The sequence below is a fragment of the Sphingobacterium corticis genome (assembly GCF_042684745.1).
Taxonomy (GTDB): Bacteria; Bacteroidota; Bacteroidia; order Sphingobacteriales; family Sphingobacteriaceae; genus Sphingobacterium; species Sphingobacterium corticis.
Genome location: NZ_JBHUMA010000004.1, coordinates 346,029 through 460,504, shown reverse-complemented (window position 1 = coordinate 460,504; position 114,476 = coordinate 346,029). Strand labels below are relative to the sequence as shown.

Genomic DNA, 114,476 nt, shown 5'->3' with positions numbered 1-114,476 from the left:
ATTAACCGCTGCCGGAATTGTACTTCCTGTGATGCATGCCACAAATACCAGTCCGGAGCTCATGGTGTTAGCTACTGGAGCCGGAAGCTTGATGTTTTCGCACGTCAATGATCCGGGATTTTGGATGTTTAAATCCTACTTCGGATTAAACATGAAAGATACTTTTCGATCCTGGTCGGTCATGGAAACGCTCGTTTCCGTTATTGGGTTATTCGGTGTTTTAGTGCTAAACTGGTTCGTGGGATAAGAGTTATTTCTTATCCACACTGTATTTTCCAGCACCCATCAACGCGAATGCTATGAATACAAATAGCAATTCAATGGTATGTGATGATTTCGCCCAGCCATGGCCTTCACCCAAGTGAAAAGCGGTCGCGATCAACATGGTAGCCGCCAGTAAAGCACTCACCGGACGCGTCCAAAGTCCGATGATAAAAAGCAACGCACCGATCACTTCGACGCCAGTTGCCAATACGCCCCAAAACATGGGAAGAAAATTAATTCCAATGTGCTTCACGGATTGACCTATCTGTTCGATCTTTTCCCAACCACCATTAATTTTTGGTATACCATGGAAAATCAGCATCGTCGCGCCAAGCGCCACGCGAATAATTAATAAACCTATGTCTTTCGTTTTTGTAGTTCTCATGTGTTGCTATATGTTAATGTTACCTGATTTTCCGATACTTCCAATTTTGCCGGAACGCCGAAGATAATGGCATGATTATCGGCAATATGTCCGGCCGGAAAATCAAAGGCAACGGGATAAGAAAATGTCTTTACTTTTTCGGTGATGATCTCATATATGGATTGACCAAATGCTGGATCGCTTTCTTTCATGGAGGTAAATCCGCCGACGATTAGGCCACGAAGGTTATTCAATTTGCCCGCGCGTAGTAATGTCCACATCATTCTATCGATATTGTATAGCGCTTCGCCAACATCTTCGATGAATAGAATTTTGCCATCATATATTGGATCCGAATCCGAGCCTAAAATACTTTGCAGGATTGCTAGATTTCCACCAACAATCTCCGATTTGGCAGTTCCCAATCGATTGTATGATGAAGTCGATGTGTACTGAATGATTAATTCTTCGCCAAACAATGCTTTTCGTAAAGATTCAATCGAAGCCGACGTGCCTTCCTCAAACGTTTTTGGCATTTGTCCATGAACGGTCGCAATCTGCGTTTGTCGCTGAACATGACTATGCAGAACGGTTATGTCGCTGAAGCCAATTAACCATTTAGGATTTATCGAAAAGATTTCCCAGTCGATGCCATCAATAATGCGAACAGTTCCGTATCCGCCCCGCGCTGCAAACACCGCTTTTACTTCCACATCATTCAGCGCATCTTGCAGATCGGCCCGCCTTCTTTCGTCCGTTCCGGCAAATGTATTCCACGTCGACGACACCGATTCGCTTACGTGAACGCGCAATCCCCAACTTTCTAAGATGCGGACGCCTTCCGAAATTCCATCGCGAATCGCGCTAGCTGTACAAACGATCGCTACTAAATCACCTTTTTTTAAATACGGGGGTCTTTTCATTCCAAACGGATTGTCCATTAAATATACTGCGTCAAGCGTTTACTTAATCAGCGAATTTGAATTATATTTGCCATCACACAGCTGTATCGCAAATACGGCTTAATATTAACACTTATTTTCGATATACATTGGATATTCTAAGTAAAAATCGCTATACCATTACCTCCGCGTTGCCTTATGCAAACGGACCTTTACATATTGGCCATTTGGCTGGCGCATATATTCCTGCCGATATTTTTGTGCGTTTTCTTCGTTTGCAGGGAAAAGACGTTGTGTATGTTTGTGGATCAGACGAACATGGCGCCGCTATCACCATCAAGGCGAAAAAAGAAGGCGTAACACCGAAAGAAATTATCGATAAGTACAATACACAAATCAAAGATAGTTTCGAAGAATTCGGTATTTCATTCGATATCTATCACCGTACATCGGAGCCGATTCATCATCAACTTTCCCAAGAGTTTTTCTTGAATTTGTATAATAAAGGTGAGTTTATCGAAAAATTCTCCGCGCAGTATTACGACGAAGAATTTCATCAGTTTTTAGCAGATCGCTATATCACCGGAACTTGTCCACATTGTCAGAATGATGGCGCTTATGGGGATCAATGTGAAAAATGCGGAACGTCTTTAAGCCCGACGGATTTAATCAATCCGAAATCCACGTTAAGTGGAAAACCTCCGGTTTTAAAAGAAACCAAACATTGGTATCTGCCATTGGATAAATATCAAGCTTGGTTGGAGCAATGGTTGATTGAGGGTAAAAAGAATGAGCTTAAATCCAATGTTTTTGGGCAATGTCAATCTTGGCTAAAATCTGGTTTACAACCTCGTTCCATGACGCGTGATTTGGATTGGGGAGTAGACGTGCCCTTGGAGGAAGCAGAAGGTAAGAAGCTATATGTTTGGTTAGATGCGCCGATTGGTTATATTTCTGCAACGAAACAATGGGCGATCGACAACGGTAAAAACTGGGAAGATTATTGGAAAACGCAATCGAATAAGGAAGAAGAATCTACGTTGATTCACTTCATCGGAAAAGATAACATCGTATTCCACTGTATCATTTTCCCAGCGATTTTGCATGCGCATGGGGATTATATTTTGCCGGAAAATGTGCCTGCAAACGAGTTCTTGAATTTAGAAGGCGAAAAGCTATCTACATCGAGAAACCATGCCGTTTGGTTGCACGAATATTTGCAAGAATTCCCGGAAAAGCAAGATGAATTACGTTATGTATTGACGTCCATCTTGCCGGAAACATCCGACAGTGAATTTACGTGGAAGGATTTTCAAGCGCGCGTGAACAATGAGTTGGTTGCGATTCTTGGAAACTTCGTGAACCGCGTTTTGGTGCTTTCGCACAAGTATTTTGAAGGCAAAGTTCTGTTAGGTAGCGAGCTGACGGAGTCGGATAATGCTACATTGAACGAGTTGGCAAAATATCCGCAACTAATTCAGCAATCTATCGCGCAATATCGTTTCCGAGAAGCGATGGCGCAATTTATGAACGCTGCCCGCTTAGGAAATAAATACTTGGCAGACGAAGAGCCATGGAAAGTGGTAAAAACGGATGAAGAACGCGTAAAAACGGTGCTTTATGTAGCTTCGCAAATTGTGACCAATCTAGCCATTATGGCACAGCCATTTCTTCCAAAAACTGCGCATAAATTATTCGATATGTTGAATGTTTCTGCACTTTCGTGGGAAAATGCAGGGCAAGCAGCATTATTGGCGAACGGTCATCAGTTGAACGCCGCAGCACTTCTATTTGAAAAAATAACGAATGAGCAAGTTGCGCAACAATTGCAGAAATTGGAGGAAGCGAAAGCAAACAATGCACAAAAGGCATTCGTTGCTGCTCCTGCGAAAGCTAACATCAGTTTCGATGATTTCGTGAAATTGGATATCCGTGTTGGAACAATTCAAGCAGCCGAAAAAGTAGCTAAAACGAAAAAATTGTTAAAGCTAACAATCGATACAGGAATTGATCAGCGTACCGTTGTTTCCGGAATTGCAGAATTCTTTAAACCCGAGGAGATTGTCGGTCGACAGGTTTCTATTTTGGTCAATTTAGAGCCGAGAGAAATCAAAGGAATTATGTCGCAAGGAATGATTTTAATGGCGGAAGATTCCGATGGACGGTTGGATTTCGTGCAACCAAGCTCCAGCATTCAACCCGGAAGTACCGTAAGATAAGCTATAAGATAGGTTTTATTTAGTAATGGATGTCGAATGATATTTTCGACATCCATTTTTTATGTTCTCAACAAAACGATCACATTTTATAAAAATAAAGACTACTAAATCTATAGTCATTATAAATATTGTTCTATATTTGTGCAGTTGGTTTAATTTCCAACATCGAGAAGAACATTCCAAAAGCATTACATTTTTTCAAATCTATGTATAGAATATTGACTACCATAAGCATTTACTGCTCGATTATATTTGCAACACACGCGCAACAATCTATCCGTGGTAAAGTGGTAGATCAACAAAATCAAACTATTCCTCACGCCACCCTGCATATTCGGGAAACCAATCAACGTTTCGCTGCCGACGAAAATGGCGAATTTGAAATTTCGGCTTCGGCGAAACTTCCCTTTTCCATTCGAGCTACTTCCGTTGGTTACAAAGCCAATGAAAAGCGGGTGGTTCAGGAAAGCGATTTGCAAAACATCGTGATCAAACTGGGAGCGGAGAATCAAGTGCAGGAAGTAGTAGTTACATCGAGAAGGCGACAAGAACAATTGCAGGATGTGCCGATTCCGGTTTCTGTGGTTACTGGAAAGTTTGTCGAAGAAGCGGGCGCTTTCAATGTCAATCGCATTAAAGAAATTGTTCCTTCAGTGCAATTGTATTCATCCAACCCGAGAAACACGGGAATTAGTATCCGCGGATTGGGGACGACTTTTGGTTTGACGAACGATGGTATTGATCCTGGTGTTGGATTTTATGTGGATGGTGTGTATTATGCGCGTAACGCGGTAACCACATTGGATTTTATCGATGTGGAACAGATTGAGGTGTTGCGTGGTCCGCAAGGAACTTTATTCGGAAAGAATACCGTTGCTGGGGCTTTCAATATTACTACGCGTAAGCCAACTTTTCACAGCACGGCCGATGCCGAAGTTTCTTATGGAAATTATGGATTTGTGCAGGCAAAAGGATCGATCAGTGGGCCTATTACGGATAAGCTAGCTGCGCGTTTGTCGTTCAGCGGAACGCAACGTGATGGCGTACTTTATAATGTAGCGACGCAAAAACATACGAACGAATTAAACAATTTGGGATTGCGTGGACAATTGCTGTACAAACCGTCAGAGAAAGTGGATGTGCTTATTGCGGGTGATGTAACGCGGCAGCGTCCCGACGGCTATGCGCAAGTTTTTGCAGGTGTTGCACCGACTTTGCGTGCTGGATACCGCCAGTTTGAGCAAATTATTGCGGATTTGAATTACGATGTCCCTTCCAGAAATCCATTTGATCGCATTATCGACCACGATACGCCTTGGCGTTCTGGACAGGATTTAGGCGGATTATCAGCCAATGTGGATGTACAGCTTGGCGGTGGAACGTTAACTTCCACGACAGCTTGGCGTTTTTGGAACTGGGATCCTTCCAACGATAGAGATTTCACTGGATTACAGGCATTAGCACTATCTCAAGCGCCATCGCGCCACGACCAATGGTCGCAAGAAGTGCGCTGGGCAGGCGATTTCTCTTCCAATCTAAGCGCTGTATTTGGCGTTTACGTTTTCGGTCAATCGCTGAATGCGGATCCTGCGCATACCGAGCAAGCAGGAACACATCAATGGCGATTTTCGCAAAGTTCCGAAAGCGCGCTTTGGCAAACTCCGGGCTTGTTCGACGGTTTGGGCATTCGTTCTTATCCGAGCATGCGATCGTTCAGCGGAGCGCTCTTTACACAATTCGATTGGGCTATTTTGCCGAACTTACGTTTGCTTCCGGGATTGCGCTTGAACTATGACGACAAATCTGTCAATTTCCGTCGGGAAGTTTACGGAGGATTGCAAACCGACAATCCAGAGTTGATCGCTTTGCAACGCGGATTGTACAGCAATCAAGCTTTCGAAGCAGATATCGACGATACTAATTTATCGGGTCAGTTGACCTTAGCATACAAAGCAAGTGAACGCATCAACACATTTGCGACGTTCTCAACGGGATTTAAACCGGTGGGGTTGAACCTCGGTGGTTTGCCAAATCAAAATGGGCAACCTATGCTGGAACTTGCCGTTATCAAACCGGAGCGTGTGGCGCATTATGAGGTGGGAATCAAAACACAACCTAGCGATAATTCCTTGTTGAATCTGACTGTTTATAACACGGATGTACGTGATTATCAAACGCAGGTGCAAGCAGCGGATTTGTCGGTAAACCGCGGTTATTTAGCGAATGCCGAGCAGGTGCGTGTTCGCGGTATAGAATTGGACGGTAATGTGCGCGTGCAAAATTGGTTGTCGCTTTATGGTTCATTAGCGTATACCGATGGCAAATATATTTCCTTTACAAACGCTCCGCCACCGTTGGAAGGAACGGGCGGAGCAAATTTCGTCGATGTTTCCGGCGGTCGTTTGCCGGGTATTTCCGAATGGGCAGCATCTTTCGGCGGTGAAGTGAAAACGAAACCTTCTCAATTTTTAGGGCAGCGCGGAGAATACTTTTTGGCCTTAGACGGTTTTTATCGGTCCGAGTTTTCTTCCAACCCATCACCTTCGGCTTATCTGAATGTTCCAGCCTACACGTTGGTAAATCCAAGAATTGGTTTCCGGTCGCAGGACGGTGTTTCTGTTACGGTTTGGGCGAGAAATGTCTTTGATACGAACTATTTTGAACAACTATTGCCGGGAGCCGGAAATGCCGGGCATTATGCTGGCGTTTTGGGCGATCCGCGGACTTTCGGAATAACCCTTCGATACGCTTGGCGATAACGCAACAAAAACTACTAACTACCAAGCATTAATCGACGTCCGTTTGCACCATAGCGTGCAACGGACTTTTTTATTGTCTATTCCCTTATGGAAAATCGTATCTTCCAGCATCTTATTATTATATGCTCTAAAACGCTGAAATGGACGAACGCGCATTGCTTATACGGTACAAAACGACAGGGAATCTAGAATCGCTAGGTGCGCTGTACACGCCGTACATGTCGTTGCTATATGGTGTTTGCTACAAATATTTGCAAGATCGGGATCGGAGTGAGGATGCGGTGATGCAAATTTTCGAAGAACTGATTGACAAGTTGCGCCATCACGAGGTCGATAATTTCAAAAGTTGGCTGTACGTTTATGCGCGAAATTATTGCCTGATGGAGTTGCGGCGCGATAAAAAGCAAAACACGGTGTCAATGGAGGATAACCTTTCCGATGCAGAAGCAAAATTGGCGGATAGCGATCCGCTGAGTTGGGAGGAACAAGATTTCGAAAAACTCGAAGTTTGTTTGGCCGGATTGGCGGATGAGCAACAGCAATGTGTTCGGTTGTTTTATTTAGAGCGTAAGTGTTATAAAGATATTGTCGAGGAAACCGGATACCCACTGAGTAAAGTAAAAAGCTATATTCAGAATGGGAAGCGAAACCTCAAACTTTGTATGGAGAAACGTGATGGAAAATAATTATCAACTATCCAGAATTCATAATTATGTGCTCGGACTGATGAGTCGTGAGGATATGCATGCGTTGGAACAAGAAGCGCTGGAAGATCCGTTCTTGCAGGATGCCATTGATGGTTATCGCTTACAAAAGGGCGTGGATACAGCACCATTAAGTTTGTTGCAGAAACAATTGAATGCGCGCGTTGCGCAACGGAGTTTAGATAAGAATAAGCGATTTTATAGCTGGCAACGATTGGCCGTCGGATTAGTTGCAGCAGTGATGTTTGTCGTGGTTTGTTCCTTACTCGTGTTTCGCTATTTACAACATCGGCTGACAAATGCGCCTAATCAATCCGAAACAATGATGCTGAGTTTGCGCGTGCAATTGGTGCCAGATGAAAATGGAAATGCGGAACCTGCTGATGGATGGGATAATCTTTCTAAACGTTTCGATGCTGAATTGAAACCGTTCTCAGGAACATATTCTTTCGATATTCGTTTTGATGTAGCGAATGGGAAAGCCAAAAACATCCGCATTTCAGGAAGTGATTCCAAAGCTGTGGTGGATATTCTACGATTGAGCGTGATGAAAGAATCTGGATGGAAAGGTACTAAAGGTGCCTTTCGACTACACATCGGTGAAGCGAATTAGAAAATCATATTTCATTGATCCCCATTTCCATTTTATCGGAATAATACGCTCTTGAGGCATATTGAGAAATCAAATGCTTATCAGTAAGCAGAGATTATTGTCTTGTGAAATCGAAATTAATGAGCGGTACCTTTTTGTTAGCTGCCAAATTTGCCATAGCGCTGGTAGTCGGAGAAATAAAGCACAATCTTTTTGCCGTCTTTTATGTACGGATAGAACAATTCGTACTGTCCTTTTTCCGCGCTGAACTTCACATCTTTTAAGCCTTCCGAAAATACTTTGTTCAAGTAATCTCTTTCCTCCTTAGAAGTTTTTACGATGAAATTCCTTTTCTTGGGCGGAATGGTATCATGCTCAGATTGATAATAGCTGCCAAATCCTAGAAAAGCTTTAGATTGATCAATGCTATCTACCGTAATCACCGAAACATGCGGAAAGTGTTTATCCGTTTTCGCTAAAATGTCGATAATTTCGCTGGTTTCGTTGATCCAATCTCTTTCGAAACGATAGTTCAAAAGTTTGTTGGACTTATCTTGATTATCTTCGATAATGGATTTTGCGGAAGAAATGAGCATTTTTTCCTTTTTAACGGACGTTAGGTAATTGCCTGCAAATAGAAAGGCCAAAATGATGGGGAAGCTGAGTGCAAATATCAATCCCAGTTTTGCACCTTTTCTCTTCGAAATCTGGAGATCATCTTGATTGTGCTTTTCCGCAATTCTGGTCAGGTTGCACATCACATTAAGAATCAACGATCCGAACATCAATGCTAGAATGCCAAGCACGCTTACATAGAATGTTTCGGTAATGTTTTCACGAAATACTTTTAGCCCAAAAACCGTGGTAGCAATAAATATAAATACCCAATAAACTAAAAGTATGATGGAAATAATGCCGATGATGTTGCTTAATCGCACTAAGGATTTGTTGTTCATAACGTTTATATTAGTCGAGTTTGGTTTCGAAAAGCGATAGATTCGTTTCTCCTACTAAATCAATTCTTTTGATAAGGTAATATAGTGATTATTAGCTTCTTTTTTAAGATTTCTTCCTTAGTAAGATAAATAAAAAGCCGGCGGAAAAAGCAGAAATAACTAAAGCCGGAATGGACGTTACGGATATTGCGGTCAATAATCTTCCATCGAATATGGAATCGGATAGCGCGCCCGCGATCATCGGTCCGGTGGCGATAAATAGCGACACGATAAAGCTCCAAATGGCGAAAATGCGTGCGCGTAATGGTGCTGGAGCCAAATCTTGCAACATGGTAGGAACGAGCGCATTGGCGGTGCTCGTCACGAATCCAAATACCGCTAGCAAAATAAATGCGCGATCTATACTTTCTGTGGATGTGGTTAGTAGGAAAAGAGTAGGCAAAGCGATCATCGCGGCTATTGCCATAATCATCGGTCGTACTGCGTTTCCTACAAACTTTCCAATAACGCGATCGAGCAATCCTGCAAACGGCAAACAGCTCAGGCTGGTGATTAATAAAATTGTTCCCAGAGCCGGACCAATATCTTTTGGGTCGGCATTAAAGCGACGCTCAAGCGCTAAAGTCGTTAGCTGATTTAATGCCTGCACAGCTACCATCAGGAAACCTGCCATGCAAATAAACAATACAATGGTTTTCCAACGCGAGCTAATAAACAGTAGGAAGGATGTTTCTGCGGTATCTTCTTCTGTTTCGATGACTCTGCGGGGAGGATTTTGGGTGAGAAATCCTAAAAGAAATACAGGTACGCAGACCAGAGAAAGAAATAAAAAACCTTTTCGCCAAGATTCAATGTCTACAAAATCGAACAACGTAGAACCTGCGCCTACTATATCGGCCGCAAAATAGAATCCGGCGCTGGCTCCGGATGCCATAATTGCCGCAAAGCTTAGGTTCGCCAAAACGCGATGCCGTTCTGGCGAAAGATCCGGAATCATGGAATATACCAAAGGAATCATCGCGAATTCAGCGATGCTGGACGCCGACCGTCCGATAAAAAACAATTCGAAACTCGGCGCGAGAGCACTCAAAACCATCATTCCGGCCGAAACAACAATTAAGCATAATAATAATGCTTTCCTCGAAAAGATGTCGGAAAGACGAGCCAAAGGAACAGCTAATGCTGCGCCGACCAGCACGCCCGCAAGTCCTTGCAAGGCACCCAATTTTGCATCATTTATACTAAATGTTTTCTGAATGGCAGACAACGAAATGGATTGCAATCCCATATCTGCCATCAATACGCCAGCCGCCAACCCTAAAAAAGCTACTGTAAATAACGCTTGCAATGTCCATTCCTGTGGAGCTTTTTGTTCCAAATGATTTAACTGCATGCTTATTGAGGAAGTGAAATTTTATACATGTAAAACGTCCGTAATATTTGACGGCGCATTATACAGAATATTTTTTAATTAGTCTTGATAAGGAGGTTGACAGTTTAATGTTTTTTGACGAAACTTCTAATTATATTATCCCTAGTTTTTTTTTCTGAGCCTTCGTCGTGTCAAAGCAGGGTTTACATATGTCAGCTATATTTTTTTCAACTAGGAGATCAGAATTTATATGTGAGCTATAGATTTTTGGCTTTTCCGATGATCGAGGAAAAAAAAGTTTATTTTTAAAAAATGGATAAGCTCGTCGATCTAGGGAGCAAATTATTTTACATCCAGAAAGTTTTAATAACGCGACTAAATGCTGATCATCAAAATCACCATGTTTTAATTTCTTTGAAATAGTAGTTTCTTCGGCATCGACAATGTCGCAATCAACGTAGATGGCTTTACCCGCTTTTCTCAGCTCTGAGTATATTTTGAGATACTTATTCAATTCTCCCAAGTACCTTGTTCCTCCATAAACCACTTTACCTTTTCCATTGAAAATCCACTCAAATACAGGGGCAAAATCAGAATGATTCGCAGCATCAATGTCGAAAACTGCACTTAGGCAGTTTGCATCTACAATTAAACACATAATTACACTTTAAGTAGGTCAAACTGTTCCTTTATGAAAAACTCTCTAAATTCTTTGGGTTGATCTTCAGATAATGTTCCATCATCTTTTATTTCTATACATGTCAATTTGTTGCCTTCTAGACTCCTATTGAAAAAGACGATTTGGCTTTCAGGATTTTCATTTTTCTCTTTAAAATTTTTGTTCATTTTTAGCCGATACCTATCTATAGTATAATCTGAATGGGTTTCTACAATGAAGTTCTTTTCTTCTCTCAAGAATGATTTGAGCATAAAATCCCCAAAGGCCGCTTGGCCTTTGGGGTGAAGATGTATTTCTGGTTGCTGAATGGCAAACCAAGACTTTTTCGGTCGTGCTATCACCTCCACGATTAGCGGCAAAATTTGAGAGACGCCATATCCCACATTTGTTATTTTCAACGAATTTCCATTTATAACAATGTGTATTTCAAATGGAGATGTGTCGCTTTTACCTAAATTTGTAATCTTAATCTCTTCGAACAACCCGCTATCTTGTCCGAATTTTTTAAGTATTCCTTCGACTTCATTTGGTTTTTTTGAACTTCTTTTAGATGTTAAAAGCTTTTTTAACATGTATGGAGCGTGGGTGCCGTCCGGGTTGAAATTAATTTTATAGTTATCATAAGTACGTTTAGGCTCTGTCCTAATAGGTGCTAACCAAGCTATATCTCTTAAAAATGATGGAATTTTGAAGCCTTTTATTTCATTTTTTTTATCATCTCTTCTGATTTCTCTTGAAATGATTGTGTCAATTTGTAATAAAAATGCTTGCCTGAAGAACGATCCCTCTATGTTGACTTTAGTATAGACCTTGTTTTGTAGTCCATTAGATTTTACCCATCTGCGAAAGTATTTTAATTTATTACTTTCCGTAATATTATCCAAATCAATGAACGAATGCCTATATTTAAAACCGTAGTCATCGATAACTGCCTGAAAATTTATCGTCTTATCAATTAGGCATATTTCTCGAAGCTCGGGTTGTCCCTCTTTTTCGAAAAATTTCATTTTAATAGCACTGATATTTGCTTCCTTATCTTTGCTATCTCCCAAAAGTCCTATTTCAAAATATTTTTTCTTTTGCGCATTTGAACTCAATATCTCGCTAAAGTATCCAAGTTCAGCTTCTTCGGAATTGAAATCTTGCATTAGCCAAAATCTTGGATCGGAGACTATTTTAATTAATTTCAATACGGAAGTCTTCCCTGTACTATTTTCTCCAACGAAAAAATTTGTATTTTTTAGAGGTAAAAAAGTATCTGTAAAACCGCGGAAATTGTCAAAGTATATTACGGGCATAATGTCATATTGGCTATTGTTAATCATTTTGATCAACTTTTCACTACCAAAATACGAACTATATTTATAAAATTAACAATAAGTTGATTATGGGTTTCCGTAAATCTATTAGAAAGAATTCTTATGAAAACACAGATAGGTAAAAAACGCCTTCCGGCGTTTTCCATTTTAATCTTTTAGCGACTTAAAAACCCAGCTGCGTAATCAATATTACTCTTCCCAACGTACTTTTTCTGCAATTGGAGAACGAGCCGGTTCCCGGTCGTGGTTGGTATCTGCGTAGCCCAGATAGAATAGTCCGATACATTTTTGATTGTCTTCCAATTTTAAGAAGTTCGCCATGTGGTTGATTAATCCTGGAGATGCCCAATATCCACCGATTCCGATGGAATGCGCGGCTAACCATAAGTTTTGTACCGCACATGCTGTCGCTGCCAATTCTTCCCATTCCGGCAATTCGCCTGTGTAGTTTACAACGATAGCAATAGCTACTTGCGATGTAGTCGCTTTTTTAGCCATATTTTGCTCCGTTTGCTCGCTGTATTTTTCCGCTGACGTAACCTCTTTATAGATGCGGCCTAACTCCGTACCCAAACGCTCCAAACCAGCACCTTTAAATACAACAAAACGCCAAGGTTGGGTGCGTTTGTGTGTAGGAGCAGCGTTCGCTGCTTCTAGCAATAATTCGATATCTCCTCTACTTACTTCTTTATCTAAAAAGCTAGGCTGCATCAACGATCTCCTGTGTTGAATCGTTTGCAACACCGCATTAGTTTTACTCATAATATGTTGTTTTTATGTATGTTATTGTTTTTATTAAGCACGCTCTTCCCAAAGTGCAACAATGTGTAAAATAGTTTTTACCGCCTGTTCCATATCTTGGCGCGAAACCCATTCTTGTTTACCATGAAACGCATGTCCGCCTGCAAAAACATTCGGACACGGTAATCCCATAAATGACAACCGTGAGCCATCCGTACCACCGCGAATACTGCGGCGCTCTGGTTCCATGCCTGCGCGACGAATTGCTTCAATACCGATCTCCATAATTTCAGGATGCTGATCTAGCACTTCCTTCATGTTGCGGTATTGCTCTTGAATCTCGAAGCGGTAAGTCGCTTTTGGGTAATTTGCAATAACCGATTTTACCGTGTTTTCTACTTCCTGCTGATGACTTTCTAATAATGCCGTATTGTGATCGCGGATAATGAATTCAATGGTCGCTTCCTCTACCGTTCCGGAAATGCGGTTCGGATGTACAAAGCCTTCTTTTGCACGCGTTGTTTCCGGTGATAAGCGATCTTTTGGTAATGCTGAAATAATATTTGTTGCAATCTTCACGGCGCTTTGCATTTTGCCTTTGGCAAAACCGGGATGCACAGAAACACCTTCAATATGTACGGTTAATGCATTTGCGCTAAATGTTTCATCTTCGATCGTTCCGGCGCGCTCACCATCCATCGTATAGCCGAATTGTGCGCCTAGTTTTTGTATGTCGACGTGATTTACGCCGCGGCCGATTTCTTCATCCGGTGTGAAAAGAATTTTGATGGTACCGTGTTTGATTTCCGGATTTTGCATCAGCAAACGCGCAGCATCCATAATTTCCGCGACACCGGCTTTGTCATCTGCGCCCAGCAAAGTTTTTCCGCTAGCGGTAACGATGTCGTTTCCAATCTGATTAGCCAAATCGGGATGATCCGCATAGCGAATGATCACACTTTCATCATCCGGCAATACCAAATCCTGACCTTGATAATTTGCATGAATCAGTGGCTTCACGTTTGTTCCGGAACTGTCCGGCGATGTGTCCACGTGAGAACAAAAGCAAATCACCGGAACGTCTTTTTCTGTATTACTCGGAATTGTTGCGTACACATAACCATGCTCATCTAAATGCGCATCTTCGATGCCTAAATCCAATAATTCCTGTACCAAGATTCGGCTCAAGTCCTTTTGTTTTTCCGTAGATGGAAAGCTCGATGAATAGGGGTCAGATTGCGTATCGACCTGTACATAACGTGTAAAACGTTCGGTCACTTCGAACTTTGTGATATCGTTTATTTGCATGCGTATTTGTTTACTTCAAGTTTGTCCTCAAAATTACAGTTTATTCGAACTTTTGTTGATAGAGGAGGAATCTTATTTCAAACTTTTCTTGATAAAAGTTTGGCAAACCACAAAGTGTTCAGCGTAGCTAAATCAGGTCTGCATCCCTTGCTGCTATCCGTTCAAAAGAAATCCTAAACAAAAGTAAACTCGCTACGCTCAAACAGACTTTTGTTTTTAGCGGATTTGCTTTCGTCCAGATGAGGCGCGTCAATGTAGTTGGGAGATTGGTTTTCTTCGAAGCTGCCTTCGGCGGTTGTCGTACCTCCGCGCAATGACGAAAATTTGACGTCATTGCGAACCCGAGGAACGAGCGGTGAAGCAATCTAATTACTTCATGACTCAACAACTTTATAAATCAGTACCAAGCTTCTATTCTCGAACAATGCCGCCTGAGCGGATTGGCAATAGCACAGGGATGCACGAACGTTGTGCCAATACGGTAAGCGGCGAGTTTAGCTTCGCTGAGCACTTCGTGGTTTTGTTTACTTTTTTACGGGAAAAAGGTAAAAGCCTGCCTGGCTTGAGGGCAAGCTTAAAAAAGTCGTTCCGGTCAGTAGCTATTGAGCTTTAATTTAGAAGTTTAATTACTTCTGTTGTTTTAGTGAACAACAGAAACTAAATGGCTATTTACTTCACCAACTCCAATGCCAATTCTGGTTCATCTGTTGTGATGAAGTCGATTTTTTGGTCAACCAAGAACTGAATATCTTCTTTTTTGTTCGCCGTCCAAGCATTCGTTTTCAATCCTAACGCTTTGAAAGCAGCGATCCAAGTTGGATTTTTTTGAAATAAGCTATAATGATAATCCACGCCAGATAATTTTGCGGATTTGATTTCCTCCGGAGATTTGTCGCCGTTCAAGTAATGCACCGGAATCGTCGCATTCAGCTCGCGTACTTTCAGACAAGCATCATAATCGAATGAGATAATCTCTACGGATGACTCTGCATTCAATTTCTTGATCAAATTCAATATCATCGGTACAGCGGCCAGCGTGCGCTCTTTGCCTGCACCACTTTGTTTAAGTTCTAAAATGAGTTTTAAACCGTCTAATTGCAGTCCGATGTTGAGGAATTCTTCTAAAGTAGGAATATACTCTCCATTCGGGTGAAGTTTTGTGGCAAGCTCTTCGAGCGTAGACGTTGCGATGTCTGTTCCGTAGAAGTCCGCATCGTGGTTTACAACCAATACATCATCTTTGGTAAGGTGTACATCAAATTCCGACCCCCACACCTTCAATTCCGCAGCTTGCAGTAAAGACGCTAAAGAATTTTGAGGTAATTTATCTTTTTTCCATGCACCACGGTGCGCGATTACTTTTGTCTGCGCTGTAGCAGATAGACCCAAAACCGTCATAGCGAACAGAATGAATAGTTGTTTTCTCATGGTGCTAATATAGCTATCCCATATTAAAAGGATATTAAATCTACACGTAGATTAGGCTTTTCCATCCCATTCTGCATAGAATTGTTGCAGAAATCCTTCCATGTATTGGTGCCGTTGCTTCGCAATTCGCTTCGCTGTTTGCGTGTGCATTTTGTCTTTAAGCAACAATAGTTTTTCGTAAAAATGGTTAATCGTAGGAGCAGTTGTATGCTTATACGCTTCCTTGCTCATGTTTTCCTCTGCAAGGATCGTTGGGTTATAGATTTCTCGATTTTTATAACCGCCATAATTGAATGCGCGCGCAATACCGATCGCTCCGATGGCGTCCAAGCGATCTGCATCGCGGACAATCTGTAATTCAGGCGAATCGAACGTGATTTCTCCCAAAGAAGCTTTAAACGACATGTTAAGAATGATTTGCTGCACGTGCTCAATGATTTCTGGAGAAACATTTTCTTTACTCAAAAACTCACCTGCAACACGGGGTCCGATGGTTTCATCACCGTCGTGAAACTTGCTGTCGGCAATATCATGCAATAGCGCCGCCAATTCGCAAACTAAACGATCAGCAGATTCGTTCTCCAAAATCAATTTCGTATTGTTCCAAACGCGTTGGATATGCCACCAATCGTGGCCGGATTCTGCATCAGACAAGGTTCCCCGAACAAATGCAACCGTTCTATCAAGAAGCTCCATAGCGATGGATTAAGATTTCGAACCTTCGTACAATTCGTACTGCAACAAACGACAATCCAATTTACCATTGAAGAATTCAAATCTTCTGGAAGCTTTTAGACCGATCTTTTTTGCCAATTCCGGATTTCCGGTGAAGATATAACCGCGGTAACCTTTGCAAGTTTGCTTCATAAAATCGCCGACGCGCTTATAAGTCGCTTCTAACTTAAAGTGCGTTCCCAAACGCTCCCCGTATTCCGGGTTGAACATTACAACGCCGTGTTCTTCGGGAACCGTTGTTTTCTCGAAATCACCTACTTCGAACTGAATCAAATGTTCGACCCCGGCAGTGCGTGCATTTTGACGTGAAATTTCGACCGCATCTTCAGAAATATCTGAAGCAATCACAATCGGCGTGATAGATTTGTCTACCTGCTCTTTTAATACGCGACGTTCCTGAAAGAAAACTTCTTCGTTATAGCCGATAAAATGCATAAATGCATAGTTCATGCGCATCAATCCTGGGCGACGGTTTTGTGCTTTCAAAATCGCTTCGATCGCCAATGTTCCCGATCCGCACATCGGATTGATGAACGGCGATTTGCCATCCCATTTGCTGGCTGCGATCGTGGAAAAAGCTAGGGCTTCCAACATGGGCGCTTTGCCCGGCAATTTGCGGTAGCCATGTTTAGCTAAAGTTTCACCGGAAGTGTCAATAAAAATCTCAGCGCGTTCTTCCATCCAATGAAGGTGAATCACGGCTTTATCAAGCTGCGGTCCAGAGTTTGGACGCATGCCTTTCTTATCTTTAATTCGATCTACGATCGCATCTTTTACCTTAACGTTGGCGAATAATGGCGTAGTAACGGTTTCATTGTGCACATGTGATGTGACAGAAAAATAACCGTCGAATGGAAGAATATCCTCCCAAGCAATCTTCACTAATTCATCGTAAAGTTCTTTCGCATCGCGTGCTTTGAAAGCACGAAGTTGGTACAGCACTTGGCTGGCCACACGTAGATTTAAGTTTAGTTTAATACATTCATTTACAGAAGCTTTAAGCTCCAGTCCTGTGTTGAATGCACGAACAACTTTAAATCCCAATTCTTCTACTTCTTCCTGCAAATAAGGCGATAAACGCTTGTTACAAGTAATGATAATCTTGGCCGGGGTGTTGAAAACTTCCATCATATTTCTACAAAGTTAGGGATTCTAAGACGTAAAAAATGTGTAATTTTAGGCTTTAATACTATTGAATATGGAAATAAGAGGAAAAGTTCACGAAGTAGGTGCGATTCAGCAAGTAACAGAGTCTTTCAAGAAGCGTGACGTGATCGTTGCTTATGCGGAGAATCCACAATTCGTGGAATATATTCGTTTCGAAGCAACACAAGATCGTGTCAATATCTTTGATAATTTGACAGTGGGAGAGGATATCGAAATCTCGTTTAATTTACGTGGACGTCCTTGGACAAATAAAGAAGGTGTAACTACCTATTTTAATTCATTGGTAGCTTGGCGCGTTACGAAATTGGCTGGTACTGCAGCAGCTGCGGCGCCGCAACATAATGTAGCGGATATGCCGCCGGTAGATATTTCATCATCAGGTGCTGATGATGACGATTTGCCGTTCTAATCTTTAGCAGAACAGCGAAAAGGCGAATATCCGACGATATTCGCCTTTTTTTTGCGCCATTTCACCGAACATATCTGTCCAGTTACCGATAAAACCTATTAGTCGAAATCGATCAATAGTATCTTGCGTCAGATAAATTTTATACTTGCCTTGCAACCAAGTATATTTATATAAAATAAGGAAGGTTAATACATGGGATGGTTCACTAAAAAAAGTAAGGGATGGGAGATGAGGCAACTAACGTTGACTTTTCTGTCTATTCTTATGTTCATTCCTTTCGTTCATATTCATCCATTTGTGATGATGAGCCAAGCTTCCAAGAGCAAGGTACGGGTTTGGTACGCAACAGCATTGGTTTTGCTTGCGGTCGAAATCGCGTTGTTCGGATCGCTGATTTACTTTTTTGGTTCCTTCAGCCGAGGTATGTTACTTACAATTGCTGGTTCGTCGCTTTCTTACATCGTCGGGAATGGTTTGTTGCTCAATCAAGCTAAACATTATTTACAGCGTTTGGAATTAGGCGAGGTACGTGAACTGAAATGGATTTCCACCGTCGGCAGTCAGCGAAAACTGGAATTAGCAGCACCTACTTTGGATACGCCACAACTATTTATCGAGCGGTTGATGTATTGGCGCAAGCAAATTGACAATCGGATATTACATCAGGAAATCGATAAAATCATTCGTTTGTTTCACTTGTTGGAAAAGAAAGATATTCGCGAAGCAGAAAAGTTTTTGGTTCGACATTCCACGGTCGTAAACGTGCTAATGCAATACGATGAGTTGGAGAATGCAAATTTGCAGAATGCGGTAACGCGCGAATCAAAGGATAAAATGGTACATATTATTAGACAAGCGTCGCAAGCCATTGAGCAAGAAGTAACAGATTTGTTCCGCGTGGGAATGCTGGATATTTCCGCCGAAACGGATGTGTACCTACAATCGTTAAAAAGCAGAAATCTATTAAAAGATTAAACAAAATAACTATGGCAGATTTAGATTTGACAAAATATAACGGGGATCAGGAGCCTCAAAATGATAAGCCCACAAACATGGACATGTCGGTGAATTTTTCGGACGAAGAGAAAGCACAGATTGCTCAATATAAGGATAAGATTAAGCTGACCTCCACGATGGATATTATCCAGTTTGGTGTGGGGAGCCAATCGAAAGTGGGCAGTTTTTCAAACGAAATCTTGCGCCAAGTTCGTACGAAGGACTTGGGTGGAGCGGAAGATATTCTGATTAATTTACGTACCGATATTCGTTCATTTGATGAGAATACGCGCAAAAAGCCGTTGATTCCATTTTTTGATAGCTTAAAGAAGCGTATTTCCAGAATTCGCACCGAATATGCGTCGGTTGAAAAGAATATCCATCAGATCGAATTGAAGTTGGAAGGGCATTATAAGAATATGGCGAAGGATGTTGTGATTTTCGATAAGTTGTTTGTCCAGAATCAGCAATATTTCAAGGATTTGTCGATGCACATCCAAGCCGGCGTTGAAAAATTGCAGGAAGCGCACGAGGTAACTTTGCCTAAATTACGTCAGGAAGCAGAAAGCAGCAACGACCAGCACAAGATCCAAGAATATAAGGATATGGAGCAGCACGTTGTTCGATTTGAGCGCAAAGTACACGATTTGAAGTTGACGCGAATGGTTGTTTTGCAGAATGCACCGCAGATTCGAATGATCCAAAGCAATAGCAGTGCTCTAATGGAGAAAATTCAGTCCAGTTTGGTGAATACGTTGCCGTTATGGAAGAATCAAATGGTGTTAACGTTAGGTATTGCACATTCGCAACGCGCCTTGGAAGCACAGAAGGCAGTGACCGATGCAACAAATGAATTATTGCGTCGTAACAGTGAAATTTTGAAAGAATCTACCATCCAGATTGCGAAAGAAACCGAACGCGGTATTGTGGATATTGACACGATCAAGAAAGCTAATCAGGATATTATTGCCACCATCGATGAGGTGTTGCGTATACAACGCGAAGGTCGTGAAAAACGCAAGATCGCCGAAGGCGAATTGGCACAAGCAGAAAGCGATTTGAAAGAGCATATCTTGAAATCGTCGGACGAGAATCGCTTGATTAATTAACGATCTGGTATAAATAAGGAAGAGGTTGTGTCCGAAAAGGCAACCTCTTCATATATTATATAACGTCATTGCGAACCCGAAGAATGAGGGTGCAGCAATCTTATTTTAAGAGCCAACAAATTCGTTTGTCCTCAAGGGAGATCGTTTACGGATTTGTTGACCACAATGAAGCGCTTTTTAACATCGCTCTGCGCGGTAACTTTAGGTTAGCTACAATAAGTTCTGCGAAATCTTCCGCTTGCAAAACCTTATCCGGATCGCCGTCTGTCAAGCCTAAATCGCGGGACATATCGCTAGCGATCGTGCTAGGCATTAGCGTGCAAACGCGGATGTTGTTTTTGCGTACTTCGCGCATCAAAGAATCTGAAAATCCGATTACGCCAAATTTCGAAGCGCTGTAAGATGATCCGGTTGCAGCACCATTCAAACCTGCGGTTGAAGATACATTAATAATGTCGCCTTCGTTCTTTTCTACCAAATGTGGCAATACCTCTTTAGTGACATAGTAAGTGCCTAATAAGTTCACTTCCACAATGTTCTTCCAAGTTTGTACATCCATATCCAGTACCGATCCAAATTCTGCAATTCCGGCGTTGTTGATCAAGATATCCAACGTGCCAAAATCCGCGAAAATCTGTGCCACGCCAGCTTTTACGTCTTCGTAATTTGCAACATCAAATACTTGATAAGTTGCGTCGACGCCCAACGTTTTTAGTTCTTCTACTGTTTTCTTTAAATTATCTTCGTTACGACCAGTAACTGCTACCGAAACGCCTTCTTTCGCCAAAGCAATAGCTGTCGCTTTGCCCAAGCCACGGGCTCCGCCGGTGATAAGCGCTTTCTTTCCTTTTAAATTTTCCATGCTTTTCTTAGTTGTGTGTTGTGTTTTTACTATGCGTAAAACAAGTTAACAAGCTGCTTTGCTTCTGCCACATCGTGCACGCGAAGTAATTGTACACCACGTTCTAGCAATAACGTGTTCAGTGCAATTGTTCCTGTCAGCGCTTCGTTTGTGGACGTTCCCAGTTTTTTATAAATCATCGATTTGCGCGAAATTCCACCTAAAATCGGCAATCTATGGTAATGCAGTTCATCCACGCGCAGCAATAAGTCGTAATTTTGATCGATGGTTTTAGCGAAGCCGAAACCCGGATCTAAAATGATATCGCGAACACCCAATTGCCTTAATTCTGCAATGCTATTACCTAATTCAACCGCAACATCTTCTACCACATCATTGTATTGTGTGAATTGCTGCATAGTTTCTGGAGTTCCACGCATGTGCATCAAAATGTAAGGAACTTGCAGCTCCGCAACGGTTCGAAACATCTGTGAATCCAATTGTCCACCGGAAACGTCATTAATGATGTGAGCGCCTGCGCCGATGGCTTCGCGCGCTACTGAAGCGCGAAAAGTATCAATGGACAATACCGCTTTCGGAAAGGCTTTTAGAATTGCTTCGGTTGCCGAAACAACGTGATTGGATTCCGTTGCTTCATCCAATAATTTCGCTCCCGGACGGGTGGATTGTCCGCCAATATCAATGATATCCGCGCCTTCCGTCAGCATTTTTTCGACCTGCCGTAGAGCGTCGTCGATATTGGCATGTTTTCCGCCATCGTAAAAGGAGTCGAACGTGACATTCAATATTCCCATGATTTTGGGTTGATCAAAAGTCATCAATTGATTCCCAACGCGAATGCTCGGTGATGGATGTGTTTGGAAGTAATTCACGTTTTATTTTACGACGATCACACCATCCGCAATAAAGGAGATGTCACGCTTCGGTTTTTTGATCGCAGCAATTTCTTGTTCGCTTTTTCCTAAATCCTTCGCATCATGCTGTAGCTTCGCTACTGATCTTTCTTTCACTTTCGCTTTGCCTTCCAAGACGACCGTTTTTCCAACAATATCCTGCGGCATGAAGTAACCGTAATCCGTAAAACGAACCATAATTGGATCTGCGTCGCCCTCGCGCTTCAATGTAATAAAACATCCTTTTTTCTTGCAAACCTGAACTACTTCACCTTCCAGTTTTCCAGTAAACTCGTCGGAAGATTTAGCTAGCTTTTTATCCAATTGTTGGCCAGAAAGTGCATTTTTTGCGTCAATTTTTTTGCCATATTGCACGCCGGGTTGAGCAGATGGAATGTCGGCTTGCTGTGCGAAAGCAATAGAAAATCCCGCTATTAGCGAGAACAATAAGGTGAACCACTTTTTCATCATCTTTAGTATGTTTATTTGCGAATAAATTCAAATTGACCACCGGAACCCAACTTCATAATCATGGAAGGTTTTTGTGATTTCATATCATGTTGTCCAAACTCTACCACGTAATCCACGCCTTCAATTATCGCCACATCAATTTCTGAGAAATTAGCGGGCGAAGATTGTCCGCTAAGATTGGCAGAGGTGGAAATAATTGGTTTCCGAAAACGTTGTAATAATTGCTGGCAAAATGGATGATCGGCTACGCGAATAGCCACAGAACCATCGGCAGCTACCGTGCTTGCAGGAAGGTTTTTGGATTGCGAATAAATAATTGTCAACGGCCGATCCGTCACTTCAATCAATTCATAAGCTACATCAGGAATGTCGTTGACGTAACTTGCCAGCTGATTTTCATTATGTAACAGCAAAATCATGCTTTTGGCTTGATCACGCCCTTTCAATGCGAATACTTTTTCGACAGCTTCCGGATTGGTTGCGTCGCAACCGATTCCCCAAATCGTATCGGTCGGATACAAAATGATGCCGCCAGCTTTAAGTACTTCTAAAGCTTTGGCGACATCATTTCGGTCAACATATGTTGTTTTTCCGTGCATATAAAATGCTTAAACCGCTACGTTATGCTCACGCAACGCATCGTTCAACGATGTTTTCTTATCGGTGGATTCTTTACGTTGTCCGATAATCAGTGCGCAAGGAACTTGATATTCTCCTGCTGGGAATTTCTTGGTGTACGATCCAGGAATCACGACCGAACGTGCTGGAACGACGCCTTTGTATTCTATAGGCTCCGATCCGGAAACATCGATAATTTTTGTAGATGCAGTCAATACCACATTCGCTCCCAAAACCGCTTCCGTTTCCACGCGAACACCTTCTACTACGATCGCACGCGAACCTACGAATACGTTATCTTCAATCACAACCGGTGCTGCTTGAACTGGCTCCAAAACACCACCGATACCAACACCACCGGAAAGGTGAACATGCTTTCCGATCTGCGCACAAGAACCTACTGTTGCCCACGTGTCCACCATAGTACCTTCGTCCACATACGCACCGATATTCACGTAAGATGGCATCATAATCACGCCTTTTGCCAAATAAGCACCGTAACGCGCGGAAGCTCCAGGCACTACGCGAACGCCCAATTCTTTGTAGTTTGTTTTTAGCGCCATCTTATCGTGGTAGATAAACGGCGTATTTTCGATTACGCTCATTTCGCGAATCGGGAAATATAAAATAACGGCTTTCTTAATCCAGTCGTTCACATGCCAGCGCGATCCAATTGGTTCGGCTACGCGCAATTCACCTAAATCCAAACGTTGGATGACAGAATGAATCGCTTCAAAATATTCTTTATACTCTAGAAGCTGACGGTTCTCCCAAGCCTCTTCTACTAATTTTTTGTAATTCTCTAACATGGATGCGTATAATTCTTAAACAAAATAGAATGTTGTAGTACAAAGATGCCAAATTTTGCGGAAATGTAATTGCGGGATGTTAGAAAATAAGCGCATGCTATTCCTCGTGTTTCACAGATGTTCGCTCAAACACAAACCCATCCTGCGGAAAGCTGATGGTTCCTTCCACTAAATAAGGGATTCCCATATAGATATGATGCGTTCCGTAACCCCTAATTAGATAACCGCTACTATCCTTCAAAGCGAAACCTTTTCGTTTGTGATAGCGATCTCCAAATGGCAAATAGGGATAATCGCCGATAAAAATATCATCCTTTATTTCGCCGCGAACTTCTCCAAATTCTACGACTAATCCCGGTTTGCGGATCAACAATTTTCCGAAAAAACGATCTCCATGCTTACTCAACGTTAGGTAAGCTGTATCTGGACTTTTTATAGCTACGTAGTTCACACCATCGGAGGCTGCTTCTTCCTGTTGAAACTGATTGCATGAAAATAGCCCAGCAAAGACGACGAAAAAAACTACCGAAGCTATGAGAAAGCGGAATCTTAAAGCGTGGAGAACCATGTTTTATGCTGAAAGTAAAGTTTATGGGTAAAGTTGATTACCTTACAATATAAGGAATTTGTTCTACGCGAGCGACCAAAACGCTCATTGTGAGCATGTATTTGTATTGAAATGCTCATGTGGACATTTATTTTAAAGTCCTATGTCGTTGTGATATCGGTGAAAATCTTATTTTAGCACAAAATGTATCCGGTTAGAACTTGACTATCATGATATTTAAATTTCCATTCGTAATATTGGCTCTTCTACCATTTTTTGCCTTCACACAAAATCTGTATAAAATTGAAGGTCATTTCTCCAAGATTAAAGATGGCTCTAGGATTTATTTGATATACAATTTGGATGAAGCGACGGTAACTGACTCGGCTTTTGTGCACGATGGACGTTTTACTTTTGAAGGCAATATTGAGTATCCAGTTCTGGCGGCGATGTATCTACATAAAAACCCATATGTTGAAAAAATCGATAAAGGTGAAGTAATAGATCATGTTCGTTTCTATTTGCATGCCTCATCTGTAGAAATGACATCACCTGATTCCTTGAAAAATACCGTGATTGATGGCTCGTTGATAAATGATGAATATGCGACGCAACAAGAGATGCAAAAGTCGATTAATAGGAAGTTTTCAGCGTTAAACACCGAGTTTTATGCGCTTACTGAACTTGAGCAAACTGATTCGGCTATATTATCAAAATTTGTTGCACGCGAACAGCGTTTAATGGATGAGAGTTATTCAGCGCATCTCGATTTTGCAGAAAAACATCCTTGTTCCTATTTGAGCCTGATTAGTTTAGCTTTTGTCGCTGGCCAAGAACAATTTGCCGATCGATCCTTGCAAGTATTTAATGCCACTTCCGAAGAATTGAAATCTACGCCATTAGGTGGGGAGATAAGTCTTCAATTGGAATCTGTAGGTAAAACGGCTATTGGTTCGATAGCTCCTGATATCTCCCTACCACTACTGTCCGGAGAAAAGGTTAGTATTTCTGATTTTAAAGGTCAATATTTGTTAATTGATTTTTGGGCAAGTTGGTGCGGACCGTGCCGAGAGGAGAATCCAAATTTGGTCAAGGCATACCGAACTTACAAAAAACATAATTTTGAAATATTAGGTATTTCGTTAGATAAGCCCGATCAAAAAGATGCGTTGGCAGACGCTATTTCTCAGGATGGGTTAGAATGGTTTCAATCTGCAGATTATAAAGGTTGGAACAGCCATGCTGCAAAAATATTTGGCATTAATTCTATTCCATCAAATTTTCTTTTAGATCCAAATGGAAAGATCGTTGCTAAAAACCTTCGAGGTGTGGAATTGATTAATTTACTTGATGATTTATTAATAACTCATTAAAAAATAGAAGAGACCAAAGTGAGTTGGATTGCAATTTAGCTCAAAAATCCACAATCTTGTAAATCAGTTCAGAGATAAGTAAGTTTGCGTATGGCAGAAGCATCTGAAAAATTACGTATCGATAAATACTTGTGGGCAATCCGAATTTTTAAAACGCGGAGTTTGGCAACGGAAGCTTGTAAAGCAGGGCGTGTAAAGTTGAATGGGCAAAACGTAAAACCATCCTACATTGTAAAGGTGGGCGAAACATTTTCCATTCAGAAGGGTGTAGAACGCAAGGTGATTTTGGTAACTGGGTTATTAGAACGGCGTGCTGATGCTAAAACTGCCGTACAGCATTACGAAGATCATACGCCCGAAGAAGAAACCTATGCGTTCAAGTCGGTATTCCATGCCCCTGTCCTCAAGCGCGATCGTGGCACCGGGCGCCCTACCAAAAAAGATCGCCGTGATATCGATGATTTGCAAGATGACTGGATGGACGGAAAAGCAAATGATTAACATAATCTATTAAATCTGTATAGTTTATGTTTTTAAATATATCATAATTAATTAGTTAGCTTCTGTAAAAACTGATAATTTCGTGAACAATGATGGAATTATTAGGGTATGCTTTGGCCATTTTGATTGGTGTTTCGCTTGGACTTATCGGCAGTGGCGGTTCTATTCTAACCATTCCCATTTTAGTTTATTGTTTGGATATTGAGCCGTTGACAGCAACAGCTTATTCACTTTTTATTGTAGGGATTAGTTCACTCATCGGCGGATTTCGAAAAGCCCTTGAGGGAATGGTGGACTACAAGGTGGTTTTCTACTTCGGCATACCCTCGATCTTTATGGTGCTCTTCACGCGCACTTTCATCATGCCTAGTATTCCTGCTATTTTGTTTTCGGACTCAGCATTTGCGTTTTCTAAGCAAACTATGGTCATGGTACTGTTTGCCATCGTCATGTTGTTAGCCTCCGCTTCGATGATTCGAGATCGTCCTGATTCTAATGATCAGTTTGATGAGCCCAAAAAGTTCAACTATCTTTCGGTGTTTTTCAAAGGAATTACGTTGGGGATCGTTACGGGTATGGTCGGTGCTGGAGGTGGATTTCTTATTATTCCGACGTTGGTTATCTCCGCTCGGATGGCCATGAAGCGTGCGATTGGAACCTCTTTGTTTATTGTGGCATTCAATTCGCTTGTTGGGTTTCTGGGATATTGGGAAATTGATGACAAACCGATAAATTGGACCTTACTGCTTATTTTTTCTGCATTTTCTATTATCGGAATTTTCTTTGGAGCGATGATCGCTAAGAAAATGGATGGCGAAAAATTAAAGGTTGGTTTTGGATGGTTTGTACTTGCCATGGGGTTATACATATTCATTCGAGAGGTTTTACTTTAGAAAAATAGTTAGATGTTTTTTCAACAGATATATGATAAAAGTTTAGCGCAAGCCAGTTATTTAATTGGTTGCCAAGCAACTGGCGAGGCGATTGTTGTCGATGCGAAGCGAGATGTGGATACCTACTTAGAAATCGCGAAACAACAAAATTTGCGAATTACCAAGTTGACGGAAACGCATATTCATGCAGATTTTCTAAGTGGAACGCGGGAATTGGCTGCTTTGACGCAAGCGAAAATGTATTTGTCGGACGAAGGCGGTGCAGATTGGCAATATGAGTTTGCACACGAAGGTTTAAAGCACGGAGATGAAATTGTGGTTGGAAATCTGACTTTCAAGGTGCTACATACGCCTGGTCATACGCCAGAAAGTATCAGTTTGTTGCTAACCGATCATCCCGCGACGAATCATCCGGTGATGTTGTTTACCGGAGATTTTGTATTTGTCGGTGATGTGGGTCGGCCGGATTTGTTGGAGGTAGCAGCGGGAATATCTGGCTCGAAAGAAGCAGGCGCAAAGCAAATGTTCGAGTCGTTGCAACAATTTGCGGCTTTGCCGGAATATGTACAGGTTTGGCCTGGACACGGAGCTGGTTCCTCGTGTGGAAAGGCCTTGGGAGCAGTTCCAAACAGCACGGTAGGTTACGAGAAAATTCGTAATTGGGCTTTGCAATCTTCGCAACAAGATCAATTCGTTAGGCAATTATTGGAAGGACAGCCAGCTGCGCCGACGTATTTCGCGGAAATGAAGGTGCGTAATAAAACAGATCGTCCGCTTTTGTTGGAAGTGCCGACTGTCGAAAAACTGCGTTTAGATGATGTGTTGGAAGCGCAACAGGAAGGTGTACAAGTTGTAGATACACGCGCAAAATTTGCTTTTGCTGAAGGACACCTTCCAAAAACGTTGAATATTCAGTTAAATAATAGTTTCGCCACGTGGTGTGGATGGATGTTGAATTATCAACATGATATCGTTTTGATTGTTGACGAAGATAAATCGGAAGATGCGGTTCGTAAATTGATGCGTATAGGAATGGACCGCGTTCGCGGATATCTTTCTTCTACTGACGCTGATTTTCTCGTGGCAGCAAGTACCAAAACAAAAGCCGTTACTCAATCGGAACTAAAGGAACTTATACGTGATACGGAAAATCTGCAGTTAGTGGACGTACGCAATGCTTCGGAGTATGAGAATGGCCATATTGATGGCGCAATTAATCATTTTGTTGGAACATTACCTAAGCATTTTCAATCGCTTTCTAAAGAGTTGCCCGTGGCCATTTATTGTCAAAGCGGCGACCGCGCAGCTATAGCCTCTTCCTATTTGCAACAACAAGGTTTTGAAAAGATCTTCGTTTATTTCGGCGGTATGGCAGAGTGGAATAAAAAATAGTTGCTATTCCGGAATGGTATAGTGATTTAAATAACGAACAATACTATTCGCGCGTCGGTTGATATAAGGGGAAGGTCGGCGCGCATCCCATTTTCTAGGATTGGGTAAGATTGCAATAATTAAAGCGGCTTCTTTTCTAGTTAAGCTTTTACCAGATTTGCTGAAGTAGTAGCGCGAGGCCGCTTCGGCGCCATAAACGCCTTGTCCCATTTCAATCACGTTTAGGTAAACCTCCAAAATTCTTTTTTTCGACCAAAATATTTCGATCAGTACGGTAAAATAGGTTTCCAGGCCTTTTCGAAACCAAGAACGAGCTGGCCAAAGGAATACATTTTTTGCAACCTGCTGACTTATTGTGCTACCGCCACGCAAAGCACCACCGGTTTTATTTCTTTGCAATGCTTTTTCGATCGCCTTCGTGTCAAAGCCGTGGTGCGTCATAAAGAAAGCATCCTCACCCGCCAAAGCGGCTTTCTTCAGATTGGTTGAAATTTCCTCGTAAGCAAGCCAATCCTTTTCAATCTTGAATCCTTTTCCTTTCTCCTTCCATTCAAAACCACGCTTCACCATTAGATAAGTAATAGGTGGATTTATAAAACGCAGAACGATTACCCAAAATATACTCAACGCAAACAAGGCTAATAATACGCGGCCGATCCAGCGTACTATTTTATTACTAGCTTTTTTTTTCGTTTTGTTTGAAAATTTCTTCTTCTTGCTTCTTTGGATAGCCATAATTCTTTTTCCCTGAGAAAATGCAAAACTACGATCATCAAATCAATAATTCATAATCAAAGATAAATAGTAGCTATCAACCTATCCCGTCGATGTCGAATTTTATCAAACAGTTGTGTGTATTTGCTTGTTACAACAATAATTAAGCAAAGCTGAAACCGAGCAATTAATAGCAAAAATGGAAAATTCTAACGAGCATAAGGATAATAATAGGTCGTGGCACGCGAAGGATGTAGAGGATGTCATTTCTTCGTTGAAGACCGACAGTTCAGACGGATTAAGTAGTAGCACCGCGAATAAATTATTGGAAAAGCATGGACCAAACGAGCTTCCGCAAAAGAAAAAGCAAAGCGATATCGTACGTTTTTTTAAGCATTTCCATGACGTGCTTATTTATGTTTTACTCGTAGCCGCAGTAATTACTACCATCTTAGGTCACTACACCGATACTATTGTTATCATCTTGGTGGCTATTATCAATGCGACAATTGGTTTTGTGCAGGAAGGGAAGGCCGAAAAGGCTTTGGAAAGTATAAAAGGAATTCTTTCGCTGAAAGCAACTGTTTTACGAGAAGGCAAACGCAAGGAAATTGATGCTACAGATGTTGTATTAGGTGATATTGTTCTCCTTTCAGCTGGTGATAAGGTGCCAGCAGACTTACGATTGTTCGAATCGGATAATTTAAAGATTGAAGAATCGGCACTTACTGGAGAATCGGAATCGTCGGAGAAACGCACCGACACGATCGAAGAAGATGTGGATTTAGGTGATCGCAATAATATGGCGTACACTAGCACAACGGTTAGCAATGGAACAGGTAAAGGAATAGTAGTAGCTGTAGGGAGGAACACCGAAATCGGAAAAATTAATCAGATGATGTCCGATGTCGCTCAACTAACAACGCCATTGCTTCGCCAAACAAGTCAATTTGGTAAGACAGTCGCTTTAGCTACGCTGTTTTTAGCTGCCGGAACCTTTGCATTCGGATTTTATTTTAGAGATTACGATACGGAAGAATTGTTGTTATCCGCCATTGGACTAGCTGTCGCCGCTATTCCAGAAGGTTTACCAGCCATTCTGTCGATTATATTAGCGATAGGTGTACAAAATATGGCTAAGCGGAATGCCATTGTGCGTAATCTTCCATCCGTAGAAACCCTAGGTTCGGTATCTGTGATTTGTTCGGACAAAACAGGTACACTGACAAAAAATGAAATGACCGTAAAAGATGTAATCCTTCATAATCAACATTATGAAGTGACGGGCATTGGATACGCACCGGAAGATGGCGATATTCAACAGAATGATAAAACAATCGATGTTCAAGACGACAGTGGACTGAAACGTTTCCTTCAATGTATTTACGTCTGTAACGAGGCATCAATCGATAAAAATAAAAAGGGCGAATGGATTATTAAAGGCGATCCCACCGAAGGAGCTTTAGTTACCGTTTATAAAAAAAGCGGATTAGATGAAGAAAAGCCAAAGCGCATAGCGACAATACCTTTCGATTCGGATTACAAATATATGGCAACATTGGTGGAGGAAGACACGGATGCTGTTATGTATGTGAAGGGCGCACCTGATCGTTTGCTTGAATTGGCGACGAAGCAACTTAATGATGATGGCGAAGCAGTAGACCTAGACTTGCAGTATTGGAAAGAACAGATTACTAACTTAGCTAAAGAAGGAAAACGATTAATTGCAGCCGGTTATAAACAGGTTCCTTCTGGAAATTCTGACATTGATCATGACGATTTGGAGGAAGATCTTATTTTGGTAGGCCTTGCCGGCATTATTGATCCGCCTCGAGAAGAGGCTATAGAAGCGATCAAGATTTGTGCAGATGCAGGAATACGCGTAAAAATGATTACCGGAGATCACGTTGATACCGCGAAAGCGATTGGTAAAGAAATGGGAATTGGCGATGGGGAGAAAGCTTGTCGGGGTGCTGATCTAGAAAAGATGAGTGATCAGGAAATGCGTAAAGCCGTTTTAGAATATGATATTTTCGCTCGCACCAGTCCTGAACACAAACTGCGCTTGGTGGAAGCCTTACAGGCCGAAGGACGAATATGTGCAATGACTGGTGATGGTGTTAATGACGCTCCAGCATTAAAGAAAGCGGATGTTGGGATTGCCATGGGAATAAAAGGAACGGAAGTAACAAAGGACGCGTCCGAGATGGTGCTTGCTGATGATAATTTCCGAACGATCGTGGATGCCGTAGAAGAAGGCCGGCGAATATATGACAACCTTAAGAAAACAATCCTTTTTATTTTACCTACAAACGGAGCAGAGAGTTTATTGATAATGGCTAGTATTCTGTTTGGATATATTATGCCACTCACGCCTTTGCAGATTCTATGGGTCAATATGGTTACATCTGTAACTGTTTCCTTAGCGCTAGCTTTTGAAGGAATAGAAGAAGGTACTATGAAACGGAAGCCGCGAAATGCAAAGGAACCATTGTTAAGCGGATACTTTATCTGGAGGATCGTTTTTGTTTCTGTTGTTATTGCTGGAGGAACATTGTACTTGGTGCAGTATCTAACGGATCAAGGCGTGAACAATGATACTATACGAACAGTTACGATGCAAACCATAGTAATTTCGCAGTTGTTTCATTTGTTCAATTGTCGGAGTATTCATGGAACAGCGTTCGATAGTAAGTTTTTTACCAACAACGCCATTTACATTGTTGCAGTTTTACTATTTGCTTTACAAGCAGCGATCACTTACTTGCCATTCATGAATCGTATTTTCGGTACTCAGCCATTGGAATTATCATTTTGGCAATATCCCGTATACTTAGGTTTAGCTGTCTTTATTATCGTAGAGATTGAGAAGTGGATTGTTCGCAAGCTCGTTCTTTCTAAGCAAGAAGAAGAAACTGCTTAAGCATAACGAACTCAAAAATCACTTAAAAAAATGGGCTCATCAGTAACGATGAGCCTATTTTTTTATACAGGTAATGTTGTGTTATGCTGAGAATTGCTATTTTCTTCCGCCTGCAACCTTAGCAATAATCCAAATAATTAAAGCAACAACCACAACTACCGCAATCACGCCGGTCCATACACCTGCTTTGAAAATGCCTTCAATAACTTGACAACTTGTCAATAAGTTCGCGACCATTGCAAATAGCAATGTCATAGGTATAAATCTTTTCATAATCGTTCTTTTATACTACAAAACAGCACATTTTAGCTAATGTTTGATGTGGAACAAATTATATCTTCAAGAAATCGTTAATTAACAAAAATCCCGAAGTGAATTCGCTCACTTCGGGATTTGAAAAATAGTTATGTGTGATTATAAGTATTATTCAGCGCGTAAGATCTTGGCAGCTTCTACCATGGATTCCAACGCAGCTTTGGTTTCTGGCCAAGCACGTGTTTTCAATCCACAGTCTGGATTTACCCACAATTGCTCCGCTGGAACTACTGCTTTCGCTTTGCGCAACAAATCCACCATCTCGTCTTTGCTAGGCACACGAGGCGAGTGAATATCATAAACACCAGGACCGATATCGTTCGGGTATTTGAAATCACCAGCAAAAGCATTCAATAATTTCATTTGAGAACGAGATGTTTCGATAGTAATAACATCTGCATCCATCGCAGCAATATCCTCAATAACGTTGTTAAATTCCGAGTAACACATGTGCGTGTGGATTTGCGTATCATCATCTACATTTGAAGACGATACACGGAACGAACGAACTGCCCAGTTTAAGTAATCTTTCTGATCCGCTTTGCGTAACGGTAAGCCTTCACGAATTGCCGGCTCATCGATCTGAATGATTTTGATTCCTGCTTTTTCTAATGCTTGAACTTCATCCAAGATCGCTAAAGCGATTTGATAAGTGGTGGTAGAACGTGGTTGATCATTACGAACGAATGACCATTGCAAAATCGTAACCGGTCCGGTCAACATACCTTTTACCGGACGATCTGTCAAGGACTGCGCGTAAGAAGACCAACGGACAGTCATATCTTGCGGACGATAAACATCTCCATAAATAATTGGAGGTTTCACACAACGAGAACCGTAGGATTGTACCCAACCGTACTGCGTAAACGCGTATCCTGCCAACTGCTCACCGAAATATTCTACCATGTCATTACGCTCGAATTCTCCGTGTACCAACACGTCGATATCCAATTGCTCTTGTAAACGGATCGTGTTCTCCGTTTCTTCAGCAATTGCTTTATCGTATTCTTCTTGCGTGATAACGCCTTTTTTCAAATCTGCGCGCCACTTACGTACATCTTTTGTTTGTGGGAATGAACCGATCGTTGTTGTTGCGAAATCTGGCAAACCAAACTTAGCTTTCTGCGCTTCTTTACGTTTTGCAAATACCGACGTACGTGTCGCATCTGCATCAGTGATATTGCTCACACGGCTTTTAACATCCGGTTTGTGGATCAAAGGAGATGTGCGACGGCTTTCTGCCGCTTCTTTGTTTGCTTCATAACGAGCAGTGGTTGCTGCATCTACTTCGCCATCAGCCAAAACAGCTAAATCTTTTACCTCCGCTAATTTTTGTTTTGCGAAAGCCAACCAGTTTTTAACTTCCGCCGGAAGCGATTCTTCGTTTTTCTCGTTATCTAAGTCGAAAGGAACGTGTAGTAGGGAAGAAGAAGGACCAACCCAAACGCGATCTTTACCCAAAGCATCAACAGCTTGTTTGATCTTTGCCAAAGATTTTTCGTAGTCGTTTTTCCAAATATTACGGCCTTCTACCACGCCTAATGACAAAGTAAGTGAAGCTGGAACTTTCGCTAAAATCGTGTCTAGCTGATCTTCACCACGAACTAAATCAATGTGTAAAGCGTGAACTGGAAGATTCAATGCTAAATCTTCGTTATCTTTCAACGCTTCGAAATAAGTCGTTGCGATCAGCTTCGTATCACCAGCCGCAGCATTTAATTTTTCGAAAACAGTTTTATAAAGTGCTTTTACTTTCTCGTCGATATCTAACGCCAAATAAGGCTCATCGATTTGAATAAATTGAGCGCCAGCTGCCGCCAGTTTGCTTACAATTTCTTCGTAAACAGGCAATAAGCGATCGATCAAATCAATGCGCTCGAAACCAGCTTCTTTTTCTTTACCCAATAATAGGTATGTGATGGGGCCGATCAAAACAGGTTTTGTATCTAGACCTAACGCTTTTGCTTCGTTATATTCGTTCAAGAATTTTTCGGAGGTCAACTCGAAAGTTTGATCTTTCGTGAATTCAGGAACCATGTAGTGGTAGTTTGTATCAAACCACTTCGTCATCTCCATTGCTGTTACGTCGACGCCTTCCGCCTGGAAACCACGTGCTAAAGCAAAGTATAAATCTAAATTATATTCACCATCAATCTTGTCCAATAATGATTCGTAACGTGCAGGCACAGCACCTACCGTTAAAGTCAAATCCAATACTTGGTCATAAAAAGAAAAATCGTTGGAAGGAATAAGCGCGATGCCGTTTTCTTTTTGCAGTTTCCAGTTGGCTTCGCGGATACTTTTTGCGGTATTAAGAAGTTCTTCTTTGGTAATCTTTTTTGCCCAGTAAGCTTCGTTTGCTTTTTTTAGCTCTCGAAAAGGACCTACTCTTGGGTAACCTAAGTTGTTTGTCGTTAACATAGTTTTATTCTCTAATTTTTATTTTCAATTGATAATTTTGCTATTAGAGAAGGCCACAAGAAACAGTGACTTCAGCTTATCTTTCCCCTATTAGTCCCTCGCAGGTAGAAGTAGAATGTAGCACCTTGTTCAAGCGACAGGTTGCTAAGGCTTCAACGGGTCTATTCCCTCTGCCTTTCTCTATAAGCACTACAAAGTTATAGAACGAAAGTAGAAATTCAAAATTTAAAATGAAATCCAGTAGGTAGGCTATTAACTTACTAATAATTTGTAGCCTTTACCATGAACATTTACAATTTCAACGTTTGGATCTTCCTTTAGATATTTGCGAAGTTTACTCAAAAACACATCCATACTGCGGCCGGTAAAGTAATTGTCGTCGTGCCAAATTTTTACCAATGCTTCCTCGCGTGTAAGTACATCGTTTTTCTTCAGGCAAAGCAATCGAAGCAATTCCGCTTCCTTGGTAGAAAGCTTTTGTTGCTGACCTTTGTAAGAAATAACTTGACTGGTATAATCGAAGAAATAGCCACCAACCTCAAACTTATCGGGAGTTTCATCTTCTTTATCTCTGGAAGCTCTTTTCAATAAGGCGTTAATACGTAACAGTAATTCCTCAACGCGGAAAGGTTTGGTAATATAATCATCTCCGCCTAATTCGAAAGCTTGCGTTTTATCTTCCATCATACCTTTCGCAGTCGCGTAAATAATAGGTACAGTTTGATCTACTTTGCGGACATCTTTACCTAAGGAAAAGCCGTCTTTCTTCGGCATCATAACGTCGAATATGCATAGATCAAACTCGTCCTTTCGGAAAGCATCCATTGCTTCGACACCGTCTTTGCACAGCACCACATCAAACTTTCCTTTAAGTTCCAGATAATCTTTCAAAAGATCGCCCAAATTTGGATCGTCTTCTGCGAGTAGTATTTTTTGAGACATAGATTTCTATTTAAAAATGTGATGAATGGTCCGATTAAGCTTGTTCGGAACTCATCAACGGTAGTGTTACTTCAAATTGTGTGCCTTTATCCTTCTCACTTTTTACCGTGATTTTTCCATTCAGAATTTTAATAATATTATTAACATAACTCAAACCCAATCCAAATCCCTTCACATTGTGGATATTTCCAGTCGGGATGCGGTAGAATTGATCGAAGATTTTTTCCTGATGATCTTTTGACATACCTACGCCTTTATCCGCAACAGATAGCACGATGGTGTTTTTCGTGTTGTAGGTACGCACGGTGATATCCGGTGTTTCCGTGCTGTACTTAATGGCGTTATCAATCAGGTTGAACATCACATTTGATAAATGTAGCTCGTCGCCAATCACGACATCTTTGGCAGCTGATAAATCGATGTGAAACTGGCCTTCAGCTTTTTGTAACTGCAATTGCATGCTATCCAATACGCTGTTTGCAAGATCATTTACATGCACTTTCGTGCGTTCCATTTTCAGGTTTTCTTTTTCTAAGCGTGCGATGTTGAGCACGCGTTCGATATGCGATCCCAGTCGGACATTTTCATCGTAGATGATATTCGCCAATTTGGCGACACGCGTTTCATTAGAAGCTATTTCTTTGTCGCGAAGCGATTCGCTGGCAATCATAATCGTAGCTACTGGCGTTTTAAACTCGTGCGTCATGTTGTTGATGAAATCTGTTTTCATCTCGGATATTTTCTTTTGGCGGAAAATGATGGTAAGCGTATAGGCAAAACAGCCAACCAATAAAGAAAGTAACGCCAAGACACCCGCTACCATAAAGCTCATGTTTCCGGCGATATGACTTTCTTTTGATGGGAAATAAATAGAAAGCAAACCCGGCGACCGTCCTTGATCTCCTTGAAAAAGTGGTGTGGCGTATTCGGTAGCATTATCAATTCGTTGGAAATCCTCGTCATCCACGTTATAGGCCGCTTGGATTATCGGCGCAGCGTTTGGCCGCGGACGAATCTGCATAAAAAACGGCGAAGCAATTCCGCGGTTATATAACTCTTTCTCTAAATAATGTATTGCTAGCTCCGGTTTAATGCGGTCCTTCAAAGGGCGCTTCGACATGGCTATACTCGCCGTAATATCATTGATAACCTGACTATCCTTTCCCCCGATAATCGCTACTGTGTCATACAAACTAGTGGCAACCGCTAATTTTTTGAAGTTAAGATCTCGGAGTTTTTTCTCCACTTCCTGCAGTTGCAAAATGGTTTTTGCATCATTGATAGGGGGGAGTGTAGCCCAAACGAAAGAGTGTACATTTAATGTGCCATCATCAACGATGGGAATTACGAATCGCGTGCTATCATCACGTGCAAGTATTTCTGGAATACGCTTACGTGCGCCTACAGTCGTTGATATCAACGGTAGAGTGGGATCTTGGATATCGTAGCTTTTCTCGATAGAGAAAGTAATTAGGTTGCGGTAGTCGGGTCGACGAACGTAGGTTTCAAAAAAAACGTTATTTACATAAGCTGCATTTGGGAAATTGCGTTTTAAATCTTCTTCCTCATTGCGGTAAAGATCGCGTGCCTCAAAGTCCTTCGTGCGGAGCTTATTAATTTGATCCTGCAAGGCGATTTGCTCTGCTAGGATAACTTCTTTCTCTTTTTGTAACTTTTTATCCTCTGCAAATTTTTCTTGGTTGATTCTTGCTTGCTTCGTTGTAAACTCATAAACCTCCTGACGCTCAATCTTATTGGCCACAATAGCCAACGAAGCTTTTACCGTTTCATCAAATATTTTTGATTTTTGCAAGTAGGATTGTCGGATGAAGTAGTATTGCATGGCAGTAACGCCTAATAGCGCCACCGACATAAACCATATAATTAGGGTAATACTTCTTTTCTTCATTATTGCAAAAGTAATTAGGCAAAACGCTGCTTAAAATGCCTTTAACACAATTTAACAGGCGATTGGCTAGAATCAACGTTCCTCAAAACAAGAACAGCCGCCAAAATCAATTTGGCGACTGCTCAATATAGTTTAAAATATGCTTAATCGAGCATTATTTTACTTCAGATACACGGATTGTGTTTGTTCTGCCTTTTTCGTGTAATGGCGTAGAAGCCGTGTTGATCACGATTTGTCCTGGCGTAACTAGTTTGTGTTCTTTCAACAACTCGTTTACATCTTGGATTGTACCGTCAGTACTTTCGAATTTCTCGTAAATGAACGTTTGAACACCCCATACTAAACTAAGCATATTCAATAATTTCTTGTTACCTGTGAACACATAAATATCTGCATTCGGGCGGTAGCTGGAAATCTCCAATGCCGTATAACCAGATGAAGTCATCGCAACAATCGCAGATGCGTCCGTTTTTTCTGCCAAGAAGATAGAACTTCCGCAAATAGCATCAGCTACTTTTGTAATGTTCACCGATTCGCCAGTATCTTTTGAGCTATAATATGGATAAGAAGTTGATTCTACGTGCGTGATGATTTTTGCCATCGTTTCGATAACGATTTCAGGAAATTCACCAACAGAAGTTTCACCGCTCAACATCACTGCATCAGCACCGTCCAATACCGAGTTTGCTACGTCATTCACCTCTGCACGAGTTGGGCGAGGTGTATTGGTCATTGTTTCCAACATCTGCGTAGCGATAATTACCGGTTTAGATAAATCACGACATTTCTGAACGATAATTTTTTGCAATCCAGGTACTTCTTCCATCGGAAGTTCAACACCCAAATCGCCACGAGCAACCATGATCGCATCTGTTTCCGCAATAATTGCGTCGATATTTTCAATCGCTTCCGGCTTCTCAATTTTTGCAATGATCTTTGCTTGAGAACCTTTTTTAGCAAGGATTTCTTTACACTGAATAATATCTTCCGCCGAACGCACGAATGACATCGCGATCCAATCTGCACCGTGATCGAGTGCGAAGTTCAAGTTGTCTAAATCTTCTTCCGTTAGAGAAGGGATAGAAACTTTTGTGTTTGGCAAGTTGACACCCTTACGTGAGGTAAGGATACCGCCGTGAACAACCACACAGGTTACGGTGTCTTTACGGTTGGTAGAGATTACGCGCAATTGCAGTTTACCATCATCTAACAAGATGATTTCGTTTTCCTTAACGTCGTTCGGGAAGTTTTCGTAAGTAATGTAGATGCTGTTTTCATCACCGATCTTTTCTTTCGTAGTAATTTCTACACGACTACCATTAACTAAGATCGCTCCACCTTCCTTCATTTTTCCGATACGAATTTTCGGACCTTGAAGGTCGGCAAGGATACCAACGTTGAATGGGTTTTCCTGATTGATCTCATTGATGGTGTTGATCACTTTTAGGTGATCTTCTTGTGCACCGTGTGAAAAGTTGAGACGACAAACGTCTACACCTTTTGCGATCAAACGAGTTAACACTTCTTTGTTGGATGAAGCGGGGCCAATTGTAGCAACAATCTTGGTCCGCTTTTTCAGCTTTTCCATTTACTTTTATGTTTATGTTTTTTTAATTCAAATTATTTTACCAGCGATGCATCATATTAACATGCAGTTTATCAGCTTAATCGCTTAAGTGTATCAAATACACTATAATAAAGCGCTAAAATATCAGATTTTCTTTGGATTTCAATATAATTGGGTCGATTTCTTTCACAAGGAGTATATCTACGATACTCTTTAAGCTGTCGATTAAAGTTTTTAAATCATCATCATCGATGAAATGTTTAATCAATATAAAGTAGTCGAAGTTAGCTGCTTCAGGGATCAACAATCCACCTTCCTCGCCTCGATTGCTTATTAAATAGTACTCATGATCGTAAGTAGATTGTGCATAACGGAACGTGGAGAAATGTTGCTTTACTGACGGTTTTCCGCGCTTTTGTTCATACACAATATGGTAATCCATCTCGTTTCGCGGCTTTTCTTTTGGGATTCCTTTATGATCAATATAATCTTCTTTTCCATGCGTGAATTGCAGATTGGTATGCTTATTCACGAAGTGGCATAAACGATAATCTCGAAGCGTTGAACTGATGCCGATAAGCACAAAGTCGAGCTCAAGGTCAAAATCTGTTTCTAATTTAAAGGTAATTTTACTCACAAACTATCTGACGTTAGTCGGTTTTACAAAGCTAAGGATTTTTACAATAACCAACGGTTTGCACAATTTTAGTTGCGTAATCTTATAATAATACCTATTATTGAACACAATAGTCTTATAAGAAAAGTGTATTTATAAAACAACAGCCCTGCTGATTTGTTCTTAATTCGTATTTCTCAAAATCGCAGTTTGATTTTTGAGTAAATTTATTTTTCTTTGCACAGATTTATTAAACAATTAAATTAGAGAATCATGTCAGATATCGCATCAAGAGTAAAAGCTATTATCGTTGAAAAATTAGGTGTTGATGAAAACGAAGTTACACCTGAGGCTTCTTTCACTAACGATTTAGGTGCAGACTCACTTGACACTGTTGAGTTGATCATGGAATTTGAAAAAGAATTCAACGTTGCTATTCCAGACGATCAAGCGGAAAACATCAGTACAGTTGGTCAAGCTATCGCTTATTTAGAAAAGAACGTAAACTAACATTTTTATTAGGCCAAGCATAATTAATGGAGCTTAAAAGAGTAGTTGTTACAGGATTAGGCGCACTTACACCTATTGGTAATACCGTTCCCGAATATTGGGACGGATTAGTGAACGGTGTAAGTGGCGCTGCTCCTATTACGCATTTTGATGCATCAAAATTCAAAACCCAGTTTGCTTGTGAAGTGAAAGGGTTTGATCCGCATCAATTTATGGATCGGAAGGAAGCACGTAAAGTTGATCCTTTTGTGCAATACGCCATCGCTTCGACTGACGAGGCGGTGAAAGATGCTAATTTAGATTTCGATAAATTAAACCGGAATCGAATTGGTGTTATTTGGGGAGCTGGTATTGGTGGTTTGACGACTTTTACAGAAGAAGTAGCAAACTATGTGAAGGGCGATGGAACCCCGCGTTTCAATCCTTTCTTTATTCCCAAAATGCTTATTGATATTGCTCCCGGCCATATTTCAATGCGTTATGGTCTTCACGGGCCAAATTTTTCGGCAGTTTCTGCCTGCGCTTCGGCAACGAATGCTATGATAGACGCGTTTACCTACATTCGTTTAGGGAGAGCTGATATCATTATTACTGGCGGTTCGGAAGCTACGGTTAATGAAGCTGGTATCGGAGGTTTTAACGCAATGCATGCGCTTTCCACTCGTAATGACGATCCAGCTACGGCTTCACGTCCTTTCGATAAAGATCGTGACGGATTTGTTTCCGGCGAAGGTTCTGGTGCGATCGTTTTAGAGAGCTTAGAGCACGCTTTAGCACGTGGTGCTAAAATTTATGCAGAAGTTGTGGGAGGCGGTATGAGTGCCGACGCACACCATATTACAGCATCTCATCCAGAAGGATTAGGCGCGAAGTTATCCATGGATATGGCAGTGAAGGATGCGGAACTTGATTATTCCGATATTGATTACATCAACCTTCACGGTACGTCTACACCAGTTGGAGATTTAAGCGAGCCGAAAGCTATTCTTGGTTTGTTCGGAGAACACGCTTATAAAATGAACTTAAGTTCTACGAAATCCATGACGGGCCATTTATTGGGCGCGGCTGGTGCAGTAGAAACGATTGCTTCTATTCTTGCCGTGCAGAACGATATCGTTCCGCCGACAATCAATCACTTTACAGACGATCCTGAGATCGATAGTAAATTGAATTTCACCTTTAATAAGGCACAGAAACGCGTTGTTAATGTCGCTCTTAGTAATACTTTTGGTTTTGGAGGGCACAACGCATCCATTATCGTGAAAAAGTATAAAGCGTAATGGTATTGTATATCACAAGTAATAAATAAAGTATTAAATAGGTAGTCTGTTGAATGAGGCTACCTATTTCTTTTTCCTATCGATGGATGGCGCTTCGAGTTTATAAACTATATCTTTCTCCCCAACGGAAATACTACAAAAAGCTTAAAAATATTCTTGGCTTTGTGCCGGGGAATATTCGATTGTATCGTATGGCTTTCCGTCATAAATCGGTCGCTGTAGCTATCAAAGAAGGTGTGAAAAATAGCAATGAGCGCTTAGAATTCTTGGGTGATGCCGTGCTGGGGTCAGTCATTGCAGAGTTGCTTTTCAAATTGTACCCATATAAAGGGGAAGGATTCCTGACCGAGATGCGATCGAAAATTGTTTCACGTGCTAACTTGAATCAGCTTTCGCGCAAATTGGGATTGAATGAACTGATTGAGTACGACAAGCGCTTGATCCATTTCTCTGCAAAGCAAGGTTCGTTATTGGGGGATGCATTCGAAGCATTAATCGGTGCAGTTTACTTGGATAAAGGATATGCATTCACGCGCGAATTGTTATTGGAGCGCATCGTAAAAGCGCATGTTGATATCCACACGTTGGAAATGACGGAAACCAATTTCAAAAGTCGCTTAATTGAATGGTGTCAGCACAACAATAAGGAAGTGCAATTTGAGCCGATTGCTAACCCCGAAGGTGAAACGAATAAAATGTTTTCCGTTCGTGTTTTAGTGGACGGTGAGGAATGTGGTATCGGTCGGGACTTCAATAAAAAGAGCGCGGAGAAATTGGCCGCTGAAAAAGCCTGCGAATACCTTAAAATTTTAGACGCCGTCTAGCAATTCGCTTTCTTCTATTATCTTTGCCGTATGGCACAAGTGAAACCTTCCCTGGCAAAGGGTACGCGCGATTTTTCCCCGGCGGAAATGGAGAAGCGCAATCATATCTTCAATACGCTGCGCGGAATTTTTCGCAAATACGGTTACAGCGAAATACAAACTCCTTCTTTTGAAAACTTAAATACCTTAACCGGTAAATATGGTGAGGAGGGTGATCGTTTGATCTTCAAAATCCTAAATTCTGGAGATTACTTAAATAAAGCTTCGGAAGCATTTTTGAGTGAGAAAAATTCGTTGAAACTAATTCCTCATATTTCAGAAAAAGCACTTCGTTATGATTTGACGGTGCCATTTGCGCGGTACGTGGTCATGCACCAGAACGATATCAGTTTGCCATTTAAGCGTTTTCAAATTCAACCGGTTTGGCGCGCGGATCGTCCGCAACGCGGTCGCTATCGCGAGTTTTACCAATGTGATGTAGATGTAGTTGGTTCGTCTTCCTTGCTTAATGAAGCGGAGTTTGTATTGATCTATGGGGAAGCATTGGAGGCGCTTGGATTGAAGGATTTCAATATCAAAATCAATAACCGTAAAATACTCTCCGGCATCGCCGAAGTAATCGGAAAGCCGGAATTGATCGTCGATATGACAGTTGCTATTGACAAACTCGACAAGATTGGCTTAGAAGGTGTAAACAAAGAATTGTTGGAACGTGGTTTTGTAGAAAGCGATTTAACTATTTTAGAACCCATAATTTTGCTTGCCGGAACAAATGAAGAAAAGCTACAAGCTTTGAAGGAAGTTCTTGCATCGTCAACGGTTGGTTTGGCCGGTGTGGCTGAGCTGGAAGATGTATTTGCCTATTTACGTCTATTGGATCCAAACGAAGATACGCTTACTCGTTTTGTCGAAGTGGACATTACTTTAGCACGAGGATTAAACTACTACACGGGATGTATTTTCGAGGTGAAAACCAACGAAGTGCAAATGGGAAGTATTGGTGGCGGTGGTCGTTATGATGATTTAACCGGAATGTTTGGTTTGAAGAATTTGACTGGCGTTGGTGTTTCCTTTGGCGCGGATCGTATTTACGATGTTTTGGAAGAGCTAAACTTATTCCCAACGCAATCCGCGAATGCTACCAAAGTGTTGATCAGTAATTTGGATAAAGGTTTAGAAAAACACACACTGCCATTAGTATACAGTCTGCGCGCAAAAGGAATTGCCGCAGAGATGTATCCCGAGCCAGCAAAACTAAAAAAGCAAATGAGCTACGCGAACAGTAAAGGCATTCCGTTTGTTTGGTTAGTCGGGGAGGAAGAAGCGCAGTCCAATCACATTACTGTCAAAGATATGGAGAGCGGCGAGCAGTGGGCGTTGGATGAAGCATCAGCCTATGAGAAAGTGCGCGTTTACATGTCAGATATGTCATGATTAATTATTAGATTTGTAGTCAGAATAATAAGAAATATTCATGTTAGACAAAAAATAAGCACACATGAATATTCCATATGACCGTTAAAAGTCAAATAGTAAACATAAGAAATTCAATACTTAGAAATGAGTTCAACACCTATAACGAAAGAAACTTATCTAGAGTGGTATCGATCCATGCTACTCATGCGTAAATTTGAAGAGAAGACAGGTCAGCTTTATGGTCAGCAGAAAATTCGTGGTTTTTGTCACTTGTACATCGGTCAAGAAGCCGTAGTTGCAGGGACGATGTCTGTTATCAAGCCTGAAGATTCTATGATTACAGCTTATCGCGATCACGCTCATGCTTTGGCTAAAGGGGTATCTGCGGATGCTTGTATGGCGGAGATGTTCGGTAAAATTACCGGATGTTCAAAAGGTAAAGGTGGATCTATGCACTTTTTCTCCAAAGAACATAAGTTCATGGGTGGTCACGGTATCGTTGGTGGTCAAATTCCTTTGGGAGCAGGTATTGCTTTCGCGGAAAAATATTTGGGCACAAACAACGTGAACATTTGTTATATGGGTGATGGTGCCGTTCGTCAAGGAGCTTTCAATGAAACCTTAAACATGGCGATGTTGTGGAAACTTCCTGTAGTGTTCGTTTGTGAGAACAACGGATACGCGATGGGAACTTCTGTAAAACGTACTACCAACATGTTGGATATCTACAAAATGGGATTAGGTTTTGATATGCCTAGCGCTCCTGTAGATGGTATGGATGTAGTTGCTGTACACAATGCAATGGATGAAGCGGTTGAACGCGCTCGTTCTGGTGAAGGTCCAACGTTTTTGGAGATTCGTACTTACCGCTACAAAGGACACTCTATGTCTGATCCAGCGAAATACCGTACCAAAGATGAGTTGGAAGAATACAAAGGAAAAGATCCTATCATCAACGTGAAACATGCTATCGTAGAAAACAAATATGCGGACGAGGCTTGGTTCAAAGAAGTGGAAGAAGAGGTGAAAAAAGTAGTGGATGCGTCAGTTAAATTTGCTGAAGAATCCGAGTATCCTGATGCATCTGAGATTTATGAAGATGTATACGTTCAGGAGAACTACCCATTCATCATGGACTAATAATAAAAGATAATTACTTTAACTAAATAGATTAGAATCCTACCCAATGGCTGAAGTAGTAAGAATGCCAAAAATGAGCGATACCATGACTGAAGGGGTTATCGCGAAATGGCACAAAAAGGTTGGCGACAAAGTAAACTCCGGCGATTTGATCGCAGAAGTAGAAACGGATAAAGCGACCATGGACTTTGAGTCCTATCAAGAAGGTACCATTCTTTATATTGGTCCAAAAGAAGGTGAAGCTGTAGAAATCGACGCTGTAATCGCTGTACTTGGCGAAGAAGGTGAAGACTACGAAGCCTTGTTGAAAGGTGATGGCGAATCCGCTCCGAAAGAAAGCAAATCGGAAGATAAATCTTCTGCTGACGATAAAGCGGCTGATTCTGAAGAAGAATCTAGCGAAGAGGAAGCTGGTGAAGAAGTAACTGCTGAAGATCTTGGCGTTACTGTAATCACGATGCCATTGTTGAGCGATACCATGAAAGAAGGTGTCATCGCGCAATGGAACTTCAAAGTGGGTGATGCAATCAAATCCGACGATGCAATTGCTGACGTGGAAACGGATAAAGCAACCATGGAAGTGACGGCTTATGCGGATGGTACATTGTTACACATCGGTGTTGAAGCGGGAGCTGCTGCGCAAGTAAACGAAATTATTGCGATTGTTGGTCCGGAAGGAACCGACATCAAGCCTTTGTTGAATAAAAAATCGTCGTCTTCAAAACCAGCATCGGATGCGAAGGCAGCAGATAAACCGGCTGAAAGTAACGCAGGAAGTTCGTCGAAAGAAGAAGCAACTGCTTCTACCTCATCATCGGATGATTCGCGTGTAAAAGCTTCTCCTTTGGCTCGTAAAATTGCTAAAGATAAAGGAATCGATTTAACTCAGGTTAAAGGTTCTGCAGAAGGTGGTCGTATTGTGAAGAAAGATGTAGAAGATTTCAAACCAGAAGCGCAAGAATCTGCTCCAGCGAAAGAAGCTGCTGCTGCATCAGGCGAGAAAGCAACGATCAGCATTCCTCAATATGTGGGCGAAGAGCGCTATACAGAGAAGCCTGTCAACCAAATGCGTAAAACAATCGCTCGCAGATTATCAGAGTCGTTGTTTACAGCGCCTCACTTCTATCTAACTATTAGTTTAGATATGGACAATGCGATGGCGGCTAGAGCACAAATCAATGAAGTTGCTCCAGTTAAGGTTTCTTTCAACGATATTGTAATCAAAGCGGTAGCTGTCGCATTGAAGACACATCCAAATGTGAACTCTTCTTGGCAGGGCGATAAAGTTCGTTACAACGAGCATACAAACATTGGTGTGGCCATCGCTGTAGAAGATGGTTTATTAGTGCCGGTTGTTCGCTTCGCGGATGGTAAGTCACTTTCTCACATTTCTGCGGAAGTGAAAGATTTCGCTGGTAAAGCGAAAGCGAAGAAATTACAACCATCTGATTGGGAAGGTTCTACGTTCACGGTATCTAACTTAGGTATGTTTGGTATTGATGAATTTACATCCATCATCAACTCTCCGGATGGAGCAATCCTTTCTGTTGGAGCGATTCAGCAAGTTCCAGTGGTAAAGAACGGAGCCGTTGTTCCAGGAAACGTGATGAAAGTTACGCTTGGCTGTGACCACCGTGTTGTGGATGGCGCAACAGGTGCTGCTTTCTTACAAACTGTAAAAAGTTTGATCGAGTCGCCAATTCGTTTGTTGGCGTAACCCGATTTACTATATTTAAGGCCACTTCTAAAAGAAGTGGCTTTTTTATTATATCCCTTATTTTAATTATCGATATCGCGTGAAGTTTATTTTACCCCTTTTTATATATAGTGTTGTTGTTTTAAGTTCTTGTGGTGCTTCTCCCGAAGAGAAGAAAGCGGTAGCGGAAAAGAAGCAGGCGGAAATTGATAGCGTTTCTTTAGTTTACGATCCCGCGAAAGCGGATGCTGAGATTGATCAGTTTATGAAAAATCTCCATAGAAAAGGCTTTAATGGGAATGTGTTGGTGGCCAAAAAGGGAAAAATTATTTATCAGAATGCTTTTGGCTGGGCGAATTATTTGCTGAAAGATAGCTTGAACATTAACTCCAAATTCGAATTGGCATCTGTTTCAAAACCTTTGACAGGAGTTGGGGTGATGAAATTGGTAGAAGATGGTAAGTTACGGTTGGATCAGCAGGTTACGGAATTTTTCCCTGATTTTCCGTTTCCTGGTGTGACCATTCAACAACTGTTGACCCATCGATCGGGCTTGCCAAACTATGTTTATTTTTCTGAGGATCATTGGAAAGATCGTAAAAAAGGGATGAGCAACATGGATGCTATGGCGCTTTTAGCGGAGCATAAGCCGAACCGATATGGTGCGCCGGATGGTCGTTTCCATTATAATAACTCAAACTTCATGGTGTTGGCTTCAATTGTCGAGAAGGTGACCGGAGAAAGCTTTGCCACATACATGCAGGAAAATGTTTTTAAACCTGCTGGCATGAAGAACACCGCGATATTATCACGCGCGGTGTATGAAAAGATTCCAACGGATGTTATTGGTCATGATAAAACTTGGCGACGATCTGTCGTTCAAAATTATCTGGATGGGCCAGTCGGCGATAAAGGTGCTTATAGTACGGTGCAAGATTTGTTTTTGTTTGATCGAGCACTTCGCGAAGGCCGTTTACTAAAACAGGAGACCATGGATTCAAGCTATGTCGCACGAAGCGATGCTAAACGAAGTTTGTTCAGTTATGGCTACGGATGGCGTACATTTCATCCTAAAGATAACCCAATCGTTTACCATACAGGCTGGTGGCACGGCTTCAAAAGTTTATATGTTCGTGATTTGAAAAACGATATTACTATTGTTTTGTTAACTAATATGGCGAACGGGAGTTTAAATCAATTAGACGACTTGTATAAAATCTTGAAAATGCCTATTTTGAGACAGAACGCCTATAATTCAAACGGCGATTTAGTAAACTAAATAAATCTCGATTACGATATGAAGAAGACATTAATTTTAGGTGCAAGCACCAATCCAGCACGATACTCTTATTTAGTAGCGAACAAACTTACCCGTAAAGGGCATACCATAGTTAATGTCGGACTTAAGCAAGGTGCCGTTGCTGGCGTGGAGATTCAGCCTGCGGAGGAAATACATACGGATATTGATACCATTACTTTGTATGTCGGTCCAAGAAACCAATCTGTTTATTACGATTATATTTTGGAAACTAAACCAAAGCGGTTAATCATGAATCCGGGAACAGAGAATCCGGAGTTAGCGGATAAAGCTAAAGAAGCGGGCATCGAAGTGGTAGAAGCATGTACCTTGGTGATGCTAAATACTGGACAGTTTTAAGCATATTTTTTTCCAATACGTTATAAGGGTATGCAAAAAGCCGCTACATCATATAGATATGGCGGCTTTTTGTTATTATTGTTTCTCTAATACTATGCATATATCATACTGTTAATAACCAAATTATTTTAAAAGCAACTAATATCAAAATGACCAAAGAAAAATTACGAAAGCTAAGAGTTTTTAATTTGAGATATTCGATTGTCACGGGGCTCGCCACTATCGCATTTCAATTATACAGAAGTACACAGGACGATCGACCCCTTTCCATTTTCAACATCAGCGTAATCACAGTCGTATGGTCTCTCTCCGCCTTTAGTATGTACAAGTTTTTTGATTATGGATTAAAAAAGACCCCTATTACGGAGGAAGAAAAAGATTACTAGTCATAGAGAGGCTAAATATTGTATTAGATAATATAAAAAAAAGAAACACCTGAAGCGGGGAACTTCAGGTGTTTCACTAACTAACCAATTATTAACCTAAATTATGAATACTTGTACATATTCAACATCTGTGCCAATTGAAATTCCTTTGTGTGCTTTAACAAACCTTTAACAAATCAATTTACACAATAGGTTTAGTTATCTTTGAATAGCAATGGACATCAAGAAGAGATTTGATCGCATATTATCCATTTTTCTGCATTTGCAGACAAAGAAGGAAGTGACCGCTTCGCAGTTGGCCGAGAAGCATAAAGTCAGTGTGCGGACTATCTACAGAGACATACAAGCTTTAATAACGGCTGGTGTGCCAATAAATGGGGAAGCGGGATCAGGTTATTCAATGCTGATCGACTACAAACTGCCCGCAATGCCATTTACTCGCGAAGAAGCATTGAGCTTTTTGGCTGCTGAAAAGCTTGTCAATAGATATACGGATCGCTACCTTTCCGAGAACTTTCAATCCGCCTTGATTAAAATGAAGGCGCTTCTACGATTTTCTGAGAAACAACATCTAGAAGATGCTAATCCTTTGCTGATGATACAGAATCAGACAAACTCGTTTAACGAGAAGTTGCCACAAGGATTAAGTATTCTATTAGAAAGCATTGTTTCAAAAAGTTGTGTCCATATTCACTATCTTAAACCAACTACCACGGAAGTAGATCGGCGTGTGATCGAACCAATAGGGGCATTTGTTGAAGGGCGATTTTGGTATGTCATGGCGTTTTGTCAGTTGCGACAAGATTACCGACAATTTCGTTTAGATCGTATTCAACACATTCAGCTGGCTAGTAACTCTTTTTCAAGAACACATCAAGACCTTGCTTTCTATCTAAAACAAAAGGATGAAGTTCCGAAGACTCGTGTAGTAATTCGGGTTGATGGGCATATAGCGCATTATCTTCATTGGGATCGGCACCAATACGGTTTTGTAGAAGAACGTAAGGTTGGTGATGAGGTAGAAATGTTATTCGATTGCGTGAATGTTGAAGAAGCATTCGCGCGCTGGTTTATGATGTTCGGAGACAATGCCAGAATCATGCAACCTTCAAAGTTGAAATACGCGGTCAAGCGAATCTTGAGAAATAGTTTAGATCGTTTAGATTAATGTCTGAAATAATTTCAAGATGGGATTGAGCTAATTGATCCCATCTTAAAATTTAGCGAATTTATCTATCCCAAAAGAATGGAGGTTCTATACCTAGTAATCTTAAATACACAAATCCTTGTCCGCGATGGTGCACTTCGTTGTCAATAAAGTACAGGATGTTGTGGATGACAGGGAATTCATATTCCCCAAACAGATTGAAGCTTTCGTGAAATCTTTCCTCTGTGATCTGTAGAAATAGCTTTTCGATTTTTGGTGTGGCTTCATCCCAAGCTTTCAGTAAGTCAGTTTTGCTGTGATAAGGAAGGTTGTGGTTGTAAGGTTCGGTTTTGTTGTAAACAATTCCCTCCAATCCAGGGACCGCCAAGCTGAGTAACTCTTTTACCAAGTCCGCAAAAGTGCGCATACCGTCCACTTGGAAAGTAAATAATTGATCTTCCGGGAACTTTTCCAATACTCTTTTCGTCAGATTTCTGTGTCCCAACCAGTGGTTTAATAGGTCGTGTTTAGAGATTAAAGTGTTGTTCATAAGTTTCATTTTTAATGTTTATAGAACAAACTTATGGACTGATTATGACAACAGTTTGTCAGTATGTAATTTTTAATTATGAAAATTATATTAGGTTGATTTCATAAATTTCAATTAGTGCTTATCGCCAACGCGATTAAAATAAAAAAATAATGCACTAATTATTTGATAGTTATAAATATATGCATACCTTTGCAAACCCTAAATGGGGAAAGTGTGTCTTGAGCGAAGCCCTACTGCTTCGATGGACGTTTAATTAATTTATTTTATAACATGTCAGGAATTATTGGTAAAAAAGTAGGAATGACCAGCCTGTTCAATGCAGAGGGAAAGAATATCCCTTGTACAGTAATTGAGGCTGGGCCGTGCGTGGTAACGCAGATACGTACGGTAGAGAAGGATGGCTATTCTGCTATTCAACTTGGCTATGATGATGCTAAGGAGAAGAATACGTCAGCGCCTTTGAAAGGACACTTTGCAAAAGCAGGAGTGGCTCCTAAGCGTAAACTAGTTGAATTCAAAACCTTTGAGGATGAGAAACAACTAGGAGACACCATTGATGTAACTTTATTCGAAGAAGGCGAGTTTGTCGACGTAGTCGGTACTTCTAAAGGTAAAGGTTTTCAAGGTGTAATGAAGCGTCATGGCTTTGGTGGTGTAGGTGGTGCGACTCACGGTCAGCACAACAGACTACGTGCACCGGGTTCATTAGGTGCTTCATCATGGCCTTCTCGCGTATTCAAAGGAATGCGTATGGCGGGTCGTACAGGTGGTGAGCGTGTAAAAGTTCAAAATCTTCAGGTTTTGAAAGTTTATGCAGAGCAAAACCTAATTGTGGTTAGTGGTTCCATTCCTGGAGCCAAAGGTTCTTATGTAATCGTAGACAAGTAGAGAGATGGAAGTTAACGTATTTAATTTATCAGGTAAAGAAACAGGTGCCAAGGTGCAACTTCCTGAGTCGGTATTTGGTGTTAAGCCTAGCGACCATGCAATCTATTTGGACGTGAAGCAGTATTTGGCGAATCAACGTCAGGGAACACACAAGTCAAAACAACGTAATGAAATCGCTGGTTCTACGCGTAAATTACACAAGCAAAAAGGTACAGGTGGTGCTCGTGCGGGCTCTATCAAATCTCCATTGTTTAACGGTGGTGGTCGTGTATTCGGTCCTCAACCTCGTGACTATTCTTTCAAATTGAACAAAAAATTGAAACAATTGGCACGTAAATCGGCGTTGAGCTACAAAGCACAAGAAAATAACGTTGTGGTATTAGACGAAATCAATTTCGATACTATCAAAACTAAAAACTATGTGTCTTTAGTAAACGCGTTGAACATTGCTGATGACAAAACCTTATTGGTATTGCCAGCATACAATAACAATGTTTATTTATCAAGCAGAAACTTGAAGAAAGCAAAAGTTATCGTAGCTTCTGAGTTGAGTACTTATGATGTATTGAACGCTACAAAACTATTGTTGACGACAGATTCTGTAAAAACTTTGGAGGAGGCATTCGCTAAGTAATTATGGAAATCATCAAAAAACCAGTCTTAACTGAGAAAGCTTCAATCTTAACGGAGAAACAAAACCGTTACGCTTTCAAAGTGGATCATAGAGCAAATAAAATTCAGATCAAAGAAGCTATTGAAGCGATGTTTGGTGTAACTGTCGTGGGCGTAAATACCATGGTAGTAGCAGGTAAAGCAAAAAGCCGTTATACAAAAGCTGGAAATGTATCTGGAAGAGCTCCTAAGTACAAAAAAGCCGTCATCACTGTGAAAGATGGCGATACTATTGACTTTTACACTACACTATAATAAGAAATGGCAGTTAAAAGATTCAAACCGGTAACCCCTGGTACGCGTTTCAGAATTGGCGCAGACTACTCTGATGTAACTACTAACGTTCCTGAAAAATCGTTAACAGTAGGAAGCAACAAGAGATCAGGCGGTCGTAACAAATCCGGTAAAATGACTATGCGTTATATCGGTGGGGGACACAAAAAAGTATACCGATTAATAGATTTCAAACGCGATAAAAAAGATATCCCTGCAAAAGTTGCTACTATCGAGTACGATCCAAACCGTACAGCTCGTATTGCTTTGTTGCACTACGCTGATGGTGAGAAACGTTACATCGTTGCTCCAGCTGGATTAACAGTTGGTCAAACTGTAGTTGCAGGCGAATCAGTTGCCCCGGAAGTAGGAAATACGTTGCCATTGGCAAACATTCCTTTAGGTTCTATCATTCACAACATTGAGTTGAACCCAGGACAAGGTGGTTCTATCGCTCGCTCTGCTGGTACTTATGCTCAGCTTTCAGCGCGTGATGGCAAATACGCTATTATCAAATTGCCTTCTGGCGAAACTCGTATGATTCTTTCTACTTGTGTTGCTACGATTGGTTCTGTATCTAATGCAGAAAGATCAAACGAAGTATTAGGTAAAGCGGGTCGTAAACGTTGGTTAGGTCGTCGTCCTCGCGTTCGCGGTGTGGCAATGAACCCAGTAGATCACCCTATGGGTGGTGGTGAGGGCCGTTCATCTGGAGGTCACCCACGTTCTCGTACAGGTGTGTTAGCGAAAGGTTACAAAACACGCTACAAAAAGAAAACATCGAATCGTTACATCATTGAAAGAAGGAAAAAATAATGGCTCGTTCAATTAAAAAAGGTCCTTATATCGATCACAACTTAGAAAGAAAAGTTCTTTCTATGAATGAAACAAACAAAAAATCAGTAATCAAAACTTGGTCTCGTAGATCTATGATTTCTCCTGATTTTGTTGGCCATACCTTCGCAGTGCACAACGGGAATAAATTTATCCCTGTTTATGTAACAGAAAATATGGTTGGTCACAAACTTGGTGAGTTCGCACCTACGCGTACATTCAGAGGCCACGCAGAAAAGAAAAAATAATAGGTAATGGAAGCAACAAAAAAACTCAAAAAATCTGTCTTAATTAGACAGCGCAAAGAGCAGGAAAAAGCTCAAGTAGGAGGAGCTTCTACTGCTAAATTATTGAACTGCCCTACCTCTCCACGCAAAATGCGTTTGGTAGTGGATCTTATCCGTGGCGAGAAAGTAGAAAACGCGCTTTACATCTTGAAACATACAGGTAAAGAAGCAGCTATCCGTGTTGAAAAACTATTGTTGTCGGCTATCAAAAACTGGGAAACCAGCAACGAAGGCGCTTCAGTAGAAGATAGTGCACTTTACGTGAAAGAAGTATCTGTAGGTGGCGGTCGTCAATTGAAAAGATTGCGTCCAGCTCCTCAAGGTCGTGGATACAGAATCCGTAAGCGTTCAAATCACGTGACTTTGGTAGTAGACAGTTTGAAAAACGTAAACAACTAATTGATAAGTAAGAATGGGACAAAAAGCAAATCCAATAGGTAGCAGATTAGGAATCATCAAAGGATGGGATTCTAATTGGTTCGGAGGCAACAACTATTCCGACAAATTAGTTGAAGACGAAAAAATCAGAAAATATCTTTCTGTACGTATCGCTAAAGGTGGTGTTGCGAAAGTGGTTATCGAAAGAACACTTAAGCGTATCACTGTAACGATCCATACGGCTCGTCCGGGTATCGTTATCGGTAAAGGCGGTCAAGAAGTTGACAAGATCAAAGAAGAGTTGAAAAAACTGACTAAAAAGGATGTTCAAATCAACATTTTCGAGATCAAACGCCCTGAGCTTGATGCTAAATTAGTAGCGGAAGGTGTCGCAAAACAATTGGAAGCAAGGATTTCTTTCCGTCGCGCCATGAAAACGACTATCGCTTCTACTATGCGCATGGGTGCTGAAGGTATCAAGATCATGTGTTCTGGCCGTTTAGGTGGTGCTGAGATGGCACGTACCGAGCAGTACAAAGAAGGAAGAACTCCTCTACACACTTTGCGTGCGGATATTGATTACGCATTAGCAGAAGCATTGACTACCTATGGTAAAATCGGTGTGAAAGTGTGGATCTGTAAAGGCGAAGTTTACGGTAAACGTGATCTTTCTCCTAACATTGGTCAAGGTTCTAACACCAAGACTCGTGGTGGTGCTGAAGGTGGTGCTGGCGATCGTCGTGACAACCGTCGTGACAATCGTGGTGGCGGACGTCGTGATGGCGGACGTGGTGGCAACAACCGCGGTGGCGCAGGTGCGAAAAGAGGATAATTAATAATTGATTTTAGATTAAAGTAAGTGTCTGCGTGATGCAGACTTAAACAGAATACGAACATGTTACAGCCAAAAAGAACGAAGTTCAGAAAGATGCAGAAAGGCCGTATGAAAGGTAACGCTACTCGTGGAGCGGAGTTAGCTTTCGGATCTTTCGGTATCAAATCATTGGAGCCAGCATGGATCACTAGCCGTCAGATCGAGGCAGCGCGTATTGCGGTGACTCGTTTTATGAAACGTGAGGGTCAAGTATGGATCCGCATTTTCCCTGACAAACCTGTTACGAAAAAACCTGCAGAGGTACGTATGGGTAAAGGTAAGGGTGCTCCTGAGTATTGGGTTGCCGTTGTACGCCCAGGCCGGATGTTATTTGAAGCAGAAGGTGTATCTTTGGAAATTGCCAAAGAAGCATTACGCTTAGCTGCTCAGAAATTACCGGTTCAAACCAAGTTTGTTATACGTAGAGATTACGTAGAAGCATAGTAATCATCGGTAATGTCAACGATTAGGGCTTGCGGCCGTTACCCGCAAGCCACTCTATAAATCAGCGATAACCCGGTAAAACAGAAAATGATGAAAAATTCAGAAATCGTAGAATTATCAAAAGAGGACTTAACAGCTAAACTTCAAGAAGAAAAAGCTGCTCTTAACAAATTGAAATTTGCACACGCTGTTTCTGCTATTGAAAACCCTAACGTAATCAAAGCAGCTCGCAAGAACATTGCGCGTATCTCTACAGAGATCACTAAACGCAAAAACGAAGAAGCGAAGTCAAACGAAACAGCCTCTGAGGCATAAACAAAAGTCGAAATGGAAAGAAATTTAAGAAAAACAAGAATCGGCTTAGTAGTTAGCAACAAGATGGACAAGTCTATCGTAGTAACGGTTGAACGTAAAGTGAAACACCCTATCTACGGTAAGTTCGTTAAAAAAACTACTAAATTCAAAGCTCATGACGAAAACAATACCTGCGGTATCGGCGACACGGTATTAATTATGGAAACTCGTCCGCTGAGTAAAACAAAGAACTGGAGATTGGTTGAAATTTTAGAAAGGGCTAAATAATGGTACAACAGGAATCAAGATTAAATGTAGCCGACAACTCGGGAGCTAAAGAAGTTTTAGTGATCCGTGTGTTAGGCGGTACGCGCAAGCGTTATGCATCTATCGGTGATAAAATTGTTGTTACCGTAAAAAGCGCAATGCCTTCTGGAAACGTTAAGAAGGGATCAGTATCTAAAGCAGTGGTAGTTCGTACGAAAAAAGAAATCCGTCGTAAAGATGGTTCTTATATTCGTTTCGACGACAACGCCGCAGTATTGTTAAACAACAACGATGAGCCACGCGGAACGCGTATCTTTGGCCCTGTAGCCAGAGAGTTGCGTGAGAAGCAGTTCATGAAGATTGTATCACTAGCACCGGAGGTTTTATAATTATGGCACAAAAGAAAAAAACAACTACGCACAAAATCAAAATTAAAAAAGGTGATTTAGTGAAAGTTATCGCTGGTAACTCTAAAGGTGTTCAAGGTAAAGTATTGCAGATCGTAGCAGACTCAAACAGAGCCGTGGTAGAAGGCGCTAACATCGTTAAAAAACACACTAAACCTAGCGCAGCAACGCCTAACGGTGGTATCATCGAGAAGGAAGCTGCGATCAATATCTCTAACTTGACGTTGATCGATCCTAAAACAGGTGAGCCTACTCGCGTAGGTCGTCGAGTGAATGAAGATGGCAAAATTGTTCGTTACGCAAAAAAATCAGGGGAGGAAATTAAATAATGAGTTACGCACCAAGATTAAAAGCAAAATATGCGGATGAAATCCGCAACGCACTGAAAGAAAAATTTCAGTACAAAAGCGTGATGCAAGTTCCGAAACTGCAAAAGATTGTGGTATCTCAAGGTATCGGTGCAGCGACAGCAGACAAGAAAATGATCGACAATGCAGTTGCAGAGTTGACTATGATTACTGGTCAGCAAGCTGTTCCTACGAAATCTAAAAAAGATATCTCGAACTTTAAATTGCGTAAAGGTATGCCTATCGGTGCTCGTGTAACATTGCGCGACAACCTAATGTACGAATTCCTTGATCGTTTGATCTCTGTATCATTGCCTCGTATCCGCGATTTCCGTGGTATCAATGATAAAGGTTTTGACGGAAGAGGTAACTACAACTTAGGTGTTACTGAACAAATCATCTTCCCTGAGATCAACATTGATAAAATCAACAAGATCCAAGGTATGGATATCACTTTCGTAACTTCAGCTGGTAATGATATCGAAGCATTGGAGTTATTGAAGCAATTCGGTTTACCATTCAAAAATCAAAATACCAATAACAATGGCTAGAGAAGGAGTAAAAGCACGCGAAATCAAGCGTCAAAAATTAGTTGCGAAGTATGCAGACAAACGCGCAGAATTGAAAGCTGCCGGAGATTATGCTGCTTTGGACAAATTGCCTAAGAATGCTTCTCCAGTACGTTTGCACAATCGTTGTAAATTGACTGGTCGTCCTAGAGGATATATGCGTCAATTCGGTATTTCACGTGTAACTTTCCGTGAGATGGCGTTAGATGGCAAGATCCCGGGAGTGAAAAAAGCCTCTTGGTAATTTAAAAAACAATTTATACTTTTGCCCGGATAAGTCAAATTTTGGCTTATCAGGGCATTTGCTTTGCAATTTTATGAACCGATAACAGGTCCGCGAGCTAGGGTAGCACTCGGAAACCGTTGTCACAATTTTATTTATATAATGAATACAGATCCAATAGCGGATTACCTTACACGAGTAAGGAATGCCATTAAGGCCAACCACAGGGTTGTTGAAATTCCTGCATCGAACCTGAAAAAAGAAATCACTAAAGTGCTTTTCGATAAAGGTTACATTGCTAACTACAAATTTGTTGAGGAAGGTCCTCAAGGCTCCATTAAAGTAGCGTTGAAATACCATCCAGTTAGTAAAATCTCGGCTATTCGCACTTTGACACGTGTGAGTAAACCTGGTTTAAGAAAGTATGCAAGTGTAGACAACATGCCTCGCGTGTTGAACGGTTTGGGTATTGCTATCTTGTCAACTTCTAAAGGAGTAATGACAGATAAAGAAGCTCGCGTTCAAAACGTTGGTGGTGAGGTTTTATGTTTCGTTTATTAATCTAGGAAAAACACGAAGAAATGTCAAGAATTGGAAAAGCGCCTATCGCCATTCCTGCTGGGGTGACGGTATCTGTATCAGACAAGAATCTGGTATCAGTTAAAGGGCCAAAAGGAGAATTAGTACAGCAAGTTGATAGCGACATTACCGTAAGCCAAGAGGAAGGTAATATCGTAATCACTCGCCCAACTGAGCAAAAAAGACACAAAGCTCTTCACGGTCTTTACCGTGCATTAATCAACAACATGGTTGTTGGTGTTACTGAAGGGTACAAAACTACTCAAGAACTAGTAGGTGTGGGTTACCGCGCTGCTAGCAATGGTAATACACTAGAATTAACTTTAGGTTTCTCTCACCAGATTGTTTTTGTTCTGCCAAAAGAGATTACCGTTACTACTACTGCCGATAAAGGTAAGAACCCAACCGTAACGTTGGAATCTATCGACAAGCAATTGATCGGTCAAGTAGCGGCTAAGATCCGTAGCTTACGTAAACCAGAGCCATACAAAGGTAAAGGTATCAAGTTTGCTGGCGAAATATTGAGAAGAAAAGCAGGTAAATCAGCTAAAAAATAATCATCATGGCAGGAAGTAAATTATCTCGCAGAGAGCGAATCAAAAAAGGAATTAGAAAACACCTGACCGGAACTACTGAGCGTCCACGTTTAACCGTGTTCAGAAGTAATAAAGCAATCTATGCTCAAGTAATCGACGATACCACTGGTAAAACGTTGGCGTCTGCATCTAGCATCTCAAAAGAGTTTGCAACGACAGGCAACAAAGTAGACCAATCTAAAGCGGTAGGTACTTTAGTAGCTGAGAAAGCGAAAGCAGCAGGTGTAGAAAAAGTAGTGTTTGACCGTAATGGGTATTTGTACCATGGCCGTATCAAGTCATTGGCTGAAGGTGCTCGCGAAGGCGGTTTAGACTTTTAATCAAAGGAAGATATGTCAACAAGCAATATTAAAAGAGTAAAGTCAAGCGAGATTGAATTAAAAGATCGCTTAGTAAGCATTCAACGTGTCGCTAAAGTAACTAAAGGTGGTCGTACCTTCAGTTTCTCAGCAATCGTTGTTGTAGGTGACGAAAACGGAATCGTAGGATTCGGTCTTGGTAAAGCAAAAGAAGTCACTGAAGCGATTACTAAAGGAATCGACGACGCTAAGAAAAACTTAGTAAAAGTGCCTATCATTCACGGTACTGTACCTCATGAGCAATTAGGTAAATATTCTGGAGGATCTGTTTTGATCAAACCCGCAGTAAGTGGTACCGGAGTATTAGCTGGTGGTGCTATGCGTGCGGTATTGGAAAGTGCAGGTATTACAGACGTATTAGCAAAATCATTGGGTTCATCTAACCCTCACAACGTAGTAAAAGCTACTATCGAAGCGTTGGGCAGCATGCGTGATGCGTATACAGTGGCACAACACCGCGGAGTCGATTTAAATAAAGTATTTAACGGTTAATATCATGGCAAAAATTAAAATCACCCAGATAAAGAGCGTTATCGACAGAAGCGAGCGCCAAAAGAAAACAATTGAGGCTTTAGGATTGCGTAAAATCAATCACTCAGTTGAAATCGAAGCTACACCGGCAATTATCGGTATGGTAAGAAAGGTCAACCACTTAGTAAAAGTAGAGACCGTCTAAGTAAAGACATCTATGGAAAGAGCGACTCACCGTTCTTTCCATTTATAGTTTATTAAGTAGTATTTATCGTTATAGCCTGTTTAGTGAGAGCGAAGGCATAACACAACATTAATCAAAATGAATTTAAGTAGTTTAAGACCTGCTAAAGGATCAACAAAAACCAAAAAACGTATTGGCCGTGGACAAGGTTCTGGCCGTGGTGGTACTTCCACTCGCGGACACAAAGGTGCCGGTTCTCGTTCTGGTCACAGCACAAAAATTGGTTTCGAAGGTGGTCAAATGCCTTTGCAACGTCGCGTTCCTAAAGTAGGTTTCAAAAACATCAACCGTGTTGAGTACGTAGGTGTAAACCTTGATGTTCTACAAGATCTAATTACTAAACACAACCTTACTTCTGTAGATTTCGAAATCTTAAGAGCTCACGGTCTTGTTTCTAAAAACGATCTAGTGAAAATTTTGGGTCGTGGTGAGTTGACAGCTAAAGTTGATGTAAAAGCACACGCTTATTCAGCAACTGCACAAAAAGCTATCGAAGCAGCTGGCGGTTCTATCGAAAAAATTTAATTCATGAAACATCCGGATGATCAACATAATGCTTGGTCATCCGGGTATTTCATAATGACCATTAAAGATCGAATATTTACATATGAATAAACTAATCACAACATTAACCAATATATGGAAGATCGAAGAGCTTCGTAAGCGTATCTTGTATACCTTCCTTTTGCTTTTCATCTACCGTGTAGGATGTCACGTTGTATTGCCTGGAGTCAATCCAGCTCAGTTAATGATCGGAAGTGGTAGAGACGGTACAGACATACTTGATATCATCAATATGTTTGCTGGGGGAGCATTCTCAAGTGCCGCAATTTTTGCGTTAGGTGTAATGCCTTATATCTCCGCGTCAATCGTTGTTCAGTTATTAGGTATCGCAGTTCCTTCTTTCCAGAAGATGCAAAAGGAAGGCGAGTCTGGTCGTAAAAAGCTTACGCAAATTACCCGTTACCTTACGGTAGCGATCACGGTTGTTCAAGCTATTGCCTACGTCAGAACGCAAATTACTCCTGAAGCAAAGCTAATCGCGGATCCTATGTTTACGATTTTAGCAGCGATTGTATTGACAGCAGGTACATTGTTCGTCATGTGGTTAGGTGAACGTATTACGGATAAAGGTATTGGAAACGGTATTTCCCTAATCATTATGTCTGGTATCATCGCGCAACTTCCTGCAGGTATTTCTGCAGAGACGGTTTCCCGTATGGGTGGTCAAGGCGGTCCGATCGCACTTTTAGTGGAGTTTTTAGCACTACTTTTTGTTGTGATCTTTACTATTTTGGTCGTTCAAGGTGTTCGCAAAATTCCGGTTCAATACGCTAAGAAGATTGTTGGTAACAAGCAAGTAGGTGGTGTAAGACAATATATCCCGTTGAAAGTAAATGCAGCGGGTGTAATGCCGATCATCTTCGCGCAAGCGATCATGTTTCTTCCGATGTCGTTGATCCAGTTTTTTCCGGATATTCAATCGGAATTCCTTCGGTCATTGAGTAACTATACATCATTCACTTACAACATGGTGTTCGCGATATTGATCATTGCATTTACGTTTTTCTACACAGCAATCATGGTCAATCCGCAACAAATGTCTGAGGATATGAAAAAGAATGGCGGCTTTATTCCGGGCATCAAACCAGGGCATGATACCAATCTTTTCATTGATAATGTCATTTCACACATCACTTTCCCAGGTGCTGTTTTCGTAGCCATCATCGCTATTCTTCCAGCTATCGCTGCATTGTTCGGCGTCAATAATCAATTCGCCCACTTCTTTGGAGGTACGTCGTTATTGATTTTGGTAGGTGTCGTGTTGGATACATTGCAGCAGATTGAAAGTCATCTATTGATGCGTCATTACGACGGATTGATGAAGACCGGTCGTGTTAAAGGTCGTTCGGCAGCAGTCGAAGGCGTTGATCAATCGGCAATATAATTCGATACATGTCTAAGATCTTTCTGAAAACAGACGAAGAAATTGAACAAGTGCGAGAGTCCGCTAAGGTACTCTCGCATTTATTGGCTGAAATAGCCGGTCGTGTTGAGCCAGGTATTACCACGCTTTCGCTAGATAAACTAGCTTTTGATTTCATTCAGGACCATGGCGGAACCCCGGCATTCCTGAACTATCAAGGTTTTCCATTCTCTTTATGTATTTCTGTCAACGACCAAATCGTCCACGGTTTTCCGAGCGATTATGTGTTGAAGGATGGCGATATTGTATCGGTGGATGGAGGGGTGAACCTAAATGGATTCATCAGTGATTCGGCGTACACGTTTGCAGTCGGAAACATTTCTGATGAAGCGCAACAGCTATTGGATGTAACCAAAGCAGCGTTGGAGAAAGGTGTGGAGCAAGCAATTGTTGGCAAGCGCGTTGGGGATATTTCAGCAGCTGTTCAAGATCATGTTATTCCATATAAATACGGTATTGTTCGCGAATTGGTAGGGCATGGTGTTGGTTTTCATTTACATGAAAAACCGGAAGTGCCAAACTACGGAAAACGCGGTTCCGGATCTAAACTGGAGCAGGGTGTGGTGATTTGTATCGAACCAATGATCAATGCTGGTAAGGCGGGAGTGAAGTTTTGGGACGATGGATGGACGGTCAGTACGATCGATGGAAAGCTTTCTGCGCATTTCGAGCAGATGGTTGCCATTCGCAAGGGAAAGCCAGACGTGTTATTGGACTTCAAAGAGATCGAAGAGGTTTTAAGTAAAAAGTAGTTGGTATTCAATTATTTTGTTTATCTTTGCACTCCTGTTTGTGCAGGCTATTAACAAGTAAATTACAAGGGATATATGGCTAAGCAAGCCTCAATAGAACAAGACGGAGTTATCCGGGAAGCACTTTCCAATGCGATGTTTCGCGTGGAGTTGGAGAATGGGCATGAAATTATTGCTCATATTTCTGGCAAAATGCGTATGCATTATATCAAGATTTTACCTGGGGATAAGGTGAAATTGGAAATGTCCCCATACGATTTAACCAAAGGAAGGATTACCTATCGCTACAAATAGGCAATTGCCCATTTGGTTTTAGAGCTTTTAAAAATCTTAATAAACATGAAAGTTAGAGCATCAATTAAAAAACGCAGCGCGGACTGTAAGGTGATCCGCCGCAAAGGAAAACTATTTGTAATCAACAAAAAGAACCCTAAGTTCAAGCAACGCCAAGGGTAGTATTAACATAATCGCTAAAGTATTATATGGCAAGGATATCTGGTATAGATTTACCTAAAAACAAAAGAGGAGTTATCGGCCTTACGTACATTTTCGGGATTGGTCGTTCGACTGCTGAGTACATCTTAGAGAAAGCTGGCATCAGCGAGGACGTGAAAGTTCAGGAATGGGATGATGATCAATTGACGGCTATCCGTACAATCATCAACGAAGAAATTAAAGTAGAAGGTGCATTGCGTTCTGAAGTTCAATTGAATATCAAACGTTTGATGGATATCGGTTGTTACCGTGGTCTTCGTCACCGTAAACACTTACCGCTTCGTGGTCAGCGTACTAAAAACAACTCTCGTACACGTAAAGGTAAACGTAAGACAGTTGCAAACAAGAAAAAAGCTACTAAATAATAATTAAGAAATGGCTAAAACTAAAAAAGTTACTAAAAAACGTATCGTTGTTGTAGAGCCGGTTGGTCAAGCACACATCAGCGCTACATTTAACAACATTATCGTAACTTTGACAAACAACCAAGGTCAAACTATTTCCTGGTCATCAGCTGGTAAAATGGGTTTCAGAGGTTCTAAAAAGAACACTCCATACGCTGCATCTCAAGCTGCTCAAGACTGTGGTAAAGTAGCTCACGATTTAGGTTTGCGCAAAGTTGAGGTTTTCGTTAAAGGTCCTGGTTCAGGTCGTGAGTCTGCTATCCGTACTTTACAGACAGTAGGAATCGATGTAACCTTGATTAAAGACGTTACTCCACTTCCACACAACGGATGTCGTCCTCCGAAACGTAGAAGAGTTTAATTAACAGAATTGTTTAAGATAAGATTCACCAGCTAAAGGCTGACTGATACTTCAAACAGAATAAAGAAATGGCAAGATATACAGGACCTAAGTCCAAGATTGCACGTAAATTCAGAGAGCCAATTTTCGGCCCTGACAAAGCGTTAGAGAAAAAGAACTATCCTCCTGGTCAACACGGACCATCTAAAAGAAGAGGTAAACAATCTGAATATGCTGTTCAGTTGTTAGAAAAACAAAAAGCAAAATATACATACGGTGTTTTAGAGCGTCAATTCTCTAACTTATTCGTAAAAGCTTCATCTAAACAAGGGGTTACCGGTGAGAACTTCTTGAAATTGTTAGAAGCGCGTTTAGATAATGTAGTTTACCGTTTAGGCATTGCGCCAACTCGTTCTTCTGCACGTCAATTCGTATCTCACAAGCACATTACTGTTAACGGCGAAGTTGTTAACATTCCATCATACAGTTTACGTCCAGGTGATGTAGTTGCTGTACGTGAACGCTCTAAATCTTTAGAAGCAATCACAGATTCAGTAGCTGGTCGCAAAATCAACAAGTTTAGTTGGTTAGAGTGGAACGCAAACGATTTAACTGGTACATTCGTTACTTATCCAGAAAGAGCGGATATCCCAGAAAATATCAAAGAGAACTTAATCGTAGAGTTGTACTCTAAATAATGACTGACGACATTAGGATGACGATAATCATTGTCCTAATGTTGTTGAGTAAGTATACATTTGTAACAAAATTAAAAGCAGATAAATGGCAATTTTAGCATTTCAAAGACCGGATAAGGTAATCATGCAGAAATCGACTGATTTTGATGGTACTTTTGAGTTTCGTCCACTTGAACCAGGTTTTGGTGTAACTATTGGTAATGCTTTGCGCCGTATTTTATTGTCCTCATTAGAAGGATATGCAATTACGTCAATAAGATTCTCAGGCGTTTCGCACGAATTTTCGACGATCAAAGGCGTTGTTGAAGACGTTACCGAAATCATCTTGAACCTGAAGCAAGTACGTTTCAAGAAATCTGGTGATCAAGGTGATTCAGAAAAAATCTTTATCGTGCTTAACGGACAAGACCAATTCAAAGCTGGCGATATCTCTAAGTTTTCTAACAACTTTGAGGTGTTGAACCCTGATTTAGTGGTCTGCAACATGGATTCGTCCGTGACCATCGAAGTGGAGCTTTCTGTTTCTAAAGGTCGTGGTTATGTCAACGCAGAAGAAAACAAAGTAACGGATGGCCCAGTTGGTGTCATCGCAATCGATTCTATCTACACTCCGATCAAAAATGTTAAATATACCATTGAGAACTATCGTGTAGAGCAGAAAACCGATTACGAGAAATTGTTGTTGGACATTTCTACAGATGGCTCTATTCATCCGGAAGACGCGTTGAAAGAGGCTGCTCGCATCCTTATCCAGCACTTCATGTTGTTCTCTGACGAGAACATGTTATTGGAGTCGCAAACCAAAGAAGAAACCAAAGTAGTTGATGAAGAGATCTTGCATATGCGCAAAATCTTGAAAACTGAATTGGTAGATCTTGATCTTTCCGTACGTGCGTTGAATTGTTTGAAAGCAGCAGATATCCGTACGTTGGCCGAATTGGTAACTTACGATGTAGCGGACATGTTGAAGTTCCGTAACTTCGGTAAGAAATCATTAAGCGAGATCCAAGAGCTTGTAAAAGCTAAAGGTCTTTCTTTCGGTATGAATTTGTCGAAATACAAATTGGACGAAGAATAAAAAATAATTAACAATAATAAGCGACCTGTTGCGTAATTCCCTAGAGAATTAAAAGATAAAAATTAAAAATTAAAAAGACTGTATAGGCTTTTGCTCTTTTACTTTTGCCTTTTTAATTTCTACAGACGGTACGCACAAAACAAAACATCAAAATGAGACACGGAAAAAAAGTAAATCACTTAGGCCGCACTGACAGTCACCGTAAAGCTATGCTAGCTAATATGGCGACTTCATTGATCAAGCACAAACGCATCACTACTACTTTGGCTAAAGCTAAAGCTTTGCGTCAGTATGTTGAGCCGTTAATCACTAAATCTAAAAACGATACTACGCACTCTCGTCGTACTGTATTCGCTTATCTTAAAGATAAAGATGCAGTTTCTATCCTCTTCCGTGAGGTTTCTGAGAAAGTAGCTAATCGTCCAGGTGGTTACACTCGTATCATCAAGTTGGAAAACCGTTTAGGTGACAACGCGGAAATGGCGTTCATCGAATTGGTAGACTACAACGAGGTTTACGGTAAAACTGCACAGACTGAGAAGAAAACAACTCGTCGTCGCGGTGGTGGGAAGAAAAAAGCAACTGAAGCTCCTGTAGAAGAAGCAGTAGTTGTTGAAGAAACAACAGCTGAGGAAGCTGCTCCAGCAGTGGAAGAAACTCCTGCAACTGAAGAATCTTCAGAAGAAAAGAAAGACTAATTTATTAGTTCGATCAAATCATTAAGCCTGCTATGCTCTGCATAGCAGGCTTTGTTATTTATAGATAAAATCCACCGTTTTTAAATCTCCTTGAGTATATTTGTTCTACAACGACTTATGATTTTTTAAGTCGGGCAGATTATTACTTCAATGAAACTATTTGACGTCTACCCCATTAATCCTATCAACATTACGAAGGCAATGGGATCATCCGTTTGGGATGACCAAGGAAATGAGTACTTGGACTTGTATGGCGGGCATGCGGTAATCTCTATTGGACATACGCATCCGCATTATGTAGATATGCTAAAGCAGCAGCTAGATCGAATCGGCTTTTATTCCAATTCGGTAGAGATGCCGTTGCAACGCATTTTAGCGGAGAAGTTGGGACGCGTTTCAAGGAAAGAAGATTTTGCTTTATTCCTATGTAATTCGGGTGCAGAAGCTAACGAAAACGCACTTAAGTTGGCATCGTTCCATACAGGAAGTAAGAAAGTGGTTGCTTTTTCAAAATCATTTCACGGCAGAACATCTTTAGCGGTAGCTGCAACGGATAATCCTGCTATTGTGGCTCCGGTTAATGAGACAGAAAATATTATTTTTAGTGCATTTAACGATGTTCAGGCACTTGAAGCGCTTTTCGCAGATCAGGGCGATCAAATTGCTGCTGTGATCGTCGAAGGCATTCAAGGTGTTGGCGGTATTCGCGAAGCATCTGAAGATTTCCTAAAAGCAATCAGAAGATTGACAGATCAACACGGTGCGGTTTACATTGCAGATTCTGTGCAATGTGGATACGGTCGTACAGGTTTGTTCTATTCGCACGATTATGCTGGCGTAGAAGCTGACATTTACACGATGGCAAAAGGTATGGGAAATGGTTTTCCGATCGGCGCCATTTCGGTATCTCCTAAGTTTAAAGCTTCTTACGGGATGTTGGGTACTACCTTCGGCGGAAATCATTTAGCTTGTGCCGCCGCAATCGCAGTTTTGGACGTGATGGAACAAGATGATTTGATGAAGAATGCAGCGGAAGTCGGTGCTTATCTGATAGAAAAGCTGAAAACTTTTGATCAAGTACTTGAAGTACGCGGTCGCGGGTTGATGATCGGTATTGAATTGCCAGCGGAACTCAATCAAGTGAAGAAGAATCTCTTGTTGGAAAGCAGAATTTTCACTGGCGAAGCAAAACCAAATGTCATTCGTTTGTTGCCGGCGCTTAACATTACAAAGGCTCACGCTGATCAGTTTTTGGAAGCATTTGCCGAGCAGTTGCAATCGCAAACAGCAACCGTTTAATAACAACATTTTTAGTCCTCCGATTTTCTCCAACTTCGGAGGACATACATATCAAATTTTTAGCATGCAGAAATTTTTCTCGGCTGCAGATGTCGACAACTTGTCCGAAGCTGTACAAGAAGCATTGGCACTCAAAGCCAACCCATATAAACACGCCGAATTAGGCAAACACAAAACCTTAGGTTTAGTATTTCTTAATCCAAGTTTGCGCACGCGATTGAGTACACAAAAGGCAGCTATTCAATTGGGAATGGATGTGATGGTGATGAATATGGACAAAGACGGTTGGGCATTGGAAACGCAAGATGGCGTGGTAATGAATGGCACAACCGTGGAGCATATTCGCGAAGCGGCAGCAGTTATGGGTGAATATTGCGATATCTTGGGTTTGCGTTCTTTTCCTTCGTTGAAAGATAAAGAAGCAGATTACACGGAGGATTTATTCAATAAGTTTGTGAAGTTTTGTGGCGTTCCGGTGGTTTCTTTAGAAAGCGCTACACGCCATCCGCTACAAAGTTTGACGGATTTAATTACGATTACGGAGCACAAGCAGGTAGAAAAGCCGAAGGTCGTTTTAGCTTGGGCACCGCATGTAAAAGCATTGCCGCAAGCGGTTCCAAATTCATTTAGCGAATGGATGGCGAAAGCGGAAAAGCAAGGTTTGATCGATTTTGTGATTGCTCATCCAGAAGGCTACGAATTGTCCGAAGAATTTACTGATGGTGTCGAAATTACGCGCGATTTGGATCAAGCGTTGAAAGGTGCAGATTTCGTCTACGTGAAGAATTGGTCATCATTTAAAGAGTATGGTACAGTATATCAGGTGGAGGAAGACTGGTTGATTACGCAAAAGCGATTGGGGATAACAAATGATGCAAAAGTGATGCATTGTTTGCCAGTTCGTCGCGATCTGGAACTTTCAGCAGAAGTGCTTGATGGGCCGAATTCTTTGGTAATCAAAGAAGCAAGTAATCGTGTTTGGGCAGCGCAATTGGTATTGAAACGTATGTTGGAAAATCTTAAATAGTAAGCATAATTATTATGTCTAATCTTTCAGATTTAAACATTATAAAAATCGGCGGTAATGTGATCGATGATCCTGCCAAACTGGAAACATTTTTAGAAAAGTTCGCTGCGCTTCCTGGTAAGAAGATTTTGGTACACGGAGGTGGTAAGATCGCCACGCGTATCGCCTCAGATTTGGGTCTTGAAGCGAAAATGGTGGATGGAAGACGGATTACCGATGCAGAAATGCTTAAAGTGGTAACAATGGTTTATGCAGGTTTAACCAACAAATCTGTCGTTGCTAATTTGCAGAAATACGGTTGCGATGCAATCGGACTAAGCGGTGCAGATGGAAATGCCATTAAAGCCGTAAAACGTCCAGTTAGAGAAATTGACTATGGTTTTGCTGGTGATATTTTAGCGGATTCGGTTAATGGGCACGCGATCCGAAGATTCTTGGAGTCCGGATTTACGCCAGTATTTTCTGCAATTACTCATAATGGCTCGGGACAGTTGCTCAATACAAACGCAGATACCATCGCTTCTGCGTTGGCTGTTGGTTTGGCATCTTCTTACAATGTTTCCTTATTGTATTGTTTCGAGAAGGATGGTGTGCTTTTGGATGTGAATGATAACACTTCGGTAATAGAAGTGATCAAGAAAGCGGATTTTACATCGTTGAAAGAAAAACACATTGTGCACGAAGGCATGATTCCGAAATTGCAGAATGCATTTGATGCGATTAATAAAGGTGTTCGAAGCGTTTTCATCGGAAATGCGGATAACTTGCACTTGTATCAACAACAGAAATTCGGCACGCGGCTCACCGATTAATCATATATAACATGGCTAAAATTACCATCATCGGCAGTGGAAACATTGGCTTATCCTTGGCAAAAGGAATTGTTCACGCCAATTTATATCAACCAGAAAATGTTTTTCTAACGCGAAGATCTTTATCCTCACTTGCGCAAGAAGCAAAAGCTGGGTTTTCCGTTTCCGATGATAATGCGGAAGCTGTAAAAGGTGCCGACGTGGTTGTTTTAGCCATTTTGCCGCAGCAAGCTCGGCAAGTCATGGAAGAAATTCGCTCCGCATTGGCTCCGAATCAAATTATTGTTTCGGTGATGTCGGGCGTTACTTGCGCGGATATGCGTACAGTACTCGGCGAGCAGGCTATTATTGTTCGCGCAATGCCCAATACTGCTATTGCTATCGGGCAATCCATGACCTGCATCAGCAGTGATCAGGCAAAGGAGGAGCAGATCAAATCTGTGGAAGCAGTTTTCAATACTGTCGGATCTGTCGTTGTGATTCAAGAAGAACTAATGACTGCTGCGACCGCCCTGTGTGCTTGTGGCATTGCCTTTTTCCTGCGTAGCATTCGTGCCGCTTCTCAAGGCGGTGTAGAAATTGGTTTTCATGCGCACGATGCCTTGAAGATGGCAATTCAAACCGCTAAAGGAGCTGCCGATTTGCTATTGCAAATGCAGTCTCATCCGGAAAGCGAAATTGATAAAGTCACTTCTCCAAAAGGTTGCACCATTGCCGGATTAAATGAAATGGAACATAATGGTTTCAGCTCCGCTTTTATCAAAGGCATAAAACTATCAGCTTTGAAAGCAGGAGGTTTGTATAATGAATAATGCTGTTTTGTCGAGTTTACAATCCGAAAGCATCGCTTTATTGCAGCGATTGATAGAAACGCCGTCTTTCAGTCGGGAAGAGGATAAAACGGCGGATATTATCTTTGGTTTTCTAGAATCAAAAGAGATTTCCGCGAAGCGCGAAGGCAATAATATCATTGCTTACAACAAGCATTTCGATGTAGAAAAGCCGACCATTTTGTTAAACTCACATCATGATACGGTAAAGCCCAATCCTGGCTATACACGTGATCCGTTTTCGGCGGAGATTATTGATGGTAAACTATTTGGTTTGGGGTCGAATGACGCAGGTGGGTGCTTGGTATCGCTAATTGCTGCATTCACTTATTTTTACAACCAAGGAAACCTTACCCACAATCTCTGTCTTATTGCTTCGGCAGAAGAGGAAGTTTCCGGGAAGAACGGCGTCGAAGCTGCCTATGCATCGGTTGTTCCTTGTTCTTTTGCAATCGTTGGCGAGCCAACTTTATTGGATTTAGCGGTCGCGGAAAAGGGATTAATGGTATTGGATGGCTTAGCAATTGGAGAATCCGGACATGCCGCACGTGAAGAAGGCGTGAACGCGATTTACAAGGCGCTTGCAGATATTAACTGGTTTCAAACCTTTCAATTTCCCAAAGTTTCTAGCTATTTAGGGCCAGTAAAAATGTCGGTGACCATGATTAATGCAGGTTCTCAACATAACGTCGTGCCTGCGGAATGTAGTTACGTAGTCGATGTGCGTACTACGGATGTGTACAGCAATGTGGAAGTGTTGCAAATTATTCAGGAACATGTACAATCGAAGGTAACGCCGCGATCTACACGTTTAAACCCCTCTACTATCCCGGTGGATCATCCCATTGTATTGGCAGGTTTGGCTATGGGTAAAAAAACATATGGGAGCCCGACGATGAGCGATCAGGCGTTACTTCCAATTCCATCATTGAAAGTAGGGCCTGGGCACTCGGCGCGCTCCCATTCTGCAGATGAGTTTATATACGTCGATGAGGTGAATGCAGGCGTGGCATTTTACATCGAATTACTTCAAGCGGTAATTATAAAGTAATTTGTCGTTTAATGCTTTCCTCCAGTGAGATGATCGTCTCTGTGCGTTGAATACCTTTCAAAGCTTGAATATCTTCATTCAGCACCTTACGCAAATGTGCAGTATCGCGACAAACAATTTTTGCGAACATACTATATTGTCCGGTACAATAATGCAGTTCTACTACCTCTTTAATTTCTTTTAGTTGACTAACTGCATCGGCGTATTGTGATCCTTTCTCTAGATAAATTCCTAAGAAGGCAGTGATGTCGAACCCCACTTTCTGAGGATTGATCATCAGATGAGAACCACGGATAATTCCCAATTCTTCCATCTTTTTCATTCGAACGTGAATCGTGCCACCGGATACGATTAGTTTTTTTGCTATTTCCGTGTAAGGGATAGATGCATCTTCCATCAAAATTGATAGAATTTGAACATCCAACTTATCTAGGTCGTAATTAGCATATTTCTTTTCCATATCTGCTTATTAAGCGCGTAAAATTAAACTTTTTTCAAAAATAATAAGTTTTGTGTCTAATAGTATGTTTTGTTTGTAAAATTACTGCGGTTTTTTTATAATATTGATAGGATGGATCGGCTGCTTATCAAGATAAATTGGTTATTTTTATAACCGTAGCAGTCATTGGATAGAAAGTTGATTGTCATATACATAGTTTCTTATTAAAGGTTGTTGTTATCATGCACGATGATGTTAAAATTTCCAGAAAAAAGCCTACTTATGCTGTCGATGCTGGTTTACTAAAATATCTCAAGTTGTATCAACGCGATGCACGTTTACCAATCCAGTACAAGGATTTACTGGATTTCGATGAAACAGTGCCCGTTTATGATAAGCATGGACAAGATACTTATTGGGAATCGCCACTTTATCCCCAGCATCTGCTTGAGCAGCTTCATGCCAAACTGAAGGTAGTATATGCAGAGTTGAAAGCTTCCGGAAACACACGTATTGTCGAGCACAAAGTGGTGGAGCGCATCGAATATTGTGCGTTTGGGAACACAAGGCCATTTCGTATTAAGATCGTCAATCGATTGAACGATGTGTACGATTATTTCTATATAAAACAGGCTGATGCATCACGTATTCTCGGATTGGAACTAGAGGAAATCATCTCTCCTAATCAGGTGAGTTATATTCTCGATCGGGAAACTTTGGTTGAAGAGCATATCGTTGGTATACCGGGAGATACTTTTTCAAAAACCAGCATGCGGCACATTGATTACAACCAAACGCGTATTGCTAAAGAATTCGTTAAGTTCAACGAGCGCTGTATCATTTCGCTATTGGGTGATATGCGTGCTTATAACTTTGTGATGCAAATTACTCCCGATTTCGATGATTTTCAATTCCGTATTCGTGCAATCGATTTCGATCAGCAATTTTACGAAGGGAATCCGAAAGTATATATGCCACAATTTTTTAAGGAAAACTTCCCCTATGTGAAGTTATCCATGGAATATTTGACAGATCGTACGGTACAGCAATATCAACAGGAAGAACGATCATCGATTGTACATCGCGTGCGTAGCGAGCGCCATCGCATCAAGGATTTACGTGACGCATCCCGCGATCAGTTGGTTTCAACTCCCGAGAATATTGAACGGTTGAAAAATGGCTACGCGGAGTTTTATCAAAACAATGCGTATCACAAGTGCAAAACCATGATAGATATTGTTGAATTAAACGTCAAGAATGTTATTCGACAAGTGCAGCTTTAATAGAATAGGAGATAATTCCGATTGGATTACTTAATGCGCGAAGCATTATCTTTAGCAAAAGACTCCCAGCCAGAATACGATTTACTATTTCCACCAGTTCCAATTTTTTGGAAAGAATGACAAACGGCAACCGCTAAACCATCAGTTGCATCTAGAAATTCGGGCGTTTCTTTAAATTGAAGTAAATTTTTTAACATCGCAGCAACCTGCTCTTTCGTCGCGTTTCCGCTTCCAGTTACTGCTTGCTTGATCTTGCGTGGAGAATACTCAAAAATCGGTAAATCGAAATTTAATCCTGCGGCCATCGCAACGCCTTGTGCGCGTCCGAGTTTCAACATCACTTGGACGTTTTTGCCGTAGAAAGGCGCTTCCAAAGCCATACAATCGGGTTTATATTGTTCAATCAGTGCGGTGGTCTTTTTGAAGATACGTTGCAATTTTAGCGCATGATCGTCCAAATGCCCCATTTTCACAACGCCCATGCTAATCAAACTGATTTTGCTTCCCACTTCTTTGACGATTCCATATCCCAAAACAACGGTACCTGGGTCGATTCCAAGTATAATTCGCTCTTTGGCTTTCTCCCTTTGCATGAAACAATATTACAAAATTATCTCTTAAAAAATTCTTAACATTGTGCTTTCCAAAACCCGTTGAAGAAAATACAAAAGACATATTTGAATATTTTCATCAAAGTGCTGATCGTAGCTTTGACGACGTGGTTCGTGTATACGAAAGTCAATAATCAACAGAATCTTCGGGAATTCACTGCGTTAATTCAGGGTTTTGATGGATCTTCCATTTGGTGGATTATGGCGGTTGTGTGCCTGATGATGCTTGGAAATTGGTTTTTGGAAGTCGTTAAATGGCGATATTTAAGTAAAAAGATTGAACCGTTAGGATGGTGGACAGCGATTCGTTCGGTTTTCTGCGGATTAACCTGGGCTATTTTCACGCCCAATCGCATTGGAGAATACGGTGGACGCGTTCTATTGTTGAAGCCCGATAATCGCGCTTCCGGCGCGGTGGCGATGGGAGTGGGGCTATTTGCGCAACTTGTGCTTACCAGCGTTTTCGGCGCGATTAGCATTGCTTGGTTTGTGCAAACCTTTATGCCAACGCCAATCTTTGTACAAATGGCGGTCTGGATGATTGCAGTCATTTACGCTGTGGCGTTTTTAGTATTGTATTTCAATGTGCATTGGATTGATAAGCTAGTTGGTAAATTGAAGTTTCTAGCTAAAGTAAAACCTTTCTTCAGTATTCTAGAAAACTTTTCTTCACGCGAACTGTGGAATGTTCTGCTAATTTCCTTTGCGCGTTTCTTCATTTTCACTTCTCAATATATGGTGCTGATGCTCTTCTTTTTACCGGAGCTTCCATTGTTGTCCATGGTGCTGATGATTTTTATTTTGTTCTTTGTGCAAGCCGCTGTGCCATCGTTGGATTTGTTCGATTTCAGCGTACGCAGTTTTGTGGCCAGTAATTTGTATGCGTATATCACCACGCAAGAAATTGCGGTTATGGCGATTGTTTCGTTCGTTTGGTTTGTCAACCTCATCCTGCCGGCGATCATCGGAACTTTCTTTGTTTTTCAAGTTAATTATGTAGGGGGGAATGGTAAGTCTTAATGCTTGTTTGTTGATAGCCACATTGGTGTATGTGGGCTTAGTTTTATATATGCGTTTCGGCTGGTTTCGCACAGGCTTATCATCAACTCGTGTAGCGCATCAATATAGCGATAGCCGAGTTTCTGTGCTTATTGCTGCGCGAAATGAAGAAGAAAATATTGGTAGAACGCTGGATTGTTTGGTTACCCAAAACTTTCCGGAAGATCGCTTAGAAATTATTGTGGTGGATGATCATTCAACGGATCGAACAGCCGAAATTGTACGAACTTACGCGCCTTATGGCGTTCGTTTGTTGCAAATGGATGAGGGCGATAAACTCAATTCCTATAAAAAACTTGCGATTTCTAAAGCGATTGATATTTCTACGGGCGATATCATTATGACAACGGATGCAGATTGTCGTATGGGGCCAAATTGGGTGCAAACGGTCGTGAAATTCATGGATGAAGGTGGATTGGAAATGGTCTCATCGCCCGTCGCTTACCACGAAGAAAAGTCGCGCTTTGAACGATTGCAAACCTTGGAGTTTCTTTACTTAATTGGTTTAGGTGCCTCAGGTATCGGAAATGGCGTGCCGACTACTTGCAACGGCGCAAACCTCGCTTACCGCAAAGAAACATTTTTCCGCGTTGGCGGATTCAAAGGAATTGATGATTTGGCTTCTGGCGATGATGAGTTGCTGTTGCATAAGGTTTCAGAAGAAGCCGCGGATCGAATCGGATTTTGTAAATCCAAAGAAGCTATCGTGTATACCGATGCCAAACCCACACTTGCATCATTTATCAGTCAGCGCAAACGATGGGCTTCGAAAAGCACAAAATACAAGGATAAGCGAATCGTAGTTCTTGGTGTTGTGATTTGGCTATTTAACCTTGCCTTAATTTGGGGGACGTTGCGTTTCCTTTTGGAATTACCAACGTTCAACTGGACATTCGCGTTTTGCGTGATGCTTAAGATCTCGGTAGAATGGGTGTTCCTGCAGCCAATAACAGATTTTGTAGGAAGAAAAGAGCTGATGCGCTATTTGCCATTTCTTTCCTTTGCACACACCGTCTATTTAGTATACATCGGCGTGGCCGGAAATATGGGAAAATACGATTGGAAAGGTAGAACGGTTAAATAATTAACCTTCCACTTTTTCGCGGATCACTTTTTCCGCAGCAAGCACAATTTCATCGACCAACATATCGCCTTTTTCAATTGGATCAAGTACTTCCCAAGACATGGATGTAAATGGTCGAAGTGGAAACATGCCCCATTTCACCATTTGATACGAACCGCGAATTGCAATCGGAACGATTAAAGCATCCGGATTTTTCTTCAACAACGTAGCGATTCCCCCAACGGAAAAGGTTTTCATCTTACCTGTTTTTGTGCGCGTTCCCTCCGGGAAAATAAATGCTGACCAATGCTTTTTCTGCATGTTTTGCGCCAATTTCAAGATTTCGGCAATAGATTGTTTCGGATCTTTTCGGTCGATGTTGGCTGCTCCACCATGTTTTAGGTTGAAGGAAATACTCGGGATCCCAGCTTTTGCTAACTCTAATTTGGATATAAATTTCCCGTGAAATCTGCGTAAGAAGAAAATAAGCGGCGGAATATCGAACATACTTTGGTGGTTCGCCACAAAAATAACGGGTCTTCCGGTTGGGATATTTGGATTATCAATGAATCTAGTTCGGTTGAACAATAGATAATTGCAACTAACCAACCCGCTATTCAAAATATCAACACTCCATTTGTGTGCTGCATAGCCACCTAATCGTAAACACAACCACTGTATAGGGTGGAAGAAAACGATCAACACCAAGAAGGCTGTATAAAAAATCGGCGTCAGTAGATATCCTAGAACTTTTCTCATAATTTATAACGTTCGCAAATATACAAAATGTAAGAATCTTAGGGAGATCAATATTTTTTAATAAATATTAATTATGTTTTTAATAAAATTAAACTTACTTTTAATAAAATTGAATTTTATGTTGAAACTTCCAACAGTTTGTCCAAGTTGCGATGCTGATTTACGAGTTGCAAAATTGCAATGTTTGTCTTGTGGGACGGAAGTAAGTGGAACTTACGACTTACCGCCATTAATGTTGTTGGATCGGGAAGAGCAGGAATTTGTGCTCCGTTTTTTGGAAAATTCTGGTAGCCTGAAGGAAATGGCTAATCAAATGGGCAAAAGCTATCCCACCGTCCGAAATAAATTAGACGATTTAATTGCCAAACTGAAGCAGCATCAATCCGGAAAAACATGAAATCTTATTGTTCACCCTAAAACCTTTACGCCATGAAACAAACGACATTTAACGAATCGCAGCACTTTCTTTCCAAATGGTTTCTCGTTCTATTTTTGCCGATAACTGGATTTACTTTTTATAAGTTTTTCACTTTAGCTACTTGGGATTTTAAAGCCTTTTTCGGAATAGCTACGTTGTTATTGCTTGTATTGTTATTCGCGCTCGCTCGATTGCGCACGCGGTTGGATAGAAACGGAATATTTGTCGACTTCAAACCCTTCGTTTGGAACAAAACATGGTCGTGGAGCGAAATAAGTCGGGTAGAGGTTAACAATATAGCTTGCTGGATTACGGAGGTTGGGGATATCGTTTTGGGAAAAATGGCACCGCAATAACCACAAAAGGAAAACATGGATTTGTGATTCATTTCAATAACGGCCGAAAAATTTTGATCGGTACGCAACAACCCGAAGCCGTCCAAAATCAATTAAAAGCATTAGCAGATGGCGAATAATCATTCCATTCTTATAAATCCTTTCGATCGTTTATCCGATAGGAAAATGATCCTTATTGGATTGGTAGCATATTTCATTGCATCCATTCAAGCTTACCTTTTTAGTTACGCGGTGGAGGGGCTTTTGCATTTGCGACCTGTTGAAGGCCTTCCGTGGTATGTGGGCTTCATCAGCCATGCGCTTAATATCTTGGTGCTCGCGTCATTCTTGTGGCTTTGCTCTAAAATTTTTTATCGAAAAATACGATGGCAAGATGTGGCGATTGTCGTTATGATTGCGCAGGTTGTCAATTACGTTGTCGCTTTGCTAATGATGAATCCATTTGTGCGTATTCCGTTCGATCAAATTCATCAAGCGGTACTTGCTGGCGATATGACCCTAACTTCCGTTTCGCCGTTGGATTTGACTATTGCGGTTGCCATAGCGATGATCTCGCTGGCGTTATTGGTCTATTTTTTCTATTTGCTCGTTGTTGGCATGAAGATAGCCATAAATGCTAAACGGAAAGTCGATGCAGTATGGATTGTACTAGTCACATTAATCGTTGATGTTTTGTTGAACATTTCCGTTAAAACAATTTTTTAATATGAGAATTCTGTTTATCGTCTTGTTGAGTGTGATCTATTCCTGTCAAGGTGTTTCGCAAACCATGGAAGGCCGTTGGAAAGGTGATTTGGAAGCTTCTGGAAAGAAGATTCCATTGCTTTTCGCTATTAGCAAGGAGAATAATTGGACGGTAAAGATGAAAAGCCCGTCGCAGGCGCAAATGGATTTCAATATGGATAGCGTATCCGTGAATGGTGATTCTATCTTTATAAAATCATCCGCTTTGGGATTGTCTTTTGCGGGTAAATTGCAAGAGAGCGGAGAAGCAATCGTCGGGAAATATAGCCAACGTGGATTTACTGCGCCGTTGACATTGACAAGATATGAAGGCGAAAAAGCGGAGCGACGTACACAACAACCGATGAATCCGTTGCCATACGAATCGAAGCAGGTTGCTTTTACTAATGACCGAGATGAAGTTCGTTTAGCGGGAACAATGACGCAACCGGCTCAGCCAGGTAAATATCCGGCCGTGATTTTGGTCAGCGGCTCAGGTCCACAAAATAGAAATTCGGAAGTTTTTGGTCACAAACCTTTCGAGGTAATTGCCGATTATCTGACGCGAAAAGGAATTGTGGTTTTGCGTTACGATGATCGCGGTGTTGCCGAGTCGACGGGAAGCTTCGTCAAAAGTAATATTGGCGATTTCAGTCGGGACGCTATGGCAGCGTTATCGTTTATAAAAAGGCAAGATAAAGTGGATTCGACGCGCTTAGGAATCATCGGGCATAGCGAAGGCGGGTTGATTTCCTTATTATTAGCTGGTCAGCATATTCCCGATTTGAAGTTTGCAGTTTCCTTGGCAGGACCATCCGTAGCCATCGATTCGTTGATGGTATTGCAATTGTACCACGTTGGCAAAAGTCAGGGAATGAGCGAGGCGGATTTGTCGCAAGCGCGAACAATTAATAGAAAGAATTTTGAAATCGTAAAGAGCGAAATTCCAGCACCCGAAGCACTAAATCAATTGATGAAAAACACGGGTGCTTTAACAGGTACAAGTGAAGAACTTCGGAAAGAATTTCAGGTGATGGTTTTAGAACCTTATCGCTATTTTTTACGCATTGATCCTGTTCCATTTATTCGTCGGATTAATATTCCGCTGTTGGCGGTTTTCGGAGAAAAAGATATTCAAGTTCCGGCAATTGAAAATCAAGCATCTTTGTCGGCGAATTTGCCCGCAAATGCACAAAGCAGAATTAAAACGTACCCAAGTTTGAATCATCTCATGCAACCGGCAAAAACCGGCGCATTAGACGAATATTATGAGATAGAAACCACGATTGAACCTCAGTTATTGGAGGATATTTCTAAGTGGATATTAGGTATGAAAAATTAAGGCGTAGTATTGGCTACCGGCAATACTTTCCCGTTGTAATATTTGTTGCCGGTTTGCGCGAAATCTGCGATATAGCGGCCCATCTCGAACGCTAACGTGCCTGCCTGCATGCCCGGGAATGCTTCTTCAAACATTTCCGTTTGCGAAGATCCTAGCGCCAAGCAGTTTACAGCAATACCTAGCGGTTTAAATTCCTCTGCTAAAGCTTCGGTAAGTATCGACAATGCACCTTTGCTTGCAGAATAAGCTGCCAGTCCGGGGAATTTCGAAGAACCTTGCACGCCGCCCATACTGCCAATGTTCACAATATGCGCGCCCGGCTTCATCATCGGAACAATATGCTGAATCATTTTGGCGTGCGCCAACAAGTTCGTTTGCAGCACACTCGCAAAATCTTCTGCGCTTGTTTCCAAAAATGGCCTGTTAACCAAAACGCCAGCATTGTTAATCAATATGTCAACCTGATCAAATTTCGATTGAATGAAGGGAACTAACGAGGTTGGATAATCATCATGTACGATGTCAAATTGCGCAGGAAATAGGGTTCCTCCGTCAGGATTTAGGGAGCCAGAGATCTCATGCAGTTTGCGTAGTTTATCTCCTGATCGCGCAAGCGCGATTACCTTATTTTCTTTATTCGCCATCAAATCCAGTACGGCTTCAAAGCCGACGCCACTACTTGCTCCAGTAATTATAATGTTTGCCATAAATTCTTTTCAGCTATATCTAGTCGTTTTTTATTTTCGAGCTTCGCGAATGATTTATAATAATGGATAAATGCGTGCGCAAAGCATCAATACGTAGGCAATCAAAAAGCCTCCATTGAGCGCCATCAACCAATTAAATTCTACGCGTTCGTATTTGTTTTTCAATACCAATATCAGCAATCCTACAAATATGATAAACAAGAGGATAGGGAAAGCCAAGAACCACTTATTGGTAAAATAAAGGTTGATTTGACTTAGTTTTTCGCTGTCTTGTGTAACGTAAAATGCGATCAGCATCACGAACAAAACAAAAAATAATCGTAATATTGACTTCGCAACAATCTTGCTAGTGGTATGGTTTTTGGAAGATTGATTCGTCATAACATGAACTTTTAATGATTGTCAAAAATATCAAATTTAGAATTATGCGTAAACAGATAATGTCGATAATATCGCTGGTAGCGGTTGTATTTGTATTAGGTTCTTGCGGAGCTCCACGTAAATCGGCTGGCGGTGCTGGCGCTGGTATGGCAGAATCTGGCCCTTCGGCATCGCAGTGGCGTTCCGGAATTAAAGGAAAATGGGTTTTAAATACCGTAGAGCGTGAGGATATTCCTTCGTCTTACACAGTAAAAAACATTTTCGACGAAGCACCTGTAGATTGCTTTGTAGGTAGTATTTGGGATTTGCCGACAGGGAACCATCGCGGAAGCATTGAATTCCGTAGCGAAGGTACACTTTGTGCGGATGGCGCTGTGCGTACGATCGTATGGTCTGTATTTAATCCTGGTAAAGGAATGGGTGAGCCACAATTCCAATTCAAAAAACTATATGCGGGCGATAAGCCTTCTAACGTAACCAACGGTTACCGCTTAGATTTATCGTATGCCGACGAGGGTTCTTTAGTGATGAGAATGGCGATTCCACTGGATCAAGGTCAAGGACATTTAGTATTTAACTTTACACGCTTAGATTAATTTCGAACGTTTTCGGTTATCTATAGCGATACCTCCTAAAGTGTGATACATTTTAGGAGGTTTTTTTTATTTTTGAGGAAATTTTCAAACGACGATGAGTCAAAAAGTTGCGTTAATTACAGGCATTACAGGGCAAGATGGAGCCTATCTAGCAGAATTTCTACTAAAGAAAGGTTATGTCGTACATGGGTTGAAACGACGAAGTTCGCTCTTCAATACCGATCGTATCGATCACTTGTATCAAGATCCTCATACTAGAGATCGTCATTTTGTAATGCATTACGGCGATTTGACTGATTCCACCAATCTTATTCGGGTTATTCAAGAGGTTCAACCGGATGAGATTTATAACTTGGCGGCACAGTCGCATGTGAAGGTAAGTTTTGACACGCCTGAATATACTGCGAATGCAGATGGCATTGGCGTTTTGCGTGTTTTGGAAGCGGTTCGATTATTAGGATTGGTGGAGCGCACACGCATTTATCAAGCCTCGACTTCCGAATTATACGGTTTGGTGCAAGAAGTTCCACAAAAGGAAACAACGCCATTCTATCCGAGAAGTCCATACGCTGCTGCTAAAATGTACGCTTATTGGATTACCGTAAATTATCGCGAGGCGTATGGAATGTTTGCCAGCAATGGCATTCTATTTAATCACGAAAGTCCGGTAAGAGGAGAAACATTTGTTACACGCAAAATTACACGCGCAGCCGCTCGCATTGCATTGGGATTACAAGATAAGTTGTATCTAGGAAATCTATCTGCGCAGCGTGATTGGGGACATGCTAAAGATTATGTCGAAGCGATGTGGTTGATTCTTCAGCAAGATAAAGCAGAAGATTACGTAATCGCAACTGGCGTAACGACAAGTGTTCGCGAGTTTGTGCGTATGAGCTTTGCAGAGTTGGGTATTGAGGTTGAATTCAGCGGGAAGGACGCTTCGGAGAAAGGCGTGATTATAGATCGAGATTTAGAAAAGTTGGAGGCATTAGGGATTGATCCAGTACATATCAAGCTTGGTCAAACGGTTGTAAAGGTTGATCCGGCATATTATCGTCCGACGGAGGTTGATTTATTAATTGGCGATCCTACAAAGGCGAAAACACAGTTAGGTTGGGAACCTAAATATGGTCTTGATGCGCTAGTAAGCGAGATGGTGCTGTCCGATTTACAAGTGATGCGTAAAGATGCTTACCTAAAAGCGGGTGGATTTGACACGTTCAATTATTTCGAATAATTTACCTTGGAACAGTTTTTGACATAACTCCTTATAAACCTTTACTTTTGTCGTAATCAAAGCGAGGATGCTGTTCGCTTTTTGTGTATCAAACAAATGAATCTTGATCAAGTAGAATTCAAAAAAGAAGAGAAAAAGTCGCCAAGTGCGGGCGTCAATAAAAAAATATATTTCTTTATCATCGCGATAGCTGCCTTGGTGGCTACTAACGTATATTTTTATGTTAAGTTTAGATCCTCCGATGAGAAGTTATATACTATTACGTTGCAGAAGGAAAATTTGCAGACGGATATAGATCGTATAGAAGCGGAACTGGACAATGCAAATAGCCAAGGTGTTCCATATACTTCTGATTTAGAAGCATCGGAAAGCGAGGCCAGGATGGTGATCAATAATTTACGGCAGGACCTAAGTAAAGAGGATCTGTCTGAACAGGATTTGGTATCAGTACGTAAGGAAGTGGACGGACTTAAATCTCGTGTTTCGCAATTTCGCGACGAAGTTGTCGGGTTGCGTGTAAAAAGTGAATTGTTAGCGGAGGAAAATAATGCTTTGAAAGAAGAATTGGACGAGAGCGCAAGAGAAATCCGTACGTTGAAAACAAATCAAACGATCATGACGAGCAAGATGTCCAAAGCATCTGCTATCAAAGTATCCAACGTACTAATTAATGGTGTGTCAGAAAAACGCGATGGTTCTTTAGTATCAAGTCCAAAAGCGAAAAAGGTGGATAAATTACAAATCAGCTTCTCCATTGCCGATAACCCAATTGCAGAGCGAGGAAATAAGGAGGTTTTTGTTCGTATTATCAATCCAAACGGAAATCTTATCGCTAATACCGATGATCTTTTCTACGTACACGGAGAGAAATTACAATATACGTTTAAGGAGAATATCAACTTTACGAACAATGGACAAGAATATCAATTGCTTTGGTCCGACGGAGAGAATGGATTTAGAAAAGGCGCTTACACGATTCTATTGTACTCTGATAACTCTATCATGGGACGTGCGAGTATAGTGCTGAAATAGCACACAGTAAGTAGCATATAGGGACAGATTTGTTCATCACAAAATATTTAATGCTTCAAGCAACTCGCTTGGAGCATTTTTGTTTTTTAATCGTAAAGTTGTAAAGTTGTGATGGAGCTACCAAGGTTACAAACCTGAGATGGTAACCGTTAATTCGTAAACCATCATGTAACTGCGAGAAAGCGTGACGAAGCAGTCTGTTTTGAAATTGATAGTAGATTCGAATGGCTTTGAAGTAAAGTCGTTAGATTACTCCAGGCATTGTTCCTCGTGTTCGCAAAGGACGGTTTTAACTTTAAAGATTTATAAACAATCCATTCTATCCTTTTTCCGCATACAATGGAAGAACAATCGTAAAGGTTGTTCCTAAGTTTTCGGCGGTGTCGAAAGATATTTCACCTTGCATCGATTCCACAGTCTTCTTGACAAAGGCAAGCCCTAAACCCGTACCCGAACTTTTAGTGGTAAAGTTTGGTTGAAAAATTTTTGGGATCACATCCTCTGAGATACCGAAACCATTGTCGCTCACGCTAATCTTTACCTTTTCATCATCTATAAGCGATAAGGTAATTTTGATGGTGTGCTTGCGCCTACCTCGCGCTGCTTCAATCGCATTTTTGATCAAGTTATTAAAGCTGCGCAATATCTGATCTTTATCACCCAAAACATAAACATGATCTAGATACGTTTTGTTGAATACATGAATGTCGGTATTTAAGGTGCCATTGAACAAGGTAACAACCTCCGAAATTTTTTCTAAGATGTCAATCTTTACAAGTTCCGTATCCGGCAGACGTGCGAAATTAGAGAATTCAACAGCGATTTTGGATAAACTGTCTATTTGCTCGATAAAAGAGTCGGAGAAGCGCTTAAAGCGGTCTTCAAATCGCGGATCATCCTCGTTAAAGGAACGGATTAATTGCTGGATACCTAACTTCATTGGCGTAAGTGGGTTTTTAATCTCATGTGCCACCTGCCGAGCCATTTCCCGCCACGCATATTCTCGTTCTGCGTTCATCAGTTGCTTCGTATTTTGCTCCATTTTTACGAGCATCAAGTTATAGGCTTTCACTAAAGCGCCAATTTCGTCATCACGCTCCCAGTACAACGCTGCGGTATTCTTGCTATTAATGGTTGTTTCCGACATTTTTTGACCGATCATTTCTAGCGGACGCGTAATTAATCTAGACACCAAAACGGCAACAAAACCAGCAATTAGAATAATCACCGTATAAATGTTTAAGAGCGAATTAAGCAATAAATTACTATTACGAATCTCTTCCTTCTTCGCAGCGTAGTTTGGAATATTAACAAATGCTACAACGTTATTTTCTGCATTTCTGATTGTGGAATAACTGGAATTAAATGAGAAATCGCCCACACGCTCCGTTAGTGTTACGTTCGTTTTTTTGATAACGTTTAGTTCATTGTAAGCATCCGGTTGAATAAAATTTGAAATTAGCGAAGACTCGAAAATGCGTGGTTGTGAGGAATACACCAACATGCCGCCTTTATTATACACATTTGCATCAAGGGTAGAAAACTCATTAATTTCCTGTACTTTTTGTATTGCTTCGGAATTCCAGCTATTTATTTCATCGCTGGAAAGAAGATTCTCTAGCTTGTGTGAAACTTCATTACTGTAACTTTCTTGCAGAGCCAGGTTACTACTTTCCAACTGTTTGCGAATGGTAATAAAGGCTATCGTTCCAGAAATTAGAATCGCCAAAATTACAGTCAAGTTTACGATGGTTTGTATGCGCGTACTGTACCGCAATTTGTTGCGAAGGATAATAAATTGGTACTGGAGTGTTCGTATGCTGAACGATTTGCTAAAAACGATTTTTACCAGATATTGAATGGCTTGTATAATAGAATAAACGATGAATAGCGATATAAACAGAAAAGAAACAATCGCAAGCGATTTCGAGAAATTAAATTTCGGCTTACTAACCACAATAGTGGTATGGATGTCAGGTCGTGACATCATATGATAAAATCCACCGTCATCTGGCAATGATACTGATTTATAAAGCTCCTTAGGAAACTGGCCGTCTTGTGTAGGATAGATGTAGTTACCATTTTGCGTTTGCAAACTGCGGTCTTTATAAAGCGCAAACGCAGCATCACTGGAATAATGTTCGCGAATCAAATCTACCTTGCTATCCACCAAAAATTCCGGATAAGGCAGGGAAGGGCTATATGCGTAGTTTTTTAGATTTACAAATATCTGCGCGTTGTTTTCCTCGTCGATAGGTAGTACGGTTTGATAAAAATACTCGTGCGTTCCTAATTCTCCACGAACACGGTAAAAATGCGACGTTTTTGGAACACGTACTGCGCTGTTAATAACTTTCTCACGATATTCTGCGACTTTATCTGCGCCATACGAATCCAGCGGTTTATCGTTGACGTAGTAGTAAAACTGTTGATCATAGCGAGAAAGGTATTCGCTGAAATAACGCGTTTTGATGTGGGTGCTCAAAGGTTGCGTGATGCCCGTCTTTTCTGCCTCCAAAACCAAACGCCTTAGCAATGTGGAGTCTGCATCGAGCTCCTTTTCCATTTCTACAAAAATAGAAACCGCATTCAGGTCATTTTCCGCTTCTAAATAGTTCAGTGTGAGCGTCATTTCCTTTTGCTTGACAATACGAATGCTTTTATGGTAAATGATGGAAGATAGTACCGAAATAGAAAGTAGTACCATCACGATGTTGAAAAACGAATGTTGGGTATTTTTATGTCGCGTGTAAGACCGAATAAGTATGATAATACCTACCAATAGGTTATAGAAAATCGTTTGATCAAAGGCTTGTGTTCCGATAAACAGAAAGATGATCAGTGTAATTAGTTGTATGTTGATTTCCGTTGTCAAATTACTCAGCATCGTGCGCACTTGACCTACAATGAAATCGATATAAAAAATTAGTAAAATGACATTAATACAAAATAGTGAGATATTTATCCAACTATAGGCATTAAATCCGAGTATGTTGGTAAAGTCCATGTTCACGCCGGATGTATGCGTGATGAGCGTACTTAAATGGTATAATACTAAATCGCTGAGCAGGTAAATGGTGGAAATCGCAATAATTGCAAAAATCAACCCTCCGAAACTCCTTCTAAATGGATTTTGCTCCGCTAAATATACTTGGATTTCCCGAATGTAAAAGATAACCCACGCAGCGCTAACGGTAACGACGATAAACTCCCATAAGTTGGGCAGGAATGGGCTATATGCGTAATATCGAGGGTCGAAAAGTTCAATGCTCGATGTGCCGGATAGCCAATTGGATTTTAGCGATATCCATTTGAGAAAAGCGAAAATTGTTATGAGAATACCTACCGAAAGCCACGCATGCCCACGTTTCGCTAAAAGCCGACAAAGATGACTTACCAAACATAAAAAGATAATCGATCCTAAAACCCAAGAGAGTAATTGAATAGTTAGGTAAACGTTGTGGTACTTACCTTCTTTAAACTTAACAGAAAATAGGTAAGATCCATTTTTGCTATATATGTTTCTGACAACATTGACGTCGCTATACTGTGCAATATCCAAATTATCTGTAGGCATAATCTGTTTATAAAAACGATTAGTGAGATATGGATTAGAATGATTAAACGTCCGTTTGACAAGAATAACTGCTAAAACGGAAGTTTCGGAATCCAGATTTTTCTTTTTCACTAAGTACGATCTGGGTTCGCCATCTACGAAAGTCACATCCTGTTGAAAAGGCTGATCTGAAGGGAGTACCATGATATTGGAGCTCCAGAAGATAGGTTTATGATTTTTGTAAACGTAGAAAAAAATCAACTGATTTTTCTGTGAGAAAGATTCCGTCAAGTTTAGCGCTTGGGTAGGATAGCGCTCAACGTTCTGAAACGTTTTCATGGCCAAGGAGTCAGCGAAGATGTTTTCAACTAAACTTTCTTTTTCATGAATGTTATTTGAAACCGTTTCCGCGTTGACGGTCAACATATCTGACTCCGTAATCGTTTTATGCATAATGAGCGCTGTGGCAAACAGCGAGAGCATCAGTATTGATAACAGAAGAAGAATTTTGTTTCCCATCAAGAACTATCCTATTGAGGGCTAAATATAACAAAAAAGTCCGCGCTATTTTTGTAGCGTGGACTTTTTGTAAATAGCGAAAAATTAATGCTAATTATGCACGTCTTCTTCGCGGAATAATTTTGCAGTGAAGTATTCGCGGTTCATGCGCGCGATGTTCGTCAACTTAATACCAACTGGACATTCTGCTTCACAAGCTCCCGTGTTTGTACAGTTACCGAAACCTTCGGCATCCATTTGATCTACCATTGCTTGCGCGCGCTCGTAACGTTCTGTTTGACCTTGCGGCAACAACGCGAATTGAGAAATCTTCGCAGATACAAATAACATCGCTGAAGCGTTTTTACAAGCAGCTACACAAGCACCACAACCGATACATGTTGCTGATTCGAAAGCTTCGTCAGCAATACGTTTAGGGATCGCAATCGAATTCGCGTCAGGTACACCACCCGTGTTTACGTTTACGTAACCACCAGCTTGCTGAATACGTTCGAAAGAGGTACGGTCAACTGCTAAATCTTTCAACACAGGGAAAGCTGCTGCTCTCCAAGGCTCAATAACGATGGTTTGTCCATCATGGAAGGAGCGCATGTGCAATTGACAGGTTGTTGTTCCGTACTCCGGTCCGTGCGGGCGGCCATTGATTACCAATGAACACATTCCGCAGATACCTTCACGACAATCGTGGTCAAAGTAAATTGGATCTTCCCCTTTGCGAGTTAAATCATCATTGACGATGTCAAGCATCTCCAAAAACGACATATCATCCGCGATATCTTTTGCTTGATAAGTAACAAACTGTCCCTTATCCTGTATATTTTTCTGACGCCAAACTTTTAGCGTTAAATTCATCTGTCCACTCATAACTTCTATATCGAGTAACACATTGAGCCAAAGCCCAACGGATTTTATTTATAACTTCTTTGGGTTAATTTAACATTCTCGAAGATCAACTCTTCTTTGTGCAATACTTCTGGTTGGTTGTCGGCAGTGTATTCCCAAGCAGATACGTATGTGTATTCTTCATCATTACGTTTTGCTTCACCTTCTTCTGTTTGCGATTCCAAACGGAAGTGACCACCACATGATTCATTTCGGTTTAATGCATCATCTACCATCAGTTCACCAAGCTCCAAGAAGTCTGCAACACGACCTGCTTTCTCTAACGACAGGTTAAGCTCCTCGTTTTTACCCAATACATTCGCATTTTGCCAGAAATCTTTGCGCAATTCTTGGATCATACCTTTTGCTTTCGTCAAACCTTCTGCTGTACGAGCCATACCACAGTATTCCCACATGATTTTACCCAATTCTTTGTGGATATCATCAACTGTTTTTGTTCCGCGTAAAGCTAATAGAGCAGAAACTTTATCTTCTACTTCTTTGCGTGTCGCTTCGAAAGCAGGGTGGTTTTTATCTACAGGATCAAATGAACCTAAATTCGCTAGGTAATCACCTACGGTGAAAGGAATAACGAAGTAACCATCCGACAAACCTTGCATCAAAGCAGATGCACCTAAACGGTTAGCGCCGTGATCGGAGAAGTTACATTCGCCTAAAGCGTACAAACCAGGAACAGTTGTCATCAAGTTGTAATCTACCCAAATACCGCCCATTGTATAGTGAACAGCAGGATAAATACGCATCGGTTGTTTGTATGGATTTTCGTCCGTGATTTTGTGGTACATGTCGAACAAGTTACCGTATTTAGCACGTACTGTATCTTCACCCAAACGGTTGATTGCATCGGTGAAATCCAAGAATACAGCTACACCTGATTTACCTACACCACGCTCATCATCTACCGCTTCTTTTGCGTTACGAGATGCCACGTCGCGTGGAACCAAGTTACCAAAAGATGGATATTTACGCTCTAAGAAGTAATCTCTTTCATCTTCTTTGATATCAGCAGGGTGCAATTCGCCTTTGCGTAATTTCGCCGCTACCTCTTTGGTTTTAGGAACCCAAACACGACCATCGTTACGCAATGATTCAGACATTAACGTCAGTTTCGATTGGTGATCTCCTGTTACCGGAATACAAGTTGGGTGAATTTGCGTGTAACAAGGGTTTGCGAAGTATGCACCACGTTTGTGCGCACGCCAAGCAGCCGTTACGTTACAGCCCATCGCATTGGTAGATAAGAAGAAAACGTTTCCGTAACCACCAGTACAAAGTAATACTGCGTGACCTTCGTGTGTTTCAATCTTTCCAGAAATCATGTCACGCGTTACGATACCGCGAGCATGTCCGTCAATCTTAACTAAGTCAAGCATTTCATGACGGGTATAAGAAGTTACTTTTCCTTTTTGAATCTGACGGTTCAAAGAAGAGTAAGCACCCAATAATAATTGTTGTCCAGTTTGTCCACGTGCATAGAACGTACGGGATACTTGCGATCCACCAAAAGAACGGTTATCTAACAAGCCACCATATTCGCGAGCGAAAGGCACACCTTGCGCCACACACTGGTCAATGATGTTTACAGAAACTTCCGCCAAACGGTGTACGTTAGCCTCACGCGCGCGGTAGTCACCACCTTTGATAGTATCATAGAATAAACGGTAAACGGAGTCACCATCATTCTGATAGTTTTTTGCTGCGTTGATACCACCCTGTGCTGCGATGGAGTGCGCACGGCGTGGGGAATCTTGGTAACAAAATGTTTTTACATTGTAACCCAATTCCGCTAACGATGCAGCAGCTGAAGCGCCTGCCAAACCAGTTCCTACAACGATGATAGTGAACTTACGTTTGTTGGCTGGGTTAACCAGCTTCATGTTGAATTTATGTTTGGACCATTTTTCAGCTAATGGGCCAGCAGGTATTTTAGAATCTAACATAGTTGACGATCTATATTTATTAACTATCGCAAGGCGAAAGTTGTAAATAACTTATTTTACAAAATAAAAGTACAATGGCATCAAAGCGAATACCACAGGGATGACTACGCCAAATCCCCAAACACCAATTGCTCTCAAAGCTCCAATGTAGCGGCGGTGATTAAACCCAAGCGTTTGGAACGCCGACTGGAAGCCATGAATAAGGTGGAAGGAAAGCGCTGCCATAGCGATTACGTAAAAAGCCACAATAAATGGATTTTTGAATGTTTCTTCTACCTGCTTGTACAAATCCTTTGACTGAATGACTTCGATACCGTTCTCCGTGAACTTTGTGTAACCAGTGTAGCTATCAGGAGTCGTATCGAAAAGATCCGTTTGACGGTCGCCGGTTTCTACATCCGTACGGTATTCGACGTATGGAGTTGTTCCGAATTTGTACTGAAACCAAAAGTTCTGCATGTGTGTAGCAATGAAAACCAATAATACGGTTCCCAAAATACCCATGTTTCTTGAGTTCCACGGACTGTTTGCTTTTCCGTCTGTTTGCTCATAAGGAACCGGGCGAGCAGATTTGTTTTTGATCGTTAAGATCAATGCATAAATCGCGTGGATAATAATGGATGCATAAAGCAAGTATGACGTTACCTTGATTGGTGCGAAATGCGTCATAAAGTATGCATAATTGTTAAACGAATAGCCAAGATCGTCGCTAAACAGCTGTAAGTTACCAATCAAATGGACTATTAAAAAAATACACAGGAACAGGCCTGTTAAGCTCATCACGAGTTTCTTCCCAAGTGAAGAAGTTAACATCGGCTTCGATTTACTCATTAGTCTTCTAAATTTATATAATTTGGTCACAAAATTATCATATAATACGCAATAAGCTACGTTACAAACTTAAAAAAGGACAATTTAGAATTGTTCTAAAACAAAGAGGTCGCCCTTGCGGAACGACCTCTTTAAAATATACCGTTGGAATTTGTAATTTTAGAATATTTGGAAACCTAACGCCAAAGTCCAAAGGTTTAATCTTTGTTTCTCACCACCACTACGATTCAAATCTCCTAAACCATGCTCATAGCGTAAATCAAGTGATAGTTTAGAAATGTCTACACCCACTCCACCTACTATTGCAGAGAAGTTGTCACGATAATTAATAGGCTGTCCAAAATCTCTAATATCATCTTTATCTACAATGAATGAGAATAGCGGGCCAGCTTGAAAGCGAGCGCCAATTGGACCTAATCCGATTTTTGTTCCTAATAATATAGGGACATCTACTGTAGAAAATTTGACATCTTGAGAAACATTATTCGCTTCAATGGTGGTGTTTTTCGAGCTATAGTAAACCTCCGGTTGGATATGAAATCCCAATACGCCAACACGACCGTAAGCACCCGCTAAAAAACCGGCTTTTGTGCTCGAGTCGAAATAGTTGCCGTTAGAGCGAAGGCTTGTAAAGTTCATACCTGCTTTAAGACCTAAATCGAAAGTTGGTAGAAGCTGTGCATGTGCAGTAGCAAAAGTTGCCAAAGCAACAAATAGAGTTAGTATTCTTTTTTTCATGCTAAAATTTTAAATTTAACTTTTTCAAATATACGAGTCATTAACAAAAATAACGCCACGATTAATCAATAACACGTATGAACACGCTTAAAATATCGGAACAAGAATGGCAAATCATTCGTTTAAAGATTACGAGAAAGTATAATTCTCTGCGTGAGGAGGATCTTGTCTATGAAGTGGGACAGGAGGATGATTTGGTGCAACGTTTGGCTAAGCGTATTCGCAGAGATGCGGATTACGTACGGTTTACGTTGGGGAAGGAACTGCAAGAAATAGCTAGTAACAGGTTGTAAATATGGCAGAAGAGATATCTTGGTCGGATTTCGAACGCATCGACTTGCGTGTTGGAACCATATTAGAAGTGCACGATTTTCCAAAAGCAAAAAAGCCTGCCTACCAATTGCATATTGATTTCGGATCGGAGATTGGGTTGCGGAAGTCAAGTGCACAGATAACAGCGCATTACTCAAAAGAGGAATTAATCGGTCGGCAGGTAGTGGCAGTTGTTAACTTTTCGCGAAAGCAAATTGCAAACTTCTTTTCAGAATGCTTGGTTACGGGATTTCCAGATGAAAATGGAGATATCGTACTTACGGCTGTAGAAAAACCACTTCCAAACGGAGCAAGATTGAGTTAGAAGTTTGTCGTTGAGATAATATAATTAGATGAGATATTTTAGTGAGAAGGAAGAACCAGCAACCTCGACGGATGAATTATTTATGCGCGAAGCATTGCGGTTGGCCAAGATAGCTTATCAAGAAGATGAAATTCCAATCGGTGCGGTTATTGTCGCCAATCAGCAAATTATAGCTAAAGGCTATAATCTAACGGAACGATTGAATGATGTGACAGCACATGCGGAAATGCAGGCGTTTACTTCTGCAGCAAATCATTTAGGAGGGAAGTATTTAAAAGGTTGCACATTATATGTCACGGTAGAACCTTGCGTAATGTGCGCGGGCGCCTCATATTGGACCCAATTGGAACGCATTGTATTCGGAGCGAAAGACGATAAGCGCGGATATAGCGCGCTTAATGAGAAAATTATTCATCCGAAAACAGAGGTAGTAGGCGGCGTGCTGGAAACGGAATGCGCAACGCTTATAAAATCATTTTTTCGTAATAAAAGACGATGATTTCGTAACTGGTTCGTGCTTTTCAAACATAAAAACCAAACATTTGTTATCTTCGTAACGCGGAAACGCGAAATGTATTTATAATTGATTTTGTACTAAAACTATATAATTATGGCATTTGAATTGGGAGCGTTACCATACGCTAGCAACGCTTTAGAACCACACATCGACCAAGAAACGATGGAAATACACCACGATCGTCACCATCAAGCCTATGTGGATAACTTGAATAAAGCGATCGCGGATACAGGTGCAGCTGGTGCATCTTTGGAGGAGTTAATTAGAAATATTAGCAAGTATTCTGCTGCGGTACGTAATAATGGCGGTGGTCACTTCAACCACGATTTGTTTTGGTCTGTTTTAGGTCCAAATGCTGGTGGCGAACCAACTGGCGAATTAGCAGAGGCAATCAACGAAACATTCGGATCTTTCGCAGATTTGAAAAAGAAATTGCAAGAAGCTGGTGCAACACGTTTTGGTTCTGGCTGGTCTTGGTTAATCGTTGGTGAAGATGGCAAATTGGCTGTAACTTCTACACCGAATCAGGATAATCCATTGATGGATGTTGCGGAAGTAAAAGGCACGCCGATCTTCGGTATCGATGTTTGGGAGCACGCTTATTACTTAAAATATCAAAACAAACGCCCAGCCTACCTAGAAGCGATTTTCGAAGTGGTTAATTGGGATGCGGTTGCAGAAAGATTTGCAGCAGCGAAAGGATAGTTCGATATCCTTTTAACATATTTTAATCAAAAGAAGCTGTCTCTGAGCAATCGGAAAGACAGCTTCTTTCGTATATAAGGTTATAAAGAAATATACTATGTTACAAAGAACTTTACTTTTATTGGTTTGCGGTTTGGCTTTTTTGACTTCTTGTCAAGCGAGTTCAAATACGTCTAAACCGGTTATGCTGGATTCGCTGTCCGAGAATGGCGACAAGCAAGAAGCCATTATGGCGGCGGGGTGTTTTTGGTGTATTGAATCTTCCCTAAATCTGCTGGATGGCGTGGATACAGTCATTTCCGGATACATTGGCGGTCAGGGCAAAAATCCGACGTATTCGCAGGTTACCACCGGGCAAACCGGTTATGCGGAAGCTGTGAAAATCACCTACGATCCTTCGGTAATTTCTTACGATGAATTGCTACAAGCTTTTTTTCAATTGCATGATCCCACGCAACTAAACCGTCAGGGAAATGATGTAGGAACGCAATATCGATCCGCGCTTTTTCCGTTAAATACTGAACAAAAAGAAAAGGCAGAATACTACATTAAAAAATTGAACGCAGAAAAGGTGTACGACAAGAAAATCGTAACAACGATCGAAAAAGCGAATGTTTTTTATCCGGCCGAAGATTATCATCAGGATTATTACAACAAGAATCCCAACGATCGCTATTGCCAATTTGTAGTGCAGCCGAAGATGGAGAAGTTCAAAAAGGTTTTTGCCGAAAAACTAAAGCGCTAAATTTGGCGATGATTGAGCCAATTCAGTTTACCGTTCCTGTTTATGGGGAAGGGCTTTTTGCCATCTTGGAAAATAAGGCCGGCTATCTGTATGGCTATTACCATCGGCATACCGAACTGCAAGTAACCTGTGTGCTGAAAGGAAAGGGCACGATTGCAGTTGGCAACGTGGCTCAATCCTTCCAAGAAGGCGATCTGTTTATTTTACGACCGGATGAACCGCATCTATTTAATAAATACGAGGAGCCGCGATTGCCCGATGATGAGGTGCATTTAGTGCATGTATTTGTGCATTCCGAACGAATACAGCGATTATTTGCCATGCCGGAGTTTGATCAGGTGGCTGATTATTTGAGTAATTTGAATGCTAGCAAGAAGATTCCGTCGGAATTTGGAACAGCATTGATGCCATTCTTTGAAGCGCTCTCCACGAAAACTGGAATTCCAAGATTTTTAGATTTTATCGGCATGTTGCATGCGCTTGCCTTAAATCGGCAACATGAGGAATCACTTTATTCTGGAGCGCGAAAGACCAGCTACAGTGATAAAGATGGTGTGCGGATCAGTGCGGTGTATAAATACACATTTGATCATTTGCATGAAGAAATCAATTTGGACGATGTTGCTGATTTGGTGCACATGACGACCAGTGCGTTCTGTAAGTTTTTCAAAAAGCATACGACGAAAACGTATGTCGGATTTTTGAATGAAGTGCGTATTGAAAAAGCATGTCAACTTTTGGTAAATCGGCGGACGGAATCTATTTCCGAAACGGCCTTTCAGGTCGGTTTTAAGAATGCGGTGCACTTCAATCGCGTTTTTAAACAGATCACCGGATCTTCGCCAAGGCAATATGTAAATAACTACGCTGTGTAAGTTTATATACGCAATTTGTCGTTTAATTATCACGTATTAAAACCCATTAAAACTATATTCGATTGGTTATTAGTTATTTTTGTGATTTATTGTGCTGTGCTAAAAAAAACACGAATGACAAAATATGTTTAAATTAGGACAAAAGCCGTTTATAATCTTTGAAGGCTTTGCCTTATTTTTACCATAAGAAAAAAGAGAAATTATGCTGAAAGGATTTTTTAATGTTCCAGAGCCTACGAATGAGCCAATCTTCTCGTATGCACCTGGAACTAAAGAAAGAAAATTGCTTCAAGAAGCAATTGCAACTGCAAGAGCGCAAGAAGTAGATATTCCGATGTATATCGGTTCAGAAGAAGTGCGTACTGGAAACAAAGGTACGTTGACTCCTCCGCACGATCATAAGCATGTGTTGGGATATTATCACCAAGGAACAAAAGAACATGTAACTGCAGCGATTGACGCGGCGTTGGCCGCAAAAGATGCTTGGGAGAATTTGCCATGGGAACACCGCGCGGCGATTTTCCTAAAAGCAGCAGAACTTATTTCTACAAAATACCGTTACAAATTGAACGCAGCAACGATGTTGGGTCAGTCGAAAAATGCTTTCCAAGCGGAAATCGATTCAGCATGTGAAATCGCTGATTTCTTGCGTTTCAATGTAAAATACATGACGGAAATTTATTTGCAACAACCTCCGGTTTCTCCGAAAGGTGTTTGGAATCGTGTAGAGCAACGTCCATTAGAAGGATTTGTTTTCGCTTTAACTCCGTTTAATTTCACGGCGATTGCTGGTAATTTGCCGACTTCGTGTGCAATGATGGGTAATGTGGTTGTTTGGAAACCTTCCAACACACAAATCTATTCGGCAAACGTGTTGATGGAAATTTTCAAGGAAGCTGGCGTTCCTGATGGCGTAATCAATTTGGTATACGTTTCCGGTCCAGATGCAGGTGATGTAATCTTCAAACATCCGGATTTTGCAGGTATTCACTTCACAGGATCGACAGGCGTTTTCCAAGATATTTGGAAAACAATCGGAGAGAACATTCATGTTTACAAAACGTATCCACGTATTGTTGGAGAAACGGGTGGTAAAGATTTCATCTTAGCGCATGCTTCTGCTGACGCGAAAGTGGTAAGTACTGCTTTAGTGCGTGGTGCATTTGAATTCCAAGGTCAGAAATGTTCGGCAGCATCTCGTGCTTATATTCCGAAGTCGTTGTGGCCAGAAGTGAAAGATTTGATGGAGAAAGATTTGAAAACGTTCAAAATGGGTGGAACCGAAGATTTCACCAACTTCATCAACGCCGTAATTGACGAGAAATCTTTCGATAAAATCACCAAATATATCGATCGCGCTAAAGAATCTGCGGATGCAGAAATCGTATTCGGTGGCGATTATGATAAATCAACTGGTTACTTCATTCGTCCTACCGTGATTGTTGCAAAAAATGCAGATTACGAAACGATGCAGGAAGAGTTATTCGGTCCGGTATTGACGATCTTTGTTTACGAAGATGAGAAATGGGCGGAAACGTTGAAAACAGTAGATACTACCTCTATTTATGCATTGACTGGAGCTATTATTTCTCAAGATCGCTACGCGATTGAAGAAGCTACGCACGCTTTACGTCATTCAGCAGGTAACTTCTACATCAACGATAAATGTACCGGTGCAGTAGTTGGTCAGCAACCATTTGGTGGTGCGCGCGGATCAGGTACGAATGATAAAGCAGGTTCGATGATCAACTTATTGCGTTGGGTTTCTCCACGTACGATCAAAGAAACTTTTAATCCGGATACGAATTACCGCTACCCATTTTTGGGAGAAGATTAACAACAACAAAAATCCCGATCATTGATCGCATAAAAAAGGAGCTCTCGAAAGAAAGCTCCTTTTGTTGTATATGCTTTGTCGTTTACTGACAATTTTGACGAAGCATTTATTTCTTCGTGGTATCGCGATTCAAAGTGTTTAAAATGCTATCTGCTTCGCGTTCTAGTTCACGCGCATCAATTTGGTGTTGTTTGTAGTTTTGTACGGCGATTCTGCTCGCGCGTTGCGATACAAAAAATCCGGCAATAGCAATTGCCGTGATTACCGTAACTCCCCAAGCATGTTTTTTCTTGTCCTGTTTGACCAGCCAATACATGATCGCTATGTAGGGAATTGCGAAGAAGATGTAGAAAACGATACTTGGAGTAATCATATGATGTTGATTTTGCTCTGCAAAAGTAGGGTTTTAAGAGATATTGTCCGAACGATTCTCCGTATAAATTTTAGATCATTTTTTTATGAATCAATTATTTATGCTTTCGGAATCAAACGGCTTGGTCGTATTTTTGTTAAACTTTTATAGTATTTGTAAAAATAATACAATCGCATTGTCGACACGGAAATATTTTATACTTTTGTCTGTCAGAATTTTAAGAAGAAGCGAAGATGCATTGTCATAACCAAAATCAGGCTGCTGTAGCTAGAGCAAATTATAGGCTCTCTGCGTATGTTATGCGCCAAGGTTATGCTCTTTGTTGTCCGATTCTGCGATTTCGACGACCAATACTGCCTCGAGCTTGATAAAGGGGCAGGAAATTTCCGGAAGGGTGGCCGCATAAATCGCTCGGAGCGCGCCGCTATTGCAATCGTTAAATTTATTGTTTGTGTTTCGCTCAAGGCGAAATGTAATTAAGGTCGAAGTCATCAGTATGATACTTTCCCATTTTTTGATCATTCCCGCAAATGCCTCTCATGTGCACTATGCACAGGAGATCTGCGATGAAATGTTTGAATCCGCCAAAGCGCGTGGAACGGGCATCGCCCGTCGTAAACCCGAATATATTGCCAAAAAAATAGAAGAAGGAAAGTCCGTTATCGCACTTCACAAGGATGGACGATGGGCAGGATTTTGCTACATCGAAACATGGAGTCATGGTGATTATGTCGCCAATTCGGGACTTATCGTGAATCCGGTTTTTCGAAAAGAAGGCTTGGCAAAAGCCATCAAGAAGGAGATTTTTGAGCTGTCGCGCGAGCGCTATCCGAAGGCGAAAATATTTGGTTTGACAACTGGTTTGGCGGTCATGAAAATCAATTCCGATCTCGGTTACGAACCCGTAACGTATGGCGAGCTTACGCAAGATGAAGAATTCTGGAAAGGTTGTCAATCCTGCATCAACTTTGATATCCTGACGTCGAAAGATCGGAAGAATTGTATGTGCACCGCAATGCTTTGGGATCCGGTCGAAAAAGAAAAGGAACTGAAAGAAAAAATTCAGCGTAAAGCAGAGGCTAAGGAAAGGCTAAATCGTATTGCCAAAAAGCAGTCCCTGTTGAAACGTATTGAAGCACGTTTGTGGAAATCCACTAAAAAATTTGTTACATTGATTATTCCTACCGGTACAAGAACGGTAAAGGGCTTTTAATATAATACCAAGATAAAAAAATGAAGAAAGTAGTTTTAGCATTTAGTGGCGGTTTAGATACCTCATTCTGCTGTATATATCTATCAAAAGATTTAGGATTGGAAGTACATTCAGTAATCGTAAACACAGGTGGTTTTTCTGAGGAAGAATTGAAAACTGTAGAAGCGAGAGCGTACGAATTAGGTGTGAAATCCCACACAACCATCGACGAAACAGCCGATTATTATAGCGATACGATTAAGTATTTAATCTTCGGTAACGTATTGAAAAATGCTACTTATCCGCTTTCTGTTTCTGCGGAGCGCGTTTGCCAAGCTACGGCAATTGCAAATTACGCCAAAAAAATTGGTGCTTCTTGCGTTGCGCATGGATCGACTGGAGCGGGTAACGACCAAGTACGTTTTGATATGATTTTCCAAACGTTAATTCCGGGAATCGAAATCATCACGCCAATCCGCGATCTAAAGTTATCCCGCGAAGCGGAAATCAAATATTTAACGGAACATGGTTTTCCATATTCCGCGGAGAAAGCCAAATATTCTATTAACAAAGGTTTGTGGGGAACGTCGGTAGGCGGCGCGGAAACATTAACTTCCAATCAATATCTGCCTGAATCTGCTTGGCCTACGCCAATCAGCAATCATGAGCCGCAACAAATCACGATTGATTTTGAGAAAGGTGAACCTGTTGCGTTGAACGGTGAAAAAATTGGTGCGGTAAAAGTAATTCAGCAGTTGCAAGAATTGGCACAACCGTATGGCATTGGCCGTGATATTCACGTGGGCGATACCATTATCGGTATCAAAGGTCGTGTAGGTTTCGAAGCTGCTGGACCAATTATCTTGGTGAAAGCGCATCATACTTTGGAGAAACATACGTTAACCAAATGGCAATTGTCTTGGAAAGATCAGATCGCCGCGTTTTACGGCAATTATATGCACGAAGGACAAATGCACGATCCGGTCATGCGCGATATAGAAGCGTTCCTAAGCAGTTCGCAAGCAGCAGTTACCGGACGTGTGATCGTTGAATTGCATCCACATCGTTTCGTAATTATTGGTATTGAATCTGATCACGATTTGATGAACAACGAATTCGGAAGCTACGGTGAGATGAATGAAGGATACACAGGCGATGATGTAAAAGGATTCTCCAAGATCTTCGGAAATCAGGTCGGTATTTGGTACAAGGTAAACGGAAAATTATCTTAATAATTATCAGCATATAAGTCAACATAAAACCTCAAAAAGCAAAGCTAAATGGGAAAAATAAAAGTGGGTATTGTGGGATCGGCCGGGTATACTGGCGGAGAATTATTGCGTGTTTTAATCTATCATCCGGAAGTGGAAATCGTTTTTGCGAATAGCGCTTCGAATGCAGGAAAGAAAGTTTATGCGGTGCATAACGATCTTTTAGGTGATACGGAATTGACATTTTCTTCTGATTTCCATTCGAATATCGACGTACTTTTTCTTTGCTTAGGTCATGGGGATGCGCGCAAGTTTTTAGATGGCAACAGCGTAGATGCCAGCGTAAAAATTATTGATTTGTCGCAAGATTATCGCTTGCGCGATAATCAGGTTTTTGCAGCAGGAAGTTTCGTTTATGGTTTACCGGAACTAAACAGAGAAGCGATCAAAGCGGCGCAATACGTCGCTAATCCGGGTTGTTTTGCGACAAATATCCAATTGGCATTGTTGCCTTTGGCGAAAGCGGGTGTGTTGCCAAATCAAATTCATGTAAATGCAACTACCGGATCCACAGGAGCTGGACAAAAGCCTGGAGCGACGACGCATTTTTCTTGGCGAAACAACAATCTTTCGGCTTACAAATCGTTTGAGCACCAACATTTGCAAGAGATCTCAGAATCGCTGGATCAGTTGCAAGCGGGGTATTTGCCAAGCGGTGAAGATACCTTATTAGCTCGCGCGCAACAGCGAATTAATTTCGTTCCGCAACGTGGCGATTTCGCCAGAGGAATTTTCTCAGCCATTTATGTCGATGCTGCGGTAAGCGAAGAAGAAGCGTATCAGATTTATCAAGATTACTATGCTTCACATCCATTCACCTTTGTTAGCGAACAGAACATCGATTTGAAGCAAGTGGTGAATACCAATAAAAGCATTATGCACTTGGAGAAACACGGTAATAAATTGCTTATTTTAAACGCGACGGATAACTTATTAAAAGGGGCATCAGGACAAGCGGTGCAAAATATGAACTTGCTATTCGGGTTGGATGAAAGAGTTGGTTTAAACTTGAAGCCGGCCGGATTTTAGGTTAACAACAATATTCTATAAAATGGCAGTGAACAACAATTCACTGCCATTTTTTTATGCTTCATCGCAAGGTTACGAACCGATTCAAAGCGATAACGCAAAGCCGTAAAGGTGCTTATTTGTAAAGTTGTAGTATAACTTCATCCTAGTAAATGATAACTTAATAATCCACGTCGTTGCGAGGAGGAACGACGAAGCAATCTTATACTTTTATATCTTTACAAATTCACATCTTTATACCGTCACAACTTTACGCTATATCAAGCAAAAACAATATCTAAGGAAACCTTGATTGCTTCGATTGTACTGTTCAGATCCTCTTGCGTGTGTGCTGCGGAAATGAAGCCAACCTCATAACCGGATGGGCCGAAATAAATACCACGATTTAACAATTCTCGATGCATGATTTTATAATGTTCCATGGATTCGTGCACGATTTCATCCGCGCGGCGGATGCTCGTTTTATCCGTGAATGCGAACCAAAATATTGATCCAATCGTGAAAAGCTGAACTTGGTAATTTTTCTCGGCGATATAATCCTTGATTTGTTGCACAAATTGTTGTGTCGTTTGCTCCAGTTTTTCGTAAAAACCTTTGCGTGCCAAAATGCTCAAAGCAGCGATTCCCGCTGCCATCGCTACCGGATTTCCAGATAATGTTCCGGCTTGGTAAACACCTCCATCCGGTGAAATGTGGCTCATCAACTCGTTGGATGCGCCGTAGCAACCGACAGGCATACCGCCGCCAATGATCTTTCCGTAGGTTATAATATCTGGTTGCACCTCGTAATAACGCGCCGCACCTTCAAATCCTAAACGAAAACCCGTAATTACCTCGTCGAATATCAATAATGAACCATTTTCCTTCGTAATCTCACGCAAGAAATCGACGTATGCTTTTTCTTGAATCAGCAATCCATTATTTGCTGGAACGCCCTCAATAATTACAGCAGCAATCTCATCTTTGAAATCAGCGAAAACTTGTTTTACGGCGTCGTAGTCGTTTAATGCGATTACAATCGTTTGCTCCGCAAATGCTTTGGGAACGCCCGCTGATGAGGTTTCACCAAATGTTACCAATCCAGAGCCTGCCTTTACTAATAAGGAGTCGGAGTGCCCATGGTAACAACCTTCGAACTTAACGATTTTATCACGTCCGGTATAACCTCTTGCAAGACGAATCGCCGACATAACCGCTTCGGTTCCAGAACTAACGAAACGAATTTTTTCTAGGTAGCGATTGTTACTGATAATCAGATTCGCTAATTTATTCTCCAAGGCTGTTGGCGCACCAAAGCTCAGTCCTTTATCTAATTGTGCAGCAACCGCTTCGCGTATCTCGCAATTGTTATGTCCTAAGATGAGTGGTCCCCAAGAGCAACAATAATCAATAAATTCATTGCCGTCTGCATCCCATAAATGTGCCTTATCGCCGCGCTCAATGAACAGCGGTGTGCCGTAAACGGATTTAAAAGCACGCACGGGGGAATTTACGCCACCCGGAAAATAGCCTTTCGCTTCCTCAAATAATTGACCCGATTTTTCTCTAGAGATATCCTTTACTTCGTTCGCCATCTGTATTTTATCTATTGAACTGCGAATTTATCCATTTCAAGCCGAAAATTGCTCATGCAAAAGTCAATATTAATGTTACGATCAATTCTAGTTCAGTTGTCGCGTTGTTCAGTCATTTCTTTCCTAAAAGTCGTATATTGAACACCCAAACACAACTACCCATGATCTTCAGGAATAAACTTACATTAACAATCTGGTTATTGGCAGGAACGCTTACAGCGTGTCAAACTAGTGCGCCGCCCGAGCCGCAACCTTACGGAGCCTTGCCTTCCGAACGTCAGCTTCGCTGGCACGAGATGGAAACCTATTGCTTGATCCATTTTACACCAACGACGTACCAGAATAAAGAATGGGGGTTTGGCGATGCCGATCCAGCCATTTTTAATCCTTCGGATTTCGATGCGAATCAGATTGCAGAAGCAGCTGCATCAGCGGGTTTCAAAGGTTTGATTAGCGTAGCCAAGCACCACGATGGATTTTGTCTTTGGCCAACAGCGACAACTGATTACAGCGTAGCGAAGTCGCCATGGAAGGATGGAAAAGGAGATATGGTGAAAGAATTTATGGAAGCTTCCAAAAACGCAGACTTGTCTTTCGGTGTGTATCTTTCCGCTTGGGATCGCAACGATGAACGTTATGGTTCGGAGGCTTACCCCGAAGCGTATCGGGCGCAATTGACGGAGTTGATGACCGGATACGGAGATTTATTCGCTTCTTGGCACGATGGTGCAAATGGGGGTGATGGTTATTACGGTGGTCGCAATGAAAAGCGTTTGATTGATCGTGCAACCTATTACAGTTGGAAAGATAAAACCTGGCCCATTGTGCGAAAGAATCAACCGATGGCGATGATTTTTTCGGATGTTGGTTTAGATATGCGTTGGGTTGGAAATGAACACGGACATGCCGCGGAAACAAGCTGGGCAACGATTACCTTAAAAGGAATCGAAGGGAAGGATCCAATGCCCGGATATTTGGATGATAGCAATTTAACAACAGGAACGCGTGGCGGAGATTCTTGGATTCCTGCGGAATGTGATGTGCCACAGCGTGCAGGTTGGTTTTATCATCCGGAACAAGATGCGCAAGTGAAAAGTCCGGACGAGCTATTCGAAATCTATTTGAAGTCAGTTGGACGCGGAGCGAATATGAATTTAGGTTTAGCGCCAATGCCAAACGGTCAATTGCACGCGAATGATGTGGCTTCGCTAAAAGGTTTTGGAGAGAAAATAGAGAAAACATTTGCGGAGAATTTAGCGAAAGGAGCGAAGGTTTCAGCGTCTAATAAACGGGGCGACCATGAAAGTTATTCGGTCGAAAAAACATTAGATGATGATCGTTACTCTTACTATGCGTCGGACGATGATGTGTTAGATCCAATTTTAGAGTTTGAGTTTAGCAACGAACAAACGTTCGACTTGATTCGATTGCGAGAGAACATTAAGTTGGGGCAACGACTAGATAGCGTAGTGATATCCAAAGCAGATGGAGATGATTGGACTAGAATTGCGTCGGCTACAAGCATCGGGGCGACAAGAATTATAAAGTTATCTGATCCGGTAAAAGCTAAAAAGGTTCGTGTGCAACTGTTTGCTCCCGTAGCACCGACCTTGAGCGATTTTGGTTTATATAACGAAGCGTTCGTTAAATATGACGTAGATCATTCTAATGCGGAAGTTGTGCGTCTGCCTTCAAAAAATGTAAAAGTTATTTCCTCCAATAAATTCTCTAATGCAGTAGATGGCGATAATAAAACCTTCGTGCAATCTGCTGATCGCGAAGTAGTCTTCGATTTGGGGAATCAGACAGTTGGCGGATTCTTCTATTTGCCTAGACAGGATGGTAAGAAGGAAGGTATTGTTACACGTTACCGTTTTGCTGGCAGTCAGGACAACCAGAAATGGGAAACGATTAAAGACGGTGAATTTTCGAACATACGCGCTAACCCAATAGAACAAGTAATTCGATTCAGCAAAAACGTACAATATAGATACATCCGTTTCGAGGTATTGGAAAGTATCGGGGACGGATTCGCTGTAAGTGAGTTTGGATTTCTTAAATAGCACGGTGCTCCCTATGATATAAAATTCCATGTAAATAATATTTCTTTTAAAGAAATATTATTTACATTTTTGTTTCATACTTAATCCCATACGGTATGAAAACTATAAACCTTTTTCCAATTATTTTCTTCTTTGCTACTGCAGCCTTATTCATCAACATCGGTTGCCACAAAGACCCATCTATCAAAAGCGATGATTCTGAAGATGATTTTTATCAAGTTCAATTCGACATTCAGCAAATTTCCGCAGGAATAAATAGAACCGGCGATACAAATACCGATTCTTCCCAAGGAAATGTTGATGCTGCCGAGCTGCAATACCTATATTTTTGGTCATTCAATAATGGAGTACTCGATCCAGATATAGCGGTAGAGTCAGGTGCCAAAATTAGCTTTAACGATGGTCAAGATCCGAAGTCGTTTGGGGTTGGGTGGCCGTTTGAAGATTTTCCTGCAGGTCGATCGTTAACCATGTCTGGCGTGAAGGAACTAATTTTGGAAATTCCATTAAAATCGGTGCAATCTTTGTCGAATCTTGGCTTTGATATCAGTTCATCGAATACTGGTCCAAAAGCATTCGATCTTTATTACAGCTTTGATGATGGGGAACGAAAGGATATGCAAAAAAGCAATCAATTCGCAAACGTGAACCAATCTCACGCGAGGAATAGTTTTCGTTTCGAATGGAATAATGAAGATGTTTCGCAGTTCGATAAGCTCTTCATTTTTCTGTTGCCAAGTGCTGGAGAGCGAGCAGAAGGTAGCAACTATAATGAAAATACAGGTGCACTTCGTTTGGACAACATATTTATTAGAGGTAAAGAGAAGGAACGCGTGCCTCAACAAGGTGATCAACTACATATTTATGCCTTCGATCAGCGTACCGGTGATTTAGCAGGGAGTTTAATCAGCGATTATACGGGTGCCTCATCCAAGGCGTCGTTGAGTCTCCCGCATGGAACATATCGATTATCATTTATCCGACACAGTGCCACAGAAGGCATGCTGATTCCGGCGAATATATCTTCTGCATCAAGCTTTTATTATGGTAATCGATTTGATAATCATATTGCGCAGATTTACGGTTATGAAGAGGAGCTATTTGTGAAGGAGGATGTGCGACAAGCCGTTGTGCTCAATCGCTATTATAGTAAAATTGGTTTTCAATTTACGGATGGGCGCGATTTATCAGCTGTTGATCGCATCGTCGTTGCGAGAATTCATGAACCTTTTTCCTACGCACCATTTAATAAGGAGGGGTCAAATCCAATTCTCGATCAAACAGAAATTATTGTTAAACCCAATTTTGCTCAAACCAAAACGTTCTATTTCAATCAGTTTTTAGGAAATTTGGAAAAAGCAGTTGATTTGTCCTACCACGTAATTGCTTACGATAAAGACGGCAAAGTGCTCAAGGATTTTAAAGTTTCTGCATCTACGAAGAATAATACGCAAGTTTTATTTCGCGGAGAGCTTCTAGGTCATATTCCTTTCAATACTGCTTTCGATATCACGATTAATGAAGATTGGGATGATTCGATAGAGGGAGAGTTCTAAATCAGGTATTTATCCAGAAATATTTTTAAGATAATTTTTGTTTGCGTCGGTATATTGTATATCTTTGCACCTCGTTTGGTTGCAAGGCTATGCTTTGTGGTCAGCGAAATGAATGTTACGTTATTTGCTTCCAACTTACTAACAAACATTTACAAATATTAAATTTATAACGAAATGGCAAAAGAAGTCGGTGCGTTAGTAAAATTACAAGTAAAGGGCGGTGCGGCTAATCCATCACCTCCGGTAGGACCTGCATTAGGTGCTAAAGGGGTAAATATCATGGATTTCTGTAAGCAGTTCAATGCTCGTACGCAAGACAAACCTGGGCAAGTTCTTCCAGTTGTCATTACAGTTTACACGGACAAATCTTTTGATTTTATCATCAAAACTCCACCGGTTGCGGTACAGTTGAAAGACGCTACCAAAATCAAGAGTGGATCGGGTGAGCCTAACCGTAAAAAAGTAGCTTCAGTTACTTGGGATCAGGTAAAAACGATCGCAGAAGATAAAATGCCAGATTTGAATGCGTTTACTGTAGAGTCAGCTATGAGAATGGTGGCAGGAACGGCGCGCAGTATGGGTATCACTGTAACAGGTGACGCTCCTTGGAACAATTAATTAACGAAATCAGTTTAAGAAAGTGGCTAGATTAACAAAAAATCAAAAAGCGGCACTATCCAAAATTGAAGCTGGTAAAGCGTACACTTTGAAAGAAGCTGCGGCTTTAGTAAAAGAAATTACGACGACTAAGTTTGATGCTTCTGTGGATATCGACGTTCGTTTGGGCGTAGATCCTCGTAAAGCGAATCAAATGGTTCGTGGTATTGCAACATTACCTCACGGAACTGGTAAAACCGTTCGTGTTTTAGTATTGTGTACTCCTGATAAGGAAGAAGAAGCTAAAGCGGCGGGTGCAGATTACGTAGGTCTTGACGACTACATCAGCAAAATCGAAGGTGGTTGGACTGACGTTGATATCATTATTACTATGCCTAGTGTAATGGCGAAAGTTGGTAAATTGGGTCGTATTTTAGGTCCAAGAAACTTGATGCCTAACCCTAAAACAGGTACTGTAACTACAGAAGTAGGTAAAGCAGTAACTGATGTAAAAGGCGGTAAAATTGACTTCAAAGTCGACAAAACCGGTATCATCCACACTTCAGTTGGAAAAGTGTCATTCGATGCAGACAAAATTTATGATAACGCGTTAGAAGTGTTGCAAACACTTTCTCGCCTTAAACCATCTGCAGCGAAAGGAACATACTTCAAAAGTATTCACATTTCATCGACTATGAGTCCTGGTATTCATATCGAAACTAAATCAGTAGCGGGTATTTAATCATGAGAAAAGAAGAAAAACAAGAAATTGTTCAAGCTTTGGCAGAGCAGATTAAATCCTATGGCAATTTTTACATTGCTGACACAGCTGATTTATCTGTAGATAAAGTGGGCAAAATCCGTCGCAAATGTTTCGAAAGCGGTATCGAAGTTCAAGTGGTGAAAAATACCTTGATCAAGAAAGCGTTACTAGAAGCAGGTGTAGATTCGGAAGAGATTTTTAGCGTATTAAAAGGTGCATCTACTATGATGTTCTCTGAGACTGGAAACGGTCCTGCTAAATTGATCAAACAATTGCGTAAAGAAGGTGGAGAAAAGCCGTTGTTAAAAGCAGCTTACATCCAAGAAACAGCTTTCATTGGTGACGCTCAATTAGATACTTTGGTCAACCTAAAATCGAAAGAAGAACTTGTCGCAGACGTTATTGCTCTACTTCAATCTCCAGCGAAAAACGTTATTTCTGCTCTTCAATCAGGCGGAAACACGGTATCTGGATTGTTAAAAGCTTTAGAAGACAGAGGCTAACGAACCCTCTAATAATCGTTCGTTAAAATTTTAATTAACAATATTCATTTAGTAAATTCAAAAATTCAAAATAAAATGGCAGATTTAAAACAACTTGCTGAGCAGTTAGTAAACTTGACGGTAAAAGAAGTTAAAGAACTAGCTGATATCTTAAAAGACGAGTACGGTATCGAACCAGCTGCTGCTGCAGTTGCTGTTGCTGCGCCTGCTGAAGGTGGTGCTGCTGCTGCTGAAGAGAAAACTTCATTCGACGTTATCTTGAAAGAAGCTGGTGGTCAAAAATTAGCAGTAGTTAAATTGGTTAAAGATTTAGCTGGTCTTGGTTTGAAAGAAGCAAAAGATTTAGTTGACGGTGCACCTAAGGAATTGAAAACTGGTGTTTCTAAAGACGAAGCTGAAGCTTTGAAAAAACAACTAGAAGAAGCTGGAGCGGTAGTTGAGGTTAAGTAATCTCTCCTGCGTAAAGCACCTTTAAGGCATAGACTCTGATGAATTTTTCATCAGAGTCTTTCCCTGTTTATACTATTTACCCCCTCGATGTGGTGTTGTTGACACATCGGTTTCAGGTTCTCAACAACAATGTTAGCGCAGTTTATAAAAACTAAAATCTTATTCCCTTGGCAAACAACAATATTCAAAAAGAAAGAGTGAATTTTGCTACAAGTAAGAAGGTTATCGAATATCCTGATTTCTTGGACGTGCAATTAGAATCTTTCAGGGAGTTTTTTCAGCTGGAAACTACTTCTGACGATCGCCATCAGGAAGGGCTTTATCAGGTTTTCGCCGAAAATTTCCCTATTTCTGATTCAAGAAACATTTTTGTGCTAGAGTTTTTGGACTATTTCATAGATCCTCCTCGTTACGATATTCAAGAGTGTATCGAGCGTGGCTTGACGTATAGCGTTCCTCTAAAAGCAAAATTGAAGTTATCTTGTAATGATGAAGAGCACGAAGATTTCGAGACGATTGTTCAGGATGTGTACTTAGGTACTATCCCATACATGACACCTAAAGGTACTTTCGTAATTAATGGTGCGGAACGCGTTATTGTATCCCAATTGCACCGCTCACCAGGCGTATTCTTCGGTCAGAGTAGACATACCAATGGTACAAAACTTTATTCTGCTAGGGTAATTCCTTTTAAAGGATCTTGGATCGAGTTCGCTACCGACGTAAACAACGTTATGTATGCTTACATCGATCGTAAGAAAAAGTTCCCGGTTACAACTTTATTACGTGCGATCGGATTCGACTCAGATAAAGATATCTTAGAGTTGTTCGATTTAGCAGATGAAGTAAAAGTTAGCAAATCGGGTCTTAAAAAATTCGTAGGTCGTCGTTTGGCGGCTAGGGTTTTGAAAAAATGGATTGAAGATTTCGTCGACGAGGATACAGGTGAAGTGGTATCTATCGATCGTAATGAAATCATCCTTGAACGTGAAACAGTCTTAGAAGAAGATCACATTGAGTTGATTATCGACGCTGGCGTGAAATCAATCATTCTTGCAAAAGATGATGATGCCAACAATGCGGATTATTCTATCATTTATAATACATTACAAAAAGATACGTCCAACTCCGAGAAGGAAGCCGTAGAGCATATCTATCGTCAGTTGCGTAACGCGGAACCACCTGATGAGGAAACCGCACGCGGTATCATTGATCGTTTGTTCTTCTCAGACAAACGTTACGATCTAGGTGATGTTGGTCGTTACCGTATCAACCGTAAATTAAAATTGGCTACTCCGTCTGAAACGAAAGTTTTGACACGTGAGGACATCATTGCTATTGTGAAGTACTTGATCAACTTGATCAACTCGAAAGCGGAAGTGGATGATATCGATCACTTGTCGAATCGTCGTGTTCGTACGGTAGGTGAGCAATTGTATGCACAATTCGGTGTTGGTTTGGCTCGTATGGCACGTACTATTCGTGAGCGTATGAACATCCGCGACAACGAGGTGTTTACACCAACTGATTTGATTAACGCACGTACTTTATCATCCGTTATCAATTCATTCTTTGGAACGAACCAGTTATCTCAGTTTATGGACCAAACCAATCCATTGGCAGAGATCACGCACAAACGTCGTCTATCCGCGTTAGGTCCAGGTGGTCTTTCTCGTGAGCGCGCAGGTTTCGAGGTTCGTGACGTTCACTACACACACTATGGTCGTTTGTGTACAATCGAAACACCAGAGGGACCAAACATCGGTTTGATTTCTTCTCTTTCGGTACACGCGAAAATCAATAACTTAGGTTTCATCGAAACGCCTTACCGTAAAGTAGAAGATGGTAAAGTCGTTGTCGATCACCCAGTGGTTTACCTTTCTGCTGAAGATGAAGATGGTAAAACAATCGCGCAAGCAAATGCGATTTATGACGATAAAGGTAATTTCGAAGATGCAAAAGTAAAAGCTAGATACGAAGGTGACTTCCCGATTATCGAGCCGGAGAAATTGGATTATATGGACGTTGCTCCTAACCAAATTACTTCGATTGCAGCTTCTTTGATTCCTTTCTTAGAGCATGATGATGCCAACCGCGCGTTGATGGGATCCAACATGCAGCGTCAAGCGGTGCCGTTATTGCGTCCGCAAGCGCCGATCGTTGGTACAGGATTGGAAGGCCGCGTGGCTTCCGACTCTCGTACGTTGATCAATGCAGAAGGAAATGGAGTCGTAGAATATGTAGATGCACAAGAGATTCAAATTCGTTACGAACGTACGGATGCTGATCGCTTAGTTTCTTTTGACGACGACGTTAAAACATATCGCTTAATTAAGTTTAAGAAAACCAATCAAAATACATGTATCAACTTGAAGCCAATCGTTACGAAAGGCGAGAAAGTTGTAAAAGGACAGGTATTATGTGAAGGTTACGCAACGGAAGATGGCGAGTTAGCATTGGGTCGTAACTTGAAGGTAGCATTCATGCCTTGGCAAGGATACAACTTTGAGGATGCGATCGTAATTTCTGAACGCGTCGTATCTCAAGATATCTTTACTTCTCTTCATATTGAAGAATTTGAATTAGAGGTTCGCGATACGAAACGTGGTGAAGAAGAGTTAACTGCAGATATCCCGAACGTATCGGAAGAGGCGACTAAAGACTTGGACGAAAACGGTATCATCCGTGTTGGTGCTGAGGTTGTAGATGGCGATATCTTAATCGGTAAAATCACGCCTAAAGGTGAGTCGGATCCTTCTCCAGAAGAAAAATTATTACGTGCCATCTTTGGTGACAAAGCGGGTGACGTAAAAGATGCTTCTTTGAAAACTCCTCCTTCTATTAAAGGTGTTGTTATCGACACGAAGTTATTCTCCCGTGCGAAGAAGATGTCTAAAGAGGTAGAAAGAAAAGCACTTGAAAAGCTAGAAACTACGCACGACAGAAATATTCGCGTATTGAAAGATCGTTTGGTTGAAAAATTGTTCACGATCGTGAATGGTAAAACAAGCCAAGGTATCTACAACGTGTATAAAGAATTATTGGTAGCGAAAGGTGCTAAATTCACACAGAAGATCTTAACTGATTTGGATTACGCTAACGTGAATCCTGCAGGATGGACTACGGATGATGATAAAAATGATGCAATCAAAATTGCATTGCACAACTACGGTATCAAATTCAACGAAGAATTAGGTGCTTTCAAACGTGATAAGTTTGCTGTATCGGTAGGGGATGAATTGCCATCCGGTATCGTACAAATGGCAAAAGTTTACGTAGCGAAGAAACGTAAGTTGAAAGTGGGTGATAAAATGGCGGGTCGTCACGGTAACAAAGGTATCGTTGCTCGTATCGTTCGCGATGAGGATATGCCATTCTTAGAAGACGGAACTCCTGTAGATATCGTGTTGAATCCACTGGGTGTACCTTCTCGTATGAACTTGGGTCAGATTTATGAAACAGTTCTTGGATGGGCTGGTCAAAAATTGGGCATGAAGTTCGCAACGCCAATCTTCGATGGTGCTGAAATGGGCCAAGTAGAAGAATGGGTAGAGAAAGCAGGTCTTCCTAAATCCGGACGTACTTACTTGTACAACGGTTTGACAGGAGAGCGCTTTGACCAACCAACTACGGTAGGTGTAATCTACATGTTGAAATTAGGACACATGGTGGATGACAAAATGCACGCACGTTCAATCGGACCATACTCATTGATTACACAACAACCATTGGGTGGTAAAGCTCAATTCGGTGGTCAGCGTTTTGGTGAGATGGAGGTTTGGGCATTGGAGGCATTCGGTGCATCTAACATTCTTCAAGAGATCCTTACTGTGAAATCCGATGACGTTGTAGGTCGTGCAAAAACCTATGAAGCCATTGTTAAAGGTAATAACTTACCAACTCCATCGGTGCCGGAATCATTCAACGTATTGGTTCACGAGCTACGAGGTTTAGGTTTGGATATCACATTAGATTAATCATTACATACAGCTTTTAAGTTATACAACGTATGTCTTATAAAAAAGATAATAAAATCAAAAGTAACTTCACCTCGATTACGATCAGTCTTTCGTCTCCTGAGACGATCCTAGAGCGTTCTAGTGGTGAAGTCACTAAACCGGAGACAATCAATTACCGTACATACAAACCGGAACGTGATGGTTTGTTTTGTGAGCGTATCTTCGGTCCGGTAAAGGATTACGAATGTCACTGTGGTAAGTACAAACGTATCCGTTATAAAGGTATCGTTTGTGACCGTTGTGGTGTTGAAGTAACGGAGAAAAAAGTACGTCGTGAGCGCATGGGACACATCAATTTGGTGGTTCCCGTTGCACACATTTGGTACTTCCGTTCTTTACCAAACAAAATCGGTTACTTATTAGGTCTTCCAACTAAGAAGTTGGATATGATCATCTACTACGAGCGCTATGTAGTTATTCAAGCGGGTATCAAAGAAGATGACGGCCTATCCTACATGGATTTCTTGACAGAAGAAGAATACCTAGATATTCTAGATACGCTTCCAAAAGAAAACCAATACTTAGATGATAACGATCCACAGAAATTCATTGCTAAGATGGGTGCTGATGCTTTGGAGGAATTGTTGAAACGTCTTGATCTAGATCAATTGTCGTACAACTTACGTCACCAAGCAGCGAACGAAACCTCTCAACAACGTAAAAACGAAGCGTTGAAACGCCTTCACGTAGTTGAAGCTTTCCGCGGCGCGAATACACGCATTGAGAACCGTCCAGAGTGGATGATCGTGAAAATCGTTCCAATTATTCCACCTGAATTGCGTCCTTTGGTGCCTTTGGATGGTGGTCGTTTTGCAACTTCCGATTTGAACGATTTATACCGTCGTGTAATCATCCGTAACAATCGTTTGAAACGTTTGATCGAAATCAAAGCACCGGAAGTAATCTTGCGTAACGAGAAGCGTATGCTTCAGGAAGCGGTGGATTCCTTGTTTGACAACTCACGTAAAGTGAATGCGGTTAAAACGGAAGGTAACCGTGCGTTGAAATCCCTTTCTGATATCTTGAAAGGTAAGCAAGGTCGTTTCCGTCAAAACTTATTAGGTAAACGTGTGGATTATTCGGCACGTTCGGTAATCGTCGTAGGACCTCACTTGAAACTACACGAATGTGGTTTACCTAAAGATATGGCCGCGGAGCTTTACAAGCCGTTCATTATTCGTAAGATGATTGAGCGCGGTATTGTAAAAACCGTTAAGTCTGCTAAGAAAATTGTGGATCGTAAAGATCCTGTCGTTTGGGATATCCTAGAGAACGTATTGAAAGGCCACCCGGTGTTATTAAACCGTGCACCTACGCTTCACCGTTTAGGTATCCAAGCGTTCCAACCAACGTTGGTAGAGGGTAAAGCGATCCAGTTACACCCATTAGTGTGTACCGCGTTCAACGCCGATTTCGATGGTGACCAGATGGCTGTCCACTTACCGTTAGGTAATGCAGCAATTTTGGAAGCCCAAATCTTGATGTTAGCTGCGCACAATATCTTAAACCCAGCGAATGGTTCTCCGGTTACGGTACCTTCTCAGGATATGGTATTGGGTCTTTATTACATTACTAAAGGCCGTAAAACGGACGAAACTCGGCGCATGAAAGGTGAAGGAACAACGTTCTATTCTCCAGAAGAGGTAATCATTGCGTTGAACGAGCAGCAATTAGATTTGCACTCATTCATCCGCGTGAAAACGCAAGTGAAAACTAAAGATGCTAGATTCGAGCAACAAATTATTGAAACTACAGTAGGTCGCGTGATCTTTAATCAGATCGTGCCGGAAGAAGTAGGTTACATCAACGAATTGTTGACTAAGAAATCGCTACGTAACGTTATTGGCGAGATCGTAAAGAACACTGGTATGGCGCGTGCAGCGAAGTTCTTGGATGATATGAAAGAGCTTGGTTTCCAAACGGCATTCAAAGGTGGTCTTTCGTTTAACTTGCAGGATTTGAACATTCCTGCGGCTAAAACAGATTTGATCGACCAAGCAACGAATGAAGTGGAAGAAGTAATGAACAACTATAATATGGGTTTCATTACAAACAACGAGCGTTACAATCAGATCATCGATATTTGGACACGTATCAACAACCGTTTGACGGCGCACGTAATGGATATCTTATCCAACGATAACCAAGGTTTCAACTCTGTTTACATGATGTTGGATTCTGGAGCGCGTGGTTCGAAAGAGCAAATTCGTCAGTTGTGTGGTATGCGTGGTTTGATGGCGAAACCGCAGAAGTCAGGTACTTCCGGAGGGGAAATCATTGAAAACCCGATCTTGTCCAACTTTAAAGAAGGTCTTTCTGTACTCGAGTACTTTATCTCTACCCACGGTGCGCGTAAAGGTCTTGCGGATACGGCTTTGAAAACGGCCGATGCAGGTTATTTG

122 protein-coding genes and 1 riboswitch (2 of these 123 cut by a window edge) are annotated in these 114,476 nt (G+C 41.3%); of the genes, 84 read left to right on the top strand and 38 right to left on the bottom strand.

Annotation, left to right across the window (positions count from 1 at the left end; genetic code table 11):
- On the top strand, positions 1-247 hold the final stretch of the coding sequence (locus tag ACFSQ3_RS03320; protein WP_380867446.1) for a gluconate:H+ symporter. It extends 1,076 nt beyond the left edge of the window; the window shows 247 of its 1,323 coding nt (coding positions 1,077-1,323); its start codon lies beyond the left edge, outside the window; the stop codon is at positions 245-247.
- Positions 248-250: 3 nt separating this feature from the next.
- Here ACFSQ3_RS03320 and ACFSQ3_RS03315 read toward each other — a convergent pair whose 3' ends face one another.
- Positions 251-649, bottom strand: a complete 399-nt coding sequence (locus tag ACFSQ3_RS03315) for a DoxX family protein (RefSeq protein ID WP_380867444.1) — start codon at positions 647-649, stop codon at positions 251-253.
- Positions 646-1,551 (bottom strand): S66 peptidase family protein, encoded by a 906-nt coding sequence (locus ACFSQ3_RS03310; RefSeq protein ID WP_380867442.1) that lies wholly within the window; start codon positions 1,549-1,551, stop codon positions 646-648. The genes ACFSQ3_RS03315 and ACFSQ3_RS03310 overlap by 4 nt, the downstream gene beginning before the upstream one ends.
- A gap of 128 nt (positions 1,552-1,679) precedes the next feature.
- On the opposite strand from ACFSQ3_RS03310, the gene metG reads away from it, so the two are divergent.
- From metG to ACFSQ3_RS03290, 4 genes are all read left to right on the top strand, one after another.
- Entirely contained in the window at positions 1,680-3,749 is a 2,070-nt protein-coding gene (gene metG, locus ACFSQ3_RS03305; protein ID WP_380867440.1) for a methionine--tRNA ligase, read from the top strand.
- A gap of 206 nt (positions 3,750-3,955) precedes the next feature.
- The gene (locus ACFSQ3_RS03300; RefSeq protein ID WP_380867438.1) at positions 3,956-6,508 is read left to right on the top strand and encodes a TonB-dependent receptor; all 2,553 of its coding nucleotides are present in this window, start codon (positions 3,956-3,958) and stop codon (positions 6,506-6,508) included.
- Positions 6,509-6,648: 140 nt separating this feature from the next.
- Positions 6,649-7,194, top strand: a complete 546-nt coding sequence (locus ACFSQ3_RS03295; RefSeq protein WP_380867436.1) for an RNA polymerase sigma factor — start codon at positions 6,649-6,651, stop codon at positions 7,192-7,194.
- The gene (locus ACFSQ3_RS03290; RefSeq protein WP_380867434.1) at positions 7,184-7,825 is read left to right on the top strand and encodes a hypothetical protein; all 642 of its coding nucleotides are present in this window, start codon (positions 7,184-7,186) and stop codon (positions 7,823-7,825) included. The genes ACFSQ3_RS03295 and ACFSQ3_RS03290 overlap by 11 nt, the downstream gene beginning before the upstream one ends.
- A 137-nt stretch (positions 7,826-7,962) precedes the next feature.
- Here the strand turns inward: ACFSQ3_RS03290 and ACFSQ3_RS03285 are convergent, their stop codons facing one another.
- From ACFSQ3_RS03285 to ACFSQ3_RS03245, 9 genes are all read right to left on the bottom strand, one after another.
- Positions 7,963-8,760, bottom strand: coding sequence for a hypothetical protein (locus tag ACFSQ3_RS03285; RefSeq protein WP_380867432.1), 798 nt, complete (start codon positions 8,758-8,760; stop codon positions 7,963-7,965).
- A gap of 103 nt (positions 8,761-8,863) precedes the next feature.
- Positions 8,864-10,153, bottom strand: a complete 1,290-nt coding sequence (locus ACFSQ3_RS03280) for an MFS transporter (protein ID WP_380867431.1) — start codon at positions 10,151-10,153, stop codon at positions 8,864-8,866.
- 130 nt (positions 10,154-10,283) lie between these two features.
- Positions 10,284-10,790: a hypothetical protein gene (locus tag ACFSQ3_RS03275; RefSeq protein ID WP_380867430.1), complete on the bottom strand. Its 507-nt coding sequence runs from the start codon at positions 10,788-10,790 to the stop codon at positions 10,284-10,286.
- A 2-nt stretch (positions 10,791-10,792) separates the two neighbouring features.
- On the bottom strand, positions 10,793-12,136 hold the full coding sequence (locus tag ACFSQ3_RS03270) for an AAA family ATPase (protein WP_380867429.1): 1,344 nt from the start codon (positions 12,134-12,136) through the stop codon (positions 10,793-10,795).
- A gap of 183 nt (positions 12,137-12,319) precedes the next feature.
- Positions 12,320-12,892, bottom strand: coding sequence for a nitroreductase family protein (locus ACFSQ3_RS03265; protein WP_380867428.1), 573 nt, complete (start codon positions 12,890-12,892; stop codon positions 12,320-12,322).
- A gap of 33 nt (positions 12,893-12,925) precedes the next feature.
- Complete coding sequence (gene pepT / locus ACFSQ3_RS03260; protein ID WP_380867426.1) at positions 12,926-14,179, bottom strand: peptidase T; 1,254 nt, start codon at positions 14,177-14,179, stop codon at positions 12,926-12,928.
- A gap of 669 nt (positions 14,180-14,848) precedes the next feature.
- Entirely contained in the window at positions 14,849-15,607 is a 759-nt protein-coding gene (locus ACFSQ3_RS03255; protein ID WP_380867424.1) for a glycerophosphodiester phosphodiesterase, read from the bottom strand.
- A 51-nt stretch (positions 15,608-15,658) separates the two neighbouring features.
- Positions 15,659-16,303 carry an HD domain-containing protein gene (locus ACFSQ3_RS03250; protein WP_380867423.1) on the bottom strand — a complete coding sequence of 215 codons (645 nt, stop codon included), beginning with the start codon at positions 16,301-16,303 and terminating at the stop codon, positions 15,659-15,661.
- 9 nt (positions 16,304-16,312) lie between these two features.
- Positions 16,313-17,470, bottom strand: a complete 1,158-nt coding sequence (locus ACFSQ3_RS03245; RefSeq protein ID WP_380868468.1) for a THUMP domain-containing class I SAM-dependent RNA methyltransferase — start codon at positions 17,468-17,470, stop codon at positions 16,313-16,315.
- Positions 17,471-17,540: 70 nt separating this feature from the next.
- Between ACFSQ3_RS03245 and ACFSQ3_RS03240 the strand changes: the two genes are divergently transcribed.
- The 3 genes from ACFSQ3_RS03240 (at position 17,541) to ACFSQ3_RS03230 (ending at position 20,023) form a co-directional block, all read left to right on the top strand.
- Positions 17,541-17,918, top strand: a complete 378-nt coding sequence (locus ACFSQ3_RS03240; RefSeq protein WP_380867421.1) for a DUF3127 domain-containing protein — start codon at positions 17,541-17,543, stop codon at positions 17,916-17,918.
- Positions 17,919-18,146: 228 nt separating this feature from the next.
- Positions 18,147-18,893, top strand: coding sequence for a hypothetical protein (locus tag ACFSQ3_RS03235; RefSeq protein WP_380867419.1), 747 nt, complete (start codon positions 18,147-18,149; stop codon positions 18,891-18,893).
- A gap of 11 nt (positions 18,894-18,904) precedes the next feature.
- Entirely contained in the window at positions 18,905-20,023 is a 1,119-nt protein-coding gene (locus ACFSQ3_RS03230; RefSeq protein WP_380867417.1) for a toxic anion resistance protein, read from the top strand.
- A gap of 145 nt (positions 20,024-20,168) precedes the next feature.
- Here ACFSQ3_RS03230 and ACFSQ3_RS03225 read toward each other — a convergent pair whose 3' ends face one another.
- From ACFSQ3_RS03225 to ACFSQ3_RS03200, 6 genes are all read right to left on the bottom strand, one after another.
- Positions 20,169-20,885, bottom strand: coding sequence for a 3-ketoacyl-ACP reductase (locus ACFSQ3_RS03225; protein WP_380867416.1), 717 nt, complete (start codon positions 20,883-20,885; stop codon positions 20,169-20,171).
- Positions 20,886-20,914: 29 nt separating this feature from the next.
- Positions 20,915-21,757 (bottom strand): dihydropteroate synthase, encoded by an 843-nt coding sequence (folP, locus tag ACFSQ3_RS03220; protein WP_380867414.1) that lies wholly within the window; start codon positions 21,755-21,757, stop codon positions 20,915-20,917.
- Between the two features lie 3 nt (positions 21,758-21,760).
- Positions 21,761-22,249, bottom strand: a complete 489-nt coding sequence (locus ACFSQ3_RS03215; RefSeq protein WP_380867412.1) for a DUF4920 domain-containing protein — start codon at positions 22,247-22,249, stop codon at positions 21,761-21,763.
- 11 nt (positions 22,250-22,260) lie between these two features.
- A complete protein-coding gene (locus tag ACFSQ3_RS03210; protein WP_380867410.1) occupies positions 22,261-22,848 on the bottom strand; it encodes an L-threonylcarbamoyladenylate synthase in 588 nt (195 codons plus the stop codon).
- Positions 22,849-22,857: 9 nt separating this feature from the next.
- Positions 22,858-23,676 (bottom strand): 2,3,4,5-tetrahydropyridine-2,6-dicarboxylate N-succinyltransferase, encoded by an 819-nt coding sequence (locus ACFSQ3_RS03205; RefSeq protein ID WP_380867409.1) that lies wholly within the window; start codon positions 23,674-23,676, stop codon positions 22,858-22,860.
- Positions 23,677-23,773: 97 nt separating this feature from the next.
- Positions 23,774-24,244: a hypothetical protein gene (locus ACFSQ3_RS03200; RefSeq protein ID WP_380867407.1), complete on the bottom strand. Its 471-nt coding sequence runs from the start codon at positions 24,242-24,244 to the stop codon at positions 23,774-23,776.
- 209 nt (positions 24,245-24,453) lie between these two features.
- Between ACFSQ3_RS03200 and ACFSQ3_RS03195 the strand changes: the two genes are divergently transcribed.
- The 4 genes from ACFSQ3_RS03195 to ACFSQ3_RS03180 all read left to right on the top strand — a co-directional run bounded on the left by ACFSQ3_RS03195 (position 24,454) and on the right by ACFSQ3_RS03180 (position 28,382).
- Entirely contained in the window at positions 24,454-25,596 is a 1,143-nt protein-coding gene (locus ACFSQ3_RS03195) for a redoxin domain-containing protein (RefSeq protein ID WP_380867406.1), read from the top strand.
- Between the two features lie 90 nt (positions 25,597-25,686).
- A complete protein-coding gene (locus ACFSQ3_RS03190) occupies positions 25,687-26,097 on the top strand; it encodes an RNA-binding S4 domain-containing protein (RefSeq protein WP_380867404.1) in 411 nt (136 codons plus the stop codon).
- A gap of 89 nt (positions 26,098-26,186) precedes the next feature.
- Positions 26,187-26,990, top strand: coding sequence for a sulfite exporter TauE/SafE family protein (locus ACFSQ3_RS03185; RefSeq protein ID WP_380867403.1), 804 nt, complete (start codon positions 26,187-26,189; stop codon positions 26,988-26,990).
- Positions 26,991-27,002: 12 nt separating this feature from the next.
- A complete protein-coding gene (locus ACFSQ3_RS03180; RefSeq protein ID WP_380867401.1) occupies positions 27,003-28,382 on the top strand; it encodes an MBL fold metallo-hydrolase in 1,380 nt (459 codons plus the stop codon).
- A gap of 3 nt (positions 28,383-28,385) precedes the next feature.
- Here ACFSQ3_RS03180 and mtgA read toward each other — a convergent pair whose 3' ends face one another.
- Positions 28,386-29,117 (bottom strand): monofunctional biosynthetic peptidoglycan transglycosylase, encoded by a 732-nt coding sequence (mtgA, locus tag ACFSQ3_RS03175; protein ID WP_380867400.1) that lies wholly within the window; start codon positions 29,115-29,117, stop codon positions 28,386-28,388.
- Between the two features lie 178 nt (positions 29,118-29,295).
- Between mtgA and ACFSQ3_RS03170 the strand changes: the two genes are divergently transcribed.
- Positions 29,296-32,019, top strand: coding sequence for a cation-transporting P-type ATPase (locus tag ACFSQ3_RS03170; RefSeq protein ID WP_380867398.1), 2,724 nt, complete (start codon positions 29,296-29,298; stop codon positions 32,017-32,019).
- 96 nt (positions 32,020-32,115) lie between these two features.
- On the opposite strand, the gene ACFSQ3_RS03165 is transcribed toward ACFSQ3_RS03170, so the two are convergent.
- From ACFSQ3_RS03165 to ACFSQ3_RS03140, 6 genes are all read right to left on the bottom strand, one after another.
- Positions 32,116-32,274, bottom strand: a complete 159-nt coding sequence (locus ACFSQ3_RS03165) for a hypothetical protein (protein WP_380867396.1) — start codon at positions 32,272-32,274, stop codon at positions 32,116-32,118.
- 168 nt (positions 32,275-32,442) lie between these two features.
- Positions 32,443-34,755 (bottom strand): 5-methyltetrahydropteroyltriglutamate--homocysteine S-methyltransferase, encoded by a 2,313-nt coding sequence (metE, locus tag ACFSQ3_RS03160; RefSeq protein WP_380867394.1) that lies wholly within the window; start codon positions 34,753-34,755, stop codon positions 32,443-32,445.
- Between the two features lie 73 nt (positions 34,756-34,828).
- A riboswitch (SAM riboswitch) is annotated at positions 34,829-34,944 on the bottom strand.
- Between the two features lie 63 nt (positions 34,945-35,007).
- On the bottom strand, positions 35,008-35,697 hold the full coding sequence (locus ACFSQ3_RS03155; RefSeq protein WP_380867392.1) for a response regulator transcription factor: 690 nt from the start codon (positions 35,695-35,697) through the stop codon (positions 35,008-35,010).
- A gap of 34 nt (positions 35,698-35,731) precedes the next feature.
- Positions 35,732-37,606, bottom strand: coding sequence for a sensor histidine kinase (locus ACFSQ3_RS03150; RefSeq protein ID WP_380867390.1), 1,875 nt, complete (start codon positions 37,604-37,606; stop codon positions 35,732-35,734).
- A gap of 154 nt (positions 37,607-37,760) precedes the next feature.
- Positions 37,761-39,194, bottom strand: coding sequence for a pyruvate kinase (pyk, locus tag ACFSQ3_RS03145; protein WP_380867388.1), 1,434 nt, complete (start codon positions 39,192-39,194; stop codon positions 37,761-37,763).
- A gap of 115 nt (positions 39,195-39,309) precedes the next feature.
- Positions 39,310-39,810: an IPExxxVDY family protein gene (locus tag ACFSQ3_RS03140; RefSeq protein WP_380867386.1), complete on the bottom strand. Its 501-nt coding sequence runs from the start codon at positions 39,808-39,810 to the stop codon at positions 39,310-39,312.
- 252 nt (positions 39,811-40,062) lie between these two features.
- On the opposite strand from ACFSQ3_RS03140, the gene ACFSQ3_RS03135 reads away from it, so the two are divergent.
- The 9 genes from ACFSQ3_RS03135 (at position 40,063) to ACFSQ3_RS03095 (ending at position 49,866) form a co-directional block, all read left to right on the top strand.
- A complete protein-coding gene (locus ACFSQ3_RS03135; RefSeq protein ID WP_079643602.1) occupies positions 40,063-40,299 on the top strand; it encodes an acyl carrier protein in 237 nt (78 codons plus the stop codon).
- A gap of 26 nt (positions 40,300-40,325) precedes the next feature.
- Positions 40,326-41,579, top strand: a complete 1,254-nt coding sequence (fabF, locus tag ACFSQ3_RS03130; protein ID WP_380867384.1) for a beta-ketoacyl-ACP synthase II — start codon at positions 40,326-40,328, stop codon at positions 41,577-41,579.
- 86 nt (positions 41,580-41,665) lie between these two features.
- On the top strand, positions 41,666-42,403 hold the full coding sequence (gene rnc / locus ACFSQ3_RS03125) for a ribonuclease III (RefSeq protein WP_380868466.1): 738 nt from the start codon (positions 41,666-41,668) through the stop codon (positions 42,401-42,403).
- A gap of 30 nt (positions 42,404-42,433) precedes the next feature.
- Positions 42,434-43,837 carry a histidine--tRNA ligase gene (gene hisS / locus ACFSQ3_RS03120; protein WP_380867383.1) on the top strand — a complete coding sequence of 468 codons (1,404 nt, stop codon included), beginning with the start codon at positions 42,434-42,436 and terminating at the stop codon, positions 43,835-43,837.
- A 126-nt stretch (positions 43,838-43,963) separates the two neighbouring features.
- Complete coding sequence (gene pdhA / locus ACFSQ3_RS03115; RefSeq protein ID WP_380867382.1) at positions 43,964-44,959, top strand: pyruvate dehydrogenase (acetyl-transferring) E1 component subunit alpha; 996 nt, start codon at positions 43,964-43,966, stop codon at positions 44,957-44,959.
- 46 nt (positions 44,960-45,005) lie between these two features.
- Entirely contained in the window at positions 45,006-46,676 is a 1,671-nt protein-coding gene (locus tag ACFSQ3_RS03110; RefSeq protein WP_380867380.1) for a 2-oxo acid dehydrogenase subunit E2, read from the top strand.
- Positions 46,677-46,755: 79 nt separating this feature from the next.
- Positions 46,756-47,934 (top strand): serine hydrolase domain-containing protein, encoded by a 1,179-nt coding sequence (locus tag ACFSQ3_RS03105; protein ID WP_380867378.1) that lies wholly within the window; start codon positions 46,756-46,758, stop codon positions 47,932-47,934.
- A gap of 18 nt (positions 47,935-47,952) precedes the next feature.
- A complete protein-coding gene (locus tag ACFSQ3_RS03100) occupies positions 47,953-48,312 on the top strand; it encodes a CoA-binding protein (protein WP_380867377.1) in 360 nt (119 codons plus the stop codon).
- Between the two features lie 600 nt (positions 48,313-48,912).
- Positions 48,913-49,866 carry a helix-turn-helix transcriptional regulator gene (locus ACFSQ3_RS03095; RefSeq protein WP_380867375.1) on the top strand — a complete coding sequence of 318 codons (954 nt, stop codon included), beginning with the start codon at positions 48,913-48,915 and terminating at the stop codon, positions 49,864-49,866.
- A gap of 61 nt (positions 49,867-49,927) precedes the next feature.
- On the opposite strand, the gene ACFSQ3_RS03090 is transcribed toward ACFSQ3_RS03095, so the two are convergent.
- Positions 49,928-50,395, bottom strand: coding sequence for a DinB family protein (locus ACFSQ3_RS03090; RefSeq protein ID WP_380867373.1), 468 nt, complete (start codon positions 50,393-50,395; stop codon positions 49,928-49,930).
- A 273-nt stretch (positions 50,396-50,668) separates the two neighbouring features.
- On the opposite strand from ACFSQ3_RS03090, the gene rplC reads away from it, so the two are divergent.
- The 34 genes from rplC to ACFSQ3_RS02920 all read left to right on the top strand — a co-directional run bounded on the left by rplC (position 50,669) and on the right by ACFSQ3_RS02920 (position 70,875).
- On the top strand, positions 50,669-51,286 hold the full coding sequence (gene rplC / locus ACFSQ3_RS03085; RefSeq protein ID WP_380867372.1) for a 50S ribosomal protein L3: 618 nt from the start codon (positions 50,669-50,671) through the stop codon (positions 51,284-51,286).
- A gap of 4 nt (positions 51,287-51,290) precedes the next feature.
- Positions 51,291-51,920, top strand: a complete 630-nt coding sequence (rplD, locus tag ACFSQ3_RS03080) for a 50S ribosomal protein L4 (protein ID WP_380867370.1) — start codon at positions 51,291-51,293, stop codon at positions 51,918-51,920.
- Positions 51,921-51,922: 2 nt separating this feature from the next.
- Positions 51,923-52,213, top strand: coding sequence for a 50S ribosomal protein L23 (gene rplW, locus ACFSQ3_RS03075; protein ID WP_380867368.1), 291 nt, complete (start codon positions 51,923-51,925; stop codon positions 52,211-52,213).
- Positions 52,214-52,219: 6 nt separating this feature from the next.
- Complete coding sequence (rplB, locus tag ACFSQ3_RS03070; RefSeq protein WP_380867367.1) at positions 52,220-53,047, top strand: 50S ribosomal protein L2; 828 nt, start codon at positions 52,220-52,222, stop codon at positions 53,045-53,047.
- A complete protein-coding gene (gene rpsS, locus ACFSQ3_RS03065; protein WP_002997495.1) occupies positions 53,047-53,313 on the top strand; it encodes a 30S ribosomal protein S19 in 267 nt (88 codons plus the stop codon). Before rplB ends, rpsS begins: the two co-directional genes overlap by 1 nt.
- A gap of 6 nt (positions 53,314-53,319) precedes the next feature.
- Positions 53,320-53,751, top strand: coding sequence for a 50S ribosomal protein L22 (gene rplV, locus ACFSQ3_RS03060; protein ID WP_380867365.1), 432 nt, complete (start codon positions 53,320-53,322; stop codon positions 53,749-53,751).
- A gap of 13 nt (positions 53,752-53,764) precedes the next feature.
- Positions 53,765-54,562, top strand: a complete 798-nt coding sequence (rpsC, locus tag ACFSQ3_RS03055; protein WP_380867364.1) for a 30S ribosomal protein S3 — start codon at positions 53,765-53,767, stop codon at positions 54,560-54,562.
- A 63-nt stretch (positions 54,563-54,625) separates the two neighbouring features.
- Positions 54,626-55,048 carry a 50S ribosomal protein L16 gene (gene rplP / locus ACFSQ3_RS03050; RefSeq protein WP_116776328.1) on the top strand — a complete coding sequence of 141 codons (423 nt, stop codon included), beginning with the start codon at positions 54,626-54,628 and terminating at the stop codon, positions 55,046-55,048.
- 90 nt (positions 55,049-55,138) lie between these two features.
- Complete coding sequence (gene rpmC, locus ACFSQ3_RS03045) at positions 55,139-55,363, top strand: 50S ribosomal protein L29 (protein WP_380868464.1); 225 nt, start codon at positions 55,139-55,141, stop codon at positions 55,361-55,363.
- A gap of 12 nt (positions 55,364-55,375) precedes the next feature.
- Entirely contained in the window at positions 55,376-55,630 is a 255-nt protein-coding gene (gene rpsQ / locus ACFSQ3_RS03040) for a 30S ribosomal protein S17 (RefSeq protein ID WP_380867362.1), read from the top strand.
- A complete protein-coding gene (gene rplN / locus ACFSQ3_RS03035) occupies positions 55,630-55,998 on the top strand; it encodes a 50S ribosomal protein L14 (protein WP_160069053.1) in 369 nt (122 codons plus the stop codon). Before rpsQ ends, rplN begins: the two co-directional genes overlap by 1 nt.
- Before the next feature lie 2 nt (positions 55,999-56,000).
- A complete protein-coding gene (gene rplX, locus ACFSQ3_RS03030; RefSeq protein ID WP_380867360.1) occupies positions 56,001-56,345 on the top strand; it encodes a 50S ribosomal protein L24 in 345 nt (114 codons plus the stop codon).
- Positions 56,345-56,914: a 50S ribosomal protein L5 gene (gene rplE, locus ACFSQ3_RS03025; protein ID WP_380867358.1), complete on the top strand. Its 570-nt coding sequence runs from the start codon at positions 56,345-56,347 to the stop codon at positions 56,912-56,914. Before rplX ends, rplE begins: the two co-directional genes overlap by 1 nt.
- Positions 56,907-57,176, top strand: a complete 270-nt coding sequence (gene rpsN, locus ACFSQ3_RS03020) for a 30S ribosomal protein S14 (protein WP_380867357.1) — start codon at positions 56,907-56,909, stop codon at positions 57,174-57,176. The genes rplE and rpsN overlap by 8 nt, the downstream gene beginning before the upstream one ends.
- Positions 57,177-57,317: 141 nt before the next feature.
- Complete coding sequence (rpsH, locus tag ACFSQ3_RS03015) at positions 57,318-57,716, top strand: 30S ribosomal protein S8 (RefSeq protein WP_449329215.1); 399 nt, start codon at positions 57,318-57,320, stop codon at positions 57,714-57,716.
- A 20-nt stretch (positions 57,717-57,736) separates the two neighbouring features.
- Positions 57,737-58,291 carry a 50S ribosomal protein L6 gene (gene rplF / locus ACFSQ3_RS03010; protein ID WP_380867356.1) on the top strand — a complete coding sequence of 185 codons (555 nt, stop codon included), beginning with the start codon at positions 57,737-57,739 and terminating at the stop codon, positions 58,289-58,291.
- 5 nt (positions 58,292-58,296) lie between these two features.
- A complete protein-coding gene (gene rplR / locus ACFSQ3_RS03005; protein WP_380867355.1) occupies positions 58,297-58,650 on the top strand; it encodes a 50S ribosomal protein L18 in 354 nt (117 codons plus the stop codon).
- A gap of 12 nt (positions 58,651-58,662) precedes the next feature.
- Entirely contained in the window at positions 58,663-59,181 is a 519-nt protein-coding gene (gene rpsE, locus ACFSQ3_RS03000; protein ID WP_380867354.1) for a 30S ribosomal protein S5, read from the top strand.
- Between the two features lie 4 nt (positions 59,182-59,185).
- Positions 59,186-59,365 (top strand): 50S ribosomal protein L30, encoded by a 180-nt coding sequence (rpmD, locus tag ACFSQ3_RS02995; protein ID WP_380867353.1) that lies wholly within the window; start codon positions 59,186-59,188, stop codon positions 59,363-59,365.
- A 117-nt stretch (positions 59,366-59,482) separates the two neighbouring features.
- On the top strand, positions 59,483-59,929 hold the full coding sequence (gene rplO / locus ACFSQ3_RS02990; protein WP_380867352.1) for a 50S ribosomal protein L15: 447 nt from the start codon (positions 59,483-59,485) through the stop codon (positions 59,927-59,929).
- Positions 59,930-60,011: 82 nt separating this feature from the next.
- Positions 60,012-61,352 (top strand): preprotein translocase subunit SecY, encoded by a 1,341-nt coding sequence (secY, locus tag ACFSQ3_RS02985; RefSeq protein ID WP_380867350.1) that lies wholly within the window; start codon positions 60,012-60,014, stop codon positions 61,350-61,352.
- Positions 61,353-61,360: 8 nt separating this feature from the next.
- Positions 61,361-62,143 (top strand): type I methionyl aminopeptidase, encoded by a 783-nt coding sequence (map, locus tag ACFSQ3_RS02980; RefSeq protein ID WP_380867348.1) that lies wholly within the window; start codon positions 61,361-61,363, stop codon positions 62,141-62,143.
- A gap of 75 nt (positions 62,144-62,218) precedes the next feature.
- Positions 62,219-62,437 (top strand): translation initiation factor IF-1, encoded by a 219-nt coding sequence (infA, locus tag ACFSQ3_RS02975; protein ID WP_010599888.1) that lies wholly within the window; start codon positions 62,219-62,221, stop codon positions 62,435-62,437.
- 45 nt (positions 62,438-62,482) lie between these two features.
- Complete coding sequence (gene ykgO, locus ACFSQ3_RS02970; protein ID WP_082784980.1) at positions 62,483-62,599, top strand: type B 50S ribosomal protein L36; 117 nt, start codon at positions 62,483-62,485, stop codon at positions 62,597-62,599.
- Between the two features lie 26 nt (positions 62,600-62,625).
- Complete coding sequence (gene rpsM / locus ACFSQ3_RS02965) at positions 62,626-63,003, top strand: 30S ribosomal protein S13 (protein WP_380867346.1); 378 nt, start codon at positions 62,626-62,628, stop codon at positions 63,001-63,003.
- Positions 63,004-63,013: 10 nt separating this feature from the next.
- Positions 63,014-63,403, top strand: a complete 390-nt coding sequence (rpsK, locus tag ACFSQ3_RS02960; protein ID WP_380867344.1) for a 30S ribosomal protein S11 — start codon at positions 63,014-63,016, stop codon at positions 63,401-63,403.
- A gap of 68 nt (positions 63,404-63,471) precedes the next feature.
- Entirely contained in the window at positions 63,472-64,080 is a 609-nt protein-coding gene (gene rpsD / locus ACFSQ3_RS02955) for a 30S ribosomal protein S4 (RefSeq protein WP_380867342.1), read from the top strand.
- Positions 64,081-64,165: 85 nt separating this feature from the next.
- The gene (locus ACFSQ3_RS02950; protein ID WP_380867340.1) at positions 64,166-65,158 is read left to right on the top strand and encodes a DNA-directed RNA polymerase subunit alpha; all 993 of its coding nucleotides are present in this window, start codon (positions 64,166-64,168) and stop codon (positions 65,156-65,158) included.
- Between the two features lie 152 nt (positions 65,159-65,310).
- On the top strand, positions 65,311-65,856 hold the full coding sequence (gene rplQ, locus ACFSQ3_RS02945) for a 50S ribosomal protein L17 (protein ID WP_380867338.1): 546 nt from the start codon (positions 65,311-65,313) through the stop codon (positions 65,854-65,856).
- A 150-nt stretch (positions 65,857-66,006) separates the two neighbouring features.
- Entirely contained in the window at positions 66,007-67,155 is a 1,149-nt protein-coding gene (locus ACFSQ3_RS02940; protein WP_380867336.1) for an aspartate aminotransferase family protein, read from the top strand.
- A 64-nt stretch (positions 67,156-67,219) separates the two neighbouring features.
- Positions 67,220-68,182, top strand: a complete 963-nt coding sequence (locus tag ACFSQ3_RS02935; protein WP_380867334.1) for an acetylornithine carbamoyltransferase — start codon at positions 67,220-67,222, stop codon at positions 68,180-68,182.
- A 14-nt stretch (positions 68,183-68,196) separates the two neighbouring features.
- Positions 68,197-68,994 carry an acetylglutamate kinase gene (argB, locus tag ACFSQ3_RS02930; protein WP_380867333.1) on the top strand — a complete coding sequence of 266 codons (798 nt, stop codon included), beginning with the start codon at positions 68,197-68,199 and terminating at the stop codon, positions 68,992-68,994.
- An 11-nt stretch (positions 68,995-69,005) separates the two neighbouring features.
- Positions 69,006-69,806: a pyrroline-5-carboxylate reductase gene (proC, locus tag ACFSQ3_RS02925; protein ID WP_380867331.1), complete on the top strand. Its 801-nt coding sequence runs from the start codon at positions 69,006-69,008 to the stop codon at positions 69,804-69,806.
- The gene (locus ACFSQ3_RS02920; protein ID WP_380867329.1) at positions 69,799-70,875 is read left to right on the top strand and encodes a M20 family metallo-hydrolase; all 1,077 of its coding nucleotides are present in this window, start codon (positions 69,799-69,801) and stop codon (positions 70,873-70,875) included. Before proC ends, ACFSQ3_RS02920 begins: the two co-directional genes overlap by 8 nt.
- On the opposite strand, the gene ACFSQ3_RS02915 is transcribed toward ACFSQ3_RS02920, so the two are convergent.
- Positions 70,865-71,335, bottom strand: a complete 471-nt coding sequence (locus ACFSQ3_RS02915) for an Lrp/AsnC ligand binding domain-containing protein (RefSeq protein ID WP_380867327.1) — start codon at positions 71,333-71,335, stop codon at positions 70,865-70,867. The genes ACFSQ3_RS02920 and ACFSQ3_RS02915 overlap by 11 nt on opposite strands.
- A gap of 218 nt (positions 71,336-71,553) precedes the next feature.
- On the opposite strand from ACFSQ3_RS02915, the gene ACFSQ3_RS02910 reads away from it, so the two are divergent.
- The gene (locus ACFSQ3_RS02910; RefSeq protein ID WP_380868461.1) at positions 71,554-72,597 is read left to right on the top strand and encodes a hypothetical protein; all 1,044 of its coding nucleotides are present in this window, start codon (positions 71,554-71,556) and stop codon (positions 72,595-72,597) included.
- A 26-nt stretch (positions 72,598-72,623) separates the two neighbouring features.
- Here ACFSQ3_RS02910 and ruvC read toward each other — a convergent pair whose 3' ends face one another.
- Positions 72,624-73,190, bottom strand: coding sequence for a crossover junction endodeoxyribonuclease RuvC (gene ruvC, locus ACFSQ3_RS02905; RefSeq protein WP_380867326.1), 567 nt, complete (start codon positions 73,188-73,190; stop codon positions 72,624-72,626).
- A gap of 84 nt (positions 73,191-73,274) precedes the next feature.
- On the opposite strand from ruvC, the gene ACFSQ3_RS02900 reads away from it, so the two are divergent.
- Entirely contained in the window at positions 73,275-74,228 is a 954-nt protein-coding gene (locus ACFSQ3_RS02900) for a lysylphosphatidylglycerol synthase domain-containing protein (protein ID WP_380867325.1), read from the top strand.
- Entirely contained in the window at positions 74,215-75,351 is a 1,137-nt protein-coding gene (locus ACFSQ3_RS02895; RefSeq protein ID WP_380867323.1) for a glycosyltransferase family 2 protein, read from the top strand. Before ACFSQ3_RS02900 ends, ACFSQ3_RS02895 begins: the two co-directional genes overlap by 14 nt.
- Here ACFSQ3_RS02895 and ACFSQ3_RS02890 read toward each other — a convergent pair whose 3' ends face one another.
- On the bottom strand, positions 75,352-76,089 hold the full coding sequence (locus ACFSQ3_RS02890; RefSeq protein WP_380867321.1) for a lysophospholipid acyltransferase family protein: 738 nt from the start codon (positions 76,087-76,089) through the stop codon (positions 75,352-75,354).
- 118 nt (positions 76,090-76,207) lie between these two features.
- Between ACFSQ3_RS02890 and ACFSQ3_RS02885 the strand changes: the two genes are divergently transcribed.
- The 4 genes from ACFSQ3_RS02885 to ACFSQ3_RS02870 all read left to right on the top strand — a co-directional run bounded on the left by ACFSQ3_RS02885 (position 76,208) and on the right by ACFSQ3_RS02870 (position 78,928).
- On the top strand, positions 76,208-76,486 hold the full coding sequence (locus ACFSQ3_RS02885; protein WP_380867319.1) for a DUF2089 family protein: 279 nt from the start codon (positions 76,208-76,210) through the stop codon (positions 76,484-76,486).
- 32 nt (positions 76,487-76,518) lie between these two features.
- Complete coding sequence (locus ACFSQ3_RS02880) at positions 76,519-76,863, top strand: hypothetical protein (RefSeq protein WP_380867318.1); 345 nt, start codon at positions 76,519-76,521, stop codon at positions 76,861-76,863.
- Positions 76,864-76,971: 108 nt separating this feature from the next.
- A complete protein-coding gene (locus tag ACFSQ3_RS02875) occupies positions 76,972-77,568 on the top strand; it encodes a hypothetical protein (RefSeq protein ID WP_380867316.1) in 597 nt (198 codons plus the stop codon).
- 1 nt (position 77,569) lies between these two features.
- Positions 77,570-78,928, top strand: coding sequence for an alpha/beta hydrolase family protein (locus tag ACFSQ3_RS02870; RefSeq protein ID WP_380867314.1), 1,359 nt, complete (start codon positions 77,570-77,572; stop codon positions 78,926-78,928).
- On the opposite strand, the gene ACFSQ3_RS02865 is transcribed toward ACFSQ3_RS02870, so the two are convergent.
- Positions 78,925-79,635, bottom strand: a complete 711-nt coding sequence (locus ACFSQ3_RS02865; RefSeq protein ID WP_380867313.1) for an SDR family NAD(P)-dependent oxidoreductase — start codon at positions 79,633-79,635, stop codon at positions 78,925-78,927. The genes ACFSQ3_RS02870 and ACFSQ3_RS02865 overlap by 4 nt on opposite strands.
- 54 nt (positions 79,636-79,689) lie before the next feature.
- Positions 79,690-80,016, bottom strand: coding sequence for a hypothetical protein (locus ACFSQ3_RS02860; RefSeq protein ID WP_380867311.1), 327 nt, complete (start codon positions 80,014-80,016; stop codon positions 79,690-79,692).
- A 44-nt stretch (positions 80,017-80,060) separates the two neighbouring features.
- Here ACFSQ3_RS02860 and ACFSQ3_RS02855 point away from each other — a divergent pair, with 44 nt between their 5' ends.
- From ACFSQ3_RS02855 to ACFSQ3_RS02845, 3 genes are all read left to right on the top strand, one after another.
- Positions 80,061-80,612: a hypothetical protein gene (locus tag ACFSQ3_RS02855; protein WP_380867310.1), complete on the top strand. Its 552-nt coding sequence runs from the start codon at positions 80,061-80,063 to the stop codon at positions 80,610-80,612.
- Between the two features lie 94 nt (positions 80,613-80,706).
- Positions 80,707-81,849 carry a GDP-mannose 4,6-dehydratase gene (gene gmd / locus ACFSQ3_RS02850; RefSeq protein WP_380867308.1) on the top strand — a complete coding sequence of 381 codons (1,143 nt, stop codon included), beginning with the start codon at positions 80,707-80,709 and terminating at the stop codon, positions 81,847-81,849.
- 96 nt (positions 81,850-81,945) lie between these two features.
- Positions 81,946-82,881: a hypothetical protein gene (locus ACFSQ3_RS02845; protein WP_380867307.1), complete on the top strand. Its 936-nt coding sequence runs from the start codon at positions 81,946-81,948 to the stop codon at positions 82,879-82,881.
- Between the two features lie 319 nt (positions 82,882-83,200).
- Here the strand turns inward: ACFSQ3_RS02845 and ACFSQ3_RS02840 are convergent, their stop codons facing one another.
- The 5 genes from ACFSQ3_RS02840 to ACFSQ3_RS02820 all read right to left on the bottom strand — a co-directional run bounded on the left by ACFSQ3_RS02840 (position 83,201) and on the right by ACFSQ3_RS02820 (position 91,368).
- Positions 83,201-86,890 carry an ATP-binding protein gene (locus ACFSQ3_RS02840; RefSeq protein WP_380867306.1) on the bottom strand — a complete coding sequence of 1,230 codons (3,690 nt, stop codon included), beginning with the start codon at positions 86,888-86,890 and terminating at the stop codon, positions 83,201-83,203.
- A 156-nt stretch (positions 86,891-87,046) separates the two neighbouring features.
- Positions 87,047-87,820: a succinate dehydrogenase/fumarate reductase iron-sulfur subunit gene (locus ACFSQ3_RS02835; protein ID WP_449329214.1), complete on the bottom strand. Its 774-nt coding sequence runs from the start codon at positions 87,818-87,820 to the stop codon at positions 87,047-87,049.
- 44 nt (positions 87,821-87,864) lie between these two features.
- Positions 87,865-89,799: a fumarate reductase/succinate dehydrogenase flavoprotein subunit gene (locus ACFSQ3_RS02830; RefSeq protein WP_380867303.1), complete on the bottom strand. Its 1,935-nt coding sequence runs from the start codon at positions 89,797-89,799 to the stop codon at positions 87,865-87,867.
- 51 nt (positions 89,800-89,850) lie between these two features.
- Positions 89,851-90,630, bottom strand: coding sequence for a succinate dehydrogenase cytochrome b subunit (locus ACFSQ3_RS02825; RefSeq protein ID WP_380867302.1), 780 nt, complete (start codon positions 90,628-90,630; stop codon positions 89,851-89,853).
- 159 nt (positions 90,631-90,789) lie between these two features.
- Positions 90,790-91,368, bottom strand: coding sequence for a porin family protein (locus ACFSQ3_RS02820; RefSeq protein WP_380867300.1), 579 nt, complete (start codon positions 91,366-91,368; stop codon positions 90,790-90,792).
- A 77-nt stretch (positions 91,369-91,445) separates the two neighbouring features.
- Between ACFSQ3_RS02820 and ACFSQ3_RS02815 the strand changes: the two genes are divergently transcribed.
- From ACFSQ3_RS02815 to pruA, 7 genes are all read left to right on the top strand, one after another.
- Entirely contained in the window at positions 91,446-91,661 is a 216-nt protein-coding gene (locus tag ACFSQ3_RS02815) for a hypothetical protein (RefSeq protein WP_380867298.1), read from the top strand.
- A gap of 2 nt (positions 91,662-91,663) precedes the next feature.
- On the top strand, positions 91,664-92,005 hold the full coding sequence (locus ACFSQ3_RS02810; RefSeq protein ID WP_380867296.1) for a tRNA-binding protein: 342 nt from the start codon (positions 91,664-91,666) through the stop codon (positions 92,003-92,005).
- 28 nt (positions 92,006-92,033) lie between these two features.
- Positions 92,034-92,504, top strand: coding sequence for a nucleoside deaminase (locus ACFSQ3_RS02805; protein ID WP_380867295.1), 471 nt, complete (start codon positions 92,034-92,036; stop codon positions 92,502-92,504).
- A gap of 111 nt (positions 92,505-92,615) precedes the next feature.
- Entirely contained in the window at positions 92,616-93,227 is a 612-nt protein-coding gene (locus tag ACFSQ3_RS02800) for a superoxide dismutase (protein ID WP_380867293.1), read from the top strand.
- A gap of 97 nt (positions 93,228-93,324) precedes the next feature.
- Entirely contained in the window at positions 93,325-93,972 is a 648-nt protein-coding gene (gene msrA / locus ACFSQ3_RS02795) for a peptide-methionine (S)-S-oxide reductase MsrA (RefSeq protein WP_380867291.1), read from the top strand.
- 8 nt (positions 93,973-93,980) lie between these two features.
- Positions 93,981-94,847 carry an AraC family transcriptional regulator gene (locus ACFSQ3_RS02790; RefSeq protein WP_380867290.1) on the top strand — a complete coding sequence of 289 codons (867 nt, stop codon included), beginning with the start codon at positions 93,981-93,983 and terminating at the stop codon, positions 94,845-94,847.
- Between the two features lie 202 nt (positions 94,848-95,049).
- A complete protein-coding gene (pruA, locus tag ACFSQ3_RS02785) occupies positions 95,050-96,684 on the top strand; it encodes an L-glutamate gamma-semialdehyde dehydrogenase (RefSeq protein ID WP_380867289.1) in 1,635 nt (544 codons plus the stop codon).
- Between the two features lie 106 nt (positions 96,685-96,790).
- Here the strand turns inward: pruA and ACFSQ3_RS02780 are convergent, their stop codons facing one another.
- On the bottom strand, positions 96,791-97,057 hold the full coding sequence (locus tag ACFSQ3_RS02780; protein WP_380867287.1) for a hypothetical protein: 267 nt from the start codon (positions 97,055-97,057) through the stop codon (positions 96,791-96,793).
- Positions 97,058-97,354: 297 nt separating this feature from the next.
- On the bottom strand, positions 97,355-97,549 hold the full coding sequence (locus ACFSQ3_RS02775; RefSeq protein ID WP_380867285.1) for a hypothetical protein: 195 nt from the start codon (positions 97,547-97,549) through the stop codon (positions 97,355-97,357).
- Positions 97,550-97,553: 4 nt separating this feature from the next.
- Between ACFSQ3_RS02775 and ACFSQ3_RS02770 the strand changes: the two genes are divergently transcribed.
- Genes ACFSQ3_RS02770 through argC form a run of 3 tightly spaced genes read left to right on the top strand, consistent with a single transcriptional unit; the run spans position 97,554 to position 100,549 of the window.
- Entirely contained in the window at positions 97,554-98,270 is a 717-nt protein-coding gene (locus ACFSQ3_RS02770; RefSeq protein ID WP_380867284.1) for a GNAT family N-acetyltransferase, read from the top strand.
- A 20-nt stretch (positions 98,271-98,290) separates the two neighbouring features.
- Complete coding sequence (argG, locus tag ACFSQ3_RS02765; RefSeq protein ID WP_380867282.1) at positions 98,291-99,481, top strand: argininosuccinate synthase; 1,191 nt, start codon at positions 98,291-98,293, stop codon at positions 99,479-99,481.
- Between the two features lie 48 nt (positions 99,482-99,529).
- Positions 99,530-100,549 (top strand): N-acetyl-gamma-glutamyl-phosphate reductase, encoded by a 1,020-nt coding sequence (gene argC / locus ACFSQ3_RS02760; protein WP_380867280.1) that lies wholly within the window; start codon positions 99,530-99,532, stop codon positions 100,547-100,549.
- Positions 100,550-100,809: 260 nt separating this feature from the next.
- Here argC and hemL read toward each other — a convergent pair whose 3' ends face one another.
- Entirely contained in the window at positions 100,810-102,123 is a 1,314-nt protein-coding gene (gene hemL / locus ACFSQ3_RS02755) for a glutamate-1-semialdehyde 2,1-aminomutase (RefSeq protein ID WP_380867279.1), read from the bottom strand.
- Positions 102,124-102,284: 161 nt separating this feature from the next.
- On the opposite strand from hemL, the gene ACFSQ3_RS02750 reads away from it, so the two are divergent.
- From ACFSQ3_RS02750 to rpoC, 8 genes are all read left to right on the top strand, one after another.
- Positions 102,285-104,186 carry an alpha-L-fucosidase gene (locus ACFSQ3_RS02750; protein ID WP_380867277.1) on the top strand — a complete coding sequence of 634 codons (1,902 nt, stop codon included), beginning with the start codon at positions 102,285-102,287 and terminating at the stop codon, positions 104,184-104,186.
- A 95-nt stretch (positions 104,187-104,281) separates the two neighbouring features.
- Complete coding sequence (locus ACFSQ3_RS02745) at positions 104,282-105,742, top strand: hypothetical protein (RefSeq protein ID WP_380867275.1); 1,461 nt, start codon at positions 104,282-104,284, stop codon at positions 105,740-105,742.
- Between the two features lie 174 nt (positions 105,743-105,916).
- Entirely contained in the window at positions 105,917-106,360 is a 444-nt protein-coding gene (gene rplK / locus ACFSQ3_RS02740) for a 50S ribosomal protein L11 (RefSeq protein WP_380867273.1), read from the top strand.
- A gap of 22 nt (positions 106,361-106,382) precedes the next feature.
- Positions 106,383-107,081, top strand: coding sequence for a 50S ribosomal protein L1 (gene rplA, locus ACFSQ3_RS02735; protein ID WP_380867272.1), 699 nt, complete (start codon positions 106,383-106,385; stop codon positions 107,079-107,081).
- 2 nt (positions 107,082-107,083) lie between these two features.
- Positions 107,084-107,605, top strand: a complete 522-nt coding sequence (rplJ, locus tag ACFSQ3_RS02730; RefSeq protein ID WP_380867270.1) for a 50S ribosomal protein L10 — start codon at positions 107,084-107,086, stop codon at positions 107,603-107,605.
- A gap of 75 nt (positions 107,606-107,680) precedes the next feature.
- Positions 107,681-108,055: a 50S ribosomal protein L7/L12 gene (rplL, locus tag ACFSQ3_RS02725; protein WP_380867269.1), complete on the top strand. Its 375-nt coding sequence runs from the start codon at positions 107,681-107,683 to the stop codon at positions 108,053-108,055.
- A 167-nt stretch (positions 108,056-108,222) separates the two neighbouring features.
- Entirely contained in the window at positions 108,223-112,032 is a 3,810-nt protein-coding gene (gene rpoB, locus ACFSQ3_RS02720) for a DNA-directed RNA polymerase subunit beta (protein WP_380867267.1), read from the top strand.
- Between the two features lie 32 nt (positions 112,033-112,064).
- On the top strand, positions 112,065-114,476 hold the 5' portion of the coding sequence (rpoC, locus tag ACFSQ3_RS02715) for a DNA-directed RNA polymerase subunit beta' (protein WP_380867265.1). It continues 1,866 nt past the right edge of the window; the window shows 2,412 of its 4,278 coding nt (coding positions 1-2,412); its start codon is at positions 112,065-112,067; the stop codon falls past the right edge of the window.

Bases quoted from the DNA above. Each gene is read 5' to 3' on its own strand.
- ACFSQ3_RS03315 (WP_380867444.1), bottom strand. From the start codon at position 649: ATGAGAACTACAAAAACGAAAGACATAGGTTTATTAATTATTCGCGTG.
- ACFSQ3_RS03310 (WP_380867442.1), bottom strand. From the start codon at position 1,551: ATGAAAAGACCCCCGTATTTAAAAAAAGGTGATTTAGTAGCGATCGTT.
- ACFSQ3_RS03300 (WP_380867438.1), top strand. From the start codon at position 3,956: ATGTATAGAATATTGACTACCATAAGCATTTACTGCTCGATTATATTT.
- ACFSQ3_RS03295 (WP_380867436.1), top strand. From the start codon at position 6,649: ATGGACGAACGCGCATTGCTTATACGGTACAAAACGACAGGGAATCTA.
- ACFSQ3_RS03290 (WP_380867434.1), top strand. From the start codon at position 7,184: ATGGAAAATAATTATCAACTATCCAGAATTCATAATTATGTGCTCGGA.
- ACFSQ3_RS03285 (WP_380867432.1), bottom strand. From the start codon at position 8,760: ATGAACAACAAATCCTTAGTGCGATTAAGCAACATCATCGGCATTATT.
- ACFSQ3_RS03280 (WP_380867431.1), bottom strand. From the start codon at position 10,153: ATGCAGTTAAATCATTTGGAACAAAAAGCTCCACAGGAATGGACATTG.
- ACFSQ3_RS03275 (WP_380867430.1), bottom strand. From the start codon at position 10,790: ATGTGTTTAATTGTAGATGCAAACTGCCTAAGTGCAGTTTTCGACATT.
- ACFSQ3_RS03270 (WP_380867429.1), bottom strand. From the start codon at position 12,136: ATGATTAACAATAGCCAATATGACATTATGCCCGTAATATACTTTGAC.
- ACFSQ3_RS03265 (WP_380867428.1), bottom strand. From the start codon at position 12,892: ATGAGTAAAACTAATGCGGTGTTGCAAACGATTCAACACAGGAGATCG.
- pepT (WP_380867426.1), bottom strand. From the start codon at position 14,179: ATGCAAATAAACGATATCACAAAGTTCGAAGTGACCGAACGTTTTACA.
- ACFSQ3_RS03255 (WP_380867424.1), bottom strand. From the start codon at position 15,607: ATGAGAAAACAACTATTCATTCTGTTCGCTATGACGGTTTTGGGTCTA.
- ACFSQ3_RS03250 (WP_380867423.1), bottom strand. From the start codon at position 16,303: ATGGAGCTTCTTGATAGAACGGTTGCATTTGTTCGGGGAACCTTGTCT.
- ACFSQ3_RS03245 (WP_380868468.1), bottom strand. From the start codon at position 17,470: ATGGAAGTTTTCAACACCCCGGCCAAGATTATCATTACTTGTAACAAG.
- ACFSQ3_RS03240 (WP_380867421.1), top strand. From the start codon at position 17,541: ATGGAAATAAGAGGAAAAGTTCACGAAGTAGGTGCGATTCAGCAAGTA.
- ACFSQ3_RS03235 (WP_380867419.1), top strand. From the start codon at position 18,147: ATGAGGCAACTAACGTTGACTTTTCTGTCTATTCTTATGTTCATTCCT.
- ACFSQ3_RS03230 (WP_380867417.1), top strand. From the start codon at position 18,905: ATGGCAGATTTAGATTTGACAAAATATAACGGGGATCAGGAGCCTCAA.
- ACFSQ3_RS03225 (WP_380867416.1), bottom strand. From the start codon at position 20,885: ATGGAAAATTTAAAAGGAAAGAAAGCGCTTATCACCGGCGGAGCCCGT.
- ACFSQ3_RS03215 (WP_380867412.1), bottom strand. From the start codon at position 22,249: ATGATGAAAAAGTGGTTCACCTTATTGTTCTCGCTAATAGCGGGATTT.
- ACFSQ3_RS03210 (WP_380867410.1), bottom strand. From the start codon at position 22,848: ATGCACGGAAAAACAACATATGTTGACCGAAATGATGTCGCCAAAGCT.
- ACFSQ3_RS03205 (WP_380867409.1), bottom strand. From the start codon at position 23,676: ATGTTAGAGAATTACAAAAAATTAGTAGAAGAGGCTTGGGAGAACCGT.
- ACFSQ3_RS03200 (WP_380867407.1), bottom strand. From the start codon at position 24,244: ATGGTTCTCCACGCTTTAAGATTCCGCTTTCTCATAGCTTCGGTAGTT.
- ACFSQ3_RS03195 (WP_380867406.1), top strand. From the start codon at position 24,454: ATGATATTTAAATTTCCATTCGTAATATTGGCTCTTCTACCATTTTTT.
- ACFSQ3_RS03190 (WP_380867404.1), top strand. From the start codon at position 25,687: ATGGCAGAAGCATCTGAAAAATTACGTATCGATAAATACTTGTGGGCA.
- ACFSQ3_RS03185 (WP_380867403.1), top strand. From the start codon at position 26,187: ATGATGGAATTATTAGGGTATGCTTTGGCCATTTTGATTGGTGTTTCG.
- ACFSQ3_RS03180 (WP_380867401.1), top strand. From the start codon at position 27,003: ATGTTTTTTCAACAGATATATGATAAAAGTTTAGCGCAAGCCAGTTAT.
- mtgA (WP_380867400.1), bottom strand. From the start codon at position 29,117: ATGGCTATCCAAAGAAGCAAGAAGAAGAAATTTTCAAACAAAACGAAA.
- ACFSQ3_RS03170 (WP_380867398.1), top strand. From the start codon at position 29,296: ATGGAAAATTCTAACGAGCATAAGGATAATAATAGGTCGTGGCACGCG.
- ACFSQ3_RS03165 (WP_380867396.1), bottom strand. From the start codon at position 32,274: ATGACATTGCTATTTGCAATGGTCGCGAACTTATTGACAAGTTGTCAA.
- metE (WP_380867394.1), bottom strand. From the start codon at position 34,755: ATGTTAACGACAAACAACTTAGGTTACCCAAGAGTAGGTCCTTTTCGA.
- ACFSQ3_RS03155 (WP_380867392.1), bottom strand. From the start codon at position 35,697: ATGTCTCAAAAAATACTACTCGCAGAAGACGATCCAAATTTGGGCGAT.
- ACFSQ3_RS03150 (WP_380867390.1), bottom strand. From the start codon at position 37,606: ATGAAGAAAAGAAGTATTACCCTAATTATATGGTTTATGTCGGTGGCG.
- pyk (WP_380867388.1), bottom strand. From the start codon at position 39,194: ATGGAAAAGCTGAAAAAGCGGACCAAGATTGTTGCTACAATTGGCCCC.
- ACFSQ3_RS03135 (WP_079643602.1), top strand. From the start codon at position 40,063: ATGTCAGATATCGCATCAAGAGTAAAAGCTATTATCGTTGAAAAATTA.
- fabF (WP_380867384.1), top strand. From the start codon at position 40,326: ATGGAGCTTAAAAGAGTAGTTGTTACAGGATTAGGCGCACTTACACCT.
- rnc (WP_380868466.1), top strand. From the start codon at position 41,666: ATGGCGCTTCGAGTTTATAAACTATATCTTTCTCCCCAACGGAAATAC.
- hisS (WP_380867383.1), top strand. From the start codon at position 42,434: ATGGCACAAGTGAAACCTTCCCTGGCAAAGGGTACGCGCGATTTTTCC.
- pdhA (WP_380867382.1), top strand. From the start codon at position 43,964: ATGAGTTCAACACCTATAACGAAAGAAACTTATCTAGAGTGGTATCGA.
- ACFSQ3_RS03110 (WP_380867380.1), top strand. From the start codon at position 45,006: ATGGCTGAAGTAGTAAGAATGCCAAAAATGAGCGATACCATGACTGAA.
- ACFSQ3_RS03100 (WP_380867377.1), top strand. From the start codon at position 47,953: ATGAAGAAGACATTAATTTTAGGTGCAAGCACCAATCCAGCACGATAC.
- ACFSQ3_RS03095 (WP_380867375.1), top strand. From the start codon at position 48,913: ATGGACATCAAGAAGAGATTTGATCGCATATTATCCATTTTTCTGCAT.
- ACFSQ3_RS03090 (WP_380867373.1), bottom strand. From the start codon at position 50,395: ATGAACAACACTTTAATCTCTAAACACGACCTATTAAACCACTGGTTG.
- rplC (WP_380867372.1), top strand. From the start codon at position 50,669: ATGTCAGGAATTATTGGTAAAAAAGTAGGAATGACCAGCCTGTTCAAT.
- rplD (WP_380867370.1), top strand. From the start codon at position 51,291: ATGGAAGTTAACGTATTTAATTTATCAGGTAAAGAAACAGGTGCCAAG.
- rplW (WP_380867368.1), top strand. From the start codon at position 51,923: ATGGAAATCATCAAAAAACCAGTCTTAACTGAGAAAGCTTCAATCTTA.
- rplB (WP_380867367.1), top strand. From the start codon at position 52,220: ATGGCAGTTAAAAGATTCAAACCGGTAACCCCTGGTACGCGTTTCAGA.
- rpsS (WP_002997495.1), top strand. From the start codon at position 53,047: ATGGCTCGTTCAATTAAAAAAGGTCCTTATATCGATCACAACTTAGAA.
- rplV (WP_380867365.1), top strand. From the start codon at position 53,320: ATGGAAGCAACAAAAAAACTCAAAAAATCTGTCTTAATTAGACAGCGC.
- rpsC (WP_380867364.1), top strand. From the start codon at position 53,765: ATGGGACAAAAAGCAAATCCAATAGGTAGCAGATTAGGAATCATCAAA.
- rplP (WP_116776328.1), top strand. From the start codon at position 54,626: ATGTTACAGCCAAAAAGAACGAAGTTCAGAAAGATGCAGAAAGGCCGT.
- rpmC (WP_380868464.1), top strand. From the start codon at position 55,139: ATGAAAAATTCAGAAATCGTAGAATTATCAAAAGAGGACTTAACAGCT.
- rpsQ (WP_380867362.1), top strand. From the start codon at position 55,376: ATGGAAAGAAATTTAAGAAAAACAAGAATCGGCTTAGTAGTTAGCAAC.
- rplN (WP_160069053.1), top strand. From the start codon at position 55,630: ATGGTACAACAGGAATCAAGATTAAATGTAGCCGACAACTCGGGAGCT.
- rplX (WP_380867360.1), top strand. From the start codon at position 56,001: ATGGCACAAAAGAAAAAAACAACTACGCACAAAATCAAAATTAAAAAA.
- rplE (WP_380867358.1), top strand. From the start codon at position 56,345: ATGAGTTACGCACCAAGATTAAAAGCAAAATATGCGGATGAAATCCGC.
- rpsN (WP_380867357.1), top strand. From the start codon at position 56,907: ATGGCTAGAGAAGGAGTAAAAGCACGCGAAATCAAGCGTCAAAAATTA.
- rpsH (WP_449329215.1), top strand. From the start codon at position 57,318: ATGAATACAGATCCAATAGCGGATTACCTTACACGAGTAAGGAATGCC.
- rplF (WP_380867356.1), top strand. From the start codon at position 57,737: ATGTCAAGAATTGGAAAAGCGCCTATCGCCATTCCTGCTGGGGTGACG.
- rplR (WP_380867355.1), top strand. From the start codon at position 58,297: ATGGCAGGAAGTAAATTATCTCGCAGAGAGCGAATCAAAAAAGGAATT.
- rpsE (WP_380867354.1), top strand. From the start codon at position 58,663: ATGTCAACAAGCAATATTAAAAGAGTAAAGTCAAGCGAGATTGAATTA.
- rpmD (WP_380867353.1), top strand. From the start codon at position 59,186: ATGGCAAAAATTAAAATCACCCAGATAAAGAGCGTTATCGACAGAAGC.
- rplO (WP_380867352.1), top strand. From the start codon at position 59,483: ATGAATTTAAGTAGTTTAAGACCTGCTAAAGGATCAACAAAAACCAAA.
- secY (WP_380867350.1), top strand. From the start codon at position 60,012: ATGAATAAACTAATCACAACATTAACCAATATATGGAAGATCGAAGAG.
- map (WP_380867348.1), top strand. From the start codon at position 61,361: ATGTCTAAGATCTTTCTGAAAACAGACGAAGAAATTGAACAAGTGCGA.
- infA (WP_010599888.1), top strand. From the start codon at position 62,219: ATGGCTAAGCAAGCCTCAATAGAACAAGACGGAGTTATCCGGGAAGCA.
- ykgO (WP_082784980.1), top strand. From the start codon at position 62,483: ATGAAAGTTAGAGCATCAATTAAAAAACGCAGCGCGGACTGTAAGGTG.
- rpsM (WP_380867346.1), top strand. From the start codon at position 62,626: ATGGCAAGGATATCTGGTATAGATTTACCTAAAAACAAAAGAGGAGTT.
- rpsK (WP_380867344.1), top strand. From the start codon at position 63,014: ATGGCTAAAACTAAAAAAGTTACTAAAAAACGTATCGTTGTTGTAGAG.
- rpsD (WP_380867342.1), top strand. From the start codon at position 63,472: ATGGCAAGATATACAGGACCTAAGTCCAAGATTGCACGTAAATTCAGA.
- ACFSQ3_RS02950 (WP_380867340.1), top strand. From the start codon at position 64,166: ATGGCAATTTTAGCATTTCAAAGACCGGATAAGGTAATCATGCAGAAA.
- rplQ (WP_380867338.1), top strand. From the start codon at position 65,311: ATGAGACACGGAAAAAAAGTAAATCACTTAGGCCGCACTGACAGTCAC.
- ACFSQ3_RS02940 (WP_380867336.1), top strand. From the start codon at position 66,007: ATGAAACTATTTGACGTCTACCCCATTAATCCTATCAACATTACGAAG.
- ACFSQ3_RS02935 (WP_380867334.1), top strand. From the start codon at position 67,220: ATGCAGAAATTTTTCTCGGCTGCAGATGTCGACAACTTGTCCGAAGCT.
- argB (WP_380867333.1), top strand. From the start codon at position 68,197: ATGTCTAATCTTTCAGATTTAAACATTATAAAAATCGGCGGTAATGTG.
- proC (WP_380867331.1), top strand. From the start codon at position 69,006: ATGGCTAAAATTACCATCATCGGCAGTGGAAACATTGGCTTATCCTTG.
- ACFSQ3_RS02920 (WP_380867329.1), top strand. From the start codon at position 69,799: ATGAATAATGCTGTTTTGTCGAGTTTACAATCCGAAAGCATCGCTTTA.
- ACFSQ3_RS02915 (WP_380867327.1), bottom strand. From the start codon at position 71,335: ATGGAAAAGAAATATGCTAATTACGACCTAGATAAGTTGGATGTTCAA.
- ruvC (WP_380867326.1), bottom strand. From the start codon at position 73,190: ATGCAAAGGGAGAAAGCCAAAGAGCGAATTATACTTGGAATCGACCCA.
- ACFSQ3_RS02895 (WP_380867323.1), top strand. From the start codon at position 74,215: ATGGTAAGTCTTAATGCTTGTTTGTTGATAGCCACATTGGTGTATGTG.
- ACFSQ3_RS02890 (WP_380867321.1), bottom strand. From the start codon at position 76,089: ATGAGAAAAGTTCTAGGATATCTACTGACGCCGATTTTTTATACAGCC.
- ACFSQ3_RS02885 (WP_380867319.1), top strand. From the start codon at position 76,208: ATGTTGAAACTTCCAACAGTTTGTCCAAGTTGCGATGCTGATTTACGA.
- ACFSQ3_RS02880 (WP_380867318.1), top strand. From the start codon at position 76,519: ATGAAACAAACGACATTTAACGAATCGCAGCACTTTCTTTCCAAATGG.
- ACFSQ3_RS02875 (WP_380867316.1), top strand. From the start codon at position 76,972: ATGGCGAATAATCATTCCATTCTTATAAATCCTTTCGATCGTTTATCC.
- ACFSQ3_RS02870 (WP_380867314.1), top strand. From the start codon at position 77,570: ATGAGAATTCTGTTTATCGTCTTGTTGAGTGTGATCTATTCCTGTCAA.
- ACFSQ3_RS02865 (WP_380867313.1), bottom strand. From the start codon at position 79,635: ATGGCAAACATTATAATTACTGGAGCAAGTAGTGGCGTCGGCTTTGAA.
- ACFSQ3_RS02860 (WP_380867311.1), bottom strand. From the start codon at position 80,016: ATGACGAATCAATCTTCCAAAAACCATACCACTAGCAAGATTGTTGCG.
- ACFSQ3_RS02855 (WP_380867310.1), top strand. From the start codon at position 80,061: ATGCGTAAACAGATAATGTCGATAATATCGCTGGTAGCGGTTGTATTT.
- gmd (WP_380867308.1), top strand. From the start codon at position 80,707: ATGAGTCAAAAAGTTGCGTTAATTACAGGCATTACAGGGCAAGATGGA.
- ACFSQ3_RS02845 (WP_380867307.1), top strand. From the start codon at position 81,946: ATGAATCTTGATCAAGTAGAATTCAAAAAAGAAGAGAAAAAGTCGCCA.
- ACFSQ3_RS02840 (WP_380867306.1), bottom strand. From the start codon at position 86,890: ATGCATAAAACGATTACGGAGTCAGATATGTTGACCGTCAACGCGGAA.
- ACFSQ3_RS02835 (WP_449329214.1), bottom strand. From the start codon at position 87,820: ATGAGTGGACAGATGAATTTAACGCTAAAAGTTTGGCGTCAGAAAAAT.
- ACFSQ3_RS02830 (WP_380867303.1), bottom strand. From the start codon at position 89,799: ATGTTAGATTCTAAAATACCTGCTGGCCCATTAGCTGAAAAATGGTCC.
- ACFSQ3_RS02825 (WP_380867302.1), bottom strand. From the start codon at position 90,630: ATGAGTAAATCGAAGCCGATGTTAACTTCTTCACTTGGGAAGAAACTC.
- ACFSQ3_RS02820 (WP_380867300.1), bottom strand. From the start codon at position 91,368: ATGAAAAAAAGAATACTAACTCTATTTGTTGCTTTGGCAACTTTTGCT.
- ACFSQ3_RS02815 (WP_380867298.1), top strand. From the start codon at position 91,446: ATGAACACGCTTAAAATATCGGAACAAGAATGGCAAATCATTCGTTTA.
- ACFSQ3_RS02810 (WP_380867296.1), top strand. From the start codon at position 91,664: ATGGCAGAAGAGATATCTTGGTCGGATTTCGAACGCATCGACTTGCGT.
- ACFSQ3_RS02805 (WP_380867295.1), top strand. From the start codon at position 92,034: ATGAGATATTTTAGTGAGAAGGAAGAACCAGCAACCTCGACGGATGAA.
- ACFSQ3_RS02800 (WP_380867293.1), top strand. From the start codon at position 92,616: ATGGCATTTGAATTGGGAGCGTTACCATACGCTAGCAACGCTTTAGAA.
- msrA (WP_380867291.1), top strand. From the start codon at position 93,325: ATGTTACAAAGAACTTTACTTTTATTGGTTTGCGGTTTGGCTTTTTTG.
- ACFSQ3_RS02790 (WP_380867290.1), top strand. From the start codon at position 93,981: ATGATTGAGCCAATTCAGTTTACCGTTCCTGTTTATGGGGAAGGGCTT.
- pruA (WP_380867289.1), top strand. From the start codon at position 95,050: ATGCTGAAAGGATTTTTTAATGTTCCAGAGCCTACGAATGAGCCAATC.
- ACFSQ3_RS02780 (WP_380867287.1), bottom strand. From the start codon at position 97,057: ATGATTACTCCAAGTATCGTTTTCTACATCTTCTTCGCAATTCCCTAC.
- ACFSQ3_RS02775 (WP_380867285.1), bottom strand. From the start codon at position 97,549: ATGACTTCGACCTTAATTACATTTCGCCTTGAGCGAAACACAAACAAT.
- ACFSQ3_RS02770 (WP_380867284.1), top strand. From the start codon at position 97,554: ATGATACTTTCCCATTTTTTGATCATTCCCGCAAATGCCTCTCATGTG.
- argG (WP_380867282.1), top strand. From the start codon at position 98,291: ATGAAGAAAGTAGTTTTAGCATTTAGTGGCGGTTTAGATACCTCATTC.
- argC (WP_380867280.1), top strand. From the start codon at position 99,530: ATGGGAAAAATAAAAGTGGGTATTGTGGGATCGGCCGGGTATACTGGC.
- hemL (WP_380867279.1), bottom strand. From the start codon at position 102,123: ATGGCGAACGAAGTAAAGGATATCTCTAGAGAAAAATCGGGTCAATTA.
- ACFSQ3_RS02750 (WP_380867277.1), top strand. From the start codon at position 102,285: ATGATCTTCAGGAATAAACTTACATTAACAATCTGGTTATTGGCAGGA.
- ACFSQ3_RS02745 (WP_380867275.1), top strand. From the start codon at position 104,282: ATGAAAACTATAAACCTTTTTCCAATTATTTTCTTCTTTGCTACTGCA.
- rplK (WP_380867273.1), top strand. From the start codon at position 105,917: ATGGCAAAAGAAGTCGGTGCGTTAGTAAAATTACAAGTAAAGGGCGGT.
- rplJ (WP_380867270.1), top strand. From the start codon at position 107,084: ATGAGAAAAGAAGAAAAACAAGAAATTGTTCAAGCTTTGGCAGAGCAG.
- rplL (WP_380867269.1), top strand. From the start codon at position 107,681: ATGGCAGATTTAAAACAACTTGCTGAGCAGTTAGTAAACTTGACGGTA.